Source organism: Aequorivita sp. KMM 9714, assembly GCF_011065475.1.
Taxonomy (GTDB): domain Bacteria; phylum Bacteroidota; class Bacteroidia; order Flavobacteriales; family Flavobacteriaceae; genus Aequorivita; species Aequorivita sinensis.
In genome coordinates, this window is the sequence record NZ_JAAGRO010000003.1 from 57672 (window position 1) to 173014 (window position 115343).

103 protein-coding genes and 4 tRNA genes (2 of these 107 cut by a window edge) are annotated in these 115343 nt (G+C 35.7%); 50 read left to right on the forward strand and 57 right to left on the reverse strand.

All coding sequences use genetic code 11. The features are described from left to right. The 3 genes in view from G3A46_RS09040 to G3A46_RS09050 are tightly spaced (at most 9 nt apart) and all read right to left on the reverse strand, a layout consistent with a single transcriptional unit that may run on beyond the window. A protein-coding gene (locus tag G3A46_RS09040; RefSeq protein ID WP_165149079.1) for a CHAT domain-containing tetratricopeptide repeat protein crosses the window boundary here: on the reverse strand, positions 1 to 1300 show its 5' portion. The gene continues 1955 nt to the left of window position 1, outside the view; only the first 1300 of its 3255 coding nucleotides appear in the window; its start codon is at positions 1298 to 1300; the stop codon falls past the left edge of the window. Further along, complete coding sequence (locus tag G3A46_RS09045) at positions 1297 to 2043, reverse strand: hypothetical protein (protein WP_165149082.1); 747 nt, start codon at positions 2041 to 2043, stop codon at positions 1297 to 1299. Before G3A46_RS09045 ends, G3A46_RS09040 begins: the two co-directional genes overlap by 4 nt. A 9-nt stretch (positions 2044 to 2052) precedes the next feature. Then, entirely contained in the window at positions 2053 to 2625 is a 573-nt protein-coding gene (locus tag G3A46_RS09050; RefSeq protein WP_165149085.1) for a sigma-70 family RNA polymerase sigma factor, read from the reverse strand. 289 nt (positions 2626 to 2914) lie between these two features. Between G3A46_RS09050 and G3A46_RS09055 the strand changes: the two genes are divergently transcribed. The 3 genes from G3A46_RS09055 to G3A46_RS09065 all read left to right on the forward strand — a co-directional run bounded on the left by G3A46_RS09055 (position 2915) and on the right by G3A46_RS09065 (position 6167). Next, positions 2915 to 4006: a diphosphomevalonate decarboxylase gene (locus tag G3A46_RS09055; RefSeq protein ID WP_165149088.1), complete on the forward strand. Its 1092-nt coding sequence runs from the start codon at positions 2915 to 2917 to the stop codon at positions 4004 to 4006. Positions 4007 to 4172: 166 nt separating this feature from the next. Beyond that, positions 4173 to 5111 (forward strand): mevalonate kinase, encoded by a 939-nt coding sequence (locus G3A46_RS09060; protein WP_165149091.1) that lies wholly within the window; start codon positions 4173 to 4175, stop codon positions 5109 to 5111. 144 nt (positions 5112 to 5255) lie between these two features. Then, the gene (locus tag G3A46_RS09065; protein ID WP_165149094.1) at positions 5256 to 6167 is read left to right on the forward strand and encodes a geranylgeranylglycerol-phosphate geranylgeranyltransferase; all 912 of its coding nucleotides are present in this window, start codon (positions 5256 to 5258) and stop codon (positions 6165 to 6167) included. Positions 6168 to 6204: 37 nt separating this feature from the next. Here the strand turns inward: G3A46_RS09065 and G3A46_RS09070 are convergent, their stop codons facing one another. Continuing rightward, positions 6205 to 6738 (reverse strand): RNA methyltransferase, encoded by a 534-nt coding sequence (locus G3A46_RS09070; protein WP_165149097.1) that lies wholly within the window; start codon positions 6736 to 6738, stop codon positions 6205 to 6207. Positions 6739 to 6957: 219 nt separating this feature from the next. Here G3A46_RS09070 and mutS point away from each other — a divergent pair, with 219 nt between their 5' ends. The 4 genes from mutS to G3A46_RS09090 all read left to right on the forward strand — a co-directional run bounded on the left by mutS (position 6958) and on the right by G3A46_RS09090 (position 10626). Further along, the gene (gene mutS, locus G3A46_RS09075) at positions 6958 to 9594 is read left to right on the forward strand and encodes a DNA mismatch repair protein MutS (protein ID WP_206735995.1); all 2637 of its coding nucleotides are present in this window, start codon (positions 6958 to 6960) and stop codon (positions 9592 to 9594) included. Positions 9595 to 9778: 184 nt separating this feature from the next. Then, positions 9779 to 9851 (forward strand) — tRNA-Gly (locus G3A46_RS09080). Between the two features lie 62 nt (positions 9852 to 9913). Further along, positions 9914 to 9998 (forward strand) — tRNA-Leu (locus G3A46_RS09085). A gap of 121 nt (positions 9999 to 10119) precedes the next feature. After that, positions 10120 to 10626 carry a hypothetical protein gene (locus tag G3A46_RS09090; protein ID WP_165149100.1) on the forward strand — a complete coding sequence of 169 codons (507 nt, stop codon included), beginning with the start codon at positions 10120 to 10122 and terminating at the stop codon, positions 10624 to 10626. 76 nt (positions 10627 to 10702) lie between these two features. On the opposite strand, the gene G3A46_RS09095 is transcribed toward G3A46_RS09090, so the two are convergent. From G3A46_RS09095 to G3A46_RS09105, 3 genes are read right to left on the reverse strand one after another with little or no spacing between them, the layout of a single operon-like run. Continuing rightward, positions 10703 to 10963 (reverse strand): hypothetical protein, encoded by a 261-nt coding sequence (locus G3A46_RS09095; protein WP_165149103.1) that lies wholly within the window; start codon positions 10961 to 10963, stop codon positions 10703 to 10705. A gap of 52 nt (positions 10964 to 11015) precedes the next feature. Further along, complete coding sequence (locus G3A46_RS09100) at positions 11016 to 11783, reverse strand: TIGR03915 family putative DNA repair protein (RefSeq protein WP_165149106.1); 768 nt, start codon at positions 11781 to 11783, stop codon at positions 11016 to 11018. Further along, on the reverse strand, positions 11780 to 13063 hold the full coding sequence (locus G3A46_RS09105; RefSeq protein ID WP_165149109.1) for a putative DNA modification/repair radical SAM protein: 1284 nt from the start codon (positions 13061 to 13063) through the stop codon (positions 11780 to 11782). Before G3A46_RS09105 ends, G3A46_RS09100 begins: the two co-directional genes overlap by 4 nt. Before the next feature lie 100 nt (positions 13064 to 13163). On the opposite strand from G3A46_RS09105, the gene G3A46_RS09110 reads away from it, so the two are divergent. After that, positions 13164 to 13931, forward strand: coding sequence for a LexA family transcriptional regulator (locus tag G3A46_RS09110; protein ID WP_165149112.1), 768 nt, complete (start codon positions 13164 to 13166; stop codon positions 13929 to 13931). A 51-nt stretch (positions 13932 to 13982) separates the two neighbouring features. Here G3A46_RS09110 and G3A46_RS09115 read toward each other — a convergent pair whose 3' ends face one another. The 3 genes from G3A46_RS09115 to G3A46_RS09125 all read right to left on the reverse strand — a co-directional run bounded on the left by G3A46_RS09115 (position 13983) and on the right by G3A46_RS09125 (position 15809). After that, positions 13983 to 14231: a hypothetical protein gene (locus G3A46_RS09115; RefSeq protein ID WP_165149115.1), complete on the reverse strand. Its 249-nt coding sequence runs from the start codon at positions 14229 to 14231 to the stop codon at positions 13983 to 13985. Positions 14232 to 14276: 45 nt separating this feature from the next. Continuing rightward, positions 14277 to 14492 (reverse strand): hypothetical protein, encoded by a 216-nt coding sequence (locus tag G3A46_RS09120; protein ID WP_165149118.1) that lies wholly within the window; start codon positions 14490 to 14492, stop codon positions 14277 to 14279. Between the two features lie 147 nt (positions 14493 to 14639). Then, a complete protein-coding gene (locus G3A46_RS09125; protein ID WP_347237689.1) occupies positions 14640 to 15809 on the reverse strand; it encodes a glycosyltransferase N-terminal domain-containing protein in 1170 nt (389 codons plus the stop codon). 212 nt (positions 15810 to 16021) lie between these two features. Between G3A46_RS09125 and G3A46_RS09130 the strand changes: the two genes are divergently transcribed. The 3 genes from G3A46_RS09130 to G3A46_RS09140 all read left to right on the forward strand — a co-directional run bounded on the left by G3A46_RS09130 (position 16022) and on the right by G3A46_RS09140 (position 18593). Further along, positions 16022 to 17182 (forward strand): DegT/DnrJ/EryC1/StrS family aminotransferase, encoded by a 1161-nt coding sequence (locus G3A46_RS09130; RefSeq protein ID WP_165149124.1) that lies wholly within the window; start codon positions 16022 to 16024, stop codon positions 17180 to 17182. Positions 17183 to 17215: 33 nt separating this feature from the next. Then, a complete protein-coding gene (gene galE, locus G3A46_RS09135) occupies positions 17216 to 18238 on the forward strand; it encodes a UDP-glucose 4-epimerase GalE (protein WP_165149127.1) in 1023 nt (340 codons plus the stop codon). Between the two features lie 163 nt (positions 18239 to 18401). Further along, the gene (locus tag G3A46_RS09140) at positions 18402 to 18593 is read left to right on the forward strand and encodes a hypothetical protein (RefSeq protein ID WP_165149130.1); all 192 of its coding nucleotides are present in this window, start codon (positions 18402 to 18404) and stop codon (positions 18591 to 18593) included. A gap of 96 nt (positions 18594 to 18689) precedes the next feature. On the opposite strand, the gene G3A46_RS09145 is transcribed toward G3A46_RS09140, so the two are convergent. After that, the gene (locus G3A46_RS09145; RefSeq protein WP_165149132.1) at positions 18690 to 19169 is read right to left on the reverse strand and encodes a hemerythrin domain-containing protein; all 480 of its coding nucleotides are present in this window, start codon (positions 19167 to 19169) and stop codon (positions 18690 to 18692) included. A 169-nt stretch (positions 19170 to 19338) separates the two neighbouring features. On the opposite strand from G3A46_RS09145, the gene G3A46_RS09150 reads away from it, so the two are divergent. Continuing rightward, a complete protein-coding gene (locus tag G3A46_RS09150; RefSeq protein ID WP_165149134.1) occupies positions 19339 to 19683 on the forward strand; it encodes a cupin domain-containing protein in 345 nt (114 codons plus the stop codon). Between the two features lie 55 nt (positions 19684 to 19738). Then, positions 19739 to 21064 (forward strand): D-serine ammonia-lyase, encoded by a 1326-nt coding sequence (locus G3A46_RS09155; protein ID WP_165149136.1) that lies wholly within the window; start codon positions 19739 to 19741, stop codon positions 21062 to 21064. A gap of 115 nt (positions 21065 to 21179) precedes the next feature. Here the strand turns inward: G3A46_RS09155 and G3A46_RS09160 are convergent, their stop codons facing one another. The 4 genes from G3A46_RS09160 to G3A46_RS09175 form a co-directional block, all read right to left on the reverse strand. Then, positions 21180 to 22223 carry a hypothetical protein gene (locus G3A46_RS09160; protein ID WP_165149138.1) on the reverse strand — a complete coding sequence of 348 codons (1044 nt, stop codon included), beginning with the start codon at positions 22221 to 22223 and terminating at the stop codon, positions 21180 to 21182. A gap of 229 nt (positions 22224 to 22452) precedes the next feature. After that, a complete protein-coding gene (gene fabD, locus G3A46_RS09165; protein ID WP_165149140.1) occupies positions 22453 to 23334 on the reverse strand; it encodes an ACP S-malonyltransferase in 882 nt (293 codons plus the stop codon). Positions 23335 to 23440: 106 nt separating this feature from the next. Continuing rightward, entirely contained in the window at positions 23441 to 24295 is an 855-nt protein-coding gene (locus G3A46_RS09170; protein ID WP_206735996.1) for a fructosamine kinase family protein, read from the reverse strand. Positions 24296 to 24325: 30 nt separating this feature from the next. Next, entirely contained in the window at positions 24326 to 25771 is a 1446-nt protein-coding gene (locus tag G3A46_RS09175; protein ID WP_165149142.1) for a M28 family peptidase, read from the reverse strand. Positions 25772 to 25938: 167 nt separating this feature from the next. On the opposite strand from G3A46_RS09175, the gene G3A46_RS09180 reads away from it, so the two are divergent. Together G3A46_RS09180 and G3A46_RS09185 are read left to right on the forward strand one after the other, a co-directional pair. Next, on the forward strand, positions 25939 to 26487 hold the full coding sequence (locus G3A46_RS09180) for a sigma-70 family RNA polymerase sigma factor (protein WP_165149144.1): 549 nt from the start codon (positions 25939 to 25941) through the stop codon (positions 26485 to 26487). 6 nt (positions 26488 to 26493) lie between these two features. Next, on the forward strand, positions 26494 to 26748 hold the full coding sequence (locus tag G3A46_RS09185) for a hypothetical protein (protein ID WP_165149146.1): 255 nt from the start codon (positions 26494 to 26496) through the stop codon (positions 26746 to 26748). On the opposite strand, the gene G3A46_RS09190 is transcribed toward G3A46_RS09185, so the two are convergent. After that, positions 26745 to 27563 (reverse strand): hypothetical protein, encoded by an 819-nt coding sequence (locus G3A46_RS09190; RefSeq protein ID WP_165149148.1) that lies wholly within the window; start codon positions 27561 to 27563, stop codon positions 26745 to 26747. The two genes, G3A46_RS09185 and G3A46_RS09190, sit on opposite strands and share 4 nt — an antisense overlap. Positions 27564 to 27807: 244 nt before the next feature. Between G3A46_RS09190 and gcvP the strand changes: the two genes are divergently transcribed. From gcvP to G3A46_RS09225, 7 genes are all read left to right on the forward strand, one after another. Then, positions 27808 to 30657 carry an aminomethyl-transferring glycine dehydrogenase gene (gene gcvP, locus G3A46_RS09195; protein ID WP_165149150.1) on the forward strand — a complete coding sequence of 950 codons (2850 nt, stop codon included), beginning with the start codon at positions 27808 to 27810 and terminating at the stop codon, positions 30655 to 30657. 126 nt (positions 30658 to 30783) lie between these two features. After that, a complete protein-coding gene (locus G3A46_RS09200) occupies positions 30784 to 31842 on the forward strand; it encodes a 3-oxoacyl-ACP synthase III family protein (RefSeq protein ID WP_165149152.1) in 1059 nt (352 codons plus the stop codon). 41 nt (positions 31843 to 31883) lie between these two features. After that, positions 31884 to 32405 (forward strand): class I SAM-dependent methyltransferase, encoded by a 522-nt coding sequence (locus tag G3A46_RS09205; RefSeq protein ID WP_165149154.1) that lies wholly within the window; start codon positions 31884 to 31886, stop codon positions 32403 to 32405. Then, entirely contained in the window at positions 32405 to 33259 is an 855-nt protein-coding gene (locus G3A46_RS09210) for a glycosyltransferase family 2 protein (RefSeq protein WP_165149156.1), read from the forward strand. Before G3A46_RS09205 ends, G3A46_RS09210 begins: the two co-directional genes overlap by 1 nt. 102 nt (positions 33260 to 33361) lie before the next feature. Further along, positions 33362 to 34465, forward strand: a complete 1104-nt coding sequence (locus G3A46_RS09215; RefSeq protein ID WP_165149158.1) for an alkaline phosphatase — start codon at positions 33362 to 33364, stop codon at positions 34463 to 34465. 216 nt (positions 34466 to 34681) lie between these two features. Next, positions 34682 to 35422, forward strand: a complete 741-nt coding sequence (locus tag G3A46_RS09220; RefSeq protein WP_179951763.1) for an ABC transporter permease — start codon at positions 34682 to 34684, stop codon at positions 35420 to 35422. Beyond that, positions 35419 to 36189, forward strand: a complete 771-nt coding sequence (locus tag G3A46_RS09225; RefSeq protein WP_165149159.1) for an ATP-binding cassette domain-containing protein — start codon at positions 35419 to 35421, stop codon at positions 36187 to 36189. Before G3A46_RS09220 ends, G3A46_RS09225 begins: the two co-directional genes overlap by 4 nt. Before the next feature lie 13 nt (positions 36190 to 36202). Here G3A46_RS09225 and G3A46_RS09230 read toward each other — a convergent pair whose 3' ends face one another. The 3 genes from G3A46_RS09230 to G3A46_RS09240 all read right to left on the reverse strand — a co-directional run bounded on the left by G3A46_RS09230 (position 36203) and on the right by G3A46_RS09240 (position 39476). Beyond that, positions 36203 to 37639, reverse strand: a complete 1437-nt coding sequence (locus G3A46_RS09230) for a DUF389 domain-containing protein (protein WP_165149161.1) — start codon at positions 37637 to 37639, stop codon at positions 36203 to 36205. Then, positions 37640 to 38761: a mannose-1-phosphate guanylyltransferase gene (locus G3A46_RS09235; RefSeq protein ID WP_165149163.1), complete on the reverse strand. Its 1122-nt coding sequence runs from the start codon at positions 38759 to 38761 to the stop codon at positions 37640 to 37642. 118 nt (positions 38762 to 38879) lie between these two features. Next, entirely contained in the window at positions 38880 to 39476 is a 597-nt protein-coding gene (locus G3A46_RS09240) for a SprT-like domain-containing protein (RefSeq protein ID WP_165149165.1), read from the reverse strand. 182 nt (positions 39477 to 39658) lie between these two features. Here G3A46_RS09240 and G3A46_RS09245 point away from each other — a divergent pair, with 182 nt between their 5' ends. Beyond that, entirely contained in the window at positions 39659 to 39802 is a 144-nt protein-coding gene (locus G3A46_RS09245) for a hypothetical protein (RefSeq protein WP_165149167.1), read from the forward strand. A 56-nt stretch (positions 39803 to 39858) separates the two neighbouring features. Then, on the forward strand, positions 39859 to 40062 hold the full coding sequence (locus G3A46_RS09250) for a PepSY-associated TM helix domain-containing protein (protein WP_165149169.1): 204 nt from the start codon (positions 39859 to 39861) through the stop codon (positions 40060 to 40062). A gap of 263 nt (positions 40063 to 40325) precedes the next feature. Here the strand turns inward: G3A46_RS09250 and G3A46_RS09255 are convergent, their stop codons facing one another. The 6 genes from G3A46_RS09255 to porU form a co-directional block, all read right to left on the reverse strand. After that, positions 40326 to 41006 (reverse strand): SDR family oxidoreductase, encoded by a 681-nt coding sequence (locus tag G3A46_RS09255; RefSeq protein ID WP_165149171.1) that lies wholly within the window; start codon positions 41004 to 41006, stop codon positions 40326 to 40328. A 130-nt stretch (positions 41007 to 41136) separates the two neighbouring features. Continuing rightward, positions 41137 to 42771, reverse strand: a complete 1635-nt coding sequence (locus tag G3A46_RS09260) for a pyruvate dehydrogenase complex dihydrolipoamide acetyltransferase (protein WP_165149173.1) — start codon at positions 42769 to 42771, stop codon at positions 41137 to 41139. 3 nt (positions 42772 to 42774) lie between these two features. Continuing rightward, a complete protein-coding gene (gene pdhA, locus G3A46_RS09265) occupies positions 42775 to 43773 on the reverse strand; it encodes a pyruvate dehydrogenase (acetyl-transferring) E1 component subunit alpha (protein ID WP_165149175.1) in 999 nt (332 codons plus the stop codon). Between the two features lie 177 nt (positions 43774 to 43950). Further along, positions 43951 to 44433: a cytidine deaminase gene (cdd, locus tag G3A46_RS09270; RefSeq protein ID WP_165149177.1), complete on the reverse strand. Its 483-nt coding sequence runs from the start codon at positions 44431 to 44433 to the stop codon at positions 43951 to 43953. A gap of 73 nt (positions 44434 to 44506) precedes the next feature. Next, positions 44507 to 45688 carry a type IX secretion system outer membrane channel protein PorV gene (gene porV / locus G3A46_RS09275; RefSeq protein ID WP_165149179.1) on the reverse strand — a complete coding sequence of 394 codons (1182 nt, stop codon included), beginning with the start codon at positions 45686 to 45688 and terminating at the stop codon, positions 44507 to 44509. Between the two features lie 34 nt (positions 45689 to 45722). Further along, positions 45723 to 49562: a type IX secretion system sortase PorU gene (gene porU, locus G3A46_RS09280; RefSeq protein WP_165149181.1), complete on the reverse strand. Its 3840-nt coding sequence runs from the start codon at positions 49560 to 49562 to the stop codon at positions 45723 to 45725. Positions 49563 to 49784: 222 nt separating this feature from the next. Between porU and gldJ the strand changes: the two genes are divergently transcribed. Further along, a complete protein-coding gene (gene gldJ, locus G3A46_RS09285; RefSeq protein WP_165149183.1) occupies positions 49785 to 51461 on the forward strand; it encodes a gliding motility lipoprotein GldJ in 1677 nt (558 codons plus the stop codon). Positions 51462 to 51539: 78 nt separating this feature from the next. Continuing rightward, a complete protein-coding gene (gene murF / locus G3A46_RS09290) occupies positions 51540 to 52820 on the forward strand; it encodes a UDP-N-acetylmuramoyl-tripeptide--D-alanyl-D-alanine ligase (RefSeq protein WP_165149185.1) in 1281 nt (426 codons plus the stop codon). Between the two features lie 127 nt (positions 52821 to 52947). On the opposite strand, the gene G3A46_RS09295 is transcribed toward murF, so the two are convergent. After that, positions 52948 to 53928 carry a YitT family protein gene (locus G3A46_RS09295; protein ID WP_165149187.1) on the reverse strand — a complete coding sequence of 327 codons (981 nt, stop codon included), beginning with the start codon at positions 53926 to 53928 and terminating at the stop codon, positions 52948 to 52950. 147 nt (positions 53929 to 54075) lie between these two features. Between G3A46_RS09295 and G3A46_RS09300 the strand changes: the two genes are divergently transcribed. The 3 genes from G3A46_RS09300 to G3A46_RS09310 all read left to right on the forward strand — a co-directional run bounded on the left by G3A46_RS09300 (position 54076) and on the right by G3A46_RS09310 (position 56379). Then, positions 54076 to 54153 (forward strand) — tRNA-Val (locus tag G3A46_RS09300). A 37-nt stretch (positions 54154 to 54190) separates the two neighbouring features. Next, positions 54191 to 54352 carry a GIY-YIG nuclease family protein gene (locus tag G3A46_RS09305; protein ID WP_165149189.1) on the forward strand — a complete coding sequence of 54 codons (162 nt, stop codon included), beginning with the start codon at positions 54191 to 54193 and terminating at the stop codon, positions 54350 to 54352. Positions 54353 to 54444: 92 nt separating this feature from the next. Next, the gene (locus G3A46_RS09310; protein ID WP_165149191.1) at positions 54445 to 56379 is read left to right on the forward strand and encodes a M1 family metallopeptidase; all 1935 of its coding nucleotides are present in this window, start codon (positions 54445 to 54447) and stop codon (positions 56377 to 56379) included. A 121-nt stretch (positions 56380 to 56500) separates the two neighbouring features. On the opposite strand, the gene G3A46_RS09315 is transcribed toward G3A46_RS09310, so the two are convergent. Further along, positions 56501 to 56647 (reverse strand): hypothetical protein, encoded by a 147-nt coding sequence (locus tag G3A46_RS09315; protein WP_165149193.1) that lies wholly within the window; start codon positions 56645 to 56647, stop codon positions 56501 to 56503. A 151-nt stretch (positions 56648 to 56798) separates the two neighbouring features. Between G3A46_RS09315 and G3A46_RS09320 the strand changes: the two genes are divergently transcribed. Beyond that, positions 56799 to 57374, forward strand: coding sequence for an alkylphosphonate utilization protein (locus G3A46_RS09320; RefSeq protein ID WP_165149195.1), 576 nt, complete (start codon positions 56799 to 56801; stop codon positions 57372 to 57374). Between the two features lie 263 nt (positions 57375 to 57637). Here the strand turns inward: G3A46_RS09320 and G3A46_RS09325 are convergent, their stop codons facing one another. From G3A46_RS09325 to G3A46_RS09335, 3 genes are all read right to left on the reverse strand, one after another. Further along, positions 57638 to 59389: a tetratricopeptide repeat protein gene (locus G3A46_RS09325; protein WP_165149197.1), complete on the reverse strand. Its 1752-nt coding sequence runs from the start codon at positions 59387 to 59389 to the stop codon at positions 57638 to 57640. Between the two features lie 5 nt (positions 59390 to 59394). Next, positions 59395 to 61167 (reverse strand): hypothetical protein, encoded by a 1773-nt coding sequence (locus G3A46_RS09330; protein ID WP_165149199.1) that lies wholly within the window; start codon positions 61165 to 61167, stop codon positions 59395 to 59397. Positions 61168 to 61410: 243 nt separating this feature from the next. Continuing rightward, a complete protein-coding gene (locus G3A46_RS09335; RefSeq protein ID WP_165149201.1) occupies positions 61411 to 62799 on the reverse strand; it encodes a dipeptidase in 1389 nt (462 codons plus the stop codon). A gap of 195 nt (positions 62800 to 62994) precedes the next feature. Between G3A46_RS09335 and G3A46_RS09340 the strand changes: the two genes are divergently transcribed. Then, positions 62995 to 63076 (forward strand) — tRNA-Leu (locus G3A46_RS09340). A 267-nt stretch (positions 63077 to 63343) separates the two neighbouring features. After that, positions 63344 to 63856, forward strand: a complete 513-nt coding sequence (locus tag G3A46_RS09345; protein ID WP_165149203.1) for an NADPH-dependent FMN reductase — start codon at positions 63344 to 63346, stop codon at positions 63854 to 63856. Between the two features lie 206 nt (positions 63857 to 64062). Here the strand turns inward: G3A46_RS09345 and G3A46_RS09350 are convergent, their stop codons facing one another. After that, positions 64063 to 65325 (reverse strand): T9SS type A sorting domain-containing protein, encoded by a 1263-nt coding sequence (locus G3A46_RS09350; RefSeq protein WP_165149205.1) that lies wholly within the window; start codon positions 65323 to 65325, stop codon positions 64063 to 64065. 313 nt (positions 65326 to 65638) lie between these two features. After that, positions 65639 to 66562, reverse strand: coding sequence for a ClpXP adapter SpxH family protein (locus G3A46_RS09355; RefSeq protein WP_165149207.1), 924 nt, complete (start codon positions 66560 to 66562; stop codon positions 65639 to 65641). Between the two features lie 210 nt (positions 66563 to 66772). Here G3A46_RS09355 and G3A46_RS09360 point away from each other — a divergent pair, with 210 nt between their 5' ends. Further along, a complete protein-coding gene (locus tag G3A46_RS09360; protein ID WP_165149209.1) occupies positions 66773 to 67129 on the forward strand; it encodes a helix-turn-helix domain-containing protein in 357 nt (118 codons plus the stop codon). 5 nt (positions 67130 to 67134) lie between these two features. Here G3A46_RS09360 and G3A46_RS09365 read toward each other — a convergent pair whose 3' ends face one another. From G3A46_RS09365 to G3A46_RS09395, 7 genes are all read right to left on the reverse strand, one after another. Beyond that, positions 67135 to 68307, reverse strand: a complete 1173-nt coding sequence (locus G3A46_RS09365) for an MFS transporter (RefSeq protein WP_165149211.1) — start codon at positions 68305 to 68307, stop codon at positions 67135 to 67137. A gap of 55 nt (positions 68308 to 68362) precedes the next feature. Further along, positions 68363 to 69094, reverse strand: a complete 732-nt coding sequence (locus G3A46_RS09370; protein WP_165149213.1) for an MgtC/SapB family protein — start codon at positions 69092 to 69094, stop codon at positions 68363 to 68365. A 67-nt stretch (positions 69095 to 69161) separates the two neighbouring features. Beyond that, on the reverse strand, positions 69162 to 70409 hold the full coding sequence (locus tag G3A46_RS09375) for an amidohydrolase family protein (protein WP_165149215.1): 1248 nt from the start codon (positions 70407 to 70409) through the stop codon (positions 69162 to 69164). Positions 70410 to 70670: 261 nt separating this feature from the next. Beyond that, positions 70671 to 71051 carry a nuclear transport factor 2 family protein gene (locus G3A46_RS09380; RefSeq protein ID WP_165149217.1) on the reverse strand — a complete coding sequence of 127 codons (381 nt, stop codon included), beginning with the start codon at positions 71049 to 71051 and terminating at the stop codon, positions 70671 to 70673. 2 nt (positions 71052 to 71053) lie between these two features. After that, entirely contained in the window at positions 71054 to 71623 is a 570-nt protein-coding gene (locus G3A46_RS09385) for a YceI family protein (protein ID WP_165149219.1), read from the reverse strand. A 123-nt stretch (positions 71624 to 71746) separates the two neighbouring features. Next, complete coding sequence (locus G3A46_RS09390) at positions 71747 to 73261, reverse strand: catalase (RefSeq protein WP_165149221.1); 1515 nt, start codon at positions 73259 to 73261, stop codon at positions 71747 to 71749. Positions 73262 to 73488: 227 nt separating this feature from the next. Next, on the reverse strand, positions 73489 to 74529 hold the full coding sequence (locus G3A46_RS09395; RefSeq protein WP_165149223.1) for an endonuclease/exonuclease/phosphatase family protein: 1041 nt from the start codon (positions 74527 to 74529) through the stop codon (positions 73489 to 73491). A 100-nt stretch (positions 74530 to 74629) separates the two neighbouring features. Between G3A46_RS09395 and G3A46_RS09400 the strand changes: the two genes are divergently transcribed. From G3A46_RS09400 to G3A46_RS09425, 6 genes are all read left to right on the forward strand, one after another. After that, positions 74630 to 76099 carry a T9SS type A sorting domain-containing protein gene (locus G3A46_RS09400; protein ID WP_165149225.1) on the forward strand — a complete coding sequence of 490 codons (1470 nt, stop codon included), beginning with the start codon at positions 74630 to 74632 and terminating at the stop codon, positions 76097 to 76099. Positions 76100 to 76274: 175 nt separating this feature from the next. Then, the gene (locus G3A46_RS09405; RefSeq protein WP_241836878.1) at positions 76275 to 77714 is read left to right on the forward strand and encodes an aminotransferase class V-fold PLP-dependent enzyme; all 1440 of its coding nucleotides are present in this window, start codon (positions 76275 to 76277) and stop codon (positions 77712 to 77714) included. Positions 77715 to 77793: 79 nt separating this feature from the next. Beyond that, positions 77794 to 78513, forward strand: a complete 720-nt coding sequence (locus G3A46_RS09410) for a T9SS type A sorting domain-containing protein (RefSeq protein WP_165149227.1) — start codon at positions 77794 to 77796, stop codon at positions 78511 to 78513. A gap of 73 nt (positions 78514 to 78586) precedes the next feature. After that, positions 78587 to 79807, forward strand: coding sequence for an NAD(P)/FAD-dependent oxidoreductase (locus tag G3A46_RS09415; RefSeq protein ID WP_165149229.1), 1221 nt, complete (start codon positions 78587 to 78589; stop codon positions 79805 to 79807). An 82-nt stretch (positions 79808 to 79889) separates the two neighbouring features. Beyond that, complete coding sequence (locus tag G3A46_RS09420; RefSeq protein ID WP_165149231.1) at positions 79890 to 80933, forward strand: T9SS type A sorting domain-containing protein; 1044 nt, start codon at positions 79890 to 79892, stop codon at positions 80931 to 80933. 171 nt (positions 80934 to 81104) lie between these two features. Then, positions 81105 to 83888, forward strand: coding sequence for an aconitate hydratase (locus G3A46_RS09425; RefSeq protein ID WP_165149233.1), 2784 nt, complete (start codon positions 81105 to 81107; stop codon positions 83886 to 83888). A 59-nt stretch (positions 83889 to 83947) separates the two neighbouring features. On the opposite strand, the gene G3A46_RS14610 is transcribed toward G3A46_RS09425, so the two are convergent. Next, positions 83948 to 84247 carry a hypothetical protein gene (locus G3A46_RS14610; RefSeq protein WP_165149235.1) on the reverse strand — a complete coding sequence of 100 codons (300 nt, stop codon included), beginning with the start codon at positions 84245 to 84247 and terminating at the stop codon, positions 83948 to 83950. A 92-nt stretch (positions 84248 to 84339) separates the two neighbouring features. Here G3A46_RS14610 and G3A46_RS09435 point away from each other — a divergent pair, with 92 nt between their 5' ends. The 3 genes from G3A46_RS09435 to G3A46_RS09445 all read left to right on the forward strand — a co-directional run bounded on the left by G3A46_RS09435 (position 84340) and on the right by G3A46_RS09445 (position 87268). Then, positions 84340 to 85407 carry an NADH:flavin oxidoreductase/NADH oxidase gene (locus tag G3A46_RS09435; RefSeq protein ID WP_165149237.1) on the forward strand — a complete coding sequence of 356 codons (1068 nt, stop codon included), beginning with the start codon at positions 84340 to 84342 and terminating at the stop codon, positions 85405 to 85407. A gap of 106 nt (positions 85408 to 85513) precedes the next feature. After that, entirely contained in the window at positions 85514 to 86518 is a 1005-nt protein-coding gene (locus tag G3A46_RS09440) for an LLM class flavin-dependent oxidoreductase (protein WP_165149239.1), read from the forward strand. 93 nt (positions 86519 to 86611) lie between these two features. Next, a complete protein-coding gene (locus G3A46_RS09445) occupies positions 86612 to 87268 on the forward strand; it encodes an HAD family phosphatase (RefSeq protein ID WP_165149241.1) in 657 nt (218 codons plus the stop codon). Between the two features lie 104 nt (positions 87269 to 87372). Here G3A46_RS09445 and G3A46_RS09450 read toward each other — a convergent pair whose 3' ends face one another. After that, the gene (locus G3A46_RS09450; protein WP_165149243.1) at positions 87373 to 88851 is read right to left on the reverse strand and encodes an exonuclease domain-containing protein; all 1479 of its coding nucleotides are present in this window, start codon (positions 88849 to 88851) and stop codon (positions 87373 to 87375) included. A gap of 179 nt (positions 88852 to 89030) precedes the next feature. Here G3A46_RS09450 and G3A46_RS14615 point away from each other — a divergent pair, with 179 nt between their 5' ends. Next, the gene (locus G3A46_RS14615) at positions 89031 to 89804 is read left to right on the forward strand and encodes a DUF1206 domain-containing protein (protein ID WP_165149245.1); all 774 of its coding nucleotides are present in this window, start codon (positions 89031 to 89033) and stop codon (positions 89802 to 89804) included. A 362-nt stretch (positions 89805 to 90166) separates the two neighbouring features. On the opposite strand, the gene G3A46_RS09460 is transcribed toward G3A46_RS14615, so the two are convergent. The 12 genes from G3A46_RS09460 to G3A46_RS09515 form a co-directional block, all read right to left on the reverse strand. Beyond that, the gene (locus tag G3A46_RS09460) at positions 90167 to 93538 is read right to left on the reverse strand and encodes a DUF3427 domain-containing protein (RefSeq protein ID WP_165149247.1); all 3372 of its coding nucleotides are present in this window, start codon (positions 93536 to 93538) and stop codon (positions 90167 to 90169) included. After that, positions 93531 to 93926 carry a (deoxy)nucleoside triphosphate pyrophosphohydrolase gene (locus G3A46_RS09465; RefSeq protein WP_165149248.1) on the reverse strand — a complete coding sequence of 132 codons (396 nt, stop codon included), beginning with the start codon at positions 93924 to 93926 and terminating at the stop codon, positions 93531 to 93533. The genes G3A46_RS09460 and G3A46_RS09465 overlap by 8 nt, the downstream gene beginning before the upstream one ends. A 164-nt stretch (positions 93927 to 94090) precedes the next feature. Further along, positions 94091 to 94330 (reverse strand): Kazal-type serine protease inhibitor domain-containing protein, encoded by a 240-nt coding sequence (locus G3A46_RS09470; protein WP_206735997.1) that lies wholly within the window; start codon positions 94328 to 94330, stop codon positions 94091 to 94093. A 51-nt stretch (positions 94331 to 94381) separates the two neighbouring features. Next, positions 94382 to 95353 (reverse strand): L-histidine N(alpha)-methyltransferase, encoded by a 972-nt coding sequence (locus G3A46_RS09475; protein WP_165149249.1) that lies wholly within the window; start codon positions 95351 to 95353, stop codon positions 94382 to 94384. 13 nt (positions 95354 to 95366) lie between these two features. After that, the gene (egtB, locus tag G3A46_RS09480; protein ID WP_165149250.1) at positions 95367 to 96548 is read right to left on the reverse strand and encodes an ergothioneine biosynthesis protein EgtB; all 1182 of its coding nucleotides are present in this window, start codon (positions 96546 to 96548) and stop codon (positions 95367 to 95369) included. Between the two features lie 111 nt (positions 96549 to 96659). Beyond that, a complete protein-coding gene (locus G3A46_RS09485; protein ID WP_165149251.1) occupies positions 96660 to 97118 on the reverse strand; it encodes an energy transducer TonB in 459 nt (152 codons plus the stop codon). 49 nt (positions 97119 to 97167) lie between these two features. Next, positions 97168 to 97602 (reverse strand): energy transducer TonB, encoded by a 435-nt coding sequence (locus tag G3A46_RS09490; RefSeq protein WP_165149252.1) that lies wholly within the window; start codon positions 97600 to 97602, stop codon positions 97168 to 97170. 15 nt (positions 97603 to 97617) lie between these two features. Further along, positions 97618 to 98442 (reverse strand): thymidylate synthase, encoded by an 825-nt coding sequence (locus G3A46_RS09495; RefSeq protein WP_165149253.1) that lies wholly within the window; start codon positions 98440 to 98442, stop codon positions 97618 to 97620. A gap of 155 nt (positions 98443 to 98597) precedes the next feature. Then, on the reverse strand, positions 98598 to 100310 hold the full coding sequence (locus G3A46_RS09500) for a nucleoside transporter C-terminal domain-containing protein (RefSeq protein WP_165149254.1): 1713 nt from the start codon (positions 100308 to 100310) through the stop codon (positions 98598 to 98600). A 92-nt stretch (positions 100311 to 100402) separates the two neighbouring features. Then, positions 100403 to 101026 carry a bifunctional nuclease family protein gene (locus G3A46_RS09505; protein WP_165149255.1) on the reverse strand — a complete coding sequence of 208 codons (624 nt, stop codon included), beginning with the start codon at positions 101024 to 101026 and terminating at the stop codon, positions 100403 to 100405. Between the two features lie 155 nt (positions 101027 to 101181). After that, positions 101182 to 102147 carry an electron transfer flavoprotein subunit alpha/FixB family protein gene (locus G3A46_RS09510; protein WP_139855917.1) on the reverse strand — a complete coding sequence of 322 codons (966 nt, stop codon included), beginning with the start codon at positions 102145 to 102147 and terminating at the stop codon, positions 101182 to 101184. A gap of 126 nt (positions 102148 to 102273) precedes the next feature. After that, a complete protein-coding gene (locus tag G3A46_RS09515) occupies positions 102274 to 103014 on the reverse strand; it encodes an electron transfer flavoprotein subunit beta/FixA family protein (RefSeq protein ID WP_165149256.1) in 741 nt (246 codons plus the stop codon). A gap of 326 nt (positions 103015 to 103340) precedes the next feature. Here G3A46_RS09515 and G3A46_RS09520 point away from each other — a divergent pair, with 326 nt between their 5' ends. The 5 genes from G3A46_RS09520 to hemL all read left to right on the forward strand — a co-directional run bounded on the left by G3A46_RS09520 (position 103341) and on the right by hemL (position 110269). Beyond that, positions 103341 to 104321 (forward strand): pyruvate dehydrogenase complex E1 component subunit beta, encoded by a 981-nt coding sequence (locus tag G3A46_RS09520; protein ID WP_165149258.1) that lies wholly within the window; start codon positions 103341 to 103343, stop codon positions 104319 to 104321. Positions 104322 to 104586: 265 nt separating this feature from the next. Next, positions 104587 to 107079 (forward strand): DUF5686 and carboxypeptidase-like regulatory domain-containing protein, encoded by a 2493-nt coding sequence (locus G3A46_RS09525; protein WP_165149260.1) that lies wholly within the window; start codon positions 104587 to 104589, stop codon positions 107077 to 107079. A 59-nt stretch (positions 107080 to 107138) separates the two neighbouring features. After that, positions 107139 to 108062 carry a pyridoxal-phosphate dependent enzyme gene (locus G3A46_RS09530; protein WP_165149262.1) on the forward strand — a complete coding sequence of 308 codons (924 nt, stop codon included), beginning with the start codon at positions 107139 to 107141 and terminating at the stop codon, positions 108060 to 108062. A 1-nt stretch (position 108063) separates the two neighbouring features. Further along, positions 108064 to 108891: a glucosaminidase domain-containing protein gene (locus G3A46_RS09535; RefSeq protein WP_165149499.1), complete on the forward strand. Its 828-nt coding sequence runs from the start codon at positions 108064 to 108066 to the stop codon at positions 108889 to 108891. 88 nt (positions 108892 to 108979) lie between these two features. Further along, on the forward strand, positions 108980 to 110269 hold the full coding sequence (gene hemL / locus G3A46_RS09540; RefSeq protein ID WP_165149501.1) for a glutamate-1-semialdehyde 2,1-aminomutase: 1290 nt from the start codon (positions 108980 to 108982) through the stop codon (positions 110267 to 110269). A 62-nt stretch (positions 110270 to 110331) separates the two neighbouring features. On the opposite strand, the gene G3A46_RS09545 is transcribed toward hemL, so the two are convergent. The 4 genes from G3A46_RS09545 to G3A46_RS09560 form a co-directional block, all read right to left on the reverse strand. Then, a complete protein-coding gene (locus tag G3A46_RS09545; protein WP_165149264.1) occupies positions 110332 to 110868 on the reverse strand; it encodes a DUF4136 domain-containing protein in 537 nt (178 codons plus the stop codon). Between the two features lie 12 nt (positions 110869 to 110880). Then, positions 110881 to 112863 (reverse strand): urocanate hydratase, encoded by a 1983-nt coding sequence (locus G3A46_RS09550; protein WP_165149266.1) that lies wholly within the window; start codon positions 112861 to 112863, stop codon positions 110881 to 110883. Between the two features lie 77 nt (positions 112864 to 112940). Next, positions 112941 to 113318, reverse strand: coding sequence for a GxxExxY protein (locus tag G3A46_RS09555; RefSeq protein WP_165149268.1), 378 nt, complete (start codon positions 113316 to 113318; stop codon positions 112941 to 112943). Positions 113319 to 113395: 77 nt separating this feature from the next. Next, positions 113396 to 113587, reverse strand: coding sequence for a DUF5522 domain-containing protein (locus G3A46_RS09560; RefSeq protein ID WP_165149503.1), 192 nt, complete (start codon positions 113585 to 113587; stop codon positions 113396 to 113398). 100 nt (positions 113588 to 113687) lie between these two features. Here G3A46_RS09560 and era point away from each other — a divergent pair, with 100 nt between their 5' ends. Beyond that, positions 113688 to 114575 (forward strand): GTPase Era, encoded by an 888-nt coding sequence (gene era, locus G3A46_RS09565; RefSeq protein ID WP_165149270.1) that lies wholly within the window; start codon positions 113688 to 113690, stop codon positions 114573 to 114575. Next, positions 114575 to 115343, forward strand: partial view of a M90 family metallopeptidase gene (locus G3A46_RS09570; RefSeq protein WP_165149272.1) — the 5' portion only. 20 nt of this gene lie beyond the right edge of the window; the window shows 769 of its 789 coding nt (coding positions 1–769); the start codon lies at positions 114575 to 114577; the stop codon falls past the right edge of the window. The genes era and G3A46_RS09570 overlap by 1 nt, the downstream gene beginning before the upstream one ends.

A 115343-nucleotide genomic window follows, 5' to 3' on the forward strand; every position in this document is an offset into this window, starting at 1 on the left:
CCTTGTCCTTTTCTCCTGTTTTCACATAAAACTTAGACAAGTGAATAAACCGATCCAAATCATCCACAGAGTAGCGTCCTTCTGATATTTTCTTGTAAATTCTATCCCCTTCTTCGTAGTAAAACTTAGCTTTTTCTAAATCTCCCATTTCCTCATACAGAGTGCCGCCAACAGAATAAGCCGAGGCTTTCCAATAAGAGTCTGCAACCTCGTTGTTTTTGTAATAATCAATTACTTTTTTTAAGTGTAGTTCAGCGTCTTTAAAATTTTGATTCGTTGTTTTAGCTTGAGTTAAAATGATATGTGATATAATCAAATTCATATCGTTTTCTTCATATTCTTTTTGCTTAAGAGCATAGGAATACTCTAAAATTTCTTCAGTTCGTTTAAATTCACCTAAGGTGTTGTGATAAGAACCTAGATTATCTAGTGTGCTAAAAACAAAACCCTTTGCTTGTTTTACGGCATGTTCGTCGTTAGAGGTTTTAATGAACTTTTGAAAGTCTTCAATTGCCTCATAGGAAATAGAAATAGCCTCTCGGTTTTTTCCCATAGCATTGAATAAAACAGACATATTCATTTTAAGCAAGCTCGGTCTAAACAGTTTATTTTTTAAATCGGTGGAGTCGGTTTTATTTAAAGCATTTAAAGCTTGCTCGAAGTAGTATTTCGAACTGTCTAATTTAGATTCTTGCCATAATATTCCACCAAGAGCTGTATAAACCTGATTGAAAGATGTGTAGTTTTTTGTTGTGCTTTTATTGTAAAGCGCCAATGACTTTAAATAATGGTTTTTAGCTAATACATAATCTCCAGTTCTCATTTTGTAGTACCCCAACATATATTGAACTGAAGCCTCATCGGTATTTTCAGGATCAGTAATACGTGAAGTTGGTGCTTCGGCTTGTTTGAGAATGTTGTATGCTTTTTCTGTTTGCCCTGAATTGTGGTAAAGAGATGAAAGTTCGTGCAGAGCTATTTTAATATAATGTGGGTTATTTGATGAAGTTATATAATCTGAAAGTTGTTTCGCTTTATCTAATGCTTGTTGTGTTTTCCCATTGTTGAGCTTTAAACTACCTTCAAGTTTTATGTATTCGGAAAGACTGTCGTATTGCTTTTTATTTTTATAAAATTGAATGTTATTTTTTACAATGGTTTTAGCCTTTTCTAATGAATCTTGACTAATGAGGTTTTGAATTTCGCTAACAGTCCGAATTTTTTCTTGGGAATAAGTTGAAACAGTGCCAAGTAAGCAAAGTAGGGCAAATACACCTATTATTTTGGCAATTTGTTTCATTCTTTCTCAAGTTGTCTGAGGAGTTTAGTGTTTTGAATTGATGGGGTGTTTTTAAGCAAGTTTTTGGCTTCTTCAATTTTACCTTCCTTTATCTTAGCTAAAGCCGTATAATACGCAGCTTCTTCTTTAAACATACCTTCTTGAAAACGCTCTTGATTTGTCAAGTATTTTAATGATTCGCTAGCATCTCCTAAAGCTAAATTTGCTACTCCTAAGAAGTAGTTTAAAGTGTCGTTTTCTGGGTTGTCTTTTAGTAAAACCTCCCATTTCGAAATTGCTTTTTTATAATTTTCTTGCTTGTAGTCTAACATCCCTTCATAAAATTCATAGCTATCTGCATTTCCCATTTTTAAAGGTAATCCGATGTCGGGTTTAAAGTTTTCTGCAAAAATCTTTTCAGCAGTGTTGTTGCTGTCTAACATCCAAAATATACCAAACAACAATATCAATATTGCGGCAGCTGAATACCACATTGTATAGGATTTTGTTTTGGGAGATGACAGGCTTTTTACTTTCGAATCTTCAGTTTCGTTTACGTGTTTGTGAAAATCATTCATTTTGGAACGTCTAATACTGTCTTCTATCTCTTCACGTACTTTTTTTATGTGTTCTATTTTTTGTTCAAAATCGGGTATTTGTTTTATTTCTTCAGAAATAGAATGTTTGTTTAAATCGTTTTCTCGATCTAAATAGGTTTCAATCATATCCCACTCTACTTGGGTGATTTCTATTTGGGTTTTCATTATGGGGGATTATTTATAATTTAATGCTATTTCTTTTAACTTTTGAATGCATCTGTATTTCTTATTTTTGGCAGAAGCTTCTTCTATACCAAGGTTTTCTGCTATTGTTCTTAAGGGAGCTTTGTAAAAATAAAATTGAGTTAAAATGTCTTTACAAGGTTGCCCTAAGTTGTTGAATGCATTTAGTGTAATAGACATTTGTAATTCGGCTTTTTCCATTTCATTAGTATGTGCATTGTCTTCAATTGAAAATTGATACAGCTTATCGTTAATAGATGTTGTTTTCTTTTTTGTTGCACTTCTTGTGTAATCTATCCACTTGTTCTTCGCGATGGTAAACAAGTAGGCTTCTATTTGTTGTTCGTTAATAGGTTTAAAATCTCCAGAACATATTTTTTTCCAACAGACTAAAAAAGCCTCTTGGAATATATCTTTTGCATTATCTATGGCACCTCCATTTTTTAATATATAATACTTAGTTTTAGGGTATTCGGCTAGGTAAAATTTTTGCATAGGCATTTCTTTATTGGTCAAAAAAGCATCCAATAGCACGAATTTTTCCTTATTTAGTGTGTTATTCATAGAAATTACTATGAAATATACAACATTTTTAAGTTAGATTGTTAAAATATTTAATGTTCTACATTGTGCATTTGTACTTTTGATATATAACCAATGAATCGTTTATTGTTATAATGGGAAATTCTAAAAAGGTCATCACTAAAAAGCATTTATTTAGAAAAAAGATTATTTCTGCTGGGAAGGATGTAATTTTCAGATGAAGAGATAATCACCTCAAGAAGCAAAGGATTTTAAATTGTTATCGCATTCATCAAAAAGTATTTTACTTTTGTTTTCTTAATTTTTAATTATGGCAATAGATCGTTTTGTTGGTTCAAGTTATTCTCAAAAACTTCCCTCAGGAAGTATTTCGTGGCAATCGCCTAGTAATATCGCATTGGTGAAATATTGGGGAAAGTACGGAGAGCAATTACCAATGAATTCTTCTATTAGCTTTACGCTTAAAAATAGTCATACAAATACTACAATGTTCTTCGAGCCAAAGAGCTCTAGCGAATTCGAATTTGAAGTGTTTCTTGACGGAAAGAGGGAATCTTCTTTTGAGCCGAAGATTTTAAAGTTTTTTGAAAGAATAGAAAAGTATATCCCTTTCATAAGAGATTATAAATTTAGAATTGAAACCTCAAATAGTTTTCCACACAGTAGTGGCATTGCTTCCTCCGCTAGTGGAATGAGCGCTCTAGCACTTTGTTTAGTGGATATGGAGCTTCAACTACGCTCAACTCCCGATGGTTCACCGTCATTGAGCGAAGCAGATATACAAAAAGCTTCATTTCTTGCTCGTTTAGGGTCGGGTAGTGCTTGCCGTAGTTTGCAAGGACCAATTATTGTTTGGGGAGAACATCCCGAAATAGAAGGAAGTAGTAATCTTTATGGAACGCAATACAAGTTCGAGGTACACGAAAAATTTCACAATTATCAGGATACCATTTTACTAGTAGATAAAGGCGAAAAACAAGTTAGTAGTACTGTTGGTCACGAGCTTATGCACGACCATCCTTTTGCGAAACAACGTTTTGAACAAGCTGGGTCCAATTTATCTAAACTCATTCCCGTACTAAAAAATGGCGATGTTTCTGAATTTATAAAAATCGTAGAGAGTGAGGCACTGTCATTACACGCGATGATGATGACTTCTATGCCTTATTTTATTTTAATGAAACCAAACACGCTCGAAATTTTAAATCGTATTTGGGCATTTAGAGAAGAGACAGGTAGTAAGGTTTGTTTTACCCTCGATGCTGGTGCAAACGTACACGTTCTTTATCCCGAAGCTGAAAAGGAAAGTGTGCTAAATTTTATAAATACCGAGCTTTCGCAATTCTGCAAAAACAATGAGTTTATTGTGGATGAGGTCGGTTTTGGAGCAGTAAAAAAATGATAAATAAATCATACTTTGTTTTAAGACAGATAATTGTATTAAATAGAATTTAGTTTTAGGACAAAATAATTTACGCTTGTAATTCTTAAAAACTGTATCTTTGCAGCTCATATAGGTTAATTATTATTAAAAATAGTATTTTTAGACCTCACTAAGAATTTATCATATGCACGGCCCTTTATTTTACTCTAAGATTTTACTTTTCGGAGAATACGGAATTATAAAAGATTCTAAAGGACTTTCTATACCGTATAATTTTTATAACGGGGCGTTAAAGATTGATAAGCATCATACAGTTTCCACACACAAGTCGAACGCTAGTTTAAAGCGATTTGCTGATTATTTGGAAAACCTTCAAAGTGAAAAACCTGAATTGGTTTCTTTCGATATGGAGGCGTTAAAAAATGATATTGAAGCTGGATTGTATTTTGATAGTAGTATTCCACAGGGATATGGAGTAGGGAGTAGTGGTGCGTTGGTAGCTGCGGTATATGATAAATATGCTACTAATAAAATTACTGTTCTTGAAAACCTTACTCGTGAAAAATTATTAACCCTTAAGAATGTTTTTGCCGAAATGGAATCTTTTTTCCACGGAAAATCATCGGGTCTTGATCCCTTAAACAGTTATTTAAGCTTGCCTATCTTAATCAATTCTAACGATAATATTGAACCTGCAGGTATTCCATCTCAAACCGAAAATGGTAAGGGTGCAGTTTTCTTATTAGACAGTGGAAGCACAGGTGAAACAGCGCCAATGGTTCAGATTTTCATGGAAAATATGAAGCAGGAAGGTTTTAGAAATATGTTGAAAGACCAATTTGTGAAACATACAGATGCTTGCGTTGAAGACTTTCTTCAAGGCGATGTAAAATCACTTTTTGGGAATATTAAACAACTTTCTAAAGTTGTTTTGGAAAACTTTAAGCCTATGATTCCTGCACAGTTCCACAAACTTTGGAAAAAAGGAATAGACAGTAACGCCTACTACTTAAAACTATGTGGCTCTGGCGGAGGTGGATATATGTTAGGTTTTACCGAAGATATCGATAAAGCTAAAGAAGCGCTAAAAGATTACAAGCTAGAAGTTGTTTATAATTTCTAATCTTAGGATTGCAACTTATTTACAATCGTGATTCTGTCTGGTCGAGCACATTCGGATCCTCACCATATAAGTATATGTTATTATCGACTTCGTTCAAGTAGAATTGATAATTTTTTAAGCATCCTATTTTCAACCTTATAGTTTATGCTCAACCGAAAACAAAAGCTCCTTTTTCTTAAGTTCTTTAGCCTGTTTTCAGTGGTTCGTGGATACAATATTTTAATAATTGTAATTGCCCAATACCTTACTAGTATTTACATTTTAGCCCCCGAACTACCCGTTCGAGAAGTTTTATTCGACGTTAATTTATTAATGCTAGTGCTAGCTTCATCTACTGCGATTGCAGGGGGGTACATCATCAATAGTTTTTATGATAGCGAGAAAGACCTTATCAACAGGCCTAGAAAAACAATGTTAGACAGACTTGTAAGTCAGCGTACAAAGCTTTCTACTTATTTTGTGTTAAACTTTCTTTCGGTAGTATTTGCTAGCTATGTTTCATTTAAATCGGTTGTCTTTTTCTCGATTTATATCTTTATGCTGTGGTTCTATTCGCACAAACTCAAAAAATATCCTTTTATAGGAAATATGGTAGCGGCCATACTTGCAGTAGTTCCCTTCTTTGCAATTTTTGTGCACTATGCGAATTTCGATATAGTGATTTTTGTTCACGCAACTTTTCTGTTTCTGCTTATTTCTATGCGTGAATTGGTTAAGGATTTAGAAAATTTAAAAGGAGATATCACGCACGGATATAATACAATTCCTGTGGTTTATGGTGAAAAGACTTCTAAACTTATGCTTACGGCTTTAAGCTTGTTAACGCTTGTGCCAATAGTACTACTAATTACAAAGTTTAAAGATGAAATAGGATATATGGATTTCTATTTCTACGCTAGTATTGCCGGCTTAGTATTGTTTTTAACAGTTCTGTGGAAATCGAAAAATAAGATTCATTATCTTATTTTACACAATATACTAAAGCTTGCCATTGTAATTGGGGTGTTTAGTATTGTATTGATTAACCCAGGCTTCCTAGCAAATAAATTGTTTTAAAAGAAAAAACTCACCACTCACCACTCACCACTAACCTCTACTTCATCTTAACAAATAAATCCCAAACCACTACGCCAACGCTTACTGAGATATTAAGTGAATGTTTTGTGCCAAACTGTGGGATTTCAATAACTGCATCGCTTGCAGAAACAATTTTTTGCTGCACGCCTTTAACCTCATTTCCAAAGATTATAGCGTAAGTTTTATCTTTTTCTACAGTGAAGTCGTTGAGGTTAATTGAATCTTCAGCTTGTTCGATAGACGCTACATAAACACCTTCTTCCTTCAATTTAGAAACAACATCTAGTGTGTTTTCGGCGTATTCCCAATCCACACTTTCTGTTGCACCAAGTGCGGTTTTATGAATGTCTTTGTGCGGAGGTTGTGCGGTGATGCCACAGAGATAAATCTTCTTAACTAAAAAAGCATCGGAAGTGCGAAAAACAGAACCGATATTATTCAAGCTTCTTATATTGTCGAGAATAATAATTAACGGAGTTTTTTCTGAAGCTTTGTATTCTTCAGGATTAATACGGTCTAATTCGCTATTTTTTAGTTTGCGGTTTTTCATAGGCAGGCAAAGTTAATCCTTATAAATTAAAAGTGGAAGGCTAGTTTGTGCTACTTCATAAAAAGATAGGGTTAAGGGAAAGGTGTATTATAAAATAATTCAACGTGAGTTTTACAAAATCTCGGTTTATTGTTGATAAAACAAGATAATTCATATACACTTCATTTTAAAGGAAACTGCAATTTCGTTACTTTTATCGGTTAAAGAATAATTAGAGTTATGGCGAAGAAGGTTACCCCATTAATGAAGCAGTACAACAATATTAAAGCTAAGTATCCAGATGCTTTGCTGTTGTTTCGCGTAGGGGATTTTTATGAAACCTTTGGTGAAGATGCTATCCGTGCTGCAAAAATATTAAACATCACTCTTACGGCTCGAAATAATGGGGGCGATAAGATGGAGCTTGCAGGATTTCCTCATCATTCACTAAATACGTATTTGCCAAAGTTGGTTATGGCCGGTTGTCGTGTGGCCATTTGTGATCAATTGGAAGATCCGAAAATGACCAAAACCATTGTAAAACGTGGAGTTACCGAATTGGTTACTCCAGGTGTTGCCTTTAACGATGATATTCTTCAATCAAAATCAAATAACTTTTTAGCTGCGGTGCATTTCGGTGCTTCAAAAGGATCGGCCAAATCACAAAATATTGGTGTTTCATTTTTAGATGTTTCTACAGGTGAATTTTTAGTTTCTGAAGGCCCGGCAGAATATGTAGATAAATTACTTCAGAATTTTAGCCCATCTGAAGTGCTCTTTTCAAAACAGAAACGCAAGCTTTTTGCTGAAACTTTTGGAAATGAATATCACGTGTTTCACCTTGAAGACTGGATTTTTCAAGGAGATTATTCATTTGAAACCCTTACGAAGCATTTCAACACCAAAAACTTAAAAGGCTTTGGAGTTGATCATTTAGAAGAAGGGATTGTTGCTGCAGGAGCTGCGCTTCATTATTTAAGTGAAACTAGACACACCAAGCTTCAGCATATTTCAAGGTTGTCTAGAATAGCCGAAGACGAATATGTTTGGATGGATCGATTTACAATTCGCAATTTAGAGTTGTATCACTCCACACAACAGAATGCTGTTACCCTTTTGGATGTTATAGACAAAACTATTTCACCAATGGGTGGAAGGCTCTTAAAACGCTGGATGGCGCTGCCACTCAAAAATGTTGAAAAAATAAATAGACGACACGAAGTTGTTAGTTTTCTACTTGACAATCCTGCAGTTTTAGAGAAAATTCAACAATACACAAAGCGTATTAACGATTTGGAGCGACTGATTTCTAAAGTTGCCACTGCTAAAGTAAATCCGCGAGAGGTTATTCAGTTAAAAAACTCTTTGGAAGCTATCGTGCCTATAAAAGCACTGTCGTTAAACTCAAAGAATGAATCGCTAAAAATTATAGGCGAACAATTACACGATTGTGAACTGCTTCGAAATAAAATTAAAGAAACCCTTTTTGAGGAAGCACCTGTAAATGTTGTTAAAGGAAATGTAATTGCAGAAGGTTTTTCAGAAACACTTGATGACCTTCGTAATATATCAGTAAATAGTAGAGGATATTTAGATGAAATGCTAGAGCGTGAAACTAATCGCACAGGTATTTCTTCTCTTAAAATAGGTTCAAATAATGTTTTCGGATATTATATTGAAGTAAGAAACACTCATAAAGACAAAGTTCCAGCAGAGTGGATTCGCAAGCAAACCCTAGTAAATGCCGAGCGTTATATAACCGAAGAACTAAAAGAATACGAGGCTAAAATTCTTGGTGCTGAAGAAAAAATCTTAGCCTTAGAACAAGAGTTTTTTGCTAAGTTAGTAGAGTGGATGCTAGAATATATAGCTTCAGTACAGCAAAACGCAGCCTTGATAGCGCAATTAGACTGTTTGTGCTCTTTTGCAACTCAGGCTAAAGAAGCGAACTATAGTCGTCCGCTGCTTGATAATTCCTTCGATTTAGAAATAAAAGACGGACGTCACCCAGTTATTGAAAGGCAATTACCACCCGATTCCCCTTATATTGCAAATGATGTTTTCCTAGATAGGGAATCTCAACAAATTATTATGATTACCGGTCCTAATATGAGTGGTAAGTCGGCAATACTTAGGCAAACAGCTTTAATAGTATTATTGGCACAGATGGGGAGTTTTGTTCCTGCATCGGCTGTTAGGATGGGTTGTGTAGATAAGATTTTTACAAGAGTAGGGGCTAGCGATAATATTTCGATGGGCGAATCTACTTTTATGGTTGAAATGAATGAAACGGCAAGTATTCTAAATAACCTATCGGAGCGCAGTTTGATTCTTTTAGATGAAATTGGACGTGGTACCAGTACTTATGATGGGATATCGATTGCTTGGGCTATTAGTGAATACTTACACGAGCATCCTTCTCGCGGGAAAACACTTTTTGCTACCCATTACCACGAGTTGAATGAAATGACTGAAACTTTTGAGCGAATCAAAAATTTCAATGTCTCGGTAAAGGAATTAAAAGACAATGTGCTTTTTCTGCGAAAATTGATTCCTGGTGGTAGTCATCACAGTTTTGGGATACACGTTGCGAAAATGGCTGGAATGCCACAAACGGTCCTTCAGCGCGCAAATAAAATCTTAAAAAGGCTAGAAAAAAATCACGGATCGGAAGAATTGACTGAAGAAATGAAGTCTATTTCGCAAGATGAAATGCAATTGAGCTTTTTTAAATTGGACGATCCTCTGCTTGAAGAATTGCGCGAAGAAATATTAGATATTGATATTGATACACTTACGCCTGTGGAAGCTTTAATGAAGCTAAATGAAATTAAGCGAATGTTAGAGCGGAATGCTACGCTAAAAATAAAAAAGTAAATTTTGAAAATAATTTCTCAAAAAACACTTTGTGATTGAAGTAAAATTTATAAATTTGCCTCCGCTTTGAATAAGAAGCGACGTTCATTAAAAATCTTGCGAAAATAACCTTCTCAGGTAAAATTGAGAAAGTAGAGTATCATCCAATTTTATTGGAGGTGCTTGTTTCGGTTTTTAAGAATACGCGAAAATAGCTCAGTTGGTAGAGCGCCACCTTGCCAAGGTGGAGGTCGCGGGTTCGAATCCCGTTTTTCGCTCAACTGAAATACCGTTTTTCGGTGTTTTTGTTAAGTCCAGGTTGTTTTGGACAACCTAATAAGCTGATGTGGTGGAATTGGTAGACACGCCGGACTTAAAATCCTGTGCCCATCTCGGGCGTGCGGGTTCAAGTCCCGCCATCAGTACAAAATCCCCTTTGTTGTAAAACATTGGGGATTTTTTTTATCTGTTATTTATTAACCTTTTATTTCTCCCTAATTCTCTTCGATTCCGTAAATTTGCCATTCATCAAAATGCTAAAAACTAATGGCTAATTTGATATTGAATATTCTTTCTCTTGGCACAAAACCACTCATCGAAAAACAGCGAAAGTTCCACAACTTAATCGTTGAATTTAGACATAGGTTTTCAAATCCACAACGAGCTGCCAAGGCTTTAGATGATATTAAGGAGTTCTATGAAAAGTTAGACAACTTCGATTTCAACTATGTCTTCTTTAAAGATTACTATCGTGAGTATATAGAAAACCTAAACAGGTTTAGACCGCAGGACAACAATCCCGATCTAACTTTTATACGAATAGCGCTTACTGAGAATAAATGGAAGCCAACCGAGCCGTTTCCAATATTTGTTCACCATTTAAAATATAAGAATAGACTAACTTCTGGATTGTTTATTTCTCGTGAGAAAAAACTAAATCTCAAAAAAATAAAAGATACCAAGGTAATTACTGAAGAGAGCAGTAAGTCTGAATCGGATAAAAAATGGACTAGAATTCCAATTAGAGAAGAAAGAGAGAAGATGTTAAGATAATCTTCATTAAGACTATAAAGCAAAAAAAAGCCTTTTCAATTAAGAAAAGGCTTAAATTTTATAGCAAATTTATTGCTTACTGACCGTCAGTTGCGTCTTTTACAGCTTCTTTAGTGTCTTCAGCAGCATCTTCGATAGCATCTCCAGCATCTTCCATTGCTTCTCCTGTTGCATCAACAGCATCATCAATAGCGTCACCAGCGTTATCTAGTGCGTTTTCAGTTTCAGTTTCAATAGACTCAGCAGTTTCGTCAATTTTTACTTCAGTAGTTTCTCTACAAGAGTAAACAGAAGCAACTAAAGCAAGAGCTGCAAGTGATAAAAATATTTTTTTCATTTTGGTAATATATTAGTGATTAATAATGAGCAAAAGTAAGTAAAAAAATCATTCAAAATTTTTTTTCTGTTAAAAATTTCCAATACCGCTTAGGAATATGCTTAATATGTAACTTTATATTCTTTCTTGAGCCTATATTGCTGCTATTAAAGTAATTGAACCAAAGCTTTTGAAACTCTATTTCTTCAAAAGTAAAATATAAAGAAGCTTTATCTCCGCTATTAATATCTTTTGATAACTCTAAAGTAATGGTTTGAACCTTTAATAAGTCGTAAAATATTCCATAATTTCTTTTTAAATCGTAAATCAACCACTTTTGATCTGCATATCTACTTTTGAAGTGGGATGTGTTTAAAGGTAAAACATCAAAATCTGGTTCTACTGTAGCGAAGTATATTCCGTCCTTAGTAAGTTGAAATCGCACAAAAGCATCCATTCTATGCTTTTCTCTATCTACCTTTTTTACGATTTTTTCTAAATGGAGAATTTCCGGATCGGTAAAATCATTTTCAATACTTATACTTGAAGATAACGCCTTTCTTATATTGTAGAGAATAGTGTTTTCAATATTTAAAGTTTCACTTAAAAATGCTTTATAAAGCTTAGTCTTCGCCTTAGGTGATAACTTCTTAGACAATCCCTGCCAGACTCGCTTGGCTTTTATGGGTTCAGAAAGTACTATTAAACTATGGTCGAAAAAGTTAGGTTCGTAGTGCTCCTCTTTTATAATCGAAACCTCTTTTAACTTGTGTTCATAAACATAGAACACACTCGACAAAAGACCTTCAAAAGAACCGTCGTATTTTAAGATGGTTTTCACGCAGATAGTGTATTCTGATTGTCGAAAAGGCTTAATTGATTGCTTAAAGTTGCCGAAAACTTGGAACTTGAGTTTGATAGAATTATGCTTTTGAGTTGTGCTGAAGTTCTATCCTTTGTTTCAAAAGTACTTGAATCGCAAACAATAAAATATTTAGCTCGGTTTAAGGAAGCTCCAATAGATTTTAAGTTTTCCCAATTTAACTTTCGATATCTGCGTGCCTTGATAATTTTGTTTACAGATTTTAGCCCCAAGCCTGGTACACGTAATAACATTCTCATATCAGCTTTATTGACATCTATAGGAAACTGATCTAGATTTCTCAATGCCCAACTTAGTTTTGGGTCTATATCCGATTCTAGATTTGGATGTTCTTTGTTTAACAGTTCACGAACGTCAAAGCCATAAAAACGCAGAAGCCAATCGGTTTGGTAAAGTCTGTTTTCGCGCAAGATGGGAACGGCCGATCCGATTGTGGGTAAGCGACTATCGTTACTGATTGGGACGTAGCCCGAATAATAAACCCTTTTCAGATTAAACGATTTGTAAAAATATGCTGAAGTGTACATTATTTCAGCATCGGTTTCGCCACTAGCTCCAACTATCATTTGGGTGCTTTGTCCAGCGGGAGCGTAAATGGGAACTTTTTTCAGAAGTTTCTTTTCATTTTTATATTGAATGATTTCATTTTTCACCTTTTCCATGGGCTTTATAAAATCCTTTCTATTCTTTTCAGGTGCAAGGAGTTTTAAACCTTTTTCAGTTGGAATTTCAATATTCACCGATAGCCTATCTGCATAAAGTCCGGCTTCTCGCATCAATTCATCACTCGCACCGGGAATAGATTTTAAATGAATATAACCGTTGAAATACTCTTCTTGCCTGAGCTTTTTTGCCACCGCAATTAGTCGCTCCATAGTGTAATCGGCATTCTTGAAAATTCCACTGCTAAGAAACAGGCCTTCTATATAATTTCTTCTGTAAAAATTAATAGTTAGATCGACAACTTCTTGAACTTTAAAAGCAGCTCGTTTTATGTCGTTACTTTTTCGGGTTACACAGTAAGCGCAATCAAAAATGCAGTGATTGGTTAAGAGTATTTTTAATAGCGAAACACATCTGCCGTCTTCGGTATAGCTATGACATATTCCCATACCGCTGCTATTGCCTAAACCTTTATTTGTGTTTTTTCTATTACTACCGCTAGAGGAGCAGGAAACATCATACTTTGCTGCATCTGCTAGTATTTCTAACTTTTCGTTTATTCTTTTAAAATCCATACAATCTTGGAATATTGCCAAAATTAAGGAAATAATCCTAGAAAGTAGGTTTAAATCCAAAATTAATTTGGATATATTCCAAAATGAAGTATATTTGTGTATGGAATCTAAACTAACCATTGAGGCACAGCGATTTAAGAAAATTCGCGAAGAACAGAGACACACTCAGCAATCGTTTGCTGAACTTTTAGATATTGGGTCTACAACCGCTGATATTGAGCGTGGTAAAACAAAAATTACAGGGAAAGTAGTAATGGAGTTAATGGCGCAATTCAATATCAATCCATTGTGGCTTTACGGCAAGAGTTATGAAAAGCACATCGATTCTTCTCGAGGAGATGTTAGTCCAAAAGTTGTCACTTTAGATATCGAAGGCAATGACAGTATTCTTTTGGTAAATCAAAAAGCTGCGGCTGGATATCCTAACAACATTCACGATACAGGGTGGTATCAAACCTTACCCGCATTTAATATTCCTTTGCCAGAATATAGAAATGCCTCATATAGAGGTTTTCAAGTAGAAGGAGATAGTATGTTGCCAAATATAAAACCTAATGAATGGGTTTTGGGTAGGGCAGTAGCAAGTATTAATGAAGCTACTGATTCTAAAATCTATATTGTGGTTTTAAGAGACTCTGTTTTAGTAAAAAAATTACAGAAAATACCTGGTAACCCTCAGTCTATTAGGCTGATCTCACTAAACGAAAGTTATTTACCTATAGAAGTAAAAGTAAGAGATATACAAGAGCTTTGGATGGTAAATAGTAAGTTGACCTTTGGTGTAGATGAGCCTTCAGAAAGTAGTTTGCTAAGACAATTGCAGCAATCTATGGACGAATTAAAAGGACAAATAAGAGGATTGAAATAAAAAAGGATGCTCATTTCTGAGCATCCTTTAATTTGAATAGATTTGATAGAATTAATCTAAATCTTTTACTTTTATTTTGGTGTTACCGTCTTCGTCGGTTTTAATTTTCACCTTTTCGTCTTCGGTTTTCATTTTAATTTTGTCACCGTCGTCTTTTACTTTAATTTCTGCACCTTTGTCTTGCATGTCCTCAATTAAAGTTTCCTCTAATGTTTGTTCTTTAGTTTCTTGATCTCTACAAGAGGTAAGAGAAACTGTTAAGAATCCTGCAAATAAGGCAATCATTGTTAGTTTTTTCATTGTTTGTTTTAGTTTTAGTTAGTGATTAGTTTTATTGTAAATTGATTAATCTTTTCCGATTTCATCAATTGTTTTATCAATTTCTTCGTTTACTTTATTGTCTACCTTTTTAGCAGCTCTTTCTAAAATTCCCTCGTTGTCTGTTTTTTCAGGAGTTTCAACTTTTACTTCGCGAATTACTTCTTTAGTTTCAGTTTTAGTTTCACGACAAGAACCAAGGGCTACAGCAGATATAGCAAATAATAAAATTAATTTTTTCATATTATGATTTAAATAGATTGTTTGGACAAATCTAAGGTAATTAAAAATACGCTTATGGTAATTAAATACTAAAATATGTGAAAGAATTACTAATATAAAAGGGTATTTTTATAAAAGTGAGCTGTAAATTGTGAAATAAATGAGGGTTTAACTTTGGAGTTTGGCAATGTAATCCATCACTTTATTGGTGGCTCCAGTGTTTGAGTTAACGAAGTGCCCACTAATCATTCCTGTTTTCTTTCTATAGTTTGCGTCAGAGACCAATTTGGTTAAAACCTCACTAAGTTCTAGGGGATTTGAAATTGAAAATAAGCCAGCTAAATTGCGAAGTCGTTTGGCTTCAGGGAAATCATTGTAATTCTTTCCAATTATAATAGGCACTCCAAAAGTTGCTGGTTCTAAAATGTTATGTAATCCAGTTTTACCCATAGCACCACCTACATAGGCTATATCTGCATAGCTGTATAACTTGGTAAGAAGACCAATGCAGTCAATAATTAATACGGTGTATTCAGCGAGATTAACATCGTCTTTCTGTGAATGAAGAATAACTTTTTGTTTGTATAGTTTTTCGGTAAATGCCTCAATTTTACTTTGTTCAATTTTATGAGGCGCAATAATAAATTTTACATTACTTGGTGCTGAATTTATATAATCTAAAAGTACAGCTTCATCTTCTGGCCAAGTACTCCCGCAAACAACACAAAGTGAGTCTCCTTTAAATTCCTTAGCAAACTTTAGCGTGTTGTCCATTTCAATTTGATGAGAAACTCTATCAAATCGAGTATCGCCACTTAAGGTTGTGTTTTTAAAACCTATGTTATTTAATAGTTTAACCGAATTTTCTTCTTGTAAGAAAAAGTGGTTGAAGCTATTTAGTGCTTTTCGCATAAATCCTCCATAAGGTTTAAAAAAGATTTGATTTTCTCTGAATACACCAGAAACAAGTAGGGTAGGGATGTTTTTCTTTTTTAATTGAAGTAGATAGTTTGGCCAGAACTCATATTTTACAAAAATAGAAAGCGATGGGTGTATAGCATCTATAAATCGCTTAGCATTTAAAGGAGTGTCCATCGGTAGATAAACAACTACATCTGCTAAAGGTGTGTTTTTCTTAATCTCATATCCCGAAGGGGAAAAGAAACTAACTATGATTTTATGATCGGGTTTTGCCTTTTTTACCTCCTCCATAATCGGTACTCCCTGTTCAAATTCACCTAATGATGCGCAGTGAAACCAAATAGTTTTATCGGAAGTCGAAATGTTTTTACCAAGCATAGCCAATACATCTTTTCTGCCATCAACAAACAATTTCATTTTTTTGCTGAATAGCGATACAATCCTCAAGGCGAAGGAAGCTAGGTAAATAAGTAAGTTATAGATAATGTGCATCGAGTGTAAAAATACCAAAATTCGACTTCCAAATTCTAAAATATCCTCTCAATAATGTAAATAGCCAATAACTCGTTAAGTTGAAGTTTACAAACTTCATTTTTCGTAATTTTACAAATTCAATACTATTACAAAAAATGAGAAAAATTCAAATGGTAGACCTTAAGGGTCAGTATGAAAATATTAAGGAGCGTGTAGATAGTTCTATTATGAATGTAATTGAAACTACAGCTTTCGTAAATGGTCCAGAAGTTCACCAATTTCAAAAAGAGCTTGAAGATTACCTTGGGGTAAAACACGTTATTCCTTGCGCAAACGGTACTGATGCTCTTCAAATTGCTATGATGGGTCTTGGTTTAAAGCCTGGTGATGAGGTTATCACCGCCGACTTCACCTTTGCCGCAACTGTAGAAGTTATTGCACTTTTGCAGTTAACTCCGGTTTTAGTTGATGTGGATCCGATTAACTTCAATATTGATGTTGAAGCAATTAAAAAAGCCATTACTCCAAAAACAAAAGCTATTGTTCCTGTACATCTTTTTGGTCTAGCGGCCAATATGGATGAAATTATGGAAGTTGCTGAAGAACACAATCTTTATGTAATTGAAGATAACGCCCAAGGCATTGGTGCAGACTATACTTCAAAAGATGGCACTAAGAAAAAAACTGGTACTATTGGGCACGTTGCTTCTACTTCATTTTTCCCTTCTAAGAACTTAGGATGTTATGGTGATGGTGGAGCAATTTTCACAAATGATGATGATTTGGCGCACATAATTCGCGGAATTGTAAATCACGGTATGTACGAACGTTATCACCATGATGTTGTAGGTGTTAATAGTAGATTAGATTCTATTCAAGCTGCTGTGCTTCGTGCAAAATTGCCACATTTAAATGACTACAATAAAGCTAGAAAAATCGCAGCTCAAAAGTATTCTGAAGCTTTTAAAAATCATAAAAACATCATCACACCTACTGGCTGTGGAAAATGTTCGAATGAAGAAATAGATGGATGCAACTGTCACGTTTACCACCAATACACCTTGAAGATTGTAGATGCAGATCGCGATGCTTTGGTGAAACATTTGAATGAAAAAGAAATTCCTTGCGGTGTTTATTACCCAATTCCGTTACATCTTCAAAAGGCTTACAAAGATGAGCGTTATAAAGAGGAAGATTTTGAGGTTACCAATCAGTTAGTTAAAGAAGTTATTTCTTTACCAATGCATACCGAGCTTGATGATGAGCAGATAGATTATATCACAAAAACTGTGATCGAATTTATGGAGAATAATTAATAAAGAAATAGCCTGAATTACAGGAGTAGAATTATGAAAAAAATATTAGTAACAGGAGGATTAGGTTATATAGGTAGTCACACGGTAGTGGAATTACAAAAAACAGGATATCAAGTTGTAATTATAGATAACTTGTCCAATTCGTCTTTAGACGTTTTGGAAGGTATTACAGATATTACTAAAACTCCACCCACTTTTGAACGTTTAGATCTTCGTGAGAAAGCAGCAGTATCCGATTTCTTTAAGCGCAATAATGATATTGATGGTATTATTCACTTTGCAGCAAGTAAAGCTGTAGGGGAAAGTGTTGACAAACCATTATTGTATTACGAAAACAATCTAAACACTCTTATTTATTTGCTTCAGGAGTGTAATGCGCATAATATCAATAATTTTATTTTCAGTTCATCTTGTACTGTTTACGGCGAGCCAGATTCGTTGCCAATAACTGAAGATGCTCCTGTAAAACCTGCAACTTCACCTTATGGCAATACCAAGCAAATTGCTGAGGAGATATTAAAGGACACTTGTTCTGTTTCTTCATTAAAAACTATTGCACTACGCTATTTCAACCCGATTGGAGCACACGAAACTGCGTTAATTGGTGAGCTACCTGCGGGAGTGCCTCAAAATTTAGTTCCGTTTATCACTCAGACTGCAGCTGGAGTTCGTGAACAACTTTCTGTATTTGGTGACGATTATCCAACTGAAGATGGTAGCTGTATTCGCGATTATATTCATGTTGTAGATTTAGCAAAAGCACACGTTATTGCTTTAGAACGCCTTCTTTCAGAAAAAAACAAATCGAATTATGAAGTTTTCAATTTAGGTACAGGAAGAGGAAGCTCTGTGCTTGAGGTAGTGAATTCGTTTGAAAAAACTACAGGGGAAAAATTGAATTACAAAATTGTAGATCGTCGTCCAGGTGATGTTATTTCTGTTTATGCCGATACTAAAAAAGCAAATGAAGAACTAGGTTGGAAGGCACAAAAAACAATGGAAGAAGCCTTAGCATCTGCCTGGAAATGGGAGCTGAAAGTACGTGAAAATTCATAGAAACGTAAGGGTTTATAAAATCGTTTACTTAAACTTAAGATAGGTTTAACCTTCATTTTTTGGAATTAGGAGCTAATATTTGTTTCTTTGCACTCGAATAGTACTCTGGACTTCTGCTTCAAAATGAATACTTTGCGAGCTGAAGGGGGTCAAAAAAAATATGATGAAGTTAGTTTCAGTGAAACGACAAACAAAAACAGAAAAACGATTTACAGAAAAAATGGGAATGTTCACAACAAGTGTGATCTACATTAAAAAAACATTTTTAAACATCCCTTTTAAAACATTACACAAATATCGCGAAACCTATTACGGTGAAATTAAAGATTGCGAAGATTGTGTTATAAGTGCTTAGAAAAATTGTGAATTCATAATTTTGAATTCAAAAAAAACGCCGAATGATTCATTTTCATTCGGCGTTTTTTATTCTAGTTGATTTAAAATATTTTCATCAAACCTCCCAAAACCGGTCTGTCCACTCCTCATCCGAAAACTTTAATTGGGAATGTTTTTCCTCGATTTCCTTCCACGCTTCTTGCCACGCTTCTTGGGTAGTAATAGCTCGTATTTCTTGGTATAATATGCGTTCTTCAAAGCCTATATAAGTAGTTAGTTCCTCTTCAATTTTGTGGAATACTGTATTGAGGTTGGACGTTTCATTAAACAATCGATTTAGTCGTCTGTGATTTGCAATAGCCCTTATCACTCGAACATTATTATTTCCTAGAATTGGAAAAATAAATTCTTGTTCTATTTCAAAATGTGGATCTAGATAAATTTCTTTAAACCAATCGATATAATTCTTAATCCGTTTAATTTCAATTTTTCCTTGCAGTCCTTCTCTTATTCGTTCACAAAAAAGAATTACTTCATCGTGATCTTCAGTAAGAGGTATAAGTGATAAATATTTATTTTCTATTCCTTTCTGCATATTTATTCAATTCATTCTTAAAACAAATAAACAAATTTCAAAAAACTGATTTCTAATAGTTATGAGGTTAATCATAAATAGAAAACTTGTTGTTTTAATTTAGGACAATAAGGTAATTTTATTTAATTTTGAATGATTCTAAATAACGAAATTAAAAAATCTAATAATCATGAAACTAGCATCACTTATAGACAATCTAGAATACAATGAAAACAGACCAGCAATTCAGGTTTTAATGGATACCGATTCAGGGAAGGAAATCAGAATTACTTTTAAGGAAGGTCAGGTTATGAAAGAGCATAAAACGCCTTTCCCAATTGTGGTGGAAATTTTTGAAGGTGCCATAGACTTTGGGGTAAATGGGACAATCCATAGCTTAAAGAAAGGTGATTTAGTAGCGCTTGAAGGTGGGGTGCCACACGATTTAAAAGCACTTGAAACGAGTACTGTTAGGTTGAGCTTAAACAAAGCTGATTCAGCTACTCGAGTAGAGGGGGTAGCCAAAAATTCATAGTTGCTATTCTATTTAGTTGTTAAGTAATCACCGGTTTTATTATAAAAACAAGAAAATGTATTCATCAAATAAAATAGATTCATTTGTAAAAAAGTCGCCTATTCTCAAGGAAGTAATCGACTTAAAACCTGTGGTTTGGCTTAACGACAAAAAGAAAAGCAGTTCTGAAATGCCCGAATTTCCTATTAAAATGAAGGATATACAGGCTGCCGAAAAATTGTGGAAACGATTTGCTTCATTTTTTGTTAAAGCATTTCCAGAAACTGAAGCTACAAACGGCATTCTTGAATCTCCTTTAAAGGAAATTCAAAATATGAAAGAGCTTTTAAACCAAGAATCGTCAAAGATTGAAGGTCGTTTCTTTTTGAAATGTGATAACGCCTTACCTATTGCTGGATCTATTAAGGCTAGAGGAGGTTTTTTTGAGGTGTTACACTATGCAGAAGAATTAGCTTTAAAAGCTGGAATCTTAAATAAAGAAGATAGCTATGAGGTTTTCCTTTCGGATAAATTCAAGCAATTTTTTAGCAAATATAAAATAGGAGTTGGCTCTACAGGCAATCTCGGACTGAGTATTGGAATTATTAGTGCTAAGCTAGGTTTTCAAGTAACGGTTTATGTTTCTGCCGATGCTAAACCTTGGAAAAAAGATTTGTTGCGCTCCAAAGGAGTTCAAGTAGTAGAGTTTGCAGGAGATTTTAGTGAAGCAATTTTGGCAGGAAGACAAAAAACAAAAGCCGACCCAATGGCTTATTTTGTTGATGATGAAAATTCTAAAAAACTGTTTTTAGGCTATACAGTTGGGGCGCTTCGATTGGCGGAACAATTAGAAAAAGCTAATATAAAGGTGAGCGATTCGCATCCGTTGTTTGTATATTCTCCTTGTGGTGTTGGTGGCTCTCCCGGAGGAACTGCTTTTGGGCTAAAACAAATTTTCGGCGATAATGTACACTGTTTCTTTGTAGAACCTACACATTCACCTGCGGTGTTAACAGGTTTGGTTACTGGTGAAATGAGTAATATTAGTGTGCAGGATATTGGGATAGACAATAAAACTGAGGCCGATGGCTTGGCAGTAGGGCGTCCTTCAAATTTTGCAACTTCGGTTAGCGAACATTTAATTAGTGGTATTTATACTCTTGAAGATCATCGACTGTTTACACTATTAACTCAATTGATGGACACTGAAAAAATATTCCTAGAGCCTTCCGCTACTGCTGGCTTATGCGGTCCGCAGATGATTGCAAAAACGGATTACGCCGAAAAGAATAATATTAATATGAATAATGCCACCCATATAGTCTGGGCGACAGGTGGTGACTTAGTGCCAGATTTTGAAAGAAAAGAGTTTTATAAAAGAGGTAAAAGTATTACTGAGTAAAGCTTAATGTATTTACTAAAAAAAAGCGAGAGAAACTTTGTTTCTGCTCGCTTTTAAATTGAAGGCCCCCTCAACCTTCAAATATGTATTATGGCTAATTCTATAAAGGGTTTTATTAGTCTATTAGTTCTATTCCAAAGACATAAGTGTTGAAAACCTGAGTGTTTGAAATTGAATTTGCTACTAAATCAAATTCAAAATAATTGGTTTGTACAGTATTTCCGTTAGCTAAAGAAGTGAGGTAGTAAGTCTTGTTGCATTCACTGTAAACTGTAGAATAAAATTCAGTATTTATATTTGTAGGAATTGAAAGTAAATCTGAATAGGTTCCGTTAGCAGGATTTATTTTTACGATTTTTCTCGAATTGATATCAGGCATATCCATTATTGCCAACAGTCCAAAGCTTTCAGAATATTCTAATCCGATAAATCTCACAAAATCTGTATTTGAAAATGACGGATATAAATCAACATGAGAGCTTGTATTATTAGATGTATTTACGGTAATCAAGTTCGTTCCTGAAACAAAATACAGTTCGTTGACACCGTTTGAAGCTGCACTCATAGATTCTACGTGGAAGAAACTGTTGTTGTTAAAAGTTGTGTTTGACGCTGGTATTGCAAGTGCTGCACTTGTAGTTCCATTGTTCATATTAAATGGTTTTACAGAAAAGTGATTGTCGATTCCAGAATTTGCGTAACCAGAGTTTGAAACTTCAATTACATAACTTTCTCCACCGACAATAACAGGTGCAGCTATATTGGATGGTGTAGTAAATTCCTGTCCTGTCCCGGTATTTATATTGAAATTAAAATATTTTCCAGCTCTAGTTACAAGCATACCGTGTAGCTTGCTGTTATCATTATATAAGGAAGTGCTTGTAGGTAATTGATATGTGAGATTGGTATTAGTTGTTAAACTTCCCTCATAAATAGGAGTGGCGCTGTCTAGGTCGTTTATAAGAAAAGAATTGTAATCTATAACAGCATTTACATTGTTGTCGAATACTGTATTTAAAGCCAGTAATTTTTTATTGTAATTGAAACATGGTGAATTGTTTGTGTCATCGTTTATAGTACAGTCATCATCAGAAGAGCAACTAGTAAATATTAAGCAAGTTAGAACTGCAAGGCTGAAAATTGATAAAAAAGTTTTCATAGTATTGATATTTTTGATGTTATATCATTATATCAACACGAGTTATAAATTGTTACCCTTAAAAAATAAAATAAATAGAAAATTAATGGGAACTCGATATCGAGTTATAAGTGTATAGCCATTAATATCTAGGCTAAGATTAATAACACTTTTTAAGAATAGGTATAAAAAAACGTCGAAAGAAACTAGCCTTCGACGTTTTTGATAATTTTAAATATGAATTTTTAATTTACATTTCTGCTTTTTCAGTTTCTGCAGTACGGTCAATTTTCTTCACTAAGCCTTGTAATACATTTCCTGGTCCAACTTCAATAAATTTTGTTGCGCCATCTTTAATCATATTCTGAATGCTTTGAGTCCATTTTACTGGAGCTGTAAGTTGGAATATAAGATTTTCCTTTATTTCAGAAGGGTCGGTAACTGCAAATGTTGACACGTTTTGATAGATAGGGCAAGCTGGAGCTGTAAATTGAGTAGCTTCAATGGCAGCAGCAAGTTCTTCTCTTGCTGGTTCCATTAATGGACTGTGGAATGCACCACCTACTGGTAAGATAAGTGCTCTACGTGCTCCTGCTTCTTTTAAACTTTCACAAGCTGTGCCTACAGCATCAATTTCACCAGATATTACTAATTGTCCTGGGCAATTGTAATTTGCGGCAACCACAATTCCTGGAGTATTTGCACAAATCTCTTCAACTAAATGATCTTCTAAACCTAAAACAGCAGCCATAGTCGAAGGTGTTTGCTCACAAGCTTTTTGCATTGCTAAAGCACGCTTGTAAACCAACTGCAATCCATCGCTAAATGCTATGGTTCTATTTGCTACTAAAGCTGAAATTTCCCCTAATGAATGTCCAGCAACCATATCAGGTTGAAATCTGTCGCCCATTACTTCTGCTAATATTGTAGAGTGTAAAAATATAGCTGGTTGCGTAACTTTTGTTTCCTTCAATTCGTCGGCAGAACCTTCAAACATAATTTTGGTAATGTCAAAGCCTAAGATTTCATTGGCTTGATTAAATAATTCTTTTGCTTTCGCAGAATTATCGTAAAGGTCTTTACCCATTCCAGTGAATTGAGCACCTTGTCCAGGGAAGATATATGCTTTCATTTAATTCGTTTTTTTATTTGAGCTGCAAAAATAGGAATTAATTCCACGATTTTACTTGCTATCCAAAAAGGATTGGTTGTGCGATAAGCGACACGTTTTTATTAAATCAAGAATATTTATTTATAATTGAGTTCACTTTCGGTAAATAACTACTTCCAAATAGATTAAGATGCACGAGTAAGTAGTACAGCTGCCAAAGAGAAACCCTATCTTCCCAACCTTTTTCTAAAGGAAAAATAGAATTGTAGTTGACAATTAATTCTTCTGAAAATCCTCCAAACAACTTCATCATTGCAATATCCATTTCTCGAGGAGCAAAGGCGACCGCAGGATCTATTAAAACAGCTTGGCTTTTTTTACTAACCATATAGTTACCACTCCATAAGTCACCGTGAATTAAAGATGGTGCTTCATTTGGGATTATTTCTGAAATGGTTTTATAAAAGCTAGCTAAGTTTTTAAACTGAAACCCATTTTCTGACGCCATATTAAATTGTGGCTCTAACCGATTACTTATATAAAATTCTGAAGCAGATTTACTAAAGTTGTTTTTTTGAGGCAGACTACCTATATAGTTATCGTGGTCTAATCCAAAATCTGTTTGAGTTACTTGATGAAGCTTTGCTAAATTATCGGCAAAAGATTTCCAAAAACCAGCATTTAGCTCTCCACTTGAGATATATTCGAGTAATAAGTATGAAGTGTTTTCAATTTCTCCATTTGCTAAAACCTTAGGGATTTTAAAGCTATTCGAATCTCTCAAATAGTTTAAACCTTTTGCTTCAGCAGTAAACATTTTAGGGAATTTTGTAGCATCATTCAATTTAACTACAAAATTCCCTTCTTTACATTTCAGTAGGAATACTTCATTGATATCTCCACCAAAAAGTTGCCTAACTTCAATTAAAGTTAAGTTGTTTTGGGCCGCAATATTTTGAATTCTACTGATAAAAATACCCAAGCTATTAAGGTGTCCTGTTGATTACGAGAATTAATTTAGAATAAACTTTTTACTCAATGTTCTACCGTTAGTAAAGTTGAATTTTACAATGTAAAAACCTTTGTCTAAGGCTGTAAGATTAACACTTCCAGATTGAGAATTTGCCTTTTCATTGATAACACTTTGTCCGCCTATATTGTAAATAGAAATATCGCTAACGTTTGTAGTTAGATTGTTTAGACGGTAATTAAGTATGTTTTCATTTACAAATACAGCAATAGCGTTTTCTGAAAAATCATTTACAGACATTGTTTGTGGCTTGGCAGCTTCAATTAAGAATTGCAATCCTAGTTTTGTAAATTTTGCTGAATGTTCAGGGGTGTCGAAAAAAGAATAAACATCCTCATCTGTATGTATTTTTGGATTAGACTCGCTGAATTTAGCTTCAAAAGGAAATGCTGCTTCGTAACCATTGTTTGCCCAGCTTGCATGATCTGAACAACCGTATCCACATTCGGTAAAGTTATAGGTAAAAGCGTGGTTACCGGTTCCGTTATAATGATCCATTAAATCAACCAAAAAGTTGTTTAATGCGCTACTGTTGTACCAATCTGTAGAAATCCAAACATCTTCGTTAGAACCATTGTAGCCTGTCATATCAAACTGAACGTAGGCTCCAACATTTATTCCGTTGCTTGCATATTCTGAAGCAATTTCTTCTGAACCTACAAGTCCAATTTCTTCAGCAGCATAAGCCATAACTTCAATAGTGCGATTTGGAACAAACTCCTTTGCTAAAAGCACACGAATCATTTCGTTTAAAGAAGAGATTCCCGAAGCATTATCATCGGCACCAGGAGCATCATTTATATCCCAAAATGAAGTTGAATCTAAATGTCCACCAATAATCACATATTCATCTGGAGTGTTGGCTCCATCAATAGTTAGAATTACAGAAGGCATTGGTGTGTTTTGATGATTGTAAATACGAGTGTGAATGTCGGTTCTACCAGATTGTGCAATCATAGCATCCCATTTAGCTTTTAAGTCATGAACAGATTGTTCGCCTTGAGATGTTTCGTGATGACGTGTTCCGTAAGCTTGCAATTCTAGAATATCATCTTCTATATTTTGGTTATTAACCAGATCTAGACATTCATTTACTAAATCGGTTTCTGTGATTGTATATTCTAAAAATGAATTTCTGCTTTGAACTCTATTTAAAGCTTGTAGCGCCTTTTCTTTAGAAGGTCTAAAAATATATCCTGGACCGTGAACTTGAACGTTTTCGTGTATTTTGTGAGAAACTTCCTCAGTAAGATAAACAGCAGATTCGTTGTTTTTTGTATCTAATATTTGAATATCATTTGGGTACAGCTGCTTAAATTTTAAAGCAGTCTCTCCACTCATGGTTGCGTAAAATGAATTGTTGTTTTGTGCAATTACCGCAGTTGCTAAAAAAAAGAATAAGATAAAGGTTGTTGTAAAGTTTTTCATTGGGAAGTTTGTAAGTTAATTTACGTAAAATTAAAACTTTTAATGAATTTAATCTCCTAATAATGAAGTTTAAATTTTTTGACGTATCTTATGGTGTTAAATAAGAACTTAACTTAAGTCTAAATTAATATCCTCCTCTATTTTGAAAAAGATAAAACAATTATATAGTGGAAGTATTAAATCCGAGTAAGTGGGTAGATAATTACGCCGATTATCTTTACAATTATACTATTGTAAGGGTGAATGATGCTGTGATTGCGCAAGATTTGATTTCAGAAACTTTTCTAGCAGGACTAAGGTCCAAACACAATTTTAAAGGTGAGGCTAGTGAACGCACATGGCTTATTTCGATTTTAAAGCGGAAAATAATTGATTATTACCGCAAAAAAAATTCGAATAAAGGGAAGGCTGAAGTTCTTGTTTCATATAAAAGCGATGATATAGAAGGTAATTGGCTTGAGGAAAATGCTGCAGATTTATTTGACAGAACAGCCGAAGATAAAATGGAGAATAGCGAACTCGGACTCGCCATTATAAAGTGCTTGAATAAACTACCAACAAAGCAAGGTGAAATTTTTAAAAAGAAAACAATCGAAAATCAAGATACGGATGTTCTTTGTAAAGAATACAACATTACTCCGTCTAATCTGTGGGTTATTATCCACAGAGCACGTAAGAATTTGATGGAGTGTTTAGAAAAAAACTGGTACAATTAATATTCTATGAAGTTATTTTTAAAATGTCACGAAGCAGCATGTTTGTGTGACAAAAACCAATATAAGGAGATTAGTATATCCGAAAAATTAAAACTAAAACTGCACCTCTTACTTTGTAAACTTTGTAACAACTACGCGAAGAAGAATCAAAAACTTACAAATACTTTAAAAGCTGTAGAAATTAAAACTCTTAATCCCGAAAGTAAATTACAGTTAAAAGAGAAGCTTCAAAAAGAGCTAGCCGATAAGCTTAATTCTTAAATTGTTTTAAGAGTGACATACATTACAAACCAAAGTATCGGTAAACCCTCTACCCAAAATGAAGAGAAATATCGCTTCTGGTCTTTTTTTGAAATTAATACTGCCCAACCTAAAATTATTGAGAATAATAGCAAACTTGTGATATAAGCAGCTTCTGATGCTTCCTTAAAAAACTCAATAAATAGACTAATTGATAAAGCAGCTAAACCTGCTATTTTAGTGTTTTTAATACCAAGTTGTTGTGGGATAGTTTTTAGGGCTAACGCATCATATTGAATATCGCGAATTTCAAAAGGTAAAATAAGCACTACTACAATTAAAAAACGTTGGATAAAAGTAAGAACCACATCACTTGTGATTGTTGATTCCGAAGCTATAAACGGAATAATAACCGTAATTCCTGTCCAAACAAATGCAACTACAAATATTTTTAATCCTGAAAACATACGCAGACTCCTGTGTTGTGCAAAAGGAACTGCATATAGAACCGTTGTGATTCCAAATAACGCAATAAAGAGAATTGTTGAAAATGAAAGTTGAAACGCTAGAAAAATCCAGAGCAGAAAGCAAACTGCAGAAAAAATTTGAATCGCCCGTAAAGAATTGGTAAGACTTCTGTGATGTAGTCCTGCTATTGAGGCGTATTTTACAAAATTGTAAGCCGATATTGTTCCTAGAAAAATAAAGGCTGAGGTGGTTTGTGGTGCTTTTAAATTATACTCTAAAGCGGTGATGAAAAAGAAGGCTAAAACAGCTAAAGCAACGTGTATGCTGCTGTTTATATAAAACCTGAAAACACCCCTCAGAAAATTCATGATTTCAAAATTAGGCAAACTGTTAGTAACCTATTGATTTAGTTGAAAAAATTAATTTTTCAAATCACTAAAAAGGAATTGATTCTCGTTAAAAATCGTAATTTTGCGCCGCATTGCAAACTATTGAGTTTTAATAGTCTGCTCATTTTAAAAATCTAAATGTTATTATTATATAAATCCTAAGTTTTTTTGATCGTTTTATTTGGCAATCAATAAAGCTAAAGATTAAAATTCGGCAATTTTTATGAACACAGATTCTTTTGCATTAAGACATATTGGCCCAAGGGAAAGTGAACTTCCTGAGATGCTTGAAACAGTTGGTGTAAGCTCTATGGACCAACTAATTTATGAAACCGTTCCAGACGATATTCTACTAAAAAAACCCCTCAACCTAGAAACGGCTATGAGTGAGCAGGAGTATTTAGAGCATATCACAGAATTGTCGTCTAAAAATAAATTATTTAAAACATACATTGGTTTAGGATACCACCAATCTATTCTTCCTCCTGTAATCCAACGTAATATTTTGGAAAATCCAGGATGGTATACTGCTTATACACCTTATCAAGCAGAGATTGCACAAGGTAGGCTAGAAGCATTATTAAACTTTCAAACAGTAATTAGTGACCTTACAGGAATGGAGCTTGCAAACGCTTCACTTCTTGACGAGTCAACTGCAGCAGCAGAAGCTATGTCGCTTCTTTATAATGTACGTGAAAGAGATAAGAAAAAAATTAACGCTTCTAAATTCTTTGTTTCAGAAGATATTCTTCCACAAACACTTTCGTTATTACAAACTCGTTCAAATCCTTTAGATATTGAATTGGTTGTAGGGAATCACGAAGATTTTGATTTCGCTGATGAATTCTTTGGAGCTATTCTTCAGTACCCAAGTAGAACAGGAAAAGTTCACAACTATAAAAACTTTATCGAAAAAGCTAACGCAAACAATATTAAGGTTGCGGTTGCTGCAGATATTTTAAGTCTTGTGATGCTTGAGTCTCCTGGGCATTATGGAGTTGATGTAGTTGTTGGTACTACACAACGCTTTGGAATTCCATTGGGATATGGTGGGCCACACGCTGCTTATTTTGCGACAAAAGAAGAATACAAACGTAGTATTCCAGGACGTATAATTGGAATTACTAAAGATGCAGACGGAAACCGTGCATTGCGTATGGCGCTTCAAACTAGAGAGCAGCATATTAAACGTGACAAGGCAACTTCAAACATTTGTACTGCACAAGTATTATTAGCTGTAATGGCTGGTATGTACGCTGTTTACCATGGACCAGAAGGATTAAAGTATATTGCAAGAAAAGTACACAACAGTGCAGTTACGCTTGCAAATGCATTAGAAGAGCTAGGTTTTGAGCAAGTGAACGATACTTTCTTTGATACTATAGCTATTAAAACAGATGCTACAAAAATCAAATTCTTAGCTGAAGCAAAAGAAGTAAACTTCTATTATCCAGATAATGAAACAGTTTCTATTTCGATAAATGAAACTACTACAGTAAAAGACTTAAATAAAATACTTGCTATCTTCTCTGAAGCTGTTAAAAAAGACTTCAAAAAGTTAACTGAACTTGAAACTGGAAATAAAATTCCACAAGAAGTAGCTCGTAAAACTGAATTTCTTCAACAAGAAGTTTTCAATAAGTACCACAGTGAAACAGACATGATGCGTTACATCAAAAAATTGGAGCGCAAAGATCTTTCATTAAATCATTCAATGATTTCACTAGGTTCTTGTACTATGAAACTTAATGCTGCAGCTGAAATGTTGCCATTAAGCGATCCAATGTGGGGGAATGTACACCCATTTGTACCGGTAGAACAAGCTGAAGGTTACCAAACAGTTTTAAAGAAACTAGAAAAACAACTTACTGAAATCACAGGATTTGCTGGAACTTCCCTACAACCTAATAGTGGTGCACAAGGTGAATTTGCTGGGTTAATGGTAATTCGTGCTTATCACGAATCACGCGGAGAAGGACATAGAAATATTTGCTTGATTCCTTCTTCTGCACACGGAACAAACCCTGCAAGTGCGGTTATGGCAGGAATGAAAGTGGTTGTTACTAAAGCTACAGATGAAGGAAATATAGATGTTAACGATCTTCGTGAAAAAGCTTTAAAACACAAAGACAACCTTGCTTGTTTAATGGTTACATATCCGTCAACACACGGAGTTTACGAATCTGCAATTCGCGAAATTACTAGTATTATTCACGAAAATGGTGGACAAGTATATATGGATGGTGCAAACATGAACGCTCAAGTAGGGTTGACCAATCCTGGTGCTATTGGAGCAGATGTTTGTCACTTAAACCTACACAAAACTTTCGCTATTCCTCACGGAGGTGGAGGTCCTGGAGTTGGTCCTATTTGTGTAGCAGAACAATTAGTTCCGTTTTTACCAACTAACCCAGTAATTCCAACTGGAGGTGATCAGGCGATTACTTCAATTTCATCGGCTCCTTACGGTAGTTCGTTGGTTTGCTTAATTAGCTATGCATACATCTGTATGTTGGGAGTAAATGGTTTGAAAAAAGCTACAGAACACGCAATTTTGAATGCCAATTATATCAAAGAAAGATTAAGCGGACATTATGAAGTGCTTTATGCAGGTGAAAGAGGTCGTGCAGCTCACGAAATGATTGTGGACTGTCGTCCGTTTAAAGCAAAAGGAATTGAAGTTGTAGATATCGCTAAACGATTGATGGATTACGGATTCCACGCGCCAACAGTTTCTTTCCCTATTGCTGGTACACTTATGATTGAGCCAACTGAAAGTGAAAGTAAAATGGCGTTAGATCAATTCTGTGAAGCTATGATTTCTATCCGACAAGAAATTGAAAGTGCTGATAAAGATGAGCCAAACAATGTATTAAAAAATGCACCTCATACTTTACAGATGCTTACTTCAAATGAATGGGACTTCCCTTACACAAGACAAGAAGCAGCTTTCCCATTAGAATATATTTCAGACAATAAATTCTGGCCTTCAATTAGAAGAGTAGATGATGCTTATGGTGATCGTAACTTAATTTGTACTTGCGACCCAATTGAAGCTTATATGGAAGCTTAATTAATTAAAAAGTAACGGTATTCAGTATTGAATTTATCTTAAATTTATTTACTGAATACCGTTTCACTATTTAGCTATCGGGATTAATTATTTTTTTCCGTATTTTTAAAAAAAACTTTTCAAAATATGAATGTCAAAATAACAGGTATAGGCAGTTATATTCCAAGCGAAATTGCAAAGAATGAACAGTTTGGGAATCATCATTTTTACAATGAAGATGGCACCCGATTTGGTCAAAAAAATGATACAATTATTGCGAAGTTTAAGGCTATTACAGGAATAGACGAACGTCGTTATATTCCTAAAAACTTAAATACTTCTGATATAGCAACTTTTGCTGCCGAAAAGGCTATTAAAGATTCGGGGATTGATAAGGAAGATTTAGATTACATTATTGTAGCGCATAATTATGGTGATGTTAAACACGATTCTGCGCAAAGTGATACTGTTCCAAGTATTGCAACTCGCGTAAAGCACAATCTTAAAATCCAAAAACCAACCTGTGTAGCATACGATATGCTTTTTGGTTGCCCTGGGTGGATAGAAAGTATGATTCAAGCCAATGCATTTATAAAATCTGGTATTGCAAAAAAATGCTTGGTGATTGGTGCTGAAGCGCTATCTAGAGTTGTTGATCCTCACGATCGCGATTCAATGATTTACAGCGATGGTGCAGGTGCGGCAGTTGTTGAAGCAACAGATGAAGAGGGCGGTATATTAAGTCATTTTAGCGCTACCTATGCGTTTGATGAAGCTCATTTCATCTATTTTGGCGAAAGCAATAATTTAGAAATTAAAGATAAGCGCCGATATATAAAAATGTACGGTCGTAAGATTTATGAATTCGCCTTAAATCGAGTGCCAGACGCTATGAAAACTTGCCTAGATAATTCTGGAATTGGAATTGATGATGTTAAGAAAATTCTTATCCATCAAGCCAATGAAAAGATGGACGAGGCTATTATTAATCGTTTCTATAAACTCTACGACAAACCTACTCCAGATAAAATTATGCCTATGAGTATAGGTAAGTTAGGAAATAGCAGTGTAGCTACAGTTCCAACACTTTACGATTTAGTTTTAAATGGTGAACTTGAAGGACATTCTTTAAACAAAGGAGATGTAGTTATTCTAGCAAGTGTGGGTGCGGGAATGAATATTAATGCGATAGTTTATAGGGTGTAATTAATTCAGAATTCCGAATTCTGAACTCTGAATTAAAAAATATGTACGAAGGTAAGTTTCCTACTAAAAGATATAACCACACATTACGTTTTTTAAATGATGTAATTTCTAAAGAAGAGAAAATTCTTGATTTAGGGGTTTCAAACCCTTTTTCTGAAATTCTTACTAAGGAAGGTTACAACGTAACAAATACTAAGGGGCAGGATTTAGACCTGGAGACCGATGTTGTAAAAACTGATTCCTACGATGTTGTTACAGCATTCGAGATTTTTGAACACTTAGTGTCTCCCTTTAATGTTATAAAAGATATTGAAGCTAAGAAATTAGTAGCATCAATCCCGTTAAGGCTTTGGTTTGCTTCGGCCTATAGAAGTAAAACCGATAAATGGGATAGACATTATCACGAATTTGAAGATTGGCAATTTGATTGGCTTCTTGAAAAAGCTGGGTGGCGAATTGTTAAGCGCGAAAAGTTTACAAACCCAGTAAAGAAAATAGGAATACGTCCAATACTACGTAGTTTTACGCCGAGATATTATTTAGTTTACGCTGTTAGAGATTAATGGATTTTTACATCATCATACCCGCCCATAACGAAGAGGCTTATATAGGTAAGATGCTACAATCAATCGTTGAACAAACAATTCTTCCAAAAAAAGTTGTTGTTGTAAATGATGCTTCAACAGACGACACTCAAAAGATTGTCGATCAATTTTCAAGACAGTATCCCTTTATCCAAAGTGTTTTTCACAATTCAGAAGCACTTCACGAGCCTGGAAGTAAAGTAGTAAATGCATTTTACAAAGGCTTAGAAACGCTAGATTCAGATTTTGAACTAATTGGAAAATTTGATGCCGACTTAATACTTCCTAAAGATTATTTTCAGAAAACCATTCAACTTTTTAAGGCTGATAATAACGTAGGTTTAGCTGGAGGGAATCTCTATATTGAAAACGATGGGGAATGGAAGTTTGAAGCTATTTCAGAGAAAACTAAAGTTCGCGGACCTATAAAACTGTATCGTAAAAAGTGTTTTGAAGATATAGGCGGACTTAAAATATCTATTGGTTGGGATTCTGTAGATGGTTTATTGGCAGAATACCACGGGTGGACTATAAAAACTGATACTTCCTTAAAAGTAAAACACTTAAAACCAACGGGGAAAGTTTATACAGAAGCTTCAAAATATAGACAAGGTGAAGCTTTTTATAAAATGCGTTATGGGTTTTGGTTAACGTTTATCGCTTCAGCAAAACTAGCTTCCAAAAAAAATAGCCTTTCATTTTTCATAAATACGATAAAAGGTTTTTACAAAGCGAAAAGGGAAAACTTAGAGTATATGGTATCAGAAAAAGAAGGGAAGTTTATCCGGGATTTGCGCTGGAAAAATATTTTTAGGAAAATAGGAGTTCGTTAATTCAATGAGCGGGAGATTAGTGTAGAATACCTTATTTAACAACAAACTCTTAACACATCATAACCTTATTAATTCCTATTTTTACCGGAAAAATTAAATAATATGAAGATTAAGTTTTCTCTCCTTACAATTTTATTGTCAGTTTCAATTATTTCAACTTCTTGTGTTTCTGTAAATGTGAAAGATAACACCGTTTCACATGTGCCTCAAGAATCGAAAAAACCTAAAAACATCATCCTTTTAATAGGTGATGGTATGGGCTTGAGTCAGGTTTCAGCGGCTATATATTATAAAAATGCGAAGCCAAATTTTGAGCGCTTTAATACTATAGGCTTGAGTAAAACTTCCTCTTCAAACGAGTTGATTACCGATTCTGCTGCAGGTGCAACAGTTTTTTCTACAGGGGTTAAAACCTACAACGGAGCTATTGGAGTAGATAAAGACACCATTCCGGTTCCAACTATTGTAGAACATCTTGTAAAAAGAGGATATGGTACCGGACTTGTTGCAACTTCATCTATACAACACGCGACGCCTGCTTCTTTTTATGCACACGTGAAAAGCAGAAGTATGTATGAGGAAATTACTGAGTTTGCTCCAAAAAGTGGAGTTAACTTTTTTGCAGGTGGTGGTCTAAAGTTTTTCAACAAAAGAAAGGACGGTAAAGATTTATTGGCGTCTATGAAAGACAATGGTTATGAAGTGATAACAGATAAATTACCAAAATCTCCAAGTGATAAAAATGAATTGATTTTACTTGCTGAAGATGGAATGCCAAAAATGAGTGAGGGTAGGGGAGATTTCCTTCCAAATGCAACAAAACTAGCAATGGAGAAATTGTCTAAAAACGAAAATGGTTTTTTCTTAATGGTTGAAGGGAGCCAGATTGATTGGGGCGGACATAATAATGAAGGTGACTACTTAATTGAAGAACTTTTAGACTTTGATAAAGCTATAGGTGTTGCTTTAGATTTTGCTGCTAAAAACGGTGAAACTTTGGTAATCGTGACTGCAGACCATGAAACAGGAGGCTTTACTTTAGCTTCAAAAGATGGAGATTATAATAAAATAAACCCAGTGTTTTCAACCCCTGGGCACTCTGGGACGATGGTGCCTGTATTTGCTAAAGGACCTGGAGCAGAATTGTTTAATGGGATTTATGAAAACAATGAGATTTACTTTAAAATGATGGAACTTTTAAAGTAATTGGTTTTCGAATATTGATTTTTATTTTAATGACTGTTATTTAAGCTTAATAATTGCATTAAGCTTAAATAACAAGTTATAAAAGGTCTGAGAAGTTAGATACTATGTTTTGAATTTAATTTAAATTGTAAAAAGCATCTTACCAATGAATTCTTAACGCACTTTTATAAATTACACTAATGTAAATTTAGTACTTTAGCCATAACTATAGATTTTATGAAGTATTTACATGATATTGGTTCTTATTTTTTGATGCTTAAAAAAGTGTTCGCAAGCTTCACTAAAACATCAGTATTGAAACATATGATCTTTAAGGATATAAACGACCTTATTATAAGTTCTTTGGGTATCGTTGCTTTTATATCTTTTTTCGTGGGAGGTGTTGTGTCTATTCAAACAGCATTAAACATGGACAACCCAATTGTTCCAGATAGTTTAATTGGGTTTGCAACTCGACAGTCTGTTATCTTGGAGTTTGCTCCAACTTTTATCTCAATTATTATGGCCGGTAAAGTTGGATCTTTTATTACTTCTAGTATTGGCTCTATGCGAGTTACAGAGCAGATTGATGCTTTGGAAGTTATGGGTATAAACTCCCTTAACTACTTGGTATTTCCTAAAATTGTCGCTCTAATGTTTTATCCTTTTGTGATAGTGCTTTCAATGTTTTTAGGAGTTTTTGGAGGTTGGGTAGCAGCGGTATATGGTGGTTTTAGTAGTTCTGCCGATTTTATTGCTGGAGTTCAAGAAGATTTTATACCCTATCAACTATTTTACGCCTTCTTTAAAACATTCATATTTGCCTTTATATTAGCTACTGTACCTTCTTGGCAAGGTTACTATATGAAAGGTGGCTCACTTGAAGTAGGTAAAGCAAGTACAAATTCCTTTGTGTGGACTAGTGTACTTATAATTGCCGCAAACTATATAATAACCCAACTCCTTTTAAGCGCATGATAAAAATTGAAGATGTACATAAAAGATTTGGTGAAGAAGAAATTCTAAAAGGGATTACCACTGTTTTCGAAAAAGGGAAAACCAACCTTATTATCGGGCAGAGTGGTAGTGGTAAATCCGTTATGCTTAAATGTCTTATTGGATTATTTAGGCCAGAACAAGGCAAAATCTATTACGGAGACGAGGCTATTCAAGATATGGACGACGAAAGGCAACGCAAGCTTCGCGAGGAAATGGGGATGCTTTTTCAAGGTGGAGCATTATTTGATTCGATGAATATTGAAGAAAATGTAATGTTTCCGTTGCGAATGTTTACAAAGATGAAGAAGCCAGAAATGCTGGCTCGAGTAAATGAAGTTTTAAAACGTGTAAACCTCGAAGGGGTTAATAAAAAATATACTGCCGAAATTTCTGGTGGGATGCAAAAACGTGTTTCTATTGCTCGTGCAATTGTAAACAAGCCGAAGTATTTATTCTGTGATGAACCTAACTCTGGACTAGACCCAAAAACAGCTACCTTAATCGATACGTTAATTCAGGAGATTACTCATGAATACGATATTACAACTATCGTGGTAACCCACGATATGAATTCAGTTATGGAAATTGGTGAGAAGGTAATGTTGCTTAAAAATGGCAAATTAGTTTGGCAAGGGACAAACCAAGAAATATTCAAAACTGATAACGAAGACGTTACCAGTTTTGTATATTCATCAGATTTATTTAAGAAAATACGCGATGTTCAGTTAAAGGAAAATAAAGCTTAATCAGCTTTTTGCCCTATCTGTATTCTGATACATCAAGTGTATCCAATTTCATTTTAAACTTAATCCAAGCTTCAATTTTCTTTAATTCTGCTTGGCGTTGTCTAGCTGGAACATTTTTCTTCCAACGTATGTTTATAACAGGCAGTGTATCTGTTTTTTTAAAGTCGGTTGTAATTTTGTTTGAATAGCTAAATGTTTCAACGTTTTCGTAGTTTATCTTAAGTTCTTTACTCACTTCATCAAAAGGAATACTCTTAACTTTTAACATGGTGATTTGATCCTCTAAAAAGCGAATTCTTTCATCCTTATTTTGAATAATCTGTTCGTTTTTTACGTAAAGATCTTCTAAAATACCTGCTTTAATTTCACCTGAAAGCCTTGCTGCCATTTCTCCACTTTGATCGGTTCCTTGGTAAATTCGCAAGCGAGCTGTTTCTAGCTTGTCAGTGTTTTCTAACTCGGTTAACCATTCATTTATTTTAGATTGTGGCACTGGGCGACCAATAAAATAAACGTCTATATCTTTTGTCTTGTAATCTTGAGTGAATTTAACTACTTCGGCTCCGTCGTATTTTACAGTTTTGTTTACAAACTCTTTAGCTCTGTTTTCAAAAACTTGTTGGTCTAATAGTTTTATAAATAACCATACACTAGGAACCATTACCGCAATAGCAATTAAAGATGCAATTTGAGAAATTCGCTTACGTCTTTTACTGTTTGCATACCTTACTAATGGAAACCTCAATATTTTTGAAACTATAAATGTAGATAGCGCAATAAACACTGCATTAATGCTAAATAAGTATAAAGCACCACCGGCATATGAAGCATTTCCAATTGCTAATCCATAACCCACCGTACACAAGGGTGGCATTAAGGCGGTGGCAATTGCAACCCCAAATATAACGCTAGCTATTGTTCCGCTTTTTGTTTTAGCAACTATAAGTCCTAATCCACCAAAAATGGCAATCAGCACGTCTAAGATTGTAGGATATGTTCTTGCAATAAGCTCAGGTGTTTCTTCGGTAAGTGGAGATAACTTAAAGTAAAGAAATGCTGTAAGCACACTTAAAAATACCATTACCCCTAAGTTTATAAGCGAACGTCTAAGGGTTTCTACGTCGTTAATAGCTACAGACAGTCCAATACCTACAATTGGTCCCATAAGTGGAGAAATAAGCATGGCTCCAATTACAACAGCAGTACTACTTACGTTAAGACCAATAGATGCAACGAATATGGAGAAAATAAGAATCCAAGCAGTATGCCCTTTAAAGGAAATGTCTTTTTTTACTGCATCAATTGTAGCGTCTCGGTCGGTGTCTGCACGAATGTCGAAAAGTTCTTTTAAGAACTGTTTGATGCTTTGCCAAGTATTGAGTTTTACTTGCTCAAACTCCTCGTCATTAGGAGTAACCTTTACTTCATTATTGTTATTTGAATTCTCCATTTATAAATATTTTTTACCAAACTTATTGGAAACATCTTTTAAAAGTTCTTTTATCTCTTGTTCCTTATCCTTTGGGAATACAAGTAAAACATCTTCTTTATCCACTACAATATAATCCTCAATTCCGTCTAAAACAACAAGTTTTTTTGACGATGTAAATATCATATTGTTTTTCGAGTTTTCTATGAGAGTGTCAGCATTTACAACAGAATTGTTGAAATTATCTTTCTCTAACTTGTCGTGAAGCGCTCCCCAAGTACCCAAATCGTTCCAATCGAAAGTAGCTTTTTTTACGTAAACATTATCAGCTTTTTCTAAAATTCCGTAATCAATAGATATGTTTTCTGCCGCTGAATAGTTTTCTTCAATAAATGTCTTTTCCTTGTCTGTGTTTAGAAACTTATTTCCATTTGAAAACAAGGTGTACATCTCACCTAAATATTTCTCAAATGAACTCACTATACTTTTGGCACTCCAAATAAAAATACCAGCATTCCAATTAAAATTCCCAGCGGCTATAAATTTCTTGGCGGTTTCATAATCTGGTTTTTCTCGAAACTGTTTTACTTTAGTGATGTTATTATGAGCTACTTTTTGGTTATCAAGTTCTTCAGCTTCACTTAACGCAGGCTCCGTTTTACTTTCTATATAGCCAAATCCAGTGTTTGGAAAAGTAGGTTTAATTCCTAAAGTGAGTAAAATATCCTCTTTTTCAGCAGCGTCAAAACATTCTTGTACGTCTTTTGAAAAAGCAAGTTCATCCTCTATCCAATGGTCGCTTGGGGCAACCAACATTAATGCATTTGGGTTTTCTTTCTTTATTTTTAAAGCGGAAAGCAAAATGCAAGGGGCGGTATTTCGCATAGCAGGTTCTAATACTACTTGCTTTTCTGAAATCTTAGGCAATTGCTCAAGTGTAATCTCCAAATACCTTTCATTGGTAAGTATATAGATGTTTTCTGAAGGTATAATTTTGTTAAGCCTCGAAAACGTTTTCTGCAGTAAGGTTTCTCCAGAACCCAACATATCGTGGAATTGCTTTGGAAATTCTTGTGTGCTTACTGGCCAAAATCTTGAGCCAATACCACCCGCCATTATTACTGCATAATAGTTTTTATTCATAGTTAATATTTTGATTCAAGACATTAAAGAATTAGAGAACAAGATCTAATTCGATGTCTGTATTTTTTAATAGGTTAAGTCCAGTTCTTGCTAACTGTTAATCGGAATCTTTTCATATTTATTTCAAAAATTCCACTTCAGCATTTGGATTAAAAAGGTAAACTCTGCCTGTTGCAATTTCTACACATTCAAATCGCTTCACTTTCTTTTTTCCGCGTTTAAATATTCTCCCATTATATAGTCTAAAACTACCACCTAAGGGGATTTCAAAGATATAGTTTTTATCATTCTCGGGATCGAACTGCTTCAACGCTAGCGATAATTTTGCGTCGGTGTCACTAGATGCTGTCGGATTTTTAAAATGTCGCGCTAATAATGGTAAAAGTTGATTTGGAAAAACCTCTGGACGTAAAAAGGGAAGCATTAGCATTTGAAATGTGCGCTTCCATTCAATTCCGTGTGGTTTAATAAGCCTGCCGTACTTTTCGAAAGCTTCTAAATGTGCTATTTCGTGAATAAGGGTTATAAGAAAACGATATTTATTTAAAGAAGTGTTTACAGTAATTTGATGTTGCCCATTAGGCATTCTTCTATAGTCTCCGTGACGTGTAACACGTTGGTTAACAATTTTTAGGTGAACATTGTGAGTCTTTATTAGCTCAAAAACTGGAACAACAGACGCCTGTGGAATATATTTCTCAAGAATCTCTATCATAGAAGGTCAAGATATGAATTTTTACACGTAGAAACAGCTTCAAAAATACCCAGATTTAGACTCAAAATGCTCATTTAGATGTCAAAATATAAAATTAAAATCAGAATGGAAAGCTAAAGGATCTGCCATTTATTTTAATATCAATAAGTTGGAAAGTTTTATTTAAATTAATATAGCATAAAATGAAATATATTACTTCGTTACTTTTTATGATTTGCGCACAGTTTGTGATAGCGCAGGAAGTAGTAACAATTCAAGGAAAGGTTATCGATATCGACAACAATCCTACCCCTTTTGCCAGTGTTTATATCTCCGAAATAAAATAAGGAGGAACCGCAAATGGGGATGGTGAGTTCACCTTAGATAATATTTCTTACCACGAATGGCAATTAACATCAAATGGAAGCGTATTATCCATGACCTACATGTAACTTTGGGATTTTACACTGCTATATTTTTAGTTATAATGTCTGTAACAGGTTTGTTTTGGTCTTTTCAATGGTATTGGGATACCGAGAGTGCAGTACTCGGGACTGAGGTTTTTGGAGGTCGCGGTGGCGGTCCTAAAGTAGAATCTAAAACCTAGTAATAAAATCCGATTCGCGACAAACTTTGATTATTATAAACTAGATGTGAGTAACACTCAAGATTTTTTATTCTTAGATTCATCTTTAACTTTTACATCAAAAAAAGGTAAGATTGATTACTCAATTATATCAAAAAATATTACTTCAAATAAAAGTGTTTTTAAGAGAACCGATATTACAGATTATTCATTTTCAACTTTTTCATATAGACTACAAAAACCATATATTATGCTTTCTGTAAGTTTTAAGTTGTAAAATATAATTAAGGCGTAGTACTCGAAACCTGTAAAATTTTTCCATTGAAAAACTTGTTTCCCGTAAGGGAAAAATCCATGATGTATTGCGCCATTTCGGTGGCTGAAAGTGGGGCTTTTAAGCCTGGGAAAGCTTCCTCAAGCATTTCCGTTTGTACAGAGCCTAATGCTAACGCATTAAAAGAAGGACCCGTTTCTTTATACTCCTCAGCAAGCAATTCTGTTAGGGTAAGTATTGCACCTTTACTACTGCTATATGCACTTAGTCCTGGGAACTTCACACTGCCTTGAACACCACCCATGCTACTTATATTTACCACGTGTCCATCCTTGTTTATATAAGGTAGCAAGGTTCTTATTAAAATAGAAGGCCCTAACACATTTACATCGTAACAAGCCTTAAATTCTTCGGCAGTAATTTCTTCAAAAGGTTTATTAACTAAGTGTCCAGCGTTGTTTATTAAAACATCTACTCTTTCCATTCTTGATTGAAGAAAGCTGGATAGTTTTACAATTGCAGCTCCGTCAGCGATATCAAATTCTAAAGCAGTAACATTTTTCAAGTTTAACTCTGAAACAGGCTTAGAGTTTCTCGAAAGCGCTAATACATTATGTCCAGCTTCTGAAAATAACTTCACCATTTCAAAGCCAATACCTCTTGATGTTCCTGTAATTATTATGTTTTTCATGGAGTGATATTTAATGAAAAGACCTGCAAGGTGTTGCCGGAGCCCACCTTGTAGGTCTAAACCTAATGAATATTAAACTTTACAAGGAGACCTGTTAAAAAGCGGAAATCACCTTGTAGTCTTTTAATTTCTACACAAACATAGTAACAGGATTCTCGATATACTGTCGTACTGTTTGTAAGAATTTAGCTCCTGTTGCACCATCAACTGTTCTGTGGTCGCAAGCAAGTGTAACCTTCATAGTATTACCCACAGCTATTTGCCCGTTTTTAACCACTGGTTTTTGTACAATAGCCCCAACCGATAAAATCGCTGAGTTTGGTTGGTTTATAATAGAAGTAAATTCATCTATTCCAAACATTCCAAGGTTAGAAACAGTAAACGTACTACCTTCCATTTCTTGTGGAGTTATTTTCTTATTTCTTGCTTTTCCAGCCAACTCTTTTACTTGAGCTCCAATTTGCGAGAACGTCATTTGGTCTGCAAATTTCAATACAGGTACAAGCAATCCTTCATCTACTGCTACTGCAACCCCGATATGGATGTGCTTTGCAATTTTTGTAGCTTCTGGTGACCATTGGCTGTTTACTTGTGGGTGCTTACGCAACGCCATTGCACACGCTTTAATGATCATATCGTTAAACGATATTTTAACATCTGGATCAGAGTTTATCGCTTGGCGTGATGAAATTGCGTTATCCATGTCCAACTCAACAGTTAGATAGTATTCTGGAGCCGTAAATTTAGATTCAGACAATCGCTTGGCGATGGTCTTACGCATCTGAGAGTTTTTCACCTCTTCAAAACTTTCTGTTCCAACTGGAGTGTAAGCTTGTGCTCCACCTGCTGCAGCTGGCTGATAGTTTTCAATATCGCTTTTTACAATACGCCCATTTTCACCACTTCCACGAACATGACGCAGGTTAATTCCCTTTTCTTCAGCTAAAACTCTTGCTAAAGGAGATACAAATAGTCTTCCTTCATTAATAGTTTCTGATCTTGTATTTTCTTTTGAAGCTTGAACCGGAGTCGCTTTTTCCGCTTCTTTTGGTTTAGAAGTTTCTTTTTTCTCCTCTTTAGGTGCCTCAGAAGTATTTGATTTTGTTTGATAGCTTTCAACAATTCCAGTTACGTCAGTTCCTTCTGGACCAATAATAGCAAGTACAGCATCTACAGGTGACGACTCGCCTGCGCCAATGGCAATTTTTAAAAGCGTTCCAGAGTAGAAAGACTCAAACTCCATGGTAGCCTTATCGGTTTCAATTTCAGCTAAAATATCACCTTCTTCAACCTTATCGCCTTCGTTTTTAAGCCAGCTAGCAACAGTTCCTTCCGTCATTGTATCACTTAGACGTGGCATTGTAATTACTTCAACACCTTCAGGCAAATCTGCTTTTTCTGATGTCGATGACTCCTCAGTTTCTTTTGGAGAATCTTCAGCCTTTTCCTGTTCTTTCGATTTGTTGTTGGTATCAGTTTCTTTTTCTTCAGAACTTTTACCTTTTAGTAAATCAGAAATGTCTTCGCCTTCTTCACCAATTATCGCCAAAAGAGTATCTACAGGTGCGGTTTCACCTTCTTGAATTCCTATGTGAAGTAATGTTCCTTCGTAAAAAGATTCAAACTCCATTGTGGCTTTATCGGTTTCAATTTCGGCTAAAATATCGCCTTCGTTTACGGTATCCCCAACTTTTTTAAGCCAAGTTGCTACCGTTCCTTCCTCCATGGTGTCGCTTAAACGCGGCATGTTTATTACTTCTGCCATCTCTTATAATTTATCTGATAAAAAAGGGTAATCTTGTTGTTCATAAACAGAATCGAACATCACGTTCTTCTCTGGATATGGAGATTCTTCAGCGAATTTTTCACATTCGTCAACCAAGTCTTTAACCCTTTGGTTTATCTTTTTAATCTCGTCTTGAGTTGCCCAATTGTTTTCATAGATTTGATGAAGAACATAGCTAATTGGATCTTCTTCTTGTTTCTTTGCAACTTCTTCTTTTGTTCTATAATGCTGTGCATCACTCATTGAGTGTCCACGGTAGCGATAGGTACGCAACTCTAAGAAAGTCGGTCCATCTCCGCGACGTGCGCGTTTAATAGCCTCGTCCATTTCTTTTGCTACTACTTCTGGCTTCATAGCATCAACTGGTTTACAAGGCATTTCGTAGCCAAGACCAAGTTTGTAAATATCGGTGTGGTTTGCGGTACGTTCAACCGAAGTTCCCATAGCGTACCCATTATTTTCAACACAGAATACTACTGGAAGTTTCCAAAGCATTGCAAGGTTAAAAGTCTCGTGAAGCGAACCTTGACGCGTAGCACCATCTCCCATATAGGTTAAGGTTACAGCGTCTCTTTCAAAATATTTATCGGCAAAAGCCAAGCCAGCACCTAGTGGAATTTGTCCTCCTACAATACCGTGACCTCCGTAAAAACGGTGTTCTTTAGCAAAAATATGCATAGAACCTCCTAAACCTTGAGAAGTACCAGTTGCCTTACCATAAAGCTCTGCCATTACTTTTCTTGGGTCTACACCCATACCAATAGGTTGTACGTGGTTTCTGTATGCGGTAATCATTCGGTCTTTAGAAAGATCCATAGCGTGCAAAGCACCTGCTAGAACAGCTTCTTGACCATTGTAAAGGTGTAGAAAACCTCTTACTTTTTGATTGATATAAACTTGCGCAAGTTTGTCTTCGAATTTGCGCCAAAAGAGCATGTTTTCGTACCAATCTAGGTACGTTTTCTTAGTGATTTTCTTCATCTATCTGCTATAAGGTTTTCCCAGGGGAAAATTTATTAAACGGATAACAAAAATAGTACTTTAAAAGGAGAAAATACAAATAACAATTCCTAAAATACAAATGCCTGAAAAATTGCTAAAAGCGAGTTTTGGACAAAGTTTATTTAGAAAGTGAATATTTTAGATTTAATGCTTCTGTTAGAGGTATTTGGCATCGAAACCTAAGGGAAGTAAATCCATTACTGAATTAGTTTTTACAACCTTTCCAGTTTCACCCATAAAATATACAGCGATTGGAGATTTTTGTTTTTGTTCGTATTCCGCTAAAGACTGTCTGCAGGCGCCACACGGTCCAATGGGTTCGGTTAGAACTTGTTTAGAAGAACTGGCAGAAATAGCAATTGCTTTAATTTCTTCATTTGGATAGAGTGCTCCTGTATGGAAAATAGCCACACGCTCTGCGCATAATCCTGAAGGATAAGCTGCATTTTCTTGATTACTGCCAATAGTAATTTCGTTTGAAGCAAGCCTAATAGCTGCTCCCACTTTAAAAAGTGAATAAGGCGCATAAGCATTATTACGTGCTTCTTGCGCCTTATTCATTAATTCTTGAATATCTTTTGGAAGCTCTGAAACAGATTCAAAAACTTCAATTGAGATTTCTATTTTTTGTTTTTTCACGTGTGATTATTAATATCCCTAAAAGGTTTTGAAAACCTAGCAGGAAGAGAGCTTAGCTGCTCACCTTTTCATTTTAATACTCGTCGTAAGTATCACCAAAGTTGAAAGTCAATCCAAAACGAAGTGTTCCGTCTAGTGGAGTAACAACTTTACCAGTTCCAAATAAGTAAGAAATATCAATGTTGATAGCAGTATAACGGAAACCTGCACCTACAGAAGCAAATTTTCTTCCACCTTTCATGTCGCTTTCGTTGAAGTAACCAGCGCGGAAAGCAAATACATCTTGATACCAGTATTCAGCACCTAATGCCCAAGTAAATTCTTTTAATTCTTCAGACATTCCTCCTGGAGCATCTCCAAACGACTTAAACATACCAGAGATAAAGCTTATGTTTCTATAGTCTCTGTTGTTTTGAGCAACTTCTTCTTGTTCAATAACTCCATCACCGTTAAGGTCTGGGTCTTGTGGAGTTGGTACTAAAAGTTTATTAACTTCCAATGAAACCCCTACTTTGTTGTACTCATCAAGAATAAAGTCGAAACCTCCACCTAAAGCTAAGTTAGTTGGCAAAAAACTTTCAGAATTTTCTGAGTTGTCATAACTAATTTTAGGTCCAATGTTTGAAATATTGAAACCCATTCTCCAACGACCATCAAATTCGTCGTAAGGAATTTCTTCACTTTGGTAATATCCTGAAACATCTACTGCAAATGAGCTTGCTGCAGAAGCATCGGCATCACTTGTTTGAAGCTTTAAATCTGAACGAAGGTATCTACCAGATACTGCCATAGAAAAACGCTCACTTAATCTAAGTGCGTAAGACACGTCGAAAGTAAATTCGTTAGGGCTTAAGATTAATGGGTCTTGCTCTAATGTTTGACGTGCTTCAATGTCACCGAGTTTAAAATATCTTAAACTAGCACCTACAGCACTACGCTCGCTTAGACGGTTGTAATAGGTTACGTCGGCTAAGAATATATCGTTTACCAATTTACTTAAATATGGAGTGTATGAAATACCAACTCCTTGTTTAGACAATGCAAAAACGTTTTGAGCTGGGTTCCAGTGCTGTGAAAAAGCATCGTGAGAAGTCACAACACCTATGTCTCCTAATGCGCCAGCACGAGGGTCAGCGGCAATAAGTAAGAAAGGAACACCTGTTGTAATTGGATTAAATTTTTCGATATCATTTTGTGCTTTCACCGATTTAAAAGCAACTAAACCTATTAGTACGGTAATAAGAATTTTCTTCATTATTGTGAATTTTGAGCAAATATAATTTTAATTTTTAAAGGATAACGAGTTTCTCAAATTTTTCAACTCGCTGATTGGTTAACGCAGATTTAACTGTAATCTTATATACATATACACCTTTTCCTATTTTATCTCCAAAATCGTCGCGACCGTCCCAAGTAATTTCTCGAGATAGATAGCTTCCAGATGGCGGAATTGCTGCATTTTTGGTCCAAACTACTTTCCCAGTAACGGTAAAAACCTGAACTTGTACATCTAGTGTTTCATCAGGTCTATTGTGGTTAAACCAGAATTCTGTGTAGTTTACAAATGGGTTTGGATAGTTTAAAACGCGAGTTATTTCTAATTTTTCATTACCAGCAACCACAAATTGTATCTCTGCAGTAGAAGAATTGTTGTAAACATCCCAAGCTTTTAGTTTCAATGTGTGCAATCCATCTTCTAAATCACGAAACTTAAAAGTTGCAGTACCTTTAGTGTAATCGTCCACTTCGGCTTGGTAAAATTCGTTTAATACAAATGGATTTGATTCATCTCCGTCCAGTGTCGCTACTATATCGTGACCAATTCCGCTGGCGGTATTTATTCCATTTGGATCTTCAAGTTTTGCTAATAAGATAGGGGAGTCATCTGTAATACCACCCGAAACGAAACTTTCGTCGTTCATAAATAATTTAATAAGTGGGCCTTCGTTGTCTTCTGGAGCATTTTCATTTAATCCTCCTACGTTGATATCTAGGTTTACACCTGCTTGATCTTCTAAAGCGTTTTCTCTCTCGGCATAAAGGCTTACTCGGCCTTTACCTACTGGAATTTGAATATCTCGAGGAACAACAAATTCAAAGTCGAATAGCCCATTTTGTATAGACGCTTGTCCGTTAAACAATACTTCACCTAATACTTCAAAATCCATTATTTCACCAATATTGTCGTTGTCTAAGGTTTGGCGTTGTACTTTTTTATCGAAAACTTTCGCGCCAAGGGTGCCGTTGTAATCTGTCATTGGTGTCCCATTCGGGCTTAAAATTTGACCGCTAAATTTTACTTTGCTCAAGGCTTTAAGTGTGTCGGTAGCTTGGGCAATTGGAACATCGTTTAAATGAGTAATTTGAATATCTTTTTTTGGAAAAGCAAGATTCATCGCAGGATCTCCAATATAGAAAACTACACGACGAAGTGGTGTTCCTATTCCTAAGTCTGCTTTCGATAGGCGAAGTCCTTCAGAAGGTGCAACAGGTACATCTCTGCCATAACCAAAAAGGTGTTCTGCTAGGTATTCATTAAAAGTTACCCCCGTTCTAATAAAAATTGCACGGGTAGTAGTAACCATAGAAATTGCACCGCCTTCTTTGTTTTGATAAGTTAATTCTCCAGCGGTAATGCGAAGCGGATTATCAAACTTTGTGAATTCGCAAGTTACGGTAATAACACAAGGCAGTTTGTTTTTGTTTTTAAGTCCTTCAGCTATTCCTTTAGTATATATAAATTCGTGTGCTAGTCCGTCTTCACCCCCGTGACCAAAGTAATCGAGAATAATTGCTCCCGCTTCAAATGCAGTTTTTATTGCTTCATTTACTTCAGGGTATCTATTTCCACCAGCGGATGCTTGTTGCTGGTATGAGTCGGAGTGAATTTTCTTTACATTTATAAAAGGTTTTTCGTCTGAAATTTGATCCCCGAGGGCATCGAGATTACGCTGTAAGGTTGCGTCTGTGCTATTATCGGCATCATCAGAAACTAAAACAAAATTTGTTCTCCAGTTGCCATAAGTACTTTCAGAGGTGTAGTTGATTACCTTGTCGACCATTGCATTTGCTAATGGAACATTATCTGCAACAATTCTTCCCATAGCGATATCTAACAAATCAATATCGCCAGACCTTTGTCCGATAGTACCTTCATTTTCATCCATATTTCCAAAGAAATCATCAGACATAAATGAAAAACTTATACTAGTGCTCGATAAGGTGTGAAAAGTTGGTACTATATTATTGTTGTTTGAAATTCTGTTTTTATAGTCAATAGAGGTGTCTCCTAATATACCGACGTATTTAACGCGATTAGCTTCGGAAGAGGCGTTGAAATATACATATCGAATAAAGTTTCGAATTGCCGATATATCTTGACTACCAGAGCTAAACTCTTCGTAAATTTTATCTGTGGTAACCACTTTTACATTAAGATCGTTTAAGTTTTTATGGTGATTAGCAAGGCGTAATGCAGGTTGAATTAAAAAAGGAGCCGTTATAATAATGTAGTCGATGTCTTTAAACTGGCCAGATTCATCCTTAAATATACTTCCTTTTAAATTTTGGTTTGCTACTGCAGATTGAGAAATTTTAATAGGCGTGAAGTAGTCGTTTGGATTAATTGCTACATACTTTCTGAGCCTGCCTAAATTTTGTTTAAAACTTATTGAAGATGCGCTTTCTTCATTTTTTTTTGAAGTGATAAACTGTGGGTCTGTAACATCCCAAATCTGACTTATCTGACTTGCATTTGCTAGTTGATAATCTGCCACTCCACTTAGATTGACAGCATCATTATATTGAAAAGCCATTTGCTTAGCTGTTCCCGTAAGTTTTCTTTTGACCCAAATACTAATATAGTCTAAGTACCCTATACTAGACGGGTTTCCATTGTTGTTATACGCTAAGTCAATTTTTACAGATTCTCCGCTAGCCGGAACTTCGGTGTTAAGTTCAGATAAGTTTAAAAGCCCAGAAGAGCCTAAAGGAGAGAAGGTAATTGGGTTTAAACTGGTACTGTTTAAGGTTACGCTCAGTGATGTAGCGCTTTCTGAAGCTGCGGCGGCTTTAATTACCACCTTCATTGGAGCACCCGATACAATATTTGGGAAGTCGAAAGTAAAGCTTTGTTCACTTTGAATGTCGAATCTATTTCCAAACCATCTTCTTCCTAATTTTGTTGGACTTTCTTCGTCTTTTTCGTGAAATTGATAATCGTCAAATTCATCGATAATCATAGTAGCCGATGCGGTTGGTTCAAGCATTTGAGTTATGCGTTTTCCGCTTTCGCCACCCGCTGTAATATAATAATAGGACTCATCGGTATAAGGGTTGATGTTGGAGTCGTTTTCTTCAACATAACCCTTGGTGCTTGTACCGTAAAAAAGTATATAATCGCCAGAATCAAAGCTTCCGTCTGCTTCACCAACTACCTGTATTGGAGTTTCAGGCAAATCGAAATGTCTGTTTTCAGCATTTAACAAGGGTAGCGATTGTCCGCCATGCCCATAAATTTTTATGGTTTGCGGGTTTATTCCGTCGGTATTCATGCCTAAGCTATTTAAAAAAGCTTTGTCAATTTTATGAACACCGGTTTTTTCTACTTTAAATTTAAACCACTGACCTTGTGATAGAACAGAATTTGAAATACCCGGAGGCATATTACGACTTTGCGGTCCGTAATTATAATCAACTCTTAATGATGTAACGCGTCTATAATTTCCATTTGAACCTACAATTGGAGAAACAATAAATGTTGTAAAAAGTTTTTCTCTAGATTTTGTACTAACTAGATTATATGTCAGCTCTTTTGGAATTAAATCTGTATTTAAATTTCTAACAGCACTTGATGACAGTGGGGTGTAGGTAACATTGGTAACTCTTACTGAATTTTTATCGGCGAAGCCTTGATCCTCCCATTGTGTGCCATAACTGATGGTTTCTTCGTTAATTTGAAGTTTTAATTCTTCAAGTTTTTCTTGCTTAGTAGCATTATCCGAAAAATTATTTCCTGATGTTTCAATAAATTCAGGTTTGTTGTTCCAGCTAATTGAAATGTTTCGAGACTGTGCTATACCTATAGATGGGATGCAAAAAAGTAGTAATAAAAATAATTGTTTTTTCATCAATATTATTAACGCTTTAAATAAACAGTTAGTATAGCTGATCCTTTTTAATAACTTTGTGCAATATTGTAATTAGGATAATATTATCAAAACTAATACGTTTGCTATCGTGTAAAGGTTTTTAACAAAGCCTTTACTAGAACGCAATAATAATAAAATATTATTGTGATTTTGTCGTTAATTACTATATTGCGAACCCAATTCTCACATATTTTTGAATTTATGATGTTAAGAAAAAACCTTGCATTAAAGCTATTTGTTGCTGCGCTTGCAGCCACAGTATTTGTTAGTTGCAATAAATCTAGAGACTACAAAGACAGTTCTCGTGCTACCGGATGGAAGCTAAACTCTAAAGAAGGCGGCTTTCAGTACGACCCTCAGTTTAAAGAACAAGAAACTGGTCCTGGACTAGTATTTATTGAAGGAGGTACATTTACCATGGGCCGTGTTCAGGATGATCCTATGCACGATTGGAATAACACTCCAAACCAACAGCACGTTCAGTCTTTTTACATGGACGAAACTGAAGTAACTAACCTAATGTACTTAGAGTATTTAGATTGGTTAAAGAAAGTTTTCCCACCTTCTAACGAAAATTATCGCAGAATTTATGAAGGAGCAGTTCCTGATACATTAGTTTGGAGAAATCGTTTAGGTTTCAACGAAGTGATGACTAATAACTACTTGCGTCACCCTGCATATGCAGAGTATCCAGTGGTAGGAGTTAGCTGGGTTCAAGCAGTAGAATTTAGTAAATGGCGTACCGATAGAGTAAATGAAATGATTCTAGAAAACGAAGGCGTTACTTCTAGAAATGCTCGTTATGAAGTTGAGCCAGGTGAAACCTTTAGCACTGAGACGTATCTTAATGCACCAACTAAAACATATGGTGGAAACGATTCGATTACAAGAGGAGGGAAAAAATCTGAAGCTATTGCTAAAAGAAGTAAAGACAGTACAAACTTATATATTCAACGTCAGGATGGAATGTTGCTACCAGCATACCGTTTACCAACTGAAGCTGAATGGGAGTATGCTGCTTTAGGTTTAGTAGGACTTCGTGAGTACAATGCATACAGAGGTAGAAAGAAATATCCTTGGGAAGGACAGTACACTCGCTCTGGAAAGAGAAGATCATTAGGTGATCAAATGGCTAACTTTAAGCAAGGGTCTGGTGATTACGGTGGAATTTCTGGATGGAGTGATGATGGTGCTGATATTACTGCTCAAGTAAAATCTTATGCGCCTAACGACTACGGTCTATACGATATGGCTGGAAACGTTGCAGAATGGGTAGCTGATATTTACAGACCAATTATCGATGACGACTTTAACGACTTTAACTACTATCGTGGAAATGTTTACACTAAAAACGCAATCGACGAGAATGGTCAAGTAAAAGTAGTTACTATGGATTCTATAGTTTACGACACTTTAAGCAACGGTAGAATTATAGCACGTAACTTACCTGGTGAAATTCTTCAAGTACCAGTTGATGAAAAGGATACTTACTTAAGAACAAACTTCTCTAAAGCAGATAACCGTGATTTTAGAGATGGTGATAAAGAATCTACTAGATATTACCAGTCATTCCAAAACGATTTTGGAGAATCTGGCGATGATACTAAAAGAATGTACAACGCGCCAGTTCACAATGTATACGCAGATTCTACAGGTCAGTTAGATCGCGTTTATGACAAATCTAATAACCGTACAACTTTAATTAGTAACGAAGTTAGAGTATACAAAGGTGGATCTTGGAGAGATAGAGAGTATTGGTTAGACCCAGCTCAAAGAAGATATTTCCCACAAGATATGGCTTCAGACTTCATTGGCTTTAGATGTGCTATGAGTCGTGTTGGTTCTAAATCTAAAAAAGGAAAGAAAGCGAGAAACTAAAGTTCAAACTTTTTTAAAAATTATGCCCTTCAAAGTGATAAACTTTGGAGGGTTTTTTTATATATTCACACTAAGATTATGGATATAAAAACAATACATCAATACTTTTTAGAAAGCTCTGGAGTAAGCACTGACTCTAGGAATGTTCCCGTAAAATCAATTTTCTTTGCATTAAAAGGCGATAATTTTAACGGCAATATGTTTGCACAAGAAGCCTTAGATAAAGGGGCTTTTAAAGTGGTAATAGACGAAAAGAAATTTCATAAAGATACCGGTGAAACAATTTTAGTAGAAAATGTTCTAGTAACGCTACAACAATTGGCGTACTTCCATAGAAATTATTTAGGCCTTCACATTATATCGCTTACTGGTAGTAATGGTAAAACCACTTCGAAAGAACTTATAAATGCGGTTTTATCTCAAAAGTTTAAAACGGTTGCAACTAAAGGTAATTTAAACAATCATATAGGGGTGCCGCTTACTTTGCTTTCGATGGATTCGGAAACGGAAATAGGGATTGTTGAAATGGGCGCAAATCATCTAGGTGAAATTAAAATGCTAAGTGAAATAGCAAAACCTGATTTCGGATATATTACAAATTTTGGCAAAGCACATTTGGAAGGATTTGGTAGTCTAGAAGGTGTAATACAAGGGAAGACTGAGCTTTATCAGTTTTTAAAAGACCACAATAAAAAAATATTTGTAAACGCTAACGATTCAAAACAACTAGAAAATTCTAAAGGGATATCTAGAATTACCTTCGGAGACTCAAATGCTGATTATGTCATAAAGCTTATAGATGGTTCTAGCCATCTTTTAGTGGAGTACAATGGCACTGAGATACAAAGTAATTTGGTTGGTGCATACAACTTCGCAAATGTCTCTGCGGCCATTGCAATAGGCGCTTATCTAAACGTTTCAGTTAACGACATTAAACAAGGGATAGAAAATTATGTTCCGTCAAACAACCGTTCGCAATTGATGCAACAGGGTTCAAATACTATATTGTTGGATGCTTATAATGCAAACCCAACAAGTATGATGGCGGCCTTGGAAAATTTCAAACAAACCAAAGGAGATAATAAAGTTGTATTTCTAGGTGACATGTTCGAGTTAGGAACAGATTCTGAAGCTGAACATCAAAATATTGTAAACTTCTTGAAAGAAACCAATTTTGCAAAAGTGTTTTTAACTGGAAGCAATTTTTATAAAGCAAAAAACAGTGCTTCACATATAAAGCAGTTTAAAACATTTGATGACTTAAAAGAAATGATAAAAACTCAGGAGCTGGAAAATGCTACTGTTTTGATAAAAGCATCTAGAGGAATGGCTTTAGAGCGAATTTTAGATCTCTTATAATTGAGGTGAAATTACTTCACCGTTAATGAAACATTGCGGCTGACTTCCATGGATGGTTAGAACTATGGATATTCAACCTGGCTTGATAAGAGTCAACTTTTAGTAGTTCGCGAAAATTTGATAAAATCTATTTATCGAATTTTTTAATTGGTTTCTTTTTAATCATTCCGCCTTTGGCGTCTTTAATGGAAGTCATAATTATAAAGGCGTTACTGTCAATTTTTTCTACTTCAGTTTTAAGTTTGGTCATCTCTAACCTTGTTATAACTGTGTACACTACATCTACAGGTTTGCGCACTTCTCCGTTTTGCGAGTAACCTTTTTCTGCTTTAAATAAGGTACAACCTCGACCCATTTTCTGAATAATAGCAAGTCGAATTTCATCACTATAATCTGAAATAATGGTTATCCCCATAAACTCTTCAATACCGTCTATCACAAAATCTACAGTTTTTGAAGCTGCGAAATAGGTGAGAATAGCATAAAGAGCAATTTCAGTAGAAAGAAAATAAGCGGCGTTTATAAAAATGATTACGTTAAATAGAAGTATAACGTTACCAACAGTTAAGTTTGTTTTGCGGCTTATATAAATAGCAAGAACCTCTGTTCCGTCTATAATCGCCCCACCACGTATTGCCAAGCCGATTCCGAGTCCTAAAAAGAGACCTCCAAATGAGGCAATTAAAATCTTATCATCTGTTATTTGTGGAAATGGAATTAAAGCAACAGCTATTGCTAAAAAGGTAATTCCCATTACACTCTTTATGGCAAAGCTTTTCCCTACAGTAAAGTAGGCCATTATTAAAAAAGGGAGGTTAAAACAAACGAGTAATAAGGGTAGTGAAATATTTGTAAGCTCATTTACCATAAGCGAGATCCCTGTAATACCTCCGTCTATAAAACTATTCGGCATTAAAAACCCTCTAAGTCCAAATGAAGCAGCTAAAACTCCAAGTAGTAGGTAGAAAAATTCATAAATTTCGTGTTTAACTTCTACTTCAAGGTTTTTTACACTTTTGTCAAAAGACGATTCGGTTTTCGCATTTTTTGGTTGTTGGTTTTGTCTTTTTACAACCGATATGATAATTTTTTTAATGAATGGAATCAAAAAGTAGATTTTTTATGGTTAATCGATTCCAAAGATAAACCATAAAAACCCTCTCACAAGATATAAATTTTATAGATTTTGAATTTTTTTTAAAAAAATGTTTGTTGGTATTAAAAAGTAACCTATATTTGCAACCGCTAAGTGAAAGGGCGATTAGCTCAGCTGGTTCAGAGCACCTCGTTTACACCGAGGGGGTCGGGGGTTCGAACCCCTCATCGCCCACCAACTTTCAAAAGCCGAAGTTTATACTTCGGCTTTTTTTATGGAATATTTTGTCTACATATTATACTCGCAAACCCTTGATAAATATTATGTTGGGTCTACCGAAGATGTGTCTCATCGGTTAAGAGAACATTTATGGAATCACAAGGGATTTACTTCAAGGGCTAAAGATTGGGAATTAAAATACTCTGAATTTTTTTGATTAAACACATTAAACTACAACTACATAATTTTAATGCGTAATCAAATCGCATTTCATTATCTTCGCTAGTTGACTTATAAAAATTGAATAATATGAAGTATTTCAATAGCAGTTTATGGATTATGCTGCTTTTTTCCGTTGTGTCTTTTACCCTTAATGCACAAGATGTAAATCCAAACAATCAAAGTCTTTTCGATAATTTCACTTATAGACAGGGAAATGAATATCGCACAGCTTCAGGAAAACCAGGTCCGAAATATTGGCAAAACTCAGCCGATTATCAACTTGAAGTTACTTTAGACGAAAAAAATCACATTGTTACAGGGAATGTTGCTATTCAATACACCAACAATAGTCCTGAAGAATTAGATTTTGTTTGGTTATACCTAGAGCAAAATCGTTTTACAGAAACTTCTCGTGGTACTTTAACTTCCCCTCTTGAAGGAGGACGTTATAGCGGAGACGTTGAAGGTGGATATAAACTTTCAAATTTTTCAGCTAAAACGAAAACAGGAACTTCTTCTAAATACCTGATTACAGATACGAGAATGCAGGTTTTCTTAGATAAGCCTTTAGCAGCTAATGGGGGCCAGGTTGAGATAAAAATGAATTTTGAATACAAGATTCCTGTTGAAGGAATGGACCGTATGGGCAGGTTTGAAGCTAAAGACGGAACAGTATATGCTATTGCACAAGGGTATCCGCGTGTAGCAGTTTTCGACGATGTTGTAGGCTGGAATACAGATCCGTATTTAGGAGCTGGAGAATTCTATTGTGAATACGGAGATTTTGATGTAAAGATTACCGCTGCTGCAGATCAAACTGTAGTTTGTTCAGGAATACTACAAAATCCAAATGAAGTACTTACAAAAACACAGCAAGAGCGTTTAGCAAAAGCTGAGAAAAGTGATAAGACAGTTTACATTATTAAACCAGATGAAGTTGGGAAATCCGTAGCTCAAGCTAAAAAGAACGGCACACTAACATGGCATTTTAAAATGGAGAACACTCGCGATGTAGCATGGGCTTCATCTAGAGCTTTTATTTGGGATGCGGCAAAAATGAACCTAGGAAATGGAGAAGTTGGATTGGCACAGTCTGTTTATCCTAAAGAAAGTGATGGCGAACACGCTTGGGGTCGTTCTACCGAATACACTAAGGCCTCTGTAGAGTTTCACTCTAATACTTACTATCCTTATCCGTATCACAACGCAATTAACGTAGCAACTAGTGTAGGTGGAATGGAGTATCCAGGAGTTAGTTTTTGTGGGTACCAAAGAGGAGGAGCATCACTTTGGGGTGTAACCGATCACGAATTTGGACACAACTGGTTCCCAATGATTGTTGGTAATAACGAACGTCGTTACCCGTGGATGGACGAAGGCTTAAATATTTTTATAAATCACTACAGTACAGCTGCCTTTAATAATGGCGAATATCCAACTAGAACAGACAAACCACGTGACTTGGTTCAATATCTAACCTATGGAAATCGCGAAGGAATAGACACTTATCCAGATATTGCTAATGCGAGAAACTTAGCTTACACGGCGTATTACAAACCGGCTGCTGGACTTTATATGCTTAGGGAGTACATTTTAGGTAAAGAGCGATTCGACTATGCTTTTAAGAGTTATATCCGTCATTGGGCATATAAACATCCGCAACCAAACGACTTTTTTAATCATATTGAAAATGCTGTAGGCGAGGATTTATCTTGGTTTTGGAAAGGGTGGTTCTTCGGAAATGGAAATATAGATTTAGGAATTTTATCTGTAGAGCCTTACCAAGGTAATTATTTGATTACTGTTGAAAACAACGGTGATATACCAATGCCAGTGGAATTGTTGGTAACTTATAATGACGATACTAAAGAAACCATCAAGCTTCCAGTCGAAATTTGGCATCGAGGTAATGTTTGGAGTCACCTACTTAAAACAGATAAGCAGGTAAAACGCGTAGTGCAAGACCCTAACAAAATGGTACCTGATATCAATATATTAAATGATACCTGGAATAAGTTATAATCCGTAAGAATCATAAAAAAAGCCTCTATTATTAGAGGCTTTTTTTATTGTCTGTTCGAGCGCAGTCGAGAACTATGAGGTTTCGACTGCGTTCAACCTGACACGCTTAATTTTATTAAATTCAGCATCCACCTAAAATAACTTTTGGATAATTGCTTACATCTATAGTTGCTTCGTTGCTTTTTGTAACTAATTCAATGGCTTCTTTCGTGCTAAATCCAAGAATTAATAGAGACAGCAATAGCAGCAGTAAGATACTTCGCCGCAAAACCGATTTTTTTGAGGTGTGTATTTGAAAACAGCTATAAATATGGCGAATCGACGAACGAATCATCTTGTAGTAGGTAAATCTCGCGAAAAATATATCTTTGCCTCATCAATCTCCAAAGCCTTGGCGACGGACTTAATTATATTACATTATGAGCCTAGAAAAAGAATTACAACAAAGAAGCGATAACAAATGTGAATTATGCGGAAGCGAAGAAAACCTTGGCGTTTTTGAGGTGCCTGATTCTCCAATGAGTGGAGCCGAAGCTTCAGTTTACATTTGTAATACGTGTAAAGAGCAAATTGAAGATCCAGAAAAAGTAGATGCAAATCACTGGAGATGCTTAAACGACAGTATGTGGAGCACAGTGCCAGCGGTTCAAGTGATGGCGTGGCGTATGCTTAACAGATTAAGAGCTGAAGGTTGGCCACAAGATTTGTTAGATATGATGTATATGGAAGATGATGTAAAAGAATGGGCAAAGGCTGGCGTAGCAGAAGCAAAAGCAGATGCGGTTATTCATCGTGATAGTAATGGTGTTGTATTAGAAGCAGGTGATTCTGTTGTACTAATAAAAGACCTAAAAGTGAAAGGAAGTAGTATGGTTGCTAAACAAGGTACTACTGTGCGTAGAATTTCTCTTGATCGTGAAAACGAAAAATATATTGAAGGAAGAGTAGATGGTCAGCAGATTGTGATTATCACTGACTATGTAAAGAAAGTATAAATATTTAGACCTGACAGGTCCTTTCTATTTATCCTGCAAGGTGTTGCCACAGGCCTCCTTGTAGGTATAAACAAGAGATCGTTTTTCCCCATTTTTACCAAAATTAAATAGCATTAGGCTATCCTAGTAAACACGTAGATTACTTTAATAGTTTGTATCTACCCATTTTGTGAGGAAGATTAAATATTTAGACCTGACAGGTTTCTAAAACCTATCAGGTCTTTTGATATGCCGCAGGCCATCTTGCCGGCATTAAATAACTCCTAATACTTATACCCAAGTTTTTTTATAAAATCTTTAAATTGGGCTTGGTTTCTATAGGCTTCAAACATAGGTTCATTTGGTAATTCAATTAGCCCAAGATCCTTGTGAGTATGTGCTTTTTCCAACCAATAGTACATTTTTTCTTCTTTTTTAAGCACTGCATAGGTAGCAGCAATTTGATAGCTCCAGGACTTCTCATGATCAGCAATCAATTTCATTAATGCTGTCTCAGATTTTTCCTGATTGCCTAAAAAATGATAAATCATAGCTTCAGTATGTAGTCTAAAACCTGCTAAAGGTTCTTTTTTTATCACTTCTAGGGCTTCACTGTATTTCTCCTGATTCATTAATATTAATGCATACAAAGAATACGCAACGTCTTGGTCTGGATTTAGCCTAATGGATTCCTTAATGTTTTTTTCGGCCTCTTTAAGATTTTTAGCCATATAATAAGTATTGGCCAAACTGTAATAGTTAGAAGCGTTTACAGGATCTATTATTATTACTCTTTTGTGAATTGCTATGGCTTCTTCTGTATTCCCACGTAAAAGCGCTACTTCCGAAGCTCTGTGCAAAGCGGTTTCGTTATTGGGGTCTAATCGTAAAGCTTTTTGTGCAAGTTTTCCCGCCTTTCCAATATCATTTTCATACTCTAAGGAAAGTAAAGACATAAATGCATAGATTTCTGCATAGGTACTGTCAGCTTTTATGGCTTTTATGGCTACTTCGTAGGTTAACTTTTTCCCTTTTTCATAATCAATAATTCCGTAATTATTTTGTGTGTGATAAATATTACCTAATGTTATCAATGCTGCTGCGTAGGTAGAATCTATAGCTAAAGATTTTTGCAATAGCTTTTCAGATATTTGCAATGACTCTTCATCATAATTATTTTGATATATGTATCGACCTTCCAAAAACAAAGTATACGCATCAGTATTTGATTCTGTTACACTGGGGATTATATTATCTAAAATTCGCAATTGAAGATTTTCAGCAACTGCTTCGGCTATTTCATTTTGAATTTTAAAAATGTTTTTGAGTTCTTTTTCCCAAGTTTGCGACCAAATATTGTTATCGCCGTTAGTTTCAACAAGATTTACATTTACTCTAATTATACTGTCTTGAGTACGTACGCTGCCTTCAAGTATGTATGAAACATTTAAGGTTTTTGCTATTTCCTGCAGGTCCATTTTTTTGTTTTTAAATGAAAAAGCCGAGGTGCGTGAAGTAACTTGAAGTTCGTTTATTTTAGCAAGTGAGTTTAATACTTCTTCTGCCAAACCATCGGCAAAATACCCTTGTTGTTGGTTTGGAGACATATCTGAAAAAGGTAATACGGCAATTGATTTATCTGGTTTTGTTTCGAGTGCAATGGCATTTTCATTATTTTCAGAACGCAGCCTAAACCTATCAACAAATAATAAGATTATGGCTATGGCTAAAAACGCGATAATGAAAGTGTTGAGTTTTTGCCCTGTTTTTTGTGTGATGGACTTTTCCTTTGGAACATTTTTAGTTTTTTTAATACCGTCTGTAGTGATTTCAAAAAACCAGGAGATACAAATCCAAACAGGAAGCAAAACGATTAGGATAATCAAAATCATTTTCCCAAACCAAATAGGAGCGTTAATTATAGGGCTAAGAATAGCGATGACCTGAAGTAAAACCCATGAAAAAATTAAATAGGAAACTGTGCCTTTAAAGACATTCCTTCGTTTTAATTCGTTAAAAAAATCGTTGAGATTCATTTGGTTTATTTTTCAATTTTCGGAAAGCCCATTTTATCAATAAACTTTTGCCATCTTTTATCGGAATGTAAACTTCTAAAACGTGGCTCAGACAACACTTCATTTAAGCCCACGTCGTGAACTTTATAGGCTTTGTTTAGCCATTTAAATGCATTTTCCTTATCGTCTCTAAAAGCATAGCTTTCGGCAATTTGATAGGCCATGTCATTAGTGTATTTAGAAATAAGCTCTTGCATATAGGCATCGGACTTTTCTATATCGCCGAGTTTAAAGTAGATATCGGAATGTATCTGCAAACCCCAGCCTTCATCATCTTCTTTTTTAATGGCTTCTAATGCTGCAGCTAATTTGTTTTGTTGTAACAAAATTCGAGCGTGATAATAATGTAATGCATAGCGATTTGGTTGTAATTCAATACAAGTTTTAGCGGCCTCCACAGCTTTATCAAGTAGGTCTGCACAGTAGTATGCATTCATTAATTGATAATGCGTGTCTGGATTAAGTGGGTCTAAACTTGCTGAGTATTCTTGAAGTCGAACAGCGCTTTCTACATTTCCTAAAGACAATGCAAGAGTAGCGGTGAGGCTAATAATTTCAGGGTTTGAACCATCTAGTTTTAGGGCTATTTCATTTAGTTGTTTCGCCTTTACGAAATTCCAATCATAACTCAATTCATCATCTGCTAAATAAGCATAAGCGAGTGCGTTTTTCGGGTCTATCTCCAAAACTTTATTTGTTGCTTCTTTGGCTAGCGTATAGCCTTGCTTAAATCCTAATGTTCCGTTATTTGCTTGAGTTTCATAAACTCTTGAAAGTAGTAACCAAGCTGGTATATAGTTGCTATCTATATCTAAAGCTTGTTTTGCAAAGTCTACCGCTTCAATCAGTTTTTGAATGTCGCTAGAAAAATGTGAGGCCTGTACTGCTTGTAAATAAAGTTTATAAGCTTCAGGATTGGTTTTTATTGACTTCGGGAGCGGTTTTGATTCTAATAAATTAAGTTCTAGTGCTTTTACAACTGCTCCAGATACTTCATCTTGAATTGCAAAAATATTATCTAAGTCTCTATCGTAGGTTTCCGTCCATAAATGCTTGTCGTTTTTTGCATCGATAAGCTGTGCGGTAATGCGAAGAAGATTCCCCGATTTGCGCACACTGCCTTCTAAAATGTAAGTTACATTTAGCTTTTGAGCGATTTCTGGAAGCTGTAAATCTGAGTTTTTAAAAGAAAATGTTGAGGTGCGAGATGTGACTTTTAAAAGTTCTACTTGCGTTAAAAGATTAAGAAGTGCTTCAGTAAGGCCATCTGCGAAATACGAATTGTCATCTTTTTCAGAAAAGTCCTGAAATGGAAGGACAGCTATTGTTTTTGATTTAGAAGCTAAGGATGGAATATCAAAATTGTTTTCAGAAATCTTATCGGTTATTACAAATCTGTCGATAACCAAGACAGCTAAACAGATTACTAGAAAAGCGATGATGATTTTATTAAGTCGCTTCCCAGTTTTTTTACGAATGGAAGCAGATTCTGAAACTTTGCTAGTTCGTTTTAAACCTGTAGGAGTGAATTCATATATCCAAGAGCCAATAAGATATAAAGGAAAGCCTACTAAAAGTAAATAAAAAAGACTTTTTGAAATCCATAAGGGCATTTCTAAAATATCACCCAATAGTGCAGCTATACGTATAAGTAACCAAGCCACTACTATATAAGAAATAGCACCTTTTATTACATTACGTCGCTTTAGTTCATTCCAAAAACTATTTTTTCGTTTCACAATTTAGTTGATTTCTTTAGAAATCTATTCCTAAAGATAGCGAAATAATACTTTTAATCTTAATATATAGGGCTTGGAAATATCAATTAAACTGAAAGTAGCGTATTGGTTATTACGGATTTATGTTTAAAATTATGATGAAGTTACTAGGTGTTGTGTTCGTTTTACGAGAAGTGTATATAAATAATTAGACCTGACAGGTTTCAAAAATCTGTCAGGTCTAGAATACATTTTAATGTTTTATTATTTACTCATTTCAGTAAAATAATGGTAGAACTGAGGAATAGTTTCAATTCCTTTCAAATAATTCCAAACTCCAAAGTGTTCATTTGGGGAGTGGATAGCGTCGCTATCTAAACCAAAGCCCATTAAAATTGTTTTACTCTTCAATTCTTTTTCAAACAAAGCAACAATAGGAATACTTCCTCCGCTGCGTTGTGGAATTGGTGTTTTTCCAAATGTTTCTTCGTAAGCTTTTTCTGCAGCTCTATAGCCTAAACTATCTATAGGAGTAACATAAGCTGTTCCTCCGTGATGAGGTTTAACTTTTACGCGTACACCTTTTGGAGCGATACTTTCAAAATGGTTTTTGAAAAGTTCGGTGATTTTCTCCCAGTTTTGATCAGGTACTAAACGCATACTTATTTTAGCAAAGGCTTTACTTGCAATTACAGTTTTTGCTCCTTCGCCTATATATCCACCCCAAATTCCATTTACATCCAATGTTGGGCGAATAGAATTTCTTTCATTAGTTGAATAGCCTTTTTCACCATAAACAGAATCGATATCTAGAGCTTTCTCATAATCTTTTAGGTTGAAAGGTGCCTCAGCCATTTTCTCGCGTTCTTCTTTTGAAAGTTCTTCCACATCATCATAAAATCCTGGAATGGTAATGTGGTTGTTCTCGTCGTGAAGCGAGGCAATCATCTTAGCTAAGATATTTATAGGGTTTGCCACAGCTCCTCCGTAAAGGCCGCTATGAAGGTCACGATTAGGTCCTGTAACCTCTACTTCAACATAACTCAAGCCACGAAGTCCGGTAGTAATAGAAGGTGTGTCCTTAGAAATCATCCCAGTGTCGCTAATTAAAATAACGTCGTTGGCAAGTTTTTCGCGGTTTCGGCTAATAAACCATCCTAGACTTTCACTTCCAACTTCTTCTTCACCTTCAATCATAAACTTAACGTTGCACGGCAATTGGTTGGTTTCTGTCATATATTCCAACGCTTTTACGTGCATATACATCTGTCCTTTATCGTCACAACTTCCTCGAGCAAATATTGCACCTTCAGGATGAAGCTCAGTTTCCTTTATAACTGGTTCAAACGGTGGACTTGTCCATAATTCTAACGGGTCTGGTGGTTGCACGTCATAATGACCATATACTAAAACAGTTGGTAGGTTTTTATCGATGATCTTTTCGCCATATACAATCGGGTATCCCGGAGTTTCACAGATTTCAACAGTGTCACAACCTGCTTTTTCAAGTTGCACTTTTACAGCTTCAGCTGTTTTTAGCACATCTTTTTTATATGCAGGGTCTGCACTAATTGATGGTATTTTTAAAAGCTCGATTAATTCGTCTAAAAATCGATCTTTATTTTGTTCAATGTAAGATTTTGCGCTTTTCATTATTTTATTTTTGAAGAATTGCTAAAGTACAAAACACCACTGAAACAGCGTACTAAATAGGGAAAATGCTGTTTAGGTTTAACTAAGTTTTAGCAGAATTTAAAATTTTTAAAAATTTTTATTTCAAAAACCAAAATCTTGTTTATATTTGCACTCCTTTTACAAAGAATCCTAAGTTTTGTAAAAGATTATAATGCGGGCGTGGTGGAATTGGTAGACACGCCAGACTTAGGATCTGGTGCCGCGAGGTGTGGGAGTTCGAGTCTCCCCGCCCGCACGTAATGAAAAGCTGACTGTAAAAAGTCAGCTTTTTCTATTTATATAGTTAAGTGTTTTAGTTTAATTGTGCGAACTCAAAGAGTCAGTACATACAGCTTCTCTACGAAAGTAGGGAAGCTTTTTTTTTAATCCACTTTGTACAAGAATGTTACGCTAATAATTACAAAAGTAGAAGCGAGAATTATTATAGCGTTTTTTATGGTTATAGGCTACATAGTCCCAACAGAATATATTTTTGTAATTTGTATTGACTAAAAGTAAAACCATGCGAATATTAGGAATATCTGCTTCTGCAAGCATATCTAGCAGTAACTTTCATTTTCTAAAAGCAATTCAGCGATTGCTGCAGGAAAAGGATGAAATGCAGGTTTTTGAAGGTTTACAAGATTTTGATTTGTTTAGTCCTTCCAGATTAACAGCCGGCATTCCTAAAAACATTCTTGAATTGAAAGAAAAAATTGATGCTGCTGAACTGATAATCATTGCTACCCCTGAATACACGCATAACATCCCTGCAGTATTAAAAAACCTAATCGAGTGGTGCACTGCTTCTGGGGAATTTGCACAAAAGAAAGTACTTCCGATCACATTTACACCCTATGAACCTAGAGGGGAACACGCAATGATATCATTATTGCAATCGCTACAAACAATGAAAGCTAAGATTGAAACTCAGCTCCCACTTTATAAGACAGACGTAGAAATTAAAGAAAAACAAATAGAGTTTCCATCAGAAATTATAGAGCTTTTGAATGCTGCCATTGACTTGTATCGATAAATTGGAATTACTTCAATTTCCACCTGTTTTCCCAAATTAAATGGTTTTTCGGTAAGAACTATCGGCCGCAACTCAAAGTATTCTCCAAAATTATGCTGACCATGCCTCTAATTTTATGGTAACAAACGTGTATAGCAAACAAAAAAGCCGTCCCATTTTGAAAAATGAGACGGCTTTTAAGCATTAAGAAATTTAATTTATTTCTATTATTTTTTTACAATTTTCAGGGTTTCAGTAAGTCCACCTTCAAATGTTGCTTTCACTAAATAGATTCCTGACTTAAGAGTGCTTAAATCAATTTTTCCATGTGAAATAGTGCTTGAATTTAAAATCATTTGCCCCATTAGGTTATAAACCTCAATCGACTCTACAGTTTTTTGTGATTGAATAGTTAACACGTCGTTTACTGGGTTTGGATAAAAATCAAAATCAACTGATGTGAAATCAGAAACGCCTAAGGTTTCACATTCTCCCGCTACGAAAAAGATAGATTCCGCTTCCAGTTCCGTCCAACTAGTTCCTCCATCTTCAGACAACATTGTAATTGCGCCATCTGTTCCGTTTTCTGTAGCTGCCCACCAAACAGTAGATGGTTCAGGAGTAGTGATTTTTGGCTCTAACCAATAAACTCCTTCAGTTAAAACAACCGCTTCAGTCAAGTCGAATACCACGTGATACACAGGCTCATTGTACATAGATCCGTATGCTATAGCAGATGTTGCATCAGCTTCAATTACTTCAATTACATCACCTGGTATTCCATTATTATTTGCTCTAATGTTGAAAACACCATGATCTGGAGCTTGAACTTGATTTGTGCTGATTGAGATTTGTTGAAGTGCAAAGGTAGTATTTGCTTCAACTGTAAAATCATTGGCAATAAATGTATTTGGATTACGTGGGTCTAAATTAAATCCTGCATCAAGGCTTGGAGCGATACCTAGCCCTTGGAAGCAATCAAAATCTGGTTCTGGAATAACCACATCTCCCATGCAATTTACTTTAATACTTACCGTAGTCGGACCGCTTGCTTCATACAAATCGGCGATAATATAATAAGTAGTACCTTCAACTAAATCTATATATTCCGATTGCTCTCCAGTCCAATAGAAACCAGTGATATTTCCGGCCATATTTCCACAGGCATTCATAATCATAAAGTCTGCATCGCCTGCTCCTTGATCTAAATCCATAATGTGAAGACCTGAGGCAGTAGCCGTAAATTCAAATACTTGCTCCGATCCAGTATAGTTGTAAGGAACATTAGAATAGTTTGTCCAATAACCTGCATTTGGAACTAAATCTGCAGTATAAACAGTATCGCATTCTATTACGATTTTTTCAACACAAGGAGTATCATTAAGGGGGGAGCCTTGGTTGTTTTCATTGTTAGCATTCAGTGTTACTCCTGAAAAAAGTGTAATCATCAGAAGGCTTAAAAGTCTTTTAGATAGTAGTTTTTTAATCATTTTATAATTAAGATTTTTTGTTTAAGAGCGTAAACTTACGGAAAAGATGCCATAATTCAATTGCTCAAAAAATATTTAAGAAAGAGTTTTTTCCGCACAATCGATAACTTCTAAGTTTTACTGATTCCATAATAAAACAACCACTTTGAGCGGGAAATTAAGAGGTAAGGTATCCACTAGATTTGGGCTGTTTTTGAATATGTAGTTTTAAATCAAACCTTTAAGTTCTAAAAAAAAGGTAGGCTTTTTTAAAAGTCTACCCTTGTATTTACACTTACACACTTTGAGTGATAGTGTCTATTTCAAATTCAATCTATTTTACTTTCCAAATAGAACCGTTTTTAGTCGATAGTTTTTCTAAAGAACCTTTGGTTGTAAGTTCGTTCAATACGTTTTCACTTTCCTCTCGAGGAGTACCTGAAAGTTCAGAAAATTCCTTAGCTGTAAGAGTAGGGTAAATAGCAAAAAGTGATTCCCAATTTTTACTGTATTCGCTTTTCAGAATATTCGGATTCGTTTTTAAGATTGCCATTTCATAAAACGCATACGGTCTAGCGCCGTAAACGGTTTCTTTATTTCCTTCGTTGTCAACTACGAAAATAGTAGGGAACCCTCTTACACCATATTCTCTAGCAGCTTTTAAATCGTCTTGGAATAATGTTTTTGCCTTTCCTTCAAAATCCGATTTTAATTGCTCAACGTCAAGACCAACAACCTTGGCAGCAGTTGCTAAATGTTCCCATTTTGCAATATTTTTCTTTTGTAAGAAAACCATTTCACGAATTTCGCGCATAAATAGGTTGGCTTTCTCTTTATCTTGGATTTGTGCAGCTTTATAAGCAATAGAAGGTGGGTATGAAGAATCTAATGGATCTTCTAGCCATAAATCCCCGTCTATAGGCATATCGTAATAAACACTTACCTCGTCCCAATGTGAAGCAACATCTGATGGTTTTCCTATACCTCCGCTATTGTAACTCCAATCTGGTAAAAGACCTCCCATTCTGTATTCAATTTCAATATGGTCTCCATACTCTAATTTCAGTTTTCTCAACTGAGGTTCAATTCCCCAACAAGAAGAACAAATTGGATCTGTAAAGTAAACTAGCTTAACTGATTTTTCAGAAGATTGAGCTTTTTCTACTGTTGAATCTTGAACGTCTTCGCCTGGCATTTCACACATTCCTGTTTCTGGATCGCAAAGAAGTGGATTGTTTTTTAATTTATCGCTATTCATAATATTGTTTTTAAATTGTTATCTTTTTACTTGAATACATTTATCATAGTTCTACCTAATTCATATTTAAGCTGTTATGCTTTCAAGTATGAATACAAATATACTGATATTTAAGTGTATATTTGATACGCATTTCCTTTTGGGAAGTGCTTTCCTGTAGGAAACTACCTCGGTACTCTTAAGTGGTAATTGTGTAATATTTATATTGAAATGAAAAAGAAAGCAAAAATAAACGACACCCCTGTATGTCAGGTTAGGATGCAAGCTATCAGTGATACGATGAGTATTTTATCTGGGAAATGGAAGTTTCACATCCTGGGAACGCTAATAGAGGGTAACAAACTTGGGTTTATGGATTTGATGAGAGAAATTGATGGGATAGGATCTAAAATGCTTTCCAAAGAACTTCAAGATCTTGAAATGAATCATTTAGTTAGTCGAACAGTTTTAGATACAAAGCCTATAACGGTTGAATATGCTATAACAGAATATGGTGCGACACTTTCGCCACTTATTAACGAGTTGGCAAAATGGGGTATTGAGTATAGGCAGTCTGTGCACGGATAATAAAATCAACTCAAAGTCTTTTTAGCAAATACTGAAATTATAATTCCAGGTATGGAAAGTGCAATTGCAAGATACACCAAACTCATAGGAGAGTATATACCCAATAGAAGTCCTGCCGCAGATGATGCAATCATAATTGATAGATTGAAAACGGAAGATTGAACCGATGTGGCCACATCTTTAGCAGTTTCTACTTGTCTGCTAACCGCGGCTTGTAATAGAGTCACTAACGGACCAAAGGAAACTCCCCATAGAAAGAAGGCGAAATGTCCAATTCCGGTAGCACCTCCAAACATCAGGAAAATAACCATTGAAATAATGATCAACCCAAACATGGCTATGGTTAGTAGTCTTAAATATTTATCGGTGTATTTTATAGCTATCAAGACTGAAATTAATGATCCAATTCCAAAAAATAACAGTGCCATTTCAACACCTCCAGCAAGTTGAATTTCATTTACAAGGCTAGTGATATACACGTAAACACCATAGTGAGCAATTACACCGAGTAATGTAAGTAACAGTATTATTAACACTTCCGGTATTTTTAGTAATGCAAATGGCGAGGAGCTTTTAGTTAGTTTTTCTCCTGGAGTTGAAGGCAACGCAAAAAAGCTAACTACGGCAATAGCAAGGATAAATGCACCAAGCCCAATAAATTCTGTTCGCCATCCGTAATCATTCCCAATGGTTGTCATTATCGGCATCCCCACGCTAATTCCTAAAGTTGTTCCTGCCATAATAACAGCGATCGCTTTTCCGTGATGCTTTTCATCTACCAACCTCATTCCATAAGCAGCAATCATTGGCCACATGACTCCCGCACAAATACCACCAATAACTCTAAGTATAATGATGATGGTGTAATCGTAAACGAGTCCTGAGATAATATTGGAAATAGCAAAACCTCCCAACAAAAGGAGTAATAAATATTTCCTGTTGAACTGCATCGTCAAGGAAATAAGCGGAATTGCAAAAATGGCCGAAGCTATGGCGTAATACCCAACTAAATTCCCTGTCTGAACTTCGTTGATATTTAAATCGTCCATCATAAGAGGTAAAACCCCCGATGGCATCAATTCAGAGAGAATTCCCACAAAGGTTACAGACGACATTAAAATCATAATCAACCACGGAAAGACACTTTTAGTTTTTTCCGTAATATTTTGTTTGCTCATAGTTTTGTTTTTAACCGTGTGAAATACACAAATTATTTAATAGAATGAGTTGGGGCTAATACTCTGTTTCTCGTCCTACCAATTTCCAGCCTGCTCGAGTTACTTCGAGTTCCATAGTCAGACCTGTAACCAAGTTTTCCAATAAGTTTTCTTGTTCGCCAATAGTTGCCACTTCAATTTGAATAACTATTTCTTCTGGATTAGATTCTAGCGTATTCCTATTAATTGAACGCACCAATAACTGATCATTTGCTTCAATATGGTTTAATAGCCAAAACCGAACGTTTGATTCCATATTTAAAAGACATTGGATGGAAACTTGGTAGTAAGTTTCTTTTACTTTGGTTTTCTTATATGCTGAAAGCTTTGATAAACGAACACTTATTGGTCTTAAGACTAGGTGAGATAAAACCACGGCAATGGTAGTAATCAAGGCTTCAAGCAAAAAGCCCATCCCTGCCAATGTTCCCACTGCTGCGGAACACCATATGGTGGCTGCGGTGTTGAGTCCTCTAACATTAAACCCATCTTTCATTATAACCCCAGCCCCAATAAAACCAATACCCGTCACGATTTGCGCCGTTACCCTGCCGGGGTCTCCACCCGCTAAACTATAAAGGTCTATAGATAGTAAAACATAAGAAGCAGCGCCAATCGCTACTAAGGTATTGGTTCGTAATCCTGCGTTTTTTTGTTGCCACTGTCTTTCAAAACCAATAATTCCGCCTAATATAAAAGCGGTGCCTATGCGAAAAATGTATTCTGATAACTCTACAAATCCATCCATAAAATCTTTGAAAAATTAGTGGTTTGAAATTATAATGCTTTTCCTAAAAGAAGTGTACAAGATAAGTTTAAAGATTTAAAGGCACGTCGTATTCTACCTCCTTGCGTCGGAATAAAAACTCACCATTTCGAACTGACGCCAATACATCTACTCTTTTTCTTATCGCTTCATAAACTGTAGATTCGTTAAGCACGATAAAATTGGCTGCTTTTCCTACTTCTAAACCATAGCTATCTTGAATATTCATACAACGTGCGCCATTGTAGGTAATCAAGTCAAAACTTGTTTTTATCTCTTCTGGCGACATGGTTTGTGCTAAATGGATTCCGTTGTCTAGAATATTCATCATATTTCCATTCCCCATTGGATACCATGGGTCGTTTATCGAATCTTGTGCGAAGGCAACATTAATTCCTAATTCTATAAATTCTTTTACTCTAGTTAATCCACGACGTTTTGGGTAGGTGTCTTGACGGCCCTGCAAGTAAACGTTTTCAGTAGGACAAGCAATAAAGTTCATCTTACTCTTTTGGAAAAGGTCCATCATTCTAAAAGCATAAGAGTTATCTGCCGAACCAAATGAACAGGTATGACTCGCAGTAGTTCTAGTTCCATAGTCTTCCATAAGAACAAGTGCATTCAGTAATTCTACAAAACGCGAATGTGTATCATCTGTTTCATCGCAGTGAACATCAATCATCTTATCGTATTTCAGACCGAGGTTAACAATGTCGTGAACAGATTTTTCTCCAAACTCCCTAGCTGGTTCGTAATGTGGAATTCCTCCAACAACGTCAGCTCCCATTTTCAATGCTTCTTCTACTAGTTCTAATCCGCCCTTATATGTGTACATTCCTTGCTGCGGAAAAGCCACAATTTGAATATCAACCGTGTCTTTTAAATCTTCTTTCATTTCAAGCATTGCTTTTAACGCTGTGAAATTTGGGTCGGTAACGTCTATATGCGTACGTATGTGCTGCACACCTTGAGAAACCTCATCGTGAATTCCTTTCATAGCAAGTTTTTTCACACTTTCAACAGTCAAGGTTTCTTTAAACTTGGGCCATAGTTCTATCGCTTCAAATAAGGTTCCTGAGCCAGCGCCTTCTTGTCCTAGTTCCGATAATGTATAAACGTAGTCCAAATGCAAATGAGGGTCTACATAAGGAGGTAAAACCAGCTTCCCGCCTAAATCAATTTCTTCATCACATTTAGGTAAATTTTTCCCAATTTGGGTGATTTTACCATTTTCTACAATCATTTCAGTGGCTTCATCATTGCGATAGATTTTCGCATTAAAAAACTTCTTCTTCATTATACATTCATTTAAGGTTAATACTATTAAGTAATGCCCAAAATTTAAAAATCGCCTATATAATTGGCGTTAGGACAAGTTCACAATCTAAACCTTAAAGGTGAAATTTGCAATGATAAATGTCATATAACCTATTGGTTGTAAGTGAATTGTTATTGTGTGAAATGACATTTTCAGATGAGTTGAAAATATTTTAAATAAAAAAACCTAGTGCTACAAACTGCTAACACTAGGTTCATTTTTAAAAAGAAAATACAAAGTTTATGATACCTCTTCCGAAGTGGCAAACTCTTCCATTTTCGTAATTAAATTGTTTTCAACGGTATAAATTTGAACCCATTTTTGCTTAAGTTCTCTTCCAGAACGTTTAACCCTTTGGTGTTCCTTTCCCAATACCACGACCATATTGTCTTCAACGATATATTGCTGAGGTTCAAAATTGATTATCTCAGTCCTTTCCATGATATTAGTGAAAAAGGTTCTAACACCTTCCTTTTTTTCAAAAGTACCGGCGGGAATTATTTGGGTTCCGTGATAAATCCAAACCGTATCTTCGGAAACCGTGCCTACAAATTTTTCTACATCCCCTTCACTAAAAGCTTCAAACATTTTCTCGACTACGGCTTTTGATGAGTTTTTCATAATTATTGTTTTGCAAACTGCAAGTGAACAACAATAGTTACGTCTTTTCCAACACCCGCAGCAGCTGGATCAAAATTGATGTTGTAGTCAAATCTATTAATGGTGGTTTTGGCTTTCATACCTAATTTTTCACCTTTATCACTCTTAACAGATCCTCCATAATGCACATCAAAAATCACATCTTTTGTAACGTCTTTAATGGTTAATTTACCATATAGTAAATACTTATCTGGCTTTCCTGTAGCTAGCATTTTAGTGCTTTTGAAAGTCATGTTTGGGTATTTCTCTACCTCAAAAAAATCAGCACTTCTCAGGTGATTGTCTCTATCCGTTACATTGGTGTTTATACTGTTTACTTTTACAGTAAAATCGAAGTTTGCATTATTTAGCGCTTCTCCATCGGTAGTTAAGTTTCCTGTGTATTCTAAAAAGTTACCGTTTACAATACTAATTCCTGAATGGGAAATATTAAAGTTTAACGAGGAGTGATAAGGATCTACCTTCCATTGTGTTTGTGCAAATGAACCTATTGTAAAGAATACAATTGCAACTAATGACATAATTTTTTTCATAGTATCTAAATTTTAAAAGTTATTATTAGTTAATAAATATCTGAGGTTAAAACAATGCCATAAATACTCGAAGCTCGATTATTTATGGCATTTATTTTTACATCATTTTTGTTTTAAAAAACGTTACCCATTGCTAGGTCTTGGTGCCCATTTGTTATAAGGAGTCATATCGAAGTTGTTCACTTCGTCCATCGTTAAACCGAGTGCTTTTGCTACACCTTCGCCATATTCTGGATCGGCTTTATAACAATTTCTAATATGTCGTATTTGAATAAACTTCTCGGCACCACCAACTTGTGCAGCCGTGTTTTTAAATAAAACATCAGCTTTTCCGTCGGCTTTAATAATGCGGAATAAATCACCAGGTTGGGTGAAGTAATCTTCATCATCATCTCTAAAGTTATGGGCGTAAGCATCACCACTTAATTCTAAAGGCGGTTCTTTGGCCTGAGGTTGTTCTTGCCATTCGCCATAGCTGTTTGGTTCGTAATGTTTTGTTCCGCCGTAATTTCCATCTACTCGCATAGCTCCATCTCTATGATATGAGTGGTAAGGGCAAGTAGGTTTGTTTACCGGAATCTGATAGTGGTTTACACCAAGTCTATAGCGTTGTGCATCACCATATGAAAACAATCTTCCTTGAAGCATTTTGTCTGGAGAGAAGCCAATTCCAGGAACAATATTCGTCGGATTGAAAGCTGCTTGTTCTACATCTTGGAAGTAGTTTTCTGGGTTTCTATTCAATTCAAATTCCCCTACAGGAATTAAAGGGAAATCCTTTTTAGACCAAACCTTAGTTAAGTCGAATGGGTGGAAACGGTAAGTTTTTGCTTCTTCCTCCGTCATTACTTGAATATACATCTTCCATTTTGGGAAGTCTTTTCTTTCAATGGCATCAAAGAGATCTCGCTGAGAAGATTCCCTATCCATGCCCACAACTTTAGCCGCTTCTTCATCGGATAGGTTTTCGATACCTTGTTGCGTTACAAAATGAAATTTCACCCAATGTCTTTCATTGTCTTTGTTTATAAAGCTATAGGTGTGGCTACCGAATCCGTGCATATGTCTGTATCCTCTTGGAATACCACGATCGCTCATAATAATTGTTACTTGGTGAAGTGCTTCGGGTAGTAAGGTCCAAAAATCCCAGTTGTTATTAGCGTCCCGCATATTTGTTTTAGGATCGCGTTTTACAGCGTGATTTAGATCTGGGAATTTCATAGGGTCACGAAAGAAAAACACGGGTGTATTGTTTCCTACCAAATCCCAAATCCCTTCATCTGTATAAAACTTTAGTGCGAATCCTCTAATATCTCTTTCTGCATCTGCCGCACCTCTTTCTCCAGCAACGGTAGAGAAGCGGCTAAACATTTCTGTTTTTTTCCCTACTTCGCTAAAAATGTCAGCTTTTGTATACTTCGTGATGTCGTGTGTAACTGTAAAGGTTCCAAAAGCACCTGAACCTTTTGCGTGCATTCGTCTTTCTGGAATAACTTCTCTGTCGAAGTTTGCCATTTTTTCAAGAAACCAAGCATCCTGCATTAACATGGGTCCACGTGGCCCAGCTGTTTGTACATTTTGATTATCTGGAACAGGAGCTCCTGTTTGCCTAGTTAATTTAGGTTTTTTCTTATCCATTACTTTAGTTTTAAGATTGATTTAGCCAATGAAGTTACGAAAATTCCTAAACTTTTCAACTGACATAAATCAGTTTTAAGCACTGTTAAGCTATTAAAAAGAATGTTTTAGAAATAAAAACAAATATTACAACTTGAATGTTGCATATTCTTTAAAGAAATGAAATACTGAAGTAGTTCAATCTTATAACAACAGCTTATAGAAACGTTTATATAAAGTGGAAGGTTTTAAGCGTTGTTTTTTCCTTCCTCAATCAATTCCTCGATTTCTTCCTTTTCATCCCCATTTAGTTTAGGATTTTTGGGGGTTGCTACTCTTTTTTTGTGATGAATTTCATAGTACATCGCAAAATGGTCGCTTCCGAAGTTCTTGGAACGTATCATTTTACCTACATATAAATCGCGGGTGTGAAAAAGATGGTCTAGGGGAAACCTTAAGAAGAAATAGTTTGCGTGAAAAGTAGAAAAGAATCCACGACCCACACGAGGATCTATCATCCCTGTCATTTTTTTGAAAAGACGCGTTGTGCGGCTCCAAACTACATCGTTCATATCGCCACAAACCACCGTTGGCTTGTCGATTTTTCTTATTCTCTTTCCTGTAAGCATTAATTCGGCGTCCCGTTCTTTAGAAGTTTCATTTTCTGTAGGACTTGGAGGAGCGGGGTGAAGACAGCAAAAGAAAATAGGCGAATCTTTATCGGTATAGTAGTCGAAAAATATAGAAGGCTTATCGTCTTCAATCTGATATTTTACTTCTACGTTTTTTACTTCAACTTTAGAATAAAGATGCATTCCGTAGAAATTTTCTAAAGGTACCTTTACGGTAAAAGGATAGTCTTTTTCAAGTTCGGAAAGTCCATTTTCCCAATCCTTGTTAGACTCCATCGTGAGTACTAAATCTGGGTCAAATCGTTTTACCTCTTTCAGGAAGTCTGAGTAGCAGTTATTTGTTTGTAAAACATTTCCTGCTAAAATAGAAACATATCCGTCTGTAGCATCGTGCGATCTTCTTCTTGGAAAAAGTGAACTGTATGGTGTTATTTTAAAAAGTTGGTAGATGATGCTGGCAATAAGCGCAAAAAGTAAAATCCAACTAAATGTACTGTAGTGATCTTCGGTGTAAATGAAAATTCCGAGAAGAATTAATTGTATAACCACCGATTGAAGTCTCACAAAATCTGCAGTACGAAAAAACCAGTGAGGATGCCTAGTAGCCGGAAAGAAAGGGCTAATGATGAAAAATATTATGAAAATATATAATACCATATTTCAAAGTTAGTCAATTTGTAGAGATGTAATAAGGTTTGAAAATTCTTTTTTACCTAGTCTCTACTACCTATTTTTACAGTTCATAAAAACCAATAAAATGAAAAAAATTACCCTTACAACATTATTAACCTTTTTTGCGTTTGCTATAACATTCGCACAGACCTATACTACTCCCAACACAGGAGTTACTTGGACTTTAGATGATATTGCTGCAGCAAGCCCTACTACAATTACTGTTTCTGGTACTGAATACACACTTTTAGAAAACTTAGAAATTGCTGAAAATGATGCCGTAGTTATCGATACGGACTTAACTCTTTTAATTGATGCTGATTTATTAATTAAAGTTTATGGTGCTTTTACTGTAAGTGCCAACGAAGTTACAATTACTGCTTTAGACGAAGCTGCTCCTTATGAAGGTTTTCGTTTTGAAGAGTTTTCAGAAATAGATATTAAAAACGCAACTATATCTTACGGGGGAGGGCTTCGAGTGTTAACTGAAACTTTTTCTATTGACAATTGTACAATAACCAATAATGTTTCTGGAGCTACGTCAAGTGCTGTTATTCAGCTTTCTCGTGGGATGGCGCAGATTACGAACAACCTTATACAGTTTAATGAAAATCCTGCCGTTGGTTCTGCTGCAAACTCTGGGGTTTCTCCATATATCTATAATAACCATATTGAAGGAAATAATACCGATAATGCTAACCGTCCGCAAATTAACATCGGAACTACATTAGCAAACGAGCCTTTGCAGATTATCCAAAACACGATTATCGGAGATCCAAACCTAACTAAGGTTGGTGGTATTGCAATTGCAAACTTTGTAGGTGCAAATGTAAATGCTGTTATTCAAGATAACGTTATTCAAAACAACAGATACGGGATTACTATTATGGGGCCTGTAGATGCTGCTTTAATTAAAAACAATCTAATTGAAGACAATAACACTCAAGGAGATCCTGCTCTTGGTGGAAGTGGAATTAATATACTTACAAGTTCTGCTAGAAATGAAGTAGTAGTTACAGGTAATACAATACGAAGAAATATTTGGGGTATTACACTACAAGACCAAGCAACAATTAACCTTGGGGATGACATTGACAACCCAGGAGGAAATGTGTTTTCTGAAAATGGAAATGGTGGTGTAGTTTATGCGCTTTATAACAATACAGCTAACCCAGTAATGGCAAAAAACAACTGCTGGATTGAAGGGGAAGAAAGCACTATGGAAGAGGTTGAAGATGTGATTTTCCACCAAGTAGATGATGCAACTTTAGGTTTAGTTACCTTCGATCCATTTGATTGTGGAGTTGCTTCAGTTAACGATGTAGCGGCTTCAAACTTTAGCTTTTATCCAAACCCAGTTAAAAATGAAATTAACTTCAACAATATCTTTTCTTTTGAAAAAGTTGAAATTTATGGAGTTCAGGGGAACTTAATCGTTTCAGAAAATATTTCTGAAGGGCTTAATACAATGCCAATCGACCTTTCTTCTGGACTTTATTTTGTAAACTTCAGCAATAATAATAACAGTATTACTAAAAAGATGATTGTTCGATAAACGAGGAGAATGTCTGGTCGAGCGCAGTCGAGGCCTAATTTTTTTAAAGACTAGAATAGCTATTTTCTAAAATGCCTTGATGTAATTATCAAGGCATTTTTTATTGAAATAAACACTGTTTTTCCCTATCTAAAAGAGTATTTTTGCACTTTGAAAAAAATAAAGAAAAAGACACGTGAAGATTCAGAATAAAGCGACATTAGAGTTAAGCCATGACGAAATGAAAAGTTATGGGTATGAAGTAGTTGATGCAATAGTAGATCATTTTTCTACACAGAATGAAAAGCTCCCTGTGGTTTCGGGTACAAGGAAGGAAATGGAGGCATTATTTCTAGAAGAAGCTCCTGAAACTCCATCCGACCCTAAAAAGGTGTTGGATTTTGTTTTGGAGGAAGTAATGACCAAGAGTAATATTGTTTCTCATCCAAAGTCGTATTCGTTTGTGCCAGGGCCAAGTAATTATATCAGTGCCATGGCAGACAGCTTAACAGCTGGTTTCAATATATTCTCTGGTGGGTGGCAAGCGTCTCCTGCTGCAGCACAGATGGAAATTGTAGCTATGAACTGGCTTTTAAAAATGTTCGGCTTCCCTCAGAAAAAAGGAGGAGGAATTTTTACTAGTGGGGGTTCTATGGCCAACTTAACTGCCTTAGTTACTGCTCGAAGAGTAAAATGTGGGGACGATTTTAGTAAAGCTGTAATTTACCTTTCAGACCAAGCGCATTCTTCAAATATTAAAGCCATTCGCGTATTAGGTTTTAGAAAAGAACAGATTAGAATTATTCCTACTGATGGGGAGTTTAAATTCTCATTGAATAAATTAAAAAACGCTATTGCAAAAGATAGGTTGGAAGGGCTACAACCTTTTTGCTTGATTGCAACTGCCGGAACAACAAATACCGGAACGGTAGATCCACTTTCCGACATTGCCAAAATCTGTAAAAAAGAAGATATCTGGTTTCACATCGATGGGGCCTATGGTGGTTTTGCTATACTTTCAGAAGATGGAAAACAGCTTTTAAAAGGAATTGGGAAAGCCGATTCACTTACTATAGATCCTCATAAATGGTTTTACCAACCGTATGAGATTGGCTGTCTTTTAGTGAAAAATCACAAATGGCTTAAAGGAACTTTTACCGAAAAACCTGAATATTTACGCGATATTGAAGGCAATGAGTCTGAAATTAATTTTTACGATCACGGAATCGAATTAACAAGACGTTTTCGTGCTTTAAAGTTCTATATGTCGGTAAAAACTTTTGGAATGGGTGAGTTCAGGCAGGCCATAACTTACAATATTAAGTTGGCAGAAGCAGCAGAAGACTTCCTAAGATCGAGTACCAATTGGGAGGTTATTTCACCGGCAACACTGGCGGTTATTAACTTTAGGTATAACCCAATTGGCAATAAACTCTCAGAGAAAAAGCTTGACGCGCTTAACCAACGAATTTCTCAAAGTGTGGTTGATTCAAAACAAGCTTTATTGGTAACTACTGTTCTTAACGGGCAGATAGTACTAAGAATGTGCTTGATAAATCCTAGAACAACATTAGACGATGTAAAGGAAACTATCGCACTTTGCGAATCTTTTGCAGAAGAAAAATCCTTGTCGTGAAACAAGCGGATGTCCAAAGAATTTACTAAAACAATAAAACAATAAAACAAAAAATTATATTAATCTAAAATCACTTTTATTGTTAATATTTCTATTTAATCTACAATATATAATTCTTAATCAGCAGCAAAATAATCTTTATGCACAAGATCCAAATCTTTTTGATAATACTTGGTATTTTGTATCAGGCGAATTGGATGGAGAAATATTTTTTCAACCTCCAGAAGAACACAATATTGAAGTAAATTTTAATAACAATGAAATTTACTTATGCTATCCCAGTTGTGATGAGTGTTATAATAATGAAGTGGATATAACTGGAGATACTTTCATAGTTTCTGAGAATGAGCCATGGATAGTACTAATAGGCAATTGTAATCCACCGCAAAACGATTATATTGGTGTGCATAACTCAGTTTATTTTTACAATCACCAAACTTCAAAAAATCCTTTTAATTATAGTATCGAAACTGTAGAAGATTACCTACAGCTCACTATAACAAATGGCGTAGGAGATTTTGCAATATACAATAGCGTGTTTTTAGATACTCCAAAATTTGATAATTCAAGTTTTAATATATATCCGAATCCAGTTCAAGAGACCTTACACATAAATCATAATTTTAATCAATCTGTTACAGTTTCAATCTATGATATAGGTGGTAAAAAATTAGTAAGCGATACTTTGGAAAGTAAAGTCTCAACAATAAACGTTAAAGATTTAAATTCAGGATTGTATTTTGTGATTTTTAATAATGAAGCAGGAGAGAGTTTGCTTAAAAGGTTTATTAAAAAATAGGTTGTGCTTTAGACTATAAGCTTTCTATTTGATTTGTTACTTTTATAGCTTGTAAACCAAAATACAATTTCCATTGCCAAAACATTTAGATATTATAATAATTGGCGGCGGGGCTGCGGGATTTTTCACAGCAATAAACGCTGCTGAAAAAAACCCTAATCTTAAAATTGTAATTTTAGAACGTGGAAAAGACGTTCTTACCAAAGTTAAGATAAGCGGCGGTGGACGATGCAACGTAACCCACGCTCAGTTTGTTCCAAAATACTTAACCCAGAATTATCCACGAGGCGAAAAAGAACTTTTAGGTCCGTTCCATACATTCATGACAGGCGATACCATTGAATGGTTCGAAAAAAGAGGCGTGGAACTCAAAATTGAAGAGGACGGGCGGATGTTTCCGGTTTCAAACTCTTCACAAACTATCATAGATTGTTTTCTTTCAGAAACAAAAAGATTAGGGGTCGAGGTACTGCTTAGTCAGCCGGTAAAGGAAATTCAGAAAAATGAAGGCCGATATATTTTAACTACTAGTACCGATACTTTTTCCGCAGAAAAAATTGTGGTTACAACGGGTAGTAATCCTAAAATTTGGAAGTTGCTCAAAGATTTAGGGCATAGTATAGTTCCCGCCGTACCTTCACTTTTTACATTCAACATCAAAGATAGTCGTATAGCAGATTTACCCGGACTTAGCACAGATGCTTCGGTAAAAGTTTTAGATAAAAAAGGTAAAACAGTTTTGGAAAGCGACGGGCCGTTACTAATCACCCATTGGGGTATGAGTGGTCCTGCAATTTTAAAACTTTCGGCTTGGGGCGCTAGAATATTAGAGCCTATAAAATACAATTTCACTATTGAAGTGAATTGGCTTAATACGCTTACGGAAGAGGATGTGTTGGATTCCTTGAAAAATTTAAAAATATTACAAGGCAAGCAAACAATTTATAAATACGCACAATTCGAATTGCCCAAGCGCCTTTGGCAAAGCATAGTAAAAGCAGCAGGCATTGCCGAAACGCTTACATGGGCTGAGGCAACCCGCGAGAATTTTCAAAATCTAGCCAATCAACTTACTGCAGCAATATTTGAAGTAAACGGAAAGAGTACCTTTAAAGAGGAATTTGTCACAGCCGGCGGGGTAGATTTAAAAGAAGTAAACTTTAAAACTTTCGAAAGTAGGGTTTGTAAAAATCTTTTCTTCGCTGGTGAAGTTCTTGATGTAGATGCTATAACTGGAGGATTTAACTTTCAAAATGCTTGGACTAGTGGCTATATCGTTTCGCAAAACCTTTAAACACTGTAACTTCTTTTCCGAAAAAATGATGACTTTTTAATACTCGTTCGATATATAGTTATAATCCTTAAAACTATATGTCATGAAAAAAATTCTTCTTTTTACTCTTTTACTCACATTTATTGCAAGTCCTGCCAAGTCACAAAATTTACTTGGGGCTGCAACAGATGTTTATGTAATGGAAAATTTCACCAATCCAGGCCAGTTTGGTACTATTCCACTCGCGGGACCTTATTATCCGTTAGGTACAATAATTACGGGTAGTGCTCCTACAATGTTGGGAGGCGATTTCAACGATGCTGGAGAGCTGTATACATTTGTATACCAAGATCCAGACTATGTATTGGGAACTGTAGATATAACTACGGGAGCTATAAACAATACTGTTACCGTATCAGGCAATGTTGGTGGACAATTTTTAAATCAGTTATCTTATAATCCTACAAACGATACTTTTTACGCATTGAGTGCGGATCCTAACAATAACTCTGGAACGCAATTTTATGAAGTTAATATTTCCACTGGTGTACTAACGCCAATAGGTACTGGCACTGGCATTTTAAATGGAGTTGCTATGGAAATCGACAACAACGGGAAGGTGTATGTTGCCGATGCCAATACGGGAAATTTATACATTGTAGATATCAATACAGGCGTGGGGAGTGTTGTAGGTAATATGCTTCCGAGTGGCACGTATCCAGTGCGAAATGGTTTTTCTGTTGACCCTGCCACCAATGTGATGTATGCCGTTTTGCTGAATAGCGATGGGGTAATTTGGAATAAATTCTATACAGTTAATCTTGCAAATGGTGAACTTACAGAACTTGGGTTTGGTGGCTCTAGACAATATAGCCTTTTCGCTATTAAAGGCGAATCTCTTGGGGTAAATAAAAACAATTTGACCTCAGTAACTGTGTACCCAAACCCGACAACTAACAGGATATACATTGACAATCCAACCGGAGAAACATTTAATAGCGTTAGACTTTTTGACCTACTTGGAAAAAATACCGGTGCAGTTTTTTCTAATGGGGAAGTGAATGTTGAAAACCTAGTTAAAGGCGTTTACCTCCTTCAGATAGAAACTAAAAATGGCACTACTACCAAAAAGATTATAAAGGAATAGTTTAGGTTTATGAACGTGATATGAAGAAGCTTCCGAGGTATTGTGTCTCAGGGGCTTTTTTCATTTTTAACGGTAAATTATCTTCAATCTGTTAACACATTGTTAAACAAAAGTCTATATGTGTAGGGATAGTTAATTATGGTTAACTTTAGTAGTTAAACGCTTCCTATCATGAAACAAGATATTTACAACATTAAAAAATCGCTCGATACTTCAAAAGGCAAACTTTCTTATTACAGCCTTCCCGAGCTTGAAAAACAAGGACATAACATAAGTAAACTCCCATTCTCAATACGAATTCTTCTAGAGAATGCATTGCGGAATTACGACGATTTTTCTGTAACTAAAGACCATTTAAAAACAGTATTAAATTGGACGCCAGAACAGAGTGAAAAAGATGTAGCCTTTAAACCCGCTCGTGTTTTGATGCAAGATTTTACAGGAGTCCCAGCGGTAGTGGATATTGCTTCATTACGTGCCGAAATGGCTCGAAAAGGTGGAGATGCCTCAAAAATTAATCCCCTTATCCCAGTAGATTTAGTGATAGACCATAGTGTGCAGGTAGATTATTTTGCAGCACAATACGCTTATGATAAAAATATAGAAGAAGAGTATAAGCGAAATAAGGAACGCTATACATTTTTAAAATGGGCACAACAATCCTTTGACAATTTTAGCGTGGTGCCTCCTGGGATGGGAATCTGCCATCAAGTAAACTTAGAATATTTCTCTAAAGGTGCAATCGCTCGCGATGGAATGGTTTTTCCAGATACCTTAGTAGGAACCGATAGCCATACGCCAATGGTAAATGGAATTGGAGTAGTGGCTTGGGGTGTGGGCGGAATTGAAGCCGAAGCAGCCATCTTAGGACAACCAATTTATTTTATTAGCCCAGAAGTTATCGGTTTAAAACTTACAGGAAAACTTCCGTTAGGTTCTACTGCCACAGATTTGGTGCTTACCATTGCTAACCTACTTCGGAAATATGGAGTAGTAGGAAAATTCGTTGAGGTTTTCGGACCTGGACTTGATAATCTTTCTGTGCCAGATAGAGCGACTATCGGAAATATGTCGCCAGAATTTGGATGTACTATTACATACTTCCCAATAGACGACAAGACTTTGGAATATATGCGAGATAGCAACCGAAGCGAAGAGCAGATAAAGTTAGTGGAAGAGTATTGCAAAGCAAATATGCTTTGGCGTCAAGATGAAGACAAAATAGAATATACCGATGTTGTAGAGCTAGATATTTCAACCATTCAACCTACAGTAGCGGGTCCTAAGCGTCCTCAGGATAAAATTCTTCTTAAAGATTTAAAAGAAAAGTTTATCGAGCTAGAACACGCTTCTTTTGGCAGAACGTACATTGAACCGTCTGAACGGGAAGAGGCGATTACCCGTTGGAAAGAAGAAGGAGGAAGCCAACCAACAAAACAACCTCACGACCCTGCACCAGATGTAGAGATAGAAAAGGCCGAAATTAAAAATGGTTTAAAAACGGTTTGGATTTCTCATGGAAATGAAAAATATATGCTTTCAGACGGAGCAGTAGCCATTGCAGCTATAACGTCTTGTACAAATACTTCAAACCCATTTGTGATGATTGGGGCGGGATTGGTTGCTAAAAAAGCAAGAGAACACGGAATAGACGTAAAACCATGGGTTAAAACTTCTTTAGCTCCAGGTTCAAAAGTAGTAACCGATTATCTAGAAAAAGCCGATTTACTAAAAGACCTTGAAGCGCTTCAGTTTCACTTGGTAGGCTATGGATGTACTTCCTGTATCGGAAACTCAGGACCGTTGCCACCAGAAATTTCAAGAGCGGTGGAAGAAAACGATTTAATTGTAACATCAGTACTTTCCGGAAACCGAAATTTCGAGGCGCGTATTCACTCACAGGTGAAAATGAACTTCCTAATGTCGCCAATGCTTGTTGTAGCTTTTGCTATTGCTGGTAGAGTAGATATAGACCTTACAACTGAACCGCTAAGCTGCGATAGAAATGGTAAAAGAGTATATCTAAAAGATATTTGGCCAACAGACGATGAGATACATGCAGTTATGAGTAAGGTGCTAACGCCAAAAGACTTTAAAAAGAATTACGACGAAATTTTTGAAGGAAATGAAATCTGGAGAAACCTAGAAGTTCCAAAAGATAAACTTTACCAATGGGAAGATGATTCTACTTACATTAAGGAAGTGCCATTTTTCCACAATCTGTCAGACGATCCTCAACCACTCAAAAATATTGAAGGAGCAAGAGCTTTGCTGATGCTAGGAGATAGTATTACCACCGACCATATTTCACCTGCTGGAGCTTTTTCGGAAGACTCAGCTGCAGGACAGTATTTAATTTCTCGTGGGGTTGAAAAGAAAAACTTCAATAGTTATGGTTCTAGACGTGGAAATGATGAAGTGATGGTACGCGGTACTTTTGCAAACGTGCGTATAAAAAACCAATTGGCCGATAGAGAAGGAGGCTATACAACTTATCTTCCTACAGGAGAGCAAATGTCTGTTTATGATGCCGCGCAGAAATATATAGCCGATAAAACTCCGCTTATTGTGCTTACTGGAAAAGAATACGGTAGTGGTTCTTCTCGCGACTGGGCCGCCAAAGGGACAATTTTACTGGGTGTAAAGGCCGTTTTGGCAGAGAGCTACGAACGTATACACCGAAGTAACTTAATCATGATGGGAGTACTTCCGCTAGAGTATGTTAAAGGTGAATCGGCTGCATCACACGGGCTAACGGGGAAGGAAGTGTTTAGTATTTTAGGTATTGAAAACGACTTGTCGCCATTGAAGAAAGTAACGGTATCTGCCAAAACTGAGGATGGCAAGGAAATTGAATTCAAAGCCATAGCAAGACTAGATTCTCCAATTGAAGTTGCATACTACCAAAATGAAGGAATCTTGCAATATGTTTTGCGTCAGTTTTTAAAACAGTAACCATAAGTTGATATTAATAGTACAATCAAAGCTTCTCCGTAAAAATTTTAACGGAATTACTATTTGGCCCTTTGTGATTTTAAAGCATCAGGAATTAAAGAATGATGCTGTATTATTAAATCACGAACGTATTCATTTGCGCCAACAAGTGGAGCTATTGATTGTACTATTCTATATCTGGTATAGCCTTGAGTTTTTAATTCGCTGGATACAATACCGGAATAGAAATCAAGCTTATAGAAATATTTCATTTGAAAGAGAAGCTTATTCCCATCAAAGTGATTTTGGTTACTTGAAAAAACGAAAGTTCTATGGGTTTTTAAAGTTTTTATAAGTTTTAAAACTACCCCTGTAAACAACAAACAAATTTGAAAAGGCTAAATGATTTTCAGTCTATGAATTTAAACTGAGAATGTTAATGAAGTCTATTTTATAAATGATAAAAATATAAATGAGCATACTTTTTTCTCCTCTAAAAATAAAAAATACAACGCTTAAAAATCGAACCGTAATTTCACCTATGTGTATGTATAGCTGCGTTGACGGTTTTGCAAACGATTTTCATTTAGTGCACTTAGGAAGCCGCGCCTTGGGAGGTACGGCTTTAATTATTCAAGAAGCTACGGCCGTTTCACCTGAAGGAAGAATATCCTACGGAGATATGGGAATCTGGAGTGATGAACACATTTTAAAACCAAAAGAGATAGTAAATTTTGTCCACGCACAAAAGGCGTTGATAGGGATTCAATTGGCTCACGCGGGTAGAAAAGCAAGTCATCAACTTCCACAAGAGGGGGCTAGAAAAATATCACCAGACGATAAAAACGGATGGCAAACGTACTCTTCTTCAGCATTGCCTTTTAGAGAAGGGGAACCGGCGCCGCTAGCGTTAGATGCCAATGGCATCGAAAAAGTAAAACAAGATTATGTAGCTGCCACGCGTCGCGCACAAAAAGCAGGTTACGACGTGGTTGAAATTCACGCGGCACACGGATATTTATTTCATCAATTCTATTCACCTTTAGCAAATAATCGCACCGATGAATACGGTGGAAGTTTCGAAAATAGAATTCGCTTACTTCTTGAAGTTACCGAATTAGTTAGAGCAGAATGGCCAGAGGAAAAACCACTTTTTGTTCGTATTTCAGCTACCGATTGGACAGAAGGAGGGTGGACGATTGAAGATTCGGTAAAACTTGCTGTAGAATTAAAAAAACGAGGGGTAGATCTTATCGATACCTCTACTGGAGGTAATGTGCCTAAAGCAGTAATACCGAGTGAGCCTGGGTATCAAGTTAAATTTGCAGAACAAATAAAAAAAGAAGCAAATATTTTAACCGGTGCGGTAGGTCAAATTACTACTGCTGAGCAATCGGAAGCAATTTTAAAAGAAGGTAAAGCCGATTTAATTTTCTACGGAAGAGAAAGTTTAAGAGATCCACATTTTGCATTACGTGCCGCCAAGGAACTAAACGCAGATATCGAGTGGCCAATACAATACCAACGAGCTAAATTATAGTTACAGAGTTGATCTTGTGGCAATCGAAAACCTAATCGCTTATTTAGATGGTCGCTGTGATTCATTTTAAAGTAATACAAAACAATTAATAGCTACTAAACATATTATGACTAAAGAAGAACATAAAATAAACATACCATTTTCAGTTTTAGACCTTGTTCCTGTAATACAGGGAAGCAGTCATAAAACGGCCATGGAAAGTAGTCTGGCTTTAGCTCAAAAAGTAGAGGAGCTAGGTTTTAAACGCTTTTGGATTTCGGAGCATCACAATGCAGAAAGTTTAGTGAGTTCTGCTACGCCATTACTAATTGGCTATGTTGCCGAAAACACTAAATCCATTCGCGTGGGGTCTGGTGGCGTTATGTTGCCAAATCACGCTCCCTTAATTGTAGCAGAGCAGTTTGGAACTCTTGCTACGCTTTATCCAGATAGAATTGACTTAGGTTTAGGACGTGCGCCAGGCACCGATCAGCTTACGGCGAGAGCGCTAAGGCGGGAGCGTACCGAATCTGTAAACGATTTCCCTAATGATGTGCAGGAGTTACGACAGTTTTTTTCTGCAAGCAATCAAAACAGTTTGGTGAGAGCCATTCCTGGGGAAGGGTTGGAGGTGCCACTCTACCTTTTAGGTTCAAGTACCTATAGTGCGCAACTAGCAGGAGCATTAGGGTTGCCTTATGCCTTTGCGAGTCACTTTGCGCCAACACATTTGCACGATGCCTTAAGATTGTATCACGGTAATTTTGAAGCCTCAAAACAATTGGAAAAGCCTTATACTATGGCTGGAATTAATGTGGTAGTTGCCGATACCGATGAGGAAGCCGAATATTTATCTTCAAGTATGAAGTTGTTTATGCTGAATATTATCAGAAATACTCGCGCCCCACTGCCACCACCAATAAAAGATATGGATGAAGTGTGGAGTCCGATGGAAAAAGCGCATATTACTAAAATGATGGAATTCACTTTTATTGGGAGCAAGGAAACAGTTCGGAAAAAACTTCTCAATTTTATCGAAGAAACAAGAATTGACGAAATTATTGTCGTAGCCCATATTCACGATCAAGAAGCGAGATTAAAATCGTTTGAATTACTGTTGGAATTAAAGTAATAGTGCCTAAACCCTAAACGGATTGACACATACTTTTAAAAGGAAGTTTTTAAAAAACTTTGTTTTCTGTACCTTCGTCAAAAATTTTTAAAAATGCTGAAAGCTGTTCTTTTTGATATGGATGGTGTTATTGTAGACACCGAACCTTTACACCGTAAAGCTTACTTCAAAATGTTTGAAGAGGTAAAAATTGATGTAAATGAAGAACTTTACGATTCGTTTACAGGACAGGCCACTTTGCCAATTTGTAGAACTTTGTGTGAACATTTTAGTCTTACAGATACTCCAGAACACTTAGTTACAACTAAAAGAAAGCATTTTAAATACCTTTTTGAAAATGATACTAGCCTCGATCTTTTAGATGGGGTTTACGACTTGATAAAAAACTATTACGAAAACGATCTTACTTTAGTATTGGCTTCGTCGGCTTCTATGCCTAATATCAATCGTATTTTCGACCGATTCGATTTAAATAAATATTTTAAAGCGAAAATTAGTGGCGCCGATTTAAAAGCTTCAAAGCCACATCCTGAAATATTTATTAAAGCGGCAGAGCTAGCTGGACAACCTACTGAAAATTGTATGGTGATTGAAGATTCAACTAACGGAATTAAAGCTGCGAAAGCAGCAAATATTTACTGTGTAGGTTTTAAAAGCCCACATTCCGTAAACCAAGACTACACCAAAGCAGATAAGGTGATTACCAGTTTTGATGAAATTCTTTACGAGAAATTAACGGATTTATCCTAGCCGACTATAAAGAAGACCTGACAGGTTTTTAAAGTTCTGACACGTTTCCAAAGACCTGACAGGTTTTAGAAACCTGTCAGGTCTAAGTTCAGTAGAAAAACCAGTTAAGCCAAATCCCAATGGCTAAAAACATCTTCTACAGTAGATTTAACTCTTTTATTTCGCAAGGTTTCCACTCTGTAATTTGCGAGTTGAGGAGATTCATCAAAGTGCACTACATTATTTTCTCCGTGCTTTTTAAGATGACTTCTTATAATGGCGTGGGTGTGATAAGTAGCTTGTTGAAGTTTTAAGAAAGGTTCGTAATCTTCAACATTGCTAATAGCATCGCTTCTATCAAAATATCCAAAACCTCGATACTGACCTTCAACAACTAAGGCAAAAGCTATTTCGTCTTCCGTTCTACCTTTTCCTTGAATGGCAAAACTGGGTTTGTTTTCGTATAAATCTTGTAGAGCTGCTTGCACCTTGGCGTTGTAATCTTCAATAGTTTCAGTGTCCTCACATATTCCTTCGCAGTTTTTTATTCGGTAGTGACTGCATATTTCAACATTGCTTTGCAACGTACAAAATCTCGGACAGAGTTTATAAGTCTCACAAATTTCCTCTAGCTTTTCAAGAGCCTCGGTTTTATTGTAGAAAGTACCAACCGAATCGTGCAATACCTTGGTCTTGCTTAGCGCTAGCTGAATTATCCCGCGTTGATTGGTATAACTAATAATTTGATAGGTAGTTGTAGGCCACTTTTGGGCACGGTTAAACTTTGGGTAATGCTTTCGGATATGTTCCGACTCCACTAAAAGTGCTAGCAACTCGTTCCCTGTAATTTCAAAATCTATAAAATGAGTTTCTTGCCCGAGTTGGTATTCCTTGGTTTTTTTATCGTAGAAATGTGAGAGTACCCGTTTTTTGATATTCTTCGCTTTCCCCGCATAAATCACCTGATGTTTTTGGTTTTTGAAAAGGTAAATCCCAGGTGCTTCCGGTAGTTCGTTTATCTGTTCGGTAGCAATATGGGGCGGGAGTGTAGCTTGTTTAGAACGCGGATTTAAAAACGTATTGATGGTTTCCCAATTTTCATCCAACGAAAGTAACCGCTGAAAAAGGATAACCGTTGCATCCACATCGCCTTCCGCTCGGTGTCGGTTGAGGTGTGGAATGTTTATCGTGTTGCAAAGTCTGCCTAAACTATACGAAAGATGTCCAGGAATCAATTTGCGAGATAGTCTAACGGTACAGAGTTTCTTTCGGTTGTAATGCTGTCCTATTCTTCTAAACTCCCCTCGAATAACATTGTAGTCGAAACTAACATTATGAGCTACAAAAATGGCATCCTTGGTAAATTCTTCGACGCTTTCTGCGATTTCAAAAAAACGTGGGGCATCGGCTACCATTTCGTTGTTTATACCTGTAAGGGCGGTGATATGCAACGGGATTTCGCGTTCCGGATTTACAAGCGATGTAAACTTGTCTATCACCTCGCCATCTTTTAAAAGTGCGATGCAAATTTCGGTAATCCTATTCCCTGCAATACCGCCTCCGGTAGTTTCTACATCTATAATTGCAAAAAGTTGTGATTGCATTTTTTATTGCTTGAAAAACAAATGTAGGAAAAGTATTTTTAATATTTGGAATTATTCCTTTAAATTGGAAATAATCCAATTCGGTGTGCTTTAAAATGTTTAAATGCTTAAAGGAGTAATAATTATCATCTCCACTAGTAGTACCTTTATATTTTTGTATTAATACTTGATGGTTTGCTGTGAAAAACTCTTTTAAAACCTTTGCCATTATTGGCTTTATTTCCAAAGGAATTATCTATTTGGTAATAGGGATACTTTCTTTATTGGCGGCATTAAATATGGGAGGAGAAAGTTCTGGAACCAATCAGGCGCTCACGTTTTTAAAAAAGCAACCTTTCGGACAAATTCTCTTGTTGTTTCTAGGTGTTGGTTTGTTTTGTTATTCGTTTTGGATGTTTGTACAAAGTATAAAAGATCCTGAAAAGAAAGGCGCTACCCGAACTGCGCTATTGAAAAGGACTGGTTTATTTATCACTGGCTTAGTTTACGTTTTTGTGGGAATTTTGGCATTCTACCACCTGTTAACTCCTATTGAAAAGGATAAGAGTCAAACTACATATCTAAATTTTCTTGAACCTACCACGCTAGCAATTCTCTTCGTTGCTATTGGAATTATTTTAGCGATACAAGCGGCTGTTTTAATTATAAGTGTTTTTAGAGGAGGAATGTTAGACCAATTTAATCTTGAAGGCAAGAAATATTCAGGAGTTATCAGAAGGCTGGGGATGTTTGGCTTTTACTCACGAGCTTTTGTTGTGGGTATTATAGCTTATTTCTTTCTACACGCAGGATTTTATACCGGTAGCAATGATATTAAAGGAGTACAAGAAGCATTCAAGTTTCTAGATCAATCTAGTTTTGGGAAAGTATTAATGGCAATTACTGCCATAGGCTTTATTTCCTATGGTGCATTTTATGTGTTCCTTACGCGATATAGGAGTTTTGAGGAGTAGTGTTGGCTTGTGAGTATTTGTGATAAATTTTAAATGATGAAATAATTCTCGGATAATCATCATGGCTACAGAAGGTCGAAATCTATATTTTCACATTCATTAATTCCGTAAGAGTTGCAGTAAATGGAATAGCTGAAGCACGTTTATCTTTGTAGTTTTTTAGTTTTCTGAAGTCCCAAGAATTATTTCCGAAATCGGAAAGATTTACTTTTTCTATCTCGATAACTAAGTAGTAATCTTGGGATGGATTAGAGTATCCTTTTTTAATTAAATTTTCTTTTGAATATACTTTTGGACCTTAATTTACTGAAAAATATAAAATATAAGTTTTAAATATTTCAAATGATTAATGCCTGAATGTTTTAGATATCAATAACAGTTATAAATTCACCAATAACTCTCATGCCCTTAGCACTTTCCTCATCAATTATAATGTCAGAAAAGCTCTCATCTAATGAATTTGGTTTTAGCACAACTTGGCTATGAGTCCATCCGTTTTCAGTTATTATTTTTTGACTAGAATAAGTTTTAACTGTAAATGCTGAATTAAAATCTGGATCTTGAATGTCTCTGTTTTCCACTAAAACAATTTTTCCGTCTCTACTTCCTCCGGTATATTTTTTAAATATACAAGTTGATCCATTAGGTATTCTTTTATTCATTGACTCTCCAATAACTTTACAAGCAAAATAATCTTCATTATTGGCATATCTTTCTTCTACTACTATTTCTTTATAATCTTTTTCTGCTTGTAATTCACTAAAGGTTCCTGCTGCAGCATAAAAATCGAATAATGGAATTGTAAATTGAAGATTTTTATTTTCACTATTTTTAGGTAAATCAATAATTAATTCATCTTCATCAAATGTTTCATCTTTCTTTTCAGTTGTGATGTAATTATAAAGTTCATTGTTTACAGGTTGTTCTAATTTAAACTTGAAATGAACAATTGGAGTATTTGAATCAGGCATTAATGCTTCTTCAATAGAGTCTTCGATAATTGAAACATCTCCCATATAGTAGAAGTCTGTCCCTTCTGCATCTTCTTTTTTAACAAAAAGTAGAATTCTATCTGAATATATAACATTTTGAATTTCACTACTTTTTAGTTTTCTATTAGATCTTGATTCCCATGCGAAAACAGATGGTGATATAAAATGATCATTATAATTTATTGTATCCTCTATATCTTCAGATTTATGATATGTTACGAAACATGGTGTAATGTTGTTTCTTGTTCTATATCCATAAACAGTACTACTAATGTCATTTTCCCAATTAAGAAGTCGACATACATCTTTTCGACTATATTTATTATATAGTATTAGACCATTTCTGTAATTATTATAGTCAAAATTTTTATTAAAAGTTGCTATAGAATAATTAATAGAGTCTAGTAAAAACTTTTTGAAAGTTTGGTTTTCTAAAATTTCTAGAAATTCTTCATGAAATTTTAATGTATTATTCTCTCTTACTAGTATATTTTGTTCTTTTCTAATAAATTCAAAATTAATATTTGAGATACTCGATTCTATAGTTTGATTAGTTGGTTCGTAGTTATATTCTTTAAATACTATATCAATAAGTTTTGAGATATTGAGTTCATTGTTATTTATAAGCTCTTTTAAAATTAAGCTTTCCTCAACTCTTTTTGCGTTATTAATTTCTTTTGAGAACAACTCTAGTAATACTTGCCTTTTTTTATCTAAGACTATTTCAAAACTACTATCAACTCTCTTAACGAAATTAAAATAAGATTTTGAATATTCAACAAATAAGAAAGGATCTCGTGATTCATTATGTAAAAAATCATTCATCATTGGTATACGACCTAATCGAAATTTTAGCAATTGATAGTCTTTTTTTAGATCTGACAATAGGCTCATATTCGCTGAATCGATTGATTCAAATATCCTTTCTTTAGTAATCTCGTCAAAGTTAATTGTTGATGAACCTGGTATCATTTTACTGCCTTCTGAGATAAGCTTTCGTAATGTATCTTTATTATATGACGTGTCACCGTATAATGCTATGGGGATCAAATAATTGTTTTTATGATTACCAATAAAATCAATTACTGTAAGATACTCCTTACCTTCCGATTTTCTTAATCCTCTTCCTAACTGTTGTACAAAAACTATTGCCGAATCTGTAGGTCTTAACATTAATATTTGATTGATTTTCGGAATATCTATTCCTTCGTTAAAAATATCAACAGTAAATATGTAATCTAACCTATAGTTATTGTCCAATGACTCAAGTTTTTTTATTGCATTTTGGCGTTCGATTTCCGAATTTTCACCAGATAAAGCAATGGTTTTATAACCTCGTTCATTAAATTTTATAGATAAATAGTGGGATTCTTTATTAGTAGAACAAAAGATTAATCCTCTGGTAATTCCATTGTCACTTCCATAAAGCTTTGCAGTTTTAATGATTTTATCGACTCTTTCATCACTTGCAAGAAATCTAAAATCTCTTGTGTCTTCCAAAGTTTCATCATCTACAATTAAATCAGTTATTCCATAATAATGAAATTCACTAAGCATCCCTTCTTCCATTGCTCTATTCAATCTTATTTCATATGCAATATTATGGTCAAATAAGCTGAAAATGTCGTTACCATCTGTACGCTCGGGTGTAGCTGTCATTCCTAATAAAAATTTTGGAGTAAAGTATTCCATTAATTTTAAATAAGACTCGGCGCCAGATCTGTGAGATTCATCAATGATTATATAATCAAAAACATCTCTTTCAAAAGAAGATAAATGATTTTCTCTTGAAAGTGTTTGAACAGTTGAAAAGATGAAATCGGCATGTAATTCTCTTTTATTACCAGAGTATATGCCGTAGGTTTTTTGGGTTTTAAAAATTGTTTTAAAAGTTTCTAAAGCTTTTTGAGCAATACTGAGCCTATGAACAATGAATAATAATTTTTTAGGATTAAAATTTTTAACATCAAATGCTGAAAGATATGTTTTTCCTGTACCTGTTGCAGAAATTATAAGAGCTTTATTTTTATTTTCCTGCCTTAATTTTGAAAGGTTATTCAATGCTTCTTTCTGCATTGAATTAGGTCTTATTTCTTGTTCTTCAATTTTATTAAAATCTGTAGCTGATTTCTTAACAAAGAGTTTTTCCTTTTCATAGATAATTTGGTAATTTAAAATGAATTCATCTGTTACGGGTATAGCATTATCAAAATCATTGTTAAACTCTTTTAAAATATTTTCAACAATACCACTTGAGTGCAATCCAGAAACTTTTAAATTCCATTCTTTGTTTATAGTTAATGCACCTGAAGTTAAATTACTGCTTCCAACTATCAAATTGTAATATCCTTTCTTTTTGAAAATGTAACCTTTTGAATGAGTGTTGTCCTTTACAGATATTTTTAACTCGATGTTTTTAAAAAATCTTAATTTTTTAAGAGCTTCAGGTTGAGTGAAATTTAAATATTGGGAAACCAATATTTTCCCTTTTACACCTCTCTTTTCTAGCGATAATAGGGTGTTGAATAGGACTGCAATTCCACTTGTAGTTACAAAAGCAACAGAAATAAAAAACTCATCACACGTATCAAACTCATGTAATAAAGTAGTTAAGACTTTTTCTTTAGGAATATTTTTGTTGGTTAATAATTGAGGTCTATAAACTACATCAGATTCAATATTTTTATCTATAAATCCAGTTTTAAGACTTTTACTAAAACCTTGACTAAAAGCTTCATTCATTAAGCATCAATTTATTAACTATAGGTACATCTGCTGCGGCCCAATCTAATTTTAATAATTCATTTCTTTTTAACCAAATAGATGATATGTGCTCTGTTAAGGTTATGTCTTTTGAATCAACATCACATAAATATGTATGCATTGTTAATTCAAAATCAGGGTATTGATGATTAACAGTAATATATAAATCATTAATTTCTGGGTCAATACGTAATTCTTCTTTTAACTCTCTTCTTAAAGCTTCTTTTTTTGTTTCTCCGGCTTCAATCTTGCCACCAGGAAACTCAAATTTTTTTGAAATATATTTTAATTTATTTTCTGCTCTTTGGACACAAAGAATTTCATCATTATATACTAGGATTGCGGCAACAACCTCAATTTTCTTCATATTCCTAAAATATTAAATTTAATTATTTATGATTTAAAGTTAAGTTTTTGGGGTTCAATCAAACTTTATATTAAAACTTAAACCTCCAAAAAGGAGGTGAAAATCAAATATAGGTAAAATGTAGTAACCGTTATATTTTTACTCTAACATTGGTGATTTTGCATTTACCTATCCTCCCCACACTTCCCAGGAACACTAGTAGTTACACCAGCTCTTTCGGCTACGCAGGGGTTTGAGTAGGTTTTGCCGTCGCAGCCACATACTGGGTCGTATTGCATAGTGCAAGGACCGTCGCTAATTTTAGATTCGTCAATACAGTCGGTGGGTTTTTTTACTGCGCAAGAAATTATGAGTAGGGCAATCAGTAAAAAAGATATAAGTAGAAAGTAGGGTGATGTTTTCAAGATTCTTCTGGTTTAGTTAGAAATAAGAACTTCTAAATTAAACAATAATTCCTAAATCTTCCTCAATACATAGTCTTTATAATATCCTTTTTTGTCGGTAAAGGAGGTTTCGATGGTTAGGCCTGCTTGTTCGGCCAACCAAGCCACAGTTTTATCGTCGTATTTTTGTGATATTTCGGTGTGGATGGTTTCCCACTGTTCAAAACTTATATCAAGATCAAGGTTTTTAATACGTACATCCATTGCTTCCGTAGCTATTAAAAAGCTTTTTGCAGTGCCGGTTTCTGGGTTGTAGGATTCCCAATGCGTAAATTTATCTACATCAAAATTCGCGTTTAACTCTCGGTTTATTCGGGTTAAAATATTTTTGTTGAAGGCAGCGGTAATTCCTGTTTGGTCGTTATAAGCATCCAAAACGGTCTGCGGATTTTTCTTTTGGTCGAAACCCATAAACAGTAGGTCTTCTGCCAACATAGTATCTTTTAGTTTGGTGAGAAAGTCGATGGCTTTTGGATGTAGCAAGTTGCCAATATTACTACCTAAAACCATAATCACTTTTTTACGCTTGTTGAACCCTTTAAGGCGTTCTAAAACTTCAAAATATTCTCCTATTTCAGCATCTACCGTTAGCGATGGCATTTCTTGAGCTAGGTTGTTTGTAAGTAATTCTACTGCGTTTTCACTAATATCTATAGGCTTGTAAACAAAATTGAAGTTATTATCGGTCATATACTTGAGCAGCAATTTTGTTTTTTTCCCGTCACCAGCGCCAAGTTCGATTAAATCTAAACCATTCTCGCGATTGCGAAAAAGTTCGCCTATGGTTTTGGTATGGGTAGCGAGGATTTCAAATTCGCAACCGGTAAGGTAATATTCCGGCATAGCCATAATATCCTGAAATAGCTTGTCGCCTTTTTTATCGTAAAAATATTTAGACGATAGGTATTTCGGGAAGCTGCTAAGTCCTTCCTTAACTTCGGTTTTGAATGTGGTATCTCTTTGAGTTTTCGATTTTATATCCATAGGTGAGGTGTCGTTATTTTGCTAATCGCAAGCCTGTAAACTGCCAACGCAGGTTTGTTTGAAAGAAGTTGCGGTAGGTTGGTCGGGTGTGGTTTTTTGAGGTTGCAACAGATCCGCCGCGCAACACTTTTTGGTTTACCATAAACTTCCCGTTGTATTCGCCAATGGCTCCAGGTGCTTTGGTGTAATTGGGGTAGGGAAGATAGGCGCTTTCGGTCCATTCCCAACGGCTGCCCCATTCAAAGTTGTTTTGTGCAGCTTCCCATTCAAATTCGGTAGGAAGTCGGCAGGATTTCCATTGGGCATAAGCAAAGGCTTCGTAATAAGAAATATGAGATAGCGGCGCGTCTAAATCTATTTCTTGAAGTCCTTGTAAGGTGTATTGATGCCACTTCCCGTCAATATTATGCCAATACATTGGAGCTTTAATATTGTTTGTTTTTACCCAATCTAAACCTTCGGCGTGCCATAGGTTGAAATCTTCATATCCGCCAGCATTTATAAACGCTAGGTATTCGGCATTGGTAACGAGTTTATTCGAAATTTTATAATCGTGTAGATATACTTTATGTCGTCCCAACTCATTGTCGTAACAAAACGCATCTGGATTGTTATGCCCAATTTCATAAATTCCTTCTTTCATGTCTATCCATTCTCTATCGAAGTTTTGGATGGGATTTTCAGAAAAGTTATCGTTGTATTTAGGCAACAAGGGGTTATTTCCTAGGATGTATTTTATATCGGTTGTAAGTAGTTCTTGGTGTTGTTTTTCGTGATGTATTCCTATTAAAAGTACGTCTTTTAATTCTTCTGAAATTCCCTTGTCGGTGTTGTTGAGTTCAGTAAGAAAATCTTTCATTTCTGAAGTTACGTAGTGCCTGTAATCATAGACTTTGGCTACGCCAGGTCGGGAGAGGTTTCCGCGGTCGTTTCTAACCACGCGTTTTCCTACATTCTCGTAATAACTATTAAATACAAAGGCGAAGTCGTCGTGGAAAAGTTTATAGTTCGGCTTGTAGGGCTTTAATATGAATTCCTCAAAAAACCATGAGGTATGCCCTAGATGCCATTTAGGAGGTGAAACATCTACAATAGGCTGTACAACGTAATCTTCAATTTCCAGCGGCTTGCAAATGTCTTCTGTATGTTGGCGGGTTTCAAGAAAAAATGAAACCAAAGCATCGGTAACAATCATAAAAAAGTGTTTTATCTGAGTAAACTCAAGAATTATCTACACTTTAAATATAATTATTAATATTGTTTAACGCTTTGATTGTCCCGTTAAACAGTTGTTAAACTAAAAATTCTAATTTTTACGCGTTCTTTTTGGAGGTTCAATTTTAAAGATAATAGGAAGTGAGTATAATACACCCACACGTTTCCCTCTGTGTTCTCCAGGAATCATTTTAGGTAAATTGCTTACCACGCGTTCGGCTTCTGCTTCAATTTCAGGTCGGTCTGCACTTGCCTGAACATCTACTACGTTTCCGTATTTATCAATTTTAAACTGCACGGCAGTTCGGTAAATTTTTGGAGGTAAATTTAAAGCCTCCATTTTTTTCATATTAAAATGCTGGTTGATAAAGGCCGAGATATTTTCGGACATGCATTTTTTTAATACTTCATTGTCAGTTCCAGTGCATCCCAGATATATGGGAACTCGGTCGATAACCGCAAATAGGACATCCGCCTGTGGTGCATTAGCGTCTTGAGCGAATGAAATTGTAGTAAAACCAAAAGCTAAGATGAGTAGAAAATTTTTCATAAGTGCAGGGATAAAATTAATTTTATACTAGAAGAAACCTGTTTAAAAACTACTTTCCAGTTTTAAAATTAAAGGGAACGGCCATTTTAATTTTTCTTGGTTTTCCTGCCATCATTCCTGGTTTCACCATTTTTGGGATGGCCATAATATTCCTTTTTGCTTCTTCTTGTAGCGATTTGGTTCCCCCTGTAACCTTGGTTACTTCAACCAATCCTTTTTCATTTATTACGAACTCAACCGTTACTTTTCCTTGCTCATTTCTCTTGTAAGCATCGGCAGGATATTTAAAGTTTTTAGAAATATGAGCCGTTAATTTTTGGTTGAAACAATTGTCGCGTTCTGCTACGTTGCCTTTTTCACATCCAGGCCATACAGGGCCAATTTCCTTAAGTGTAACTTCGTTTTTATTTACATCACCCCATTCTTCTTGCGCAAAGATGGTTGTGGAAAATAATATACAAACGGCAATGAGTAGGTTTTTCATAATAGGTTTTTGAAATTATATGGCAACTGCACCTTTAATATGTGGATGCGGATTGTAATCCACTAGGGTAAAGTCATCAAAAGTAAAACTGAAAATATCTTTTACATCCGGATTTAAAATCATTTTTGGGAGTGGACGAGGCTCGCGAGAGAGTTGAAGTGCAACTTGTTCGTAGTGATTGCTGTAAATATGCGCATCGCCAAAAGTATGAACAAAGTCTCCTGCTTCGTAGCCGCAAACTTGTGCCATCATCATTGTAAGTAGTGCGTAAGATGCTATATTAAACGGCACACCTAAAAAACTATCGGCACTGCGTTGGTATAGTTGGCAAGACAGCTTTCCATCGGCTACATAAAACTGAAAAAATGCGTGGCATGGTGGAAGTGCAGCTTTTCCATTTGCTACATTTTCAGCAAAAGGTTTTGAAGTGTCGGGCATTACGCTAGGATTCCAAGCGCTTACTAACATTCTGCGGCTGTCTGGATTCTTTTTAAGGGTTTCAACAATTTCTGAAATCTGATCTATTTCTTCACTGTTCCAATTTCTCCATTGATGTCCGTAAACAGGTCCTAAATCGCCATTTTCATCTGCCCACTCATTCCAAATTCGAACTCCGTTTTCTTGTAAGTACTTTATATTGGTGTCCCCATTCAAAAACCACAATAGTTCGTAAATGATAGATTTTAAGTGAAGTTTTTTAGTAGTAACCATCGGGAAACCTTCGCTGAGGTCAAAACGCATTTGATAGCCAAAAACACTTTTTGTGCCTGTACCTGTACGATCCTGTTTTTCAGTTCCGTTTTCAATTACATGTTTAAGTAAATCGTGGTATTGTTTCATTGTAAAGAAAAATAATTCAGAAAATAAATATAAATAATCAAACCAATTATTAAACTAAAAAGTAGAACAATTATTGCTATCGAATAAGGAAATCAAATTGTTAAACCATTCTATTTCAGAAGTGGTTACTTTCTAATTAAAAGCTGTTCGGTATACTACCCAATAATCATTCCAGCGATAGTTGCTGAAATAAGGGATGCTATTGTTCCCCCAAGTAATGCTTTCATTCCAAACTTAGAAAGCGTTTTACGTTGTCCTGGAGCTAAAGACCCAATTCCACCAATTTGAATTCCGATAGAAGCAAAGTTGGCAAAACCGCAAAGCATATACGTAGCCATAATAATACTTTTCTCGTAGTTAAGGTGAAGTCCGTTAGCTACATTTTTAAGTTCTGCAAGTTGAATATATCCTACAAACTCACTGGCTACAAGTTTAATTCCTAGTAGTTGTCCCATCATCATCATATCTTCTTTAGCCACTCCAATTAGCCACATTAATGGTGCGAAAACAGTACCGAGTAAAGCTTCTAAAGAAAGTGAATTATACGACGAATTTGCTGCAACCCAGTCATTAAGGTTTGTGGTGTCTCCAACCCAGCCTAATATTCCGTTTATCATAGCAATAAACGCTACGAAAACTAATAACATAGCTCCAACGTTTACTGCAAGTTTTAACCCTTCGGTAGTTCCATTTGCAATAGCATCCAAAAAGTTAGATCCTATTTTTTCTGAAGAAACTTTTACGTCGGTGTTTATCGATTCGGTTTGTGGGTATAATATTTTTGAAATTACAATTGCTCCTGGTGCCGCCATAACTGAAGCTGCTAAAAGGTGTTTTGCAAAAGTAAGTCTAAGCGCAGGGTCGTCGCCTCCTAAAAATCCGATATACGCTGCAAGTACGGCCCCAGCAACGGTTGCCATTCCTCCAATCATAACCAAGAGCATTTCACTCTTGTTCATTTTTTCTAGGTATGCTTTAATAAGCAGAGGAGCTTCTGTTTGCCCCAAAAAGATATTACCTGCAACACTTAAACTCTCTGCTCCAGAAATGTGTAGGATTTTGGTGAGTAACCACCCCATTCCTTTTACTACAATTTGTATAATGCCTAAGTAGAAAAGCACAGAGGTTAAGGCAGAGAAAAATATAATTGTTGGTAACACCTGAAGGGCGAAAATAAATCCGTATGAATTTACGTCTAACATTCCTCCAAAAAGGAATTCACTTCCTGCTTTTGTGTAATCTAATACGTTTACGAAAACCTGACCAATGGCTTCAAAAGTAGCTTTTATAAATCCTACTTTTAATACGCCAATAGCAATTACCATTTGGAATAGGAGCCCGATTCCTACTGTCTTCCAGTTAATTGCTTTTCGGTTTGAACTGAAAAGTACTGAAATTAATATAAGGGAAATCATTCCTAAGGCACCACGCCAAATACTGTTGAATGAAATTCCTTGGCTTGGGATTATTTGCGAATTGCTAGTATCGATATCCAAAACAGTTGCAGCTTCAATGGTATCGGCTTGTAAACTGTATGTAAAGTTGTTTTCGGAGAGTGTAAGTGTGCTGTCTGTTAGTTGTTCTACTCGAAATCTACGAATGCTATCGTTTGCACTATTAAAGAAAAGTACTAGTAGGTTATTCTGAAGAATATAATCTCCACTTGCTAGGGTGCTATCTTTTGGAGCTAGAAGATATTCAAAAGAACCATCCTTAAGATTTAGGTAGTCTTTTTCGGGATTGATATCTATGATAGAGAGCCCGGCTTGATCTTTTACTTCGGTAAATTGCCAATTCTTTTCGATGCTTTGCCCAAAAACGGTTCCGAAGAATAAAAGCGCAAAGGCTACAAGAGTAAATTTATACATATACTTAAAATCCCAAAAATTATATTCTAACATATTTAGTGGTTGAATTTACGGTATTTCATATTGCTATGTTAACCGTTACTGCCACTTATTTACTTTCGTTTCGATATTTCGTCACGTATGCTAGCGGCCTTTTCATAATTTTCATTTTTTACAGCTTCATCTAGCATTTTATTCAGTTCGGTTAAACTGAACTTTGTGTAATCTTCTCCAGCTGGTTTTTTAGATTCTTTATCTTCACCTAAAATTAAATTCTCAATCACTTCTTCCTCTTTTTTAGAGAGTGGTTTTTTTGAAGTAGGTGTTTTTAAATATATACCAGCTTTGTCTAAAATGTTTTTATAGGTAAAAATAGGAGCGTTAAACCTAAGTGCCAATGCAATGGCATCACTAGTTCTAGCGTCTATTATTTCTTCTTCTTTTTCGCGTTCGCAAATGATGCTTGAATAAAATACGCCATCCACTAGTTTGTGAATTATCACGTGTTTTATCACAATTTCATAACGGTCGGCAAAGTTTTTAAACAGATCGTGGGTGAGTGGGCGCGGGGGTGTTATTTCCTTTTCAAGTGCTATGGCTATAGACTGTGCTTCAAACGCACCAATAACTATTGGTAGTTTACGCTCGCCGTCAACCTCATTTAAAATAAGTGCATAGGCACCATTTTGCGTTTGGCTGTACGAAATTCCTTTTATGCTAAGTTTTACTAAGCTCATTCTTCAGTAATCAATACGCAGTGAGTTTCGTCATTGCGCAGTTCTTTAAACAATTGTTTATAAAAATAACGAATTTAAATCAATTAAAAAGGCTGTTTAAATGAGGGTGTTTCCTTATTTAAACAGCCTTTTTCGAAGCACAAATTAATAAAAAATTATGCGTTTTGAGCCTTAAACTCTTTTAATTTTTTGTTTAGCTCAGGAACGATTTCAAAAGCATCGCCTACCATCCCGTAGTCTGCAGCTTTAAAGAAAGGAGCTTCCGGATCGTTGTTGATAACAACTTTCACTTTAGAAGCGTTAATTCCTGCTAAATGTTGAATTGCTCCAGAAATTCCAATAGCAATATATAGGTTTGAAGCTACTGGCTTACCAGTTTGCCCAACGTGTTCGCTATGTGGTCTCCAGCCCATATCACTTACTGGCTTAGAACAAGCTGTAGCAGCACCTAAAATACCTGCAAGCTCTTCAATCATTCCCCAGTTTTCTGGTCCTTTAAGTCCACGACCTCCTGAAACAACTATTTCAGCATCAGCAATAGTAACAGTATCGGTAGCTTTATCTACAGAAACTACTTCCATATCAAAATCGTGAGCGTCAAGGTTTGCAGTGAAGGCTTCAGTAGTAGCTGAAGTTTCGTTTTCTTTTAAACCGTATGAGTTTTTACCAATTCCAACAATTTTAATATCAGTTGTTATTTCGGTATTAGCAAAGGCTTTGTTTGTGAAAACGCTGTGCTTCACTTTAAAAGGTGAAGTGCTAGATGGTAATTCAACAACGTTAGGAACAAAACCTGCTTCTAAGTTTACAGCCAATGTAGGCGCTAAAAACTTACTGTTTGCACTTGATGTTAAAACAATAACTTTTGCACCTTCACTTTTAGCAGCTTGACCTATTACATCTGCATAAGCTTCGCCGTTAAACTTGTTTAATTTATCGTCAGAAACTTCTAAAACTTTAGAAGCACCGTACTTTCCTAATTCTGAAGTATCATTCGCATTGATAGCTACAGCTGTAACGGAAGTACCCATTTGGTCTGCAATTCCCTTTGCATAAGAAACTGCTTCCAAAGCTATTTTCTTTAATTTTCCTTCTTCTGATTCGGTATATACTAAGATCATATCTGTTTTATTTTGTAATTATTATATTCCCGATAGCTATCGGGATTGGAATTCCAAATCTGAAGCTCCAAATTCCAAATAACTTCCAATTTTTTGTTATTTGGTGTTTACATTTGGTGCTTCAAATTAAATAGCCTTCGCTTCGTTGTGAAGTAGGTTAATTAATTCGTCTACGCTATCAACCAATTTTACAGCTCCTTTTGGTGCTGGTTTTTCAAATGAAACAGTGCTTGTTTCAGTATTTGCGTCAACAGGCTCTTTTACGTTTAATGGCTTAGTACGCGCTTGCATAATACCACGCATGTTAGGAATGCGAAGATCGCTTTCTTCTACCAATCCTTTTTGTCCACCAATTACAAGCGGAAGTGATGTTTTAAGCGTTTCTTTTCCACCGTCAATTTCTCTAATTGCAGTAGCTTTATCGCCTTCAACTTCTAGGTTAATACAAGTGTTTACGAAGTTAGCTCCTATTAGTTTTGCTACCATTCCTGGAACCATTCCACCGTTGTAGTCGATAGACTCACGACCACCAATTACTAGGTCGTAACCACCTTCTTTAGCAACGTTTGCAAGTTGTTTTGCAACAGAAAAACCATCGGTTGCAGCAGTGTTGATTCTAATAGCTTCATCAGCACCAATCGCTAACGCTTTTCTAAGTGTAGGTTCGGTTTCTGGACCTCCAACATTTACAACGTGTACAGTTGCACCTTGCTTTTCTTTAAACCACATTGCACGTGTAAGACCAAATTCATCGTTTGGATTAATTACAAACTGAACACCGTTAGTATCAAACTTAGTGTCGCCATCAGTAAAGTTAATCTTAGACGTTGTGTCCGGTACGTGACTAATACAGACTAATATCTTCATTTTTATAATGTTTTTGAATTGTAAAAATTGTACAAACCTACTATAGGTAATATACAGCGGTTTGCTTGCGGGCGAAGTTAATAATAATTTAGCTTTTATTTGCTATGCGTGCATAATAAATTTTGGTTAAATCTTTGAAATATTACTTAATCAGATTGGAATTATAGTATTTTTGCTTTCCCTAAAAAAAACTTAAGAAAATATTCTTTGGGTTTTTTAAGAGGCTGCAACGTTTTAAAATAGCGGAGCAGGGATAAAAATTTATAAAATAAATATGTAAGGCTTACTAGGTTTATAATAAAGCTTAGGATAAACTACAACGAGATATGAAAACACTACAATTTAGAGAAGCTATTGCTGAGGCGATGAGTGAAGAAATGCGTCGCGACGAATCTATTTATTTAATGGGTGAGGAAGTTGCCGAATACAACGGGGCTTACAAAGCTAGTAAAGGAATGCTAGATGAGTTTGGAGCAAAACGTGTAATTGATACTCCAATTTCAGAAAATGGTTTTTCAGGTATAGGTGTAGGGTCTGCTATGAATGGCAATAGACCTATTATTGAGTTTATGACTTTTAACTTCTCGTTGGTTGCAATCGATCAGATTATAAACAACGCTGCTAAAATGCGCCAGATGAGCGGTGGGCAATTTAATATTCCTATCGTTTTCCGTGGGCCGACTGCTTCTGCGGGTCAGCTTGCTGCAACCCACAGCCAGGCTTTTGAAAGTTGGTACGCTAACTGTCCTGGATTAAAAGTAATTGTTCCTAGTAACCCTGCCGATGCAAAAGGTTTGCTGAAAAGTGCAATTCGCGATGACGATCCCGTTATTTTTATGGAAAGTGAGCAGATGTATGGTGATAAAGGTGAGGTGCCAGAAGGAGAATACCTAATCCCAATTGGAGTAGCCGATATTAAAAGAAAAGGAACGGATGTAACCATTGTGTCTTTTGGTAAAATTATTAAAGAAGCTTATAAAGCTGCCGAAACTCTTGCCGAAGAAGGAATTGAATGTGAGATTATAGATCTTCGTACTGTTCGTCCATTAGATTACGAAACAATTTACGAATCGGTGAAGAAAACAAACCGCTTGGTGATTCTGGAAGAAGCGTGGCCATTCGGAAACGTTGCTACCGAAATTACTTATCAAGTTCAAAACAATGTGTTTGACTACTTAGATGCTCCTATTGTAAAAATTAACACTGCTGATACTCCAGCACCATATTCACCTGTTCTTTTAAAAGAATGGTTGCCAGATAGCGAAGACGTTATTAAGGCAGTGAAGAAAGTGCTTTATAAAAAGTAGAAGGTAGCGAGGAGTGGCTAATTTGTAGTTGGGAAGCAAAAGACATTTTTGTTGACTTATTACAGATTAGCCGAATTAAAATGTAACTAAAAGTTTACTTTTTTAAATAACAGCGTTTAAGAAAATTCTTTCAGCAATTATTGAAAAATCATCAAAATAGTTTTCCCTTTTAATTAATGTTTTATTATTTGTGATTTGTTTTTTTGAGATTTGTTATTTAACCATTCTTAAAGAATAAATATTTTATCCTCCAGAGTAAATTCATATGAAGCACTTTTTAATCATTTCGCTTTTATTTCTAAGTGCCTCGATTTTTGCCCAAACGAAAGTTAGTGGGGTAATTAAGGATGAAACGGGATATCCTGTATCTTTTGCCAATGTTATTTTTAAAGATTCGCAAGAGGGAACTATCTCTGATGAAAACGGGCGATTTTATTTAGAAAGCGATAAAACGTATAAGGCTGTAGTATTCTCATTTATGGGTTTTACTACTAAAGAGCAGGAGCTTACTGCACGAAGCACTTATAATATGGAAGTGGTTTTAGAAGAAACTTCCGATGCCCTGGATGAAGTAGTAATTTATACCGGAAAAACTTCTAAAAAAGATAACCCGGCACTAGATATACTGCGTAAAATTTGGGAAAACAGAAGAGAGAACGGGGTTAAAAAGTTCAAACAATACCAATACGATAAATATGAAAAGTTAGAGTTCGATTTAAACACAATCGATAGCGCGCTAATGAGTAATCGTATTTTCAAAGGAATGGAATTTGTCTTTGAACAAACCGATACATCTCGCATTACAGGAAACACCTACTTGCCAATTTTTATAAATGAAGCAGTTTCAAAAGTGTATGGTGATAATACCCTGAAACAAGAAAAAGAAGTGCTTCAAGGGAATAAAAACTCTGGTTTTGACAACAATCAAACGCTTATTGCATTTATAAAAGATCTTTATAGCGAATACGACGTTTACGATAACTACTTAAAGTTTTTTGATAAAGCTTTTACCAGTCCGCTTTCTCGTACTGGAATAGATGTGTACAACTATGTGCTTCAAGACAGTGCGTATCGTGACAACAAATGGTGTTACAATATTGTGTACTATCCACGTCGTAAAAACGAACTTACTTTTAAAGGAGATTTTTGGGTAAACGACACCACTTGGGCGATTAAGGAAATTAATCTTCAAGCTTCAAAAAGTGCAAACCTAAACTGGGTACGTGATGTGTATATCGAGCAGGAGTTTGATGTGTTAAACGACTCCATTTTCCTTATTACCCGCGATTACTTTTTAAGCGATTTTAGTTTTCAAAAGAAAGAAGCTGCCAAAGGCATCTATGGAAAAAGAACTACACTTTATGATAAGTATGTTTTTGATATTCCTAAGGACAAGAAATTCTACACCAAACAAGTAGATCCATACAATTACGATGTTTATAACCGTCCTGATGATTTCTGGGATAAAAACAGAATGGAGAAGCTTGGTAAGGATGAAAAAGGAGTTTATAAAATGCTCGACACCCTGAAAACGGTTGGGCGCTTTAAAGCCTTGTACAACCTTGGCGCAACCTTAGCAAGTGGGTATTACGAAGTAAACAATTTTGATATTGGTCCCGTGTTTTCAATTTTCGGATTTAATGAAGCCGAAGGAATGCGAGTTCGCCTTGGAGGACGTACGTACTTTAGTCAGAACGACCAATGGCGTTTAGAAGGTTTTGGGGCTTATGGTTTTAAAGACGATAGGTTTAAATACGGACTATCAGCCAAATGGCTTTTAGATAGAAAATCAAGACTAACAGTTTTTGGGGGGAATAGAAGAGATGTAGAACAAACAGGTTCGAGTTTAACCAACAGCAACGATGTATTAGGGCGTAGCCTTGCGTCGTCTTCACTGCTTTCTGTAGGGTCTAACGACCGACTTTCAAGGATAAACCTAAGTACAATTGGGTTTGATATTGAGCCTTGGAAAAACTTCGTCATTCGCTTAACAGGATCTTACCGAACATTAAAATCGGCTACCGATACTTTTAGTATCGATTATAAAGTGATGGAAGATGGCGTTTTTACTGGAGATGTAAAAAGTCATTTAAAACAAGCTGAAATTCAGTTTGGATTCTTCTATACGCCGGGTAGAAAAACTTCAGGGTATGGGGTGGAACGAACAGTTATAAACACTGGAGACTTCCCATCGTTTTTTGCAGGCTATAGCTATGGTTTAAAAGATGTAATGGGTGGAGATTTTGAATACAAAAAGTTGCAAGCGCTATACACGCAACCATGGAATATTGGCGGAATTGGCCGATTGTTATCTACTGTGGAAGTAGGAACAACCATAGGAGCTGTGCCTTTAAGTTTGCTAAACCCAATTCCTGGAAACCAAACGTACTTTAGTTTATACAACACTTTTACCCAGCTTGATTATTACGAATTTGTGAGCGATACTTATGCTTCACTACACTTACAACACAACTTTGGAGGTAGAGTTTTCTCTAGAATCCCATTACTTCGAAAGTTAGACTTACGTGAAGTAGTTGGCTTTAGAGCTGTTTACGGAACCATTTCGCAGGAAAATATAGATTTAAATGCATCGAACATTGTTTACAAAGCTCCTGAAGATATTTACTGGGAGTGGAGTGTAGGTGTAGGGAATATTTTCCGTGTATTTAGGTTAGACTTTAACTTCCGTGGAAACTACCTAGACAATCCAGGGGCAAGAGACTTTGGTGTTACTGGAGTTTTTGGGTTTGAGTTTTAGAAAACTCTTTTCTTTAGAAGTGCTTTTAAGTACTTAAAATATACTCTTACCTTTGCCAAATGCCATTAAAAACCACTCATATTACGAGCCCGATTCAAGAAGTTGATCTCAGTTTGTTTGGCATTAATGGATATTCACTTTTTGTAAAGCGCGAAGATTTATTGCACCCATTCGTTTCAGGGAATAAATTCCGAAAACTGAAATACAACCTACTGCGTGCTAAAGAAGAAAACCACGAAACGCTACTCACTTTTGGGGGAGCATATTCAAACCACATAGCAGCGGTGGCAGCAGCAGGAAAGGAAATGGGGTTTAAAACCATCGGAGTAATTCGAGGGGAAGAACTTGAATGTAAAATCTCTGAAAACCCTACGCTTAGCTTTGCTAAAGAATGTGGAATGAAGTTTCTTTTTATTTCCCGTGAAGCGTATCGAAATAAAGACAGTCAGTCCTTTCTTGATTCATTAATAAAAAATGCAGGCAAATCTTATATCATTCCTGAAGGTGGTAGCAATCATTTAGCTGTAAAAGGCTGTGAAGAAATCTTAGACGAACACACTAAACGGTTCGATACTATTTGTGTTGCAGTTGGAACAGGAGGAACAATAGCTGGCTTAATAAATGCTTCAGAAGAGCATCAAAATGTTCTCGGATTTTCAGCTTTAAAAGGAAATTTTCAGACTTCTGAAATCAATAAATACACCGATAAAACTAATTATTCTGTTACCGATGCGTATTGTTTTGGTGGTTACGCTAAAATAGATCCTAAATTAATACGTTTCATAAATGAGTTTAAGGAAAAAACAGCAATTCCGTTAGATCCTGTCTATACTGGCAAGATGATGTACGGCATTTTTGAGCTACTTAAAAATGAGTATTTCAAAGAAAATAGCTGTATTTTTGCCGTGCATACTGGAGGCCTTCAAGGCATTGCTGGTATTAATCAAAAGTTGAAAAAGAAAAACCTCCCTACAATTGAATAAAATGATTGCTAGACTTATCGCCCTTTCGCTAATTAGTGTAATATTTTTCGGTAGCTGTAAATCGAAAAAAACAGTTACTCACTATCCTAAAAAATCCAAAACAGAACGTGTTGTAAAAATACAACAACCCGACGAGAAAGGGACAAAAGCAGAAGAGCCGGAAGTGGTTATCATTCCTAAAAACCTTTCGTATAATGAGCGAGTTGAATTTTATATAAATCAGTATCGCGATATTGCAAAGGACAATATGGTAAACTACAAGATTCCTGCAAGTATAACTTTAGCGCAAGGGATTTTAGAAAGTGGCGCTGGTGCGGGCGAACTTACCCAAAAAGCAAATAACCACTTTGGAATAAAATGCCATACAGGTTGGGAAGGCGAAAGAGCGTATCACGACGATGATGAAAAGCAAGAGTGTTTCCGAAAATATACACATCCAAAGTATTCTTATCGCGACCATTCGTTGTTTTTAACGCAACGCAGCCGTTACCAAGATCTGTTTAGTCTTCGTATAGACGATTATAAAGGTTGGGCGAGGGGACTTCGCAGAGCGGGTTATGCTACTGATCCTAAATACCCAGAAAAACTAATTAGTATTATTGAAAGATACCGTTTAGATAGATTCGACAAAGAGGTTTTAGGCGGAAAAGTATCGGAACCTACTTCCAACGATACCGAAATCGCTACGTATTACGTAAAGCCAGGCGATACGTTGTATAATATTTCAAAGCGTTTCAACTTAACTGTGGAGGCTATTAAGAGATACAATGGGTTAAAAGATAATACCATTTCTGTAGGCCAGGTTTTATACTTGGGTTCAGCAAAATAATAATGCATTAAAATATACCTATCAGCACTTTTTATTTATGTGGTGTGGAGTTAGGTGTGATATAGAAATAAAGAATTTTGTTATGAGTATGATTTATCAAAGAAGTAGTGCTTTGTTTGTAGAAGCACAAAAAGTAATTCCAGGGGGAGTGAATTCTCCAGTAAGAGCTTTTAAATCGGTGGGAGGCACGCCGATTTATGCAAAAAAAGCAGAAGGAGCTTATATATATGATGAAGATGGCAACAAGCTGGTAGATTACATTAATTCGTGGGGACCAATGATTTTAGGTCACGCTCACAAACCTGTAGTTGATGCGGTAATCGACAAAACTAAAAGCGGAACATCTTTCGGTATGCCAACTGAAATTGAAACCGATATTGCTAAACTAGCAGTATCTATGGTTCCTAATGTTGATAAAATTCGTTTTGTAAACAGTGGAACTGAAGCTTGTATGAGTGCTGTTAGATTGGCACGTGGATTTACAGGAAAAGATAAAATTATCAAGTTCGCTGGTTGTTACCACGGTCATAGTGATTCATTCCTAATTCAAGCCGGAAGTGGAGCGATTACATTTGGGGAGCCTAACAGCCCTGGTGTAACCGAAGGAACTGCGAAAGATACTCTTCTTGCTACTTACAACGACTTAGATAATGTAGCTGAAACTATTGCTGCAAATCAAGGCGAAATAGCTTGTATCATTCTTGAGCCTGTTGCTGGAAATATGGGATGTATTCCACCTGCAGATGGTTTCTTAGAAGGGTTGAGAAAGCTTTGTGACGATAATGACATCTTACTCATCTTTGATGAGGTGATGACTGGCTTTAGGCTTGCACCTGGAGGCGCACAAGAGCTTTTCGGCATTGATGCTGACATTGTAACCTTTGGTAAGGTTATCGGTGGTGGACTGCCTGTAGGGGCTTTTGCTGCAAGAGCAGAAATTATGGATTATTTAGCGCCAATTGGTCCTGTTTATCAAGCGGGAACGTTAAGTGGAAATCCATTGGCTATGGCTGCAGGACTTGCAATGCTTAAAGAATTAGATGCTAATCGCAATATTTACAATTCTATAAACGAAAAGACAGCATACTTACATAAAGGATTAAGTGAAGCCTTAACCTCTGAAAATGTAAAACACACAATCAATCGCCTTGGTTCGATGATTTCAATTCATTTCTCTGAAACGCCAGTAACCAATTTTGATTCTGCCGCTGCTGCGAGTAATGATAACTTCAAAAAGTTTTTCCACGGAATGCTAAACGAAGGTGTTTACATTGCACCGAGTGCTTTTGAAACTTGGTTTATCTCTGATGCTTTAACGTATGAAGATTTAGATTTCACCATTGAAGCTTGTCGCAAGGTTGCTAAAAGTCTTTCGTAACAGTAAGTACTTACAAGAATAAAAAAGGCTTTTACATTTCGGTAAAAGCCTTTTTTGTTGCGTTATTTCTTCAATCCTGGTGGATATTCAGCTAAGATTTTAGCTACAATCTCGCGAATCCTTTCTTCTTTCTTTTCCATATTGCTAGTCACTAAATCTGCATTTCCCATTCCTTGCCAAACCAGATTGTTAGTTTTTGCATCTATTAAATCTATAAAAAGTGTGCCTTCAGTAGTGCGTGAAACGCTACTTCCACCATAGTATGTTCCGTAGTACCACGGGCTCCATCCCCAACCGTAGCCAAAGTTGTTGTTGTAAACATCAACACGCTCGCGTTCTTTAGTAAAAATACTTACAAGTAAGTCTGGAGTTTCAGATTTCGACATTCCTTTTGCACTTAGGTTTGCATCAATAGCACGAAGGATTCGTTTTTTATCTAAGTCGCTTATTTTAGCCTTGTCTATTCCAGGCTTATAAAAAGCAAAAGATCGGTATTGATTAAAATTTGCTTCTTTATCGTAATCAGTTGCTACACGAACGGTGGAGCAGGAAGTGAAAACGAAAAGCAGCAACAGCGGTAAAAATTTAAGTGCTTTCATAGATTTTATTTTTTAGGTGAATAAACTATCGTCAACGAAATTTGGAAGCGTAACTTTTAGGTTTGGATTGTTGTCCATTGCGCGTTTAATAGCGAAAACTGCTTCGTTATTTCTTGCCCAGCTACGTCTTGATATTCCATTGTTTACATCCCAGAAAAGCATGTTTTCAAGTCGTCGTTGTGCGTCATTAGTACCATCAAGAACCATTCCGAAACCTCCGTTTATAACTTCACCCCAGCCAACGCCACCGCCGTTGTGTATGCTTACCCAAGTAGCACCTCTAAAACTATCGCCAATAACATTTTGAATAGCCATATCTGCAGTAAACCTACTTCCGTCGTAAATATTAGAGGTTTCACGGTAAGGAGAATCTGTTCCGGATACATCGTGATGGTCGCGACCTAAAACAACAGGTCCGATTTTTCCTTCAGAAATAGCTTTGTTAAATGCTGAAGCTATTTGGATTCTTCCATCGGCATCGGCGTAAAGGATACGTGCTTGAGAGCCAACAACAAGTTTATTTTGCTGAGCTCCTTTAATCCATGTGATGTTATCTTGCATTTGCTGTTGGATTTCTTTTGGGGAATTTTTCATCAATTCCTCAAGAACTTCACAGGCAATTTCATCGGTTTTTTGTAAATCTTCTGCTTTTCCTGAAGCACAAACCCAACGGAAAGGTCCGAAACCAAAGTCGAAACACATTGGTCCCATAATATCTTGAACGTATGAAGGGTATCTAAATTCTTTTCCTTTTTCATCAGAAAGCACATCGGCACCGGCACGCGAAGCTTCTAGTAAGAATGCATTTCCGTAATCGAAGAAATACGTTCCTTTTTCAGTGTGTTTGTTAATAGCTGCAACTTGGCGGCGTAAACTTCTCTGAACTTCCTTTTTGAATTGCTCAGGGTTGTTGGCCATCATATCGTTGGCTTCCTCGTATGTCAACCCAACAGGGTAATAACCTCCTGCCCACGGATTGTGAAGTGAGGTTTGATCACTTCCTAAATCAATTTTAATATTTTCTTCTGCAAACTTTTCCCAAACTTCAACCACGTTTCCGTCGAAGGCAATAGAAACTGTTTCTTTATTAGCAGTAGCTTCTTTTACACGTTTTGAAAGTTCGTCTAAATCTGAAATAACTTCATCTACCCAACCTTGAGAATGTCTGGTTTCTGTGGCTTTTTTATTTACTTCGGCACAAACGGTAACGCATCCTGCAATATTCCCAGCTTTTGGTTGAGCACCGCTCATTCCTCCTAAACCAGAGGTTACAAATAATCCGCCTTGAGTTGCCTTTTTAATTTTTCTAAACCCATTAAGAACCGTAATTGTAGTTCCGTGCACAATTCCTTGTGGGCCAATGTACATATAGCTTCCCGCCGTCATCTGTCCGTATTGGGTAACCCCAAGCGCGTTGAACTTCTCCCAGTCGTCCGGTTTTGAGTAATTAGGAATCATCATTCCGTTGGTAACGACAACTCTTGGAGCGTTTTTGTGCGAAGGGAAAAGTCCCATAGGATGTCCAGAATAAACAGCTAATGTCTGCTCATCGGTCATTTCCGATAGGTATTTCATCGTTAATAAATACTGCGCCCAGTTTTGGAAAACAGCACCGTTTCCTCCGTAGGTAATAAGTTCGTGTGGGTGTTGCGCTACAGCATAATCCAAGTTGTTTTGAATCATTAGCATAATAGCTTTTGCTTGCTCACTCTTTCCTGGATATTCCTCGATAGGGCGTGCGTACATTTTATAATCTGGACGGAAACGATACATATAAATACGTCCGTACTTTTCCAATTCCTCACGAAACTCAGGTAGGAGTGTGGCGTGATGTTTCGGTTCAAAATAACGAAGCGCATTGCGTAAAGCTAATTCCTTTTCTTCGTCAGTTAGAATTTCTTTTCGCTTTGGCGCGTGATTAATAGACGGGTCGTAGGCCTTCTTTTCTGGTAAAACAGAAGGAATTCCTTGTTGTATTTGTTCTTTAAAGTTCATTATTTAATATGTTTTCTGTGATACGTCTGTAGCTTTACAGCGAAAATGTTAACCGCAAAGGCGCAGAGCTCGCAGAGTTATAAGTTATTTGCAATTCTTTTAAGTCCATCAATTAATTTCACAGAATTAAAATTGATTAAGAGACCAAGCTTTAATTCTTTTAATTTTAAATAGGTTAATAATTGAGCTGTATGGATTGATGCTAATGCATCTACAGATTTTATTTCAATTATAACTTTGTTATTTACAATCATATCAATTCTGTATCCTGCGTTAAGTTTAATATCTTTATAAACTACAGGTAAAGCTACTTGTTGTTTCACTTTCAAACCTAATAATTTTAATTCATGAGCTAAACAGATTTCATAGGTACTCTCAAGAAGTCCAGGTCCGAGTTGTTTATGAACTTCTATACAAGCACCGATAATTTTTGAAGAAATCTCGTTTTCAGTCATGTTGTATATTTTTCTTTGCGTCCTCTGCGACTCTGCGGTGCGAGGTTTCACGCAATGGTATAGAGTATGCAAAGTTTTTATTGACGCTTTATATTTTTCTTACCTACCCGCGAAGTGGAAGGGTCAAACCCATACGGACAATGGCGACATCCACTTTGACAGCAATACCCACGTTTTAAATGATATTGTTCGGTAAAACATTTATATCCTTCAGGAGTAAGGTAGTAATCACCTTCTTCTAGTTCTATTTTTTTCTTTGGAAATAACATATTACAAAAGTACGGATTTCGATGATGAATTTTTAAAAATGAATTGTAATCCATCCATTCAATAATTAAGCTTTAAATTTGCAATACTAATACTACAGTAATGACAAAACATAAAGCCGGATTCGTAAATATAATAGGAAACCCTAACGTGGGCAAAAGTACATTAATGAACGCTTTTGTGGGCGAGCGACTTTCAATTATTACTTCTAAAGCGCAAACCACCCGTCACCGTATTTTAGGGATTGTAAACGGGGATGACTTTCAAGTGCTATTGAGCGACACCCCAGGAATTATAAAACCTGCTTATCAGTTGCAGGAAAGTATGATGGATTTTGTGAAATCTGCTTTTGAAGATGCCGACGTATTATTGTATTTGGTAGAATTAGGTGAAAAGGAGCTTAAAGATGAAGCTTTCTTTAATAAAATTAAAAACGCCAAGATTCCCGTATTACTTCTTATAAATAAAATCGACCAAGGTAATGAAGAGCTGCTTACTGAAGCCCTTCAGCTTTGGCAAGAAAAAGTACCAAATGCCGAGATTTTTGCTATTTCAGCCCTTCAGAATTTTGGAGTTCCTGAAGTATTTAATCGAATCATCGAATTACTTCCCGAATCACCAGCTTTCTATCCAAAAGATCAGCTAACAGATAAGCCCGAGCGCTTTTTTGTAAACGAAGCTATTCGCGAGAAAATATTGATTCACTACAAGAAAGAAATTCCATATTCTGTAGAAATTGATACAGAAGAGTTTTTTGAAGATGACAACATAATCCGAATTCGCAGTGTGATTATGGTTGAACGCGATACCCAAAAAGGGATTATTATTGGTCATAAAGGTTCGGCCTTAAAACGAGTAGGGATAGAAGCAAGAAAGGATCTAGAGAAATTCTTCGGAAAACAAATTCACCTTGAATTATATGTGAAAGTGAATAAAAATTGGCGTAGCGACGAGAGACAATTACGCCGATTTGGGTATAATAACAAGTAATGATTTATGTAATTCTCTTTATTGCATTAGTGGCGTTTGCGTTTTATGCTTTTACACAAAACAAAAAACGTCCAGTTAAACCATTTCCTGAGGAATGGAAACCGCTATTGAAGGAGAATGTACTTTTTTACAGAAATCTTTCTGAATCTGAACAAAAAAGGTTTCGGGAGCGAATGATGCTTTTTTTAAGCGAAGTTTATATTGAAGCCGTTAATACAGATTTAGAGGAATTGGATAAAGTGCTAATTGCTGCAAGTTCTGTAATTCCTGTTTTTGGTTTTAAAGAATGGCATTATAACAATTTAAGCGGGATTATTCTTTACCCAGATAATTTCAACGACGAACTTGTGTTTGAAACTAATGGTGAAAAGCGTATTATCGCCGGCCTTGTTGGTTCGGGAAGATTTGAAAAACAAATGATTCTTTCTAAAAAAGCACTGCATCACGGTTTTAAGAATGAAACTGATAAAGGAAATACATCGGTTCACGAATTTGTTCACCTTATCGATAAAATGGATGGGGAAGCAGATGGTGTGCCTGAGCGACTACTACAACGACAATATATTACTCCTTGGTTGAAATTAATGCACGAGGAAATGGAAGCCATAAATAATAATCAATCTGATATTCGGGCCTATGGCGGAACTAGTGAAGTAGAATTCTTAGCAGTGGCTTCAGAATATTTTTTTGAGCGGCCAGCGCTTTTTAAAAGAAAACATCCTGAACTATATGAAATGCTAGAAAAATGTTTTCAGCAAAACCCAGCGA

Excerpts from the sequence above, each read along its gene's own strand:
- G3A46_RS09465 (WP_165149248.1), bottom strand. The coding sequence starts at position 93,926 with ATGAAGAAAATTGAGGTTGTTGCCGCAATCCTAGTATATAATGATGAA.
- G3A46_RS09370 (WP_165149213.1), bottom strand. The coding sequence starts at position 69,094 with ATGGATGGATTTGTAGAGTTATCAGAATACATTTTTCGCATAGGCACC.
- G3A46_RS09065 (WP_165149094.1), top strand. The coding sequence starts at position 5,256 with ATGCTCAACCGAAAACAAAAGCTCCTTTTTCTTAAGTTCTTTAGCCTG.
- porV (WP_165149179.1), bottom strand. The coding sequence starts at position 45,688 with ATGAAGAAAATTCTTATTACCGTACTAATAGGTTTAGTTGCTTTTAAA.
- G3A46_RS09500 (WP_165149254.1), bottom strand. The coding sequence starts at position 100,310 with ATGTATAAATTTACTCTTGTAGCCTTTGCGCTTTTATTCTTCGGAACC.
- G3A46_RS09125 (WP_347237689.1), bottom strand. The coding sequence starts at position 15,809 with ATGAAATTGTTTGTTGATGGCAGAAAAGATGTATTGGCTATGCTTGGT.
- G3A46_RS09360 (WP_165149209.1), top strand. The coding sequence starts at position 66,773 with ATGAAAAAGAAAGCAAAAATAAACGACACCCCTGTATGTCAGGTTAGG.
- G3A46_RS09445 (WP_165149241.1), top strand. The coding sequence starts at position 86,612 with ATGCTGAAAGCTGTTCTTTTTGATATGGATGGTGTTATTGTAGACACC.
- hemL (WP_165149501.1), top strand. The coding sequence starts at position 108,980 with ATGATTTATCAAAGAAGTAGTGCTTTGTTTGTAGAAGCACAAAAAGTA.
- G3A46_RS09350 (WP_165149205.1), bottom strand. The coding sequence starts at position 65,325 with ATGATTAAAAAACTACTATCTAAAAGACTTTTAAGCCTTCTGATGATT.
- G3A46_RS09555 (WP_165149268.1), bottom strand. The coding sequence starts at position 113,318 with ATGACTGAAAACGAGATTTCTTCAAAAATTATCGGTGCTTGTATAGAA.
- gldJ (WP_165149183.1), top strand. The coding sequence starts at position 49,785 with ATGATGTTAAGAAAAAACCTTGCATTAAAGCTATTTGTTGCTGCGCTT.
- G3A46_RS09515 (WP_165149256.1), bottom strand. The coding sequence starts at position 103,014 with ATGAAGATATTAGTCTGTATTAGTCACGTACCGGACACAACGTCTAAG.
- G3A46_RS09090 (WP_165149100.1), top strand. The coding sequence starts at position 10,120 with ATGGCTAATTTGATATTGAATATTCTTTCTCTTGGCACAAAACCACTC.
- G3A46_RS09105 (WP_165149109.1), bottom strand. The coding sequence starts at position 13,063 with ATGGATTTTAAAAGAATAAACGAAAAGTTAGAAATACTAGCAGATGCA.
- G3A46_RS09435 (WP_165149237.1), top strand. The coding sequence starts at position 84,340 with ATGAGCATACTTTTTTCTCCTCTAAAAATAAAAAATACAACGCTTAAA.
- G3A46_RS09495 (WP_165149253.1), bottom strand. The coding sequence starts at position 98,442 with ATGAAACAATACCACGATTTACTTAAACATGTAATTGAAAACGGAACT.
- G3A46_RS09235 (WP_165149163.1), bottom strand. The coding sequence starts at position 38,761 with ATGAATAAAAACTATTATGCAGTAATAATGGCGGGTGGTATTGGCTCA.
- G3A46_RS09365 (WP_165149211.1), bottom strand. The coding sequence starts at position 68,307 with ATGAGCAAACAAAATATTACGGAAAAAACTAAAAGTGTCTTTCCGTGG.
- G3A46_RS09550 (WP_165149266.1), bottom strand. The coding sequence starts at position 112,863 with ATGAACTTTAAAGAACAAATACAACAAGGAATTCCTTCTGTTTTACCA.
- G3A46_RS09375 (WP_165149215.1), bottom strand. The coding sequence starts at position 70,409 with ATGAAGAAGAAGTTTTTTAATGCGAAAATCTATCGCAATGATGAAGCC.
- era (WP_165149270.1), top strand. The coding sequence starts at position 113,688 with ATGACAAAACATAAAGCCGGATTCGTAAATATAATAGGAAACCCTAAC.
- G3A46_RS09505 (WP_165149255.1), bottom strand. The coding sequence starts at position 101,026 with ATGAGCTTAGTAAAACTTAGCATAAAAGGAATTTCGTACAGCCAAACG.
- G3A46_RS09070 (WP_165149097.1), bottom strand. The coding sequence starts at position 6,738 with ATGAAAAACCGCAAACTAAAAAATAGCGAATTAGACCGTATTAATCCT.
- G3A46_RS09385 (WP_165149219.1), bottom strand. The coding sequence starts at position 71,623 with ATGAAAAAAATTATGTCATTAGTTGCAATTGTATTCTTTACAATAGGT.
- G3A46_RS09530 (WP_165149262.1), top strand. The coding sequence starts at position 107,139 with ATGCCATTAAAAACCACTCATATTACGAGCCCGATTCAAGAAGTTGAT.
- G3A46_RS09045 (WP_165149082.1), bottom strand. The coding sequence starts at position 2,043 with ATGAAAACCCAAATAGAAATCACCCAAGTAGAGTGGGATATGATTGAA.
- G3A46_RS09215 (WP_165149158.1), top strand. The coding sequence starts at position 33,362 with ATGAAGATTAAGTTTTCTCTCCTTACAATTTTATTGTCAGTTTCAATT.
- G3A46_RS09240 (WP_165149165.1), bottom strand. The coding sequence starts at position 39,476 with ATGATAGAGATTCTTGAGAAATATATTCCACAGGCGTCTGTTGTTCCA.
- G3A46_RS09095 (WP_165149103.1), bottom strand. The coding sequence starts at position 10,963 with ATGAAAAAAATATTTTTATCACTTGCAGCTCTTGCTTTAGTTGCTTCT.
- G3A46_RS09520 (WP_165149258.1), top strand. The coding sequence starts at position 103,341 with ATGAAAACACTACAATTTAGAGAAGCTATTGCTGAGGCGATGAGTGAA.
- G3A46_RS09320 (WP_165149195.1), top strand. The coding sequence starts at position 56,799 with ATGAGCCTAGAAAAAGAATTACAACAAAGAAGCGATAACAAATGTGAA.
- pdhA (WP_165149175.1), bottom strand. The coding sequence starts at position 43,773 with ATGAAGAAAATCACTAAGAAAACGTACCTAGATTGGTACGAAAACATG.
- G3A46_RS09355 (WP_165149207.1), bottom strand. The coding sequence starts at position 66,562 with ATGAATAGCGATAAATTAAAAAACAATCCACTTCTTTGCGATCCAGAA.
- fabD (WP_165149140.1), bottom strand. The coding sequence starts at position 23,334 with ATGAAAGCATATATCTTCCCTGGACAAGGTGCTCAATTCACTGGAATG.
- galE (WP_165149127.1), top strand. The coding sequence starts at position 17,216 with ATGAAAAAAATATTAGTAACAGGAGGATTAGGTTATATAGGTAGTCAC.
- G3A46_RS09185 (WP_165149146.1), top strand. The coding sequence starts at position 26,494 with ATGAAGTTATTTTTAAAATGTCACGAAGCAGCATGTTTGTGTGACAAA.
- G3A46_RS09310 (WP_165149191.1), top strand. The coding sequence starts at position 54,445 with ATGAAGTATTTCAATAGCAGTTTATGGATTATGCTGCTTTTTTCCGTT.
- G3A46_RS09395 (WP_165149223.1), bottom strand. The coding sequence starts at position 74,529 with ATGGTATTATATATTTTCATAATATTTTTCATCATTAGCCCTTTCTTT.
- G3A46_RS09210 (WP_165149156.1), top strand. The coding sequence starts at position 32,405 with ATGGATTTTTACATCATCATACCCGCCCATAACGAAGAGGCTTATATA.
- G3A46_RS09475 (WP_165149249.1), bottom strand. The coding sequence starts at position 95,353 with ATGGATATAAAATCGAAAACTCAAAGAGATACCACATTCAAAACCGAA.
- G3A46_RS09345 (WP_165149203.1), top strand. The coding sequence starts at position 63,344 with ATGCGAATATTAGGAATATCTGCTTCTGCAAGCATATCTAGCAGTAAC.
- G3A46_RS09115 (WP_165149115.1), bottom strand. The coding sequence starts at position 14,231 with ATGAAAAAACTAACAATGATTGCCTTATTTGCAGGATTCTTAACAGTT.
- mutS (WP_206735995.1), top strand. The coding sequence starts at position 6,958 with ATGGCGAAGAAGGTTACCCCATTAATGAAGCAGTACAACAATATTAAA.
- G3A46_RS09335 (WP_165149201.1), bottom strand. The coding sequence starts at position 62,799 with ATGAAAAGCGCAAAATCTTACATTGAACAAAATAAAGATCGATTTTTA.
- G3A46_RS09190 (WP_165149148.1), bottom strand. The coding sequence starts at position 27,563 with ATGAATTTTCTGAGGGGTGTTTTCAGGTTTTATATAAACAGCAGCATA.
- G3A46_RS09260 (WP_165149173.1), bottom strand. The coding sequence starts at position 42,771 with ATGGCAGAAGTAATAAACATGCCGCGTTTAAGCGACACCATGGAGGAA.
- G3A46_RS09205 (WP_165149154.1), top strand. The coding sequence starts at position 31,884 with ATGTACGAAGGTAAGTTTCCTACTAAAAGATATAACCACACATTACGT.
- G3A46_RS09490 (WP_165149252.1), bottom strand. The coding sequence starts at position 97,602 with ATGAAAAACCTACTCATTGCCGTTTGTATATTATTTTCCACAACCATC.
- G3A46_RS09155 (WP_165149136.1), top strand. The coding sequence starts at position 19,739 with ATGTATTCATCAAATAAAATAGATTCATTTGTAAAAAAGTCGCCTATT.
- G3A46_RS09060 (WP_165149091.1), top strand. The coding sequence starts at position 4,173 with ATGCACGGCCCTTTATTTTACTCTAAGATTTTACTTTTCGGAGAATAC.
- G3A46_RS09225 (WP_165149159.1), top strand. The coding sequence starts at position 35,419 with ATGATAAAAATTGAAGATGTACATAAAAGATTTGGTGAAGAAGAAATT.
- G3A46_RS09245 (WP_165149167.1), top strand. The coding sequence starts at position 39,659 with ATGAAATATATTACTTCGTTACTTTTTATGATTTGCGCACAGTTTGTG.
- G3A46_RS09440 (WP_165149239.1), top strand. The coding sequence starts at position 85,514 with ATGACTAAAGAAGAACATAAAATAAACATACCATTTTCAGTTTTAGAC.
- G3A46_RS09110 (WP_165149112.1), top strand. The coding sequence starts at position 13,164 with ATGGAATCTAAACTAACCATTGAGGCACAGCGATTTAAGAAAATTCGC.
- G3A46_RS09250 (WP_165149169.1), top strand. The coding sequence starts at position 39,859 with ATGGCAATTAACATCAAATGGAAGCGTATTATCCATGACCTACATGTA.
- G3A46_RS09130 (WP_165149124.1), top strand. The coding sequence starts at position 16,022 with ATGAGAAAAATTCAAATGGTAGACCTTAAGGGTCAGTATGAAAATATT.
- egtB (WP_165149250.1), bottom strand. The coding sequence starts at position 96,548 with ATGATTGTTACCGATGCTTTGGTTTCATTTTTTCTTGAAACCCGCCAA.
- G3A46_RS09510 (WP_139855917.1), bottom strand. The coding sequence starts at position 102,147 with ATGATCTTAGTATATACCGAATCAGAAGAAGGAAAATTAAAGAAAATA.
- G3A46_RS09560 (WP_165149503.1), bottom strand. The coding sequence starts at position 113,587 with ATGTTATTTCCAAAGAAAAAAATAGAACTAGAAGAAGGTGATTACTAC.
- G3A46_RS09325 (WP_165149197.1), bottom strand. The coding sequence starts at position 59,389 with ATGAATCTCAACGATTTTTTTAACGAATTAAAACGAAGGAATGTCTTT.
- G3A46_RS09145 (WP_165149132.1), bottom strand. The coding sequence starts at position 19,169 with ATGCAGAAAGGAATAGAAAATAAATATTTATCACTTATACCTCTTACT.
- G3A46_RS09140 (WP_165149130.1), top strand. The coding sequence starts at position 18,402 with ATGAAGTTAGTTTCAGTGAAACGACAAACAAAAACAGAAAAACGATTT.
- G3A46_RS09525 (WP_165149260.1), top strand. The coding sequence starts at position 104,587 with ATGAAGCACTTTTTAATCATTTCGCTTTTATTTCTAAGTGCCTCGATT.
- G3A46_RS09390 (WP_165149221.1), bottom strand. The coding sequence starts at position 73,261 with ATGGATAAGAAAAAACCTAAATTAACTAGGCAAACAGGAGCTCCTGTT.
- G3A46_RS09200 (WP_165149152.1), top strand. The coding sequence starts at position 30,784 with ATGAATGTCAAAATAACAGGTATAGGCAGTTATATTCCAAGCGAAATT.
- G3A46_RS09545 (WP_165149264.1), bottom strand. The coding sequence starts at position 110,868 with ATGAAAGCACTTAAATTTTTACCGCTGTTGCTGCTTTTCGTTTTCACT.
- G3A46_RS09460 (WP_165149247.1), bottom strand. The coding sequence starts at position 93,538 with ATGAATGAAGCTTTTAGTCAAGGTTTTAGTAAAAGTCTTAAAACTGGA.
- G3A46_RS09255 (WP_165149171.1), bottom strand. The coding sequence starts at position 41,006 with ATGAAAAACATAATAATTACAGGAACATCAAGAGGTATTGGCTTTGAA.
- murF (WP_165149185.1), top strand. The coding sequence starts at position 51,540 with ATGGATATAAAAACAATACATCAATACTTTTTAGAAAGCTCTGGAGTA.
- G3A46_RS09050 (WP_165149085.1), bottom strand. The coding sequence starts at position 2,625 with ATGAATAACACACTAAATAAGGAAAAATTCGTGCTATTGGATGCTTTT.
- G3A46_RS09230 (WP_165149161.1), bottom strand. The coding sequence starts at position 37,639 with ATGGAGAATTCAAATAACAATAATGAAGTAAAGGTTACTCCTAATGAC.
- G3A46_RS09380 (WP_165149217.1), bottom strand. The coding sequence starts at position 71,051 with ATGAAAAACTCATCAAAAGCCGTAGTCGAGAAAATGTTTGAAGCTTTT.
- G3A46_RS09120 (WP_165149118.1), bottom strand. The coding sequence starts at position 14,492 with ATGAAAAAATTAATTTTATTATTTGCTATATCTGCTGTAGCCCTTGGT.
- G3A46_RS09220 (WP_179951763.1), top strand. The coding sequence starts at position 34,682 with ATGAAGTATTTACATGATATTGGTTCTTATTTTTTGATGCTTAAAAAA.
- G3A46_RS09160 (WP_165149138.1), bottom strand. The coding sequence starts at position 22,223 with ATGAAAACTTTTTTATCAATTTTCAGCCTTGCAGTTCTAACTTGCTTA.
- G3A46_RS09150 (WP_165149134.1), top strand. The coding sequence starts at position 19,339 with ATGAAACTAGCATCACTTATAGACAATCTAGAATACAATGAAAACAGA.
- G3A46_RS09425 (WP_165149233.1), top strand. The coding sequence starts at position 81,105 with ATGAAACAAGATATTTACAACATTAAAAAATCGCTCGATACTTCAAAA.
- G3A46_RS09305 (WP_165149189.1), top strand. The coding sequence starts at position 54,191 with ATGGAATATTTTGTCTACATATTATACTCGCAAACCCTTGATAAATAT.
- G3A46_RS09535 (WP_165149499.1), top strand. The coding sequence starts at position 108,064 with ATGATTGCTAGACTTATCGCCCTTTCGCTAATTAGTGTAATATTTTTC.
- G3A46_RS09055 (WP_165149088.1), top strand. The coding sequence starts at position 2,915 with ATGGCAATAGATCGTTTTGTTGGTTCAAGTTATTCTCAAAAACTTCCC.
- gcvP (WP_165149150.1), top strand. The coding sequence starts at position 27,808 with ATGAACACAGATTCTTTTGCATTAAGACATATTGGCCCAAGGGAAAGT.
- G3A46_RS09400 (WP_165149225.1), top strand. The coding sequence starts at position 74,630 with ATGAAAAAAATTACCCTTACAACATTATTAACCTTTTTTGCGTTTGCT.
- G3A46_RS09420 (WP_165149231.1), top strand. The coding sequence starts at position 79,890 with ATGAAAAAAATTCTTCTTTTTACTCTTTTACTCACATTTATTGCAAGT.
- G3A46_RS09485 (WP_165149251.1), bottom strand. The coding sequence starts at position 97,118 with ATGAAAAATTTTCTACTCATCTTAGCTTTTGGTTTTACTACAATTTCA.
- G3A46_RS09175 (WP_165149142.1), bottom strand. The coding sequence starts at position 25,771 with ATGAAAAACTTTACAACAACCTTTATCTTATTCTTTTTTTTAGCAACT.
- G3A46_RS09450 (WP_165149243.1), bottom strand. The coding sequence starts at position 88,851 with ATGCAATCACAACTTTTTGCAATTATAGATGTAGAAACTACCGGAGGC.
- porU (WP_165149181.1), bottom strand. The coding sequence starts at position 49,562 with ATGAAAAAACAATTATTTTTATTACTACTTTTTTGCATCCCATCTATA.